Source organism: Campylobacter sp. W0066.2 (genome assembly GCF_024723515.1).
Lineage (GTDB): Bacteria > Campylobacterota > Campylobacteria > Campylobacterales > Campylobacteraceae > Campylobacter_D.
In genome coordinates, this window is the sequence record NZ_JANQCV010000003.1 from 1 (window position 1) to 115343 (window position 115343).

The following is a 115343-nucleotide window of genomic DNA, read 5'->3' on the forward strand; positions in this document are numbered from 1 at the left end:
TAGGAAATTTAAAGTATTTTGAAATTGAGCTAATTGGTTTTGCAAATTTATTTTATCATCAATTAAACTTTGTTTTTCATTGGTTAGAATTGTAATTGTGGTTTGTAAATCACTGTATAAAGATACGCTTTCTATAGGAAGTTTAACTTGTAGTTTTTGTTCTAGCTCGTATTGTTTAGCCGCTAATTCTACAGGTGGAATTTCAAGGCGATGTATTTTAAGATTTTTGATCTTTAGTTTACCATTTAAACTTAGTTGTTCTAAAAGTTCGGCTGTTAAGTTGTAGATATGTTGCCAAGGTATATAATAGTTTCTTTCTCCTCCCCAATCCCAAGAATTATAAGCTTTACTTACTAATTTAACAAATTCTTTTTTTACAATATTAATTTCTGTTAAGTTGCTATTTTTATACATTTTAGCAAGATCTAAATATGCCAAATTTCCATATAGTATGGTTGGTTTTTTACACAATATTATGGGTAAAATTCCTCCACTACCTGATTCAACTATACATAAGTCAGATTGGAGGCAGTATAATGCCGCTTCTTTATAAGTCATACCTTGTAAAATTTTAATTTTTATATTGTTATATTTTTGATTTGCAAAATAATTTAAAAAAGTATTAATATATTCGTTTGTTTCATGACCAGTATCAGTTTTTTGTTTATTATTTAGAGTTTTTACAGAGTCTAAAAACACTCGTATATTTTTGTATTTTTTATTTAGCATTTTAATTAACTGCGCTATAGCCTCTACTTGATTTACCCATGTTTTTATGTTTTTTCTGTAAACAAAACTTATAAATAGTGTTAATTCATATTGATTATCGCTATCGTTAGTGCTATTGAATTGTTTAAATATCTTATCGGACATATTTGTCAGTATTTGTATGTTTTGCGTTGTTCCAATTACTTTGTGTATGCTTATTACTTTTAATGGTAGATATACTATTTTTTCGTTTGTATATTGGCATCCAGGAGGTATGTAAAATGCTTCTGTTGAATTAATAAATTTATTAGTATTAAGAATTAAGAAATATTGGAGAATATCATAAAAAAAATGCCAAGGATGTTTGTTGTTTATTGAATATCCAAAACTTATATCATCAAATAAACATTTAGTATAAGGTATTTCTTTTATAGTGTTTAAAAAAACATTGTAATTCGAATGAGCGTTTGGAGTTCCGTATATTATATCATCTACTATGAAATAATCAAATATACCTCTTGCCTGAAAAGCTGCCCATATGTATTTATTTGATTTATCAATAAAAATTACACAGTCTTTATATGAATATATAGCTCTTGTTAATATATTATTATTTATTGGATGGTACACTTCAAAATATTTTTTATTTTCAAAACTTTTATAAAAATTTACAATACCATACAAATCTTTTTTTTCTTTCATTTCGCATATTTGTGATAATTCTCCACTATATTTAGAAAAATCATATTCATTGTATTTAAAATTTTTATTATCTTTACATCTATCTATGAAACGCTTAATATACTCCATCATACTTTACCCTTGTTTGTTTAGTAAATAAAATGTATAATTATATTATATTTTATTATATATAATACACTAAAAAAGATTAATTGTATGGTAACTTTATATGCAATTTCCAAAAAACTTATAATTAATGTTAAAAATTTTTATACAATAACTCTATATCATACTCGTAAAATCATTATAAAAGAAGATATTTTTGTAGGTTGGGGTAGAAAAAAGTCGGGATTGAGGGCTATAGAATTAGCCAAAAAACATAATGCAAAATTTTTGCTTTTAGAAGATGGCTTTTTACGCTCACTAAATTTAGGTGTAGAAGATAGTCCAAGTTTTTCTATCGTTAAAGATGATGTGGGAATTTATTACGATGCAACTGTGCCATCTAAACTTGAAAATATTTTAAATACTTATGAGTTTAGTACCGAAGAGCTAGAACAAGCAAAAAAAGCTATAGAGCTTATAAAAAAAGAAAAACTTAGCAAGTATAATAATAATCTTTGCGTACCAAAAGAGCTTTTTAGTGCTAATGAAGAACGCGTATTAATCATCACTCAAGTAGCAAATGATGCTTCTCTTAAATTTGGCTTAGCTGATAGTTTTTCAACTCAAGATATCATAAATGATGCTATCAAAGAAAATCCAAATGCTAAAATATACATTAAAATTCATCCTGATGTATTAAGTGGTAAAAAACAAAGCGATTTTAACGCACAAGATTTACCAAGCAAATGTGTAGTTATAAAAGAAAATTATAATCCCATAGAATTGCTAAGTTATTTTAAAAAAGCTTATACTAAGACTTCTGGTATGGGCTTTGAAGCTTTGATGTTAGGATGCGAATGTGTGTGTTATGGTATACCTTTTTATGCAGGTTGGGGTTTGACTCAAGATAAGTTAGAGTGCAAAAGAAGGCTTAAAAAAAGAAGTTTAGAAGAGGTTTTTTGTGCTGCTTATATTTTATATAGTGAGTATTTTAATCCTTATTTAAATCAAAAAAGTGATATTTTTGATACTTTTTATACTTTAGCAAAGTATAAAAAGATAGAACAAGCTAATTCAAATACTTTGTATTTTTTAGGTTTTACTTTGTGGAAGCGTTGGTTTATGAAGCCATTTTTTAAAGCAAAAAGCAATAAGATTATTTTTTTAAATTCACTAGATGAACTTTACAAAGCGAATTTAAATCCTGAGGATAAAATTTTCATTTGGGGTAAAAAGTATGATAAAGCTTTATTAGTCAAAGATTTTAATAATGAAATTTTCTTAGTAGAAGATGGCTTTTTACGCTCTGTTTTTTTGGGCTCAGATCTTACGCGCCCTTTTTCTTTAATAGTAGATAGCAAAGGCTTGTATGTTGATCCAAGCAAGTCAAGTGATTTAGAAGATATTTTGCAAAATCACATTTTCGATGAAAGCTTAAAACAAAGAGCTAAAAAACTCATCACCACCATCACACAAAATAAATTTTCAAAGTATAATGGCTTAAAGCATGAAACATTAAATTTTAATACTAATAAAAAAATCATTTTAATCCCTGCTCAAGTAGAAGATGATGCTTCTATGATCTTAGGTGGTGCAGGTTATGATACCTTAAAACTTTTACAAAGTGTAAGAGAGGCAAATGAAAATGCCTTCATAGTTTTTAAACCTCACCCTGATGTTTTAAGCGGTAACCGTAAGGGTTTAAAAGATAAAAACATTATTTTAAAATATTGTGATGAGATTATAGAAAATGTCAGCATAGATAGTGCTATAAATGTGAGTGATGAAGTACATACTATAACCTCTACAAGTGGTTTTGATGCTCTTTTGCGTGGTAAAAAAGTAGTAGTGTATGGTAAGCCTTTTTATGCAGGCTGGGGGTTAACTATGGATTTGCATGAAATTCCAAGACGTACAAGAATGCTTAGTTTAGAAGAGTTAGTTGCGGGGGTTTTGATCCTTTATCCAAGATACATCCATCCAAAAAGTAAAAATTTATGTGAAGTTGAGCTTGCTTTAGATATAATGTTAAAAATACAAAAAGATTATTTTTCTAAATTTTATTTGCGTTGGTTTATGGATATAAGAATTTATATATTAAGAAAAATAAGAAGATTGATAGAATTTATTTTGATTAGATGAATTTAAGTAAAAAGTTAAAAAAATTTTCTGGCAAAAATGTTTTATTGCTTCAAGGGCCTGTGGGAGGGTTTTTTCGTAAAATTGCTACAAAAATTCCGCAAGCTAAGGTTTATAAAGTAAATTTTAATGGTGGAGATTTTTTCTTTTATCCTTTTAAAAGTATTAATTACACTAAAAGTTTAGCTGAGCTTGAAGACTTTTATAAAAAGCTTTTTGAAGAAAAACAAATTCAAGTCATCTTGATGTATAATGATTGTAGAAAAGTGCATGAAATCGCCATTAATGTTGCTAAGCAAATGGGTATTGAAGTATGGATTTTTGAAGAAGGTTATATTAGACCAAATTTTATTACTTTTGAAAAAGATGGAGTGAATGCAAACTCGACTTTACCAAGAGAAAAAGAATTTTACCTAAGTCAGAAAAAATTTGATAAAGATTTTAAATTTAAAACTTTCTCAAGTACTTTTAAAAATATGGCCTTTGCTTCATTTTTATACTGGCTTTTTGCTTTTTTATTTTCTTGGTATTTTAATAATTCTTTACATCATAGAAGTTTAAAACTATTTGACTTTTTACCTTGGCTTTGCTCAGTATATAGAAAAAACAAATACAAAATCACAGAAAAAAGTTTAAATGAAAAAATTCTTTCCCTAAAACAAAAGTATTTTTTAGCTATTTTACAAGTGCACAATGATACTCAACTCTCCCATCATTATAAAAAAACTACAGAAAAATTTATAGAAGAAGTGATCATCTCTTTTGCTAATCATGCCAAAGCAAAGTCATATCTAGTTTTTAAGCACCATCCTATGGATCGTGGTTATAGGGATTACACAAAACTTATAGAAGATTTGAGCTTAAAATACAATGTCGAGGGTAGAATTTTATATGTACATGACTTACACTTACCTACGCTCTTAATCAATGCAAGAGGCACCATAGTCATAAATAGCACAGTAGGACTTTCTGCTTTATATCACAATAGTCCTTTAAAGGTTATGGGAAAAGCCTTTTATGATATTGAAGGTTTGACTTATCAAAAAAGCTTGCATACTTTTTGGAAAGAATGCAGAGCATATAAACCTGATGCGGTTTTACATGCTAAATTTAGAAATTATGTGATATATAAAACCCAAGTCAATGGAAATTTTTTTCAAAAATACTAGTTTAGATTAAATTTTCTTTTTGTAGTTTTTTGCAATTTTTTTTAGTTTAAAAGGTAAGCTTAAATAGCCTATTTTAAAAGGAGTTCTTGAAGCTTGCAAAAGTGCATTGCCTAAAAGATAAGGCAAATGTGTTTTGGCTATTTGAGCATGTTTATAGTCAGCATAAGCTTTTAGTGGTGGTAAGTTTTTTTGATCTTTTTGATTTTTAAAATGATCTTTTTTGACTTTTCTTAATTCAAAAGGTATTTTGAAGTATCCTAAAAAGCTTTTGCTATTTTTCATGATAGTTTCCCCAAGCTTATAGCTTAGTCTTTCTTTTATCCTTAAACTAGCTCCATAAAGCCTATTGTCTTGATGGATGAATATTTCATATTCATTTTTTAAACCTTTGTGGTCTAAAAAATGTAAAAGACTATGATTTTGACTTTGTAAAAATGTTTGCATATCAAGTTTTTTTAGTTCATGGTATTCTAGTGCTAATTCTTTATAAAATGCTATAGGTGGTATTAAAGAATCATGGGTATTTGTAAGATAATTCTTACATTCAATTTTTTTATCATTATCATTTTCTAAAAGTAAAATTCCTATTAAGTCCACATAATCAAGCCTTGGTGTTTTTTCATTTGCTATGCTTAAGCCAGAACTTTCCTCGTTTTGCTTGATAATTTGTGTATTAACATACAAAAAGGTTTGCTCATCGCAAATTGCTTTTTCATTTTGTATATCTTGAAAAGTATTGATAAGTCCAAAATTTTTTACTAATTTAAAAGATGAGTTTTCAATGCTTATAGATGATATAGCATGGGTTGATGAATTGGTGTGATTCCAAGTATGTATGCCTAAAATTTGATAGTTTTTTAACTCTTTTGGAAAAATGATTTTTTCATTAGCTTTAATCTTTGTAGTTTTTTCACAAAAAAATGAGTTTTTATGTTCTATTTTAGTTAAATTTGAAGGTGCAAAGATATGATATTTTCTTTTCGAGCAAATGATATTTTCTTTGGATTTTTTAAAGCTATGTAAATTTTTAATGATGTTTTTTCCAAGCTCTTGCATAGCTAGTGGCATAGGGTGAAATTTATAGTTTTGATCAAAATCATAAAGATTATTTTTTTTGTAATAAAAGTCTACATCGATTAGATTAAAACCATAATAAGCACAATTTTTCCTATGAGCTTCATTGATAGCTTTTGATTTGTCATTACAAGCTGGTATAGGGAGTATAAGCACTATGGTAATTTTGTTTGCTTTGTAAAGTTCCTCGTAAAAATAATCAATATTTCTAAGTATAATATTTAAACTCATAGGGCTTAAATAATCATTGATATTTGATTCACTGATGAGAAAATCACTGTTGATTATAGTTTTTTCATGGCGTATTAACTCATAAAGATTTTGTAAAGAAGTGCTAAGTCCTAAAGCGTAATTATGTAGTGTAATGTCTTTATTTTCAAGACCTATTCTAAGACCATTTTTAACTACACTATTGCTACCACCTAGTAAGATTACATCCATAAGTTCTTTCTTGATTTTATAATTTTTTATTTATTTTATAAAATATTTTTTAATGAATAATTTCAGAGTAAAAACACCTCATTTTGCCTTTAAATAAGCATTTGACAAAGATAACAACTTTAGCTATATTTTTAAATTCATTTTGAGTTTATTTGGGATTTTAATGGATAAATTGTGTCAAAAAAGAGATGTTTTTTATATAGCTGGTTATGATCCTAGAGGATATAGGCATTATTATGCTATGTTTAAAAAAAATTTAGCCGAGCAAAATATACTTTTAAATTATAATTATACTTTATCAAAAGCTCAGGTTAATGCTTATCCTCTTTGGCAAATTCAAACCCCATATGCAAACACCACTTACATCTTTTTAAGCTGGAATGATATAGTCAAAAAAAACTGGTCAGAAGGTATAAAAGATGCCTTGAGTGATTGCTATAGTTTTTTTCGAATTTATACTATAACAGGGCTTTTTTTAAAATTTGGTAAAGAATCTCCACACCAACTCATCACAGGCTATTATCCATTTTTTTATGTACTTTTGAGTTTGATTTTTACTTTAGCTTGTGCTTTTGGAAGCTTATTTTATTTGCAAAATTTTCATATTATTTTAGGAATTTTGGTTTTTATTTTATCATTAGTATTTTTACCAAAAATACTTTATAAATTAGGCAAGAAATTAGCTGTTTTTTGGATAGCTAGAATTTGTTCTTTTTGTGCAAACTGGGAGAAAAATTCTCAAGGTGAGCTTGAGTTAAGAATGGATGATTTTGCTAGAGTTATTTTTGAAAAACTAAAAGAAAATGCAAATGATAAAAACTATGAGCTCATCTTAAGCGCACATAGCGTAGGAACGGTGCTTTGCATAAATGTTTTAGCAAAAGTGCTTAGAAAATGTGAAAAAGAAAATATTTCTTTTGAAAATTTAAAGGTTTTAACTTTAGGTGAGTGCATACCTTTGGTAAGCTATCAAAAAAGATCTTTTGAGTTTAGAAAAGACTTAGAGTATTTAGGAAGTAAAAATTTAATATGGTATGATTTTACCTCTATTATCGATGGGGCTTGCTTTGCACAAGTTGATTTTATACGCACAAGCGGAGTAAAAGCACAATTTAGTCCAAAATACCTTTCGGCTAAATTTCATACCTTATATAAAAGCATAGATTATAAAAAAATTAAAAAAGATAAATATAAAGCACATTTTTTATATTTATTTGCCACGCAAATTCAAGGGGTATATAACTTTTTTGAATTTATCATAGGTAAAAATAAATTAGAAGAAAAAATCAAATAGGAGAAAAACATGGGTCAGTGTCCTTTTCATCCAAAGCCTTATAAAAATAAAGCTTCTACATTAACTACTTTTTTACTAAAAAGAAGATCGTGGCTTGATGGACTTTATGAGCGAAGCTATAAAATGATGATGGGTAGAGTAAAAATGCCTGGCTTTGATCTATATGTAATAAATGATCCAAAAGAAGTTAGACGTATTATGGTAGATGAGGTTAGAGAATATCCAAAAAGCCAACTTTTACATGAGCTTTTAGAGCCACTTTTAGGTATAAGCATTTTTACGACTAATGATAGAGTATGGGAAAAACAAAGAGAGCTTTTAAGACCTTCTTTTGAAATGACAAGGATTTCTAAGGTTTTTAATTTGATGAGTGAAGCAGCTTCTGATATGATGGCAAGATTTGCAAAGTATGAAGATAAAGCGATTATAGAAGTAGATGAAGCTATGACTTTTGTAACTGCAGATGTGATTTTTAGAACTATCATGTCATCAAAACTTGATGAGCAAAAAGGTAAGCTTGTTTTAGATGCTTTTGTAACTGTGCAAGAAGAAACAGTTAAAACAGCTATGCGAAGAATGTTTCGTTTTCCAACTTGGCTTTCAAATCTTTTGGGTGAGAGAAAAAGACTTAAAGCAGGCGGAGTTATACGCAAGGTTTTATCAGATATTATAAAACCAAGATATGATAATGTCCTAAATGATCAAGGAAAATATGAAGATATTTTATCATCATTGCTTATGGTAGTAGATGCAGATACTAATGAGAGATTTTCTTTTAATGAAATTTTAGACCAAGTTGCCATGCTTTTCTTAGCAGGCCATGAAACTACTGCAAGCTCGCTAACTTGGACACTATATATTTTAAGTATTTCTCCAAAAGAACAACAAAAAGCTTATGAAGAAATCATGCAAGTTGCAGGTGATGAGGAGTTTAAGATAGAACATATTAGAGCAATGAAATATCTTACAAATGTGTTTAAAGAAAGTTTAAGACTTTATCCGCCGGTTGGCTTTTTTGCTAGAGAAGCAAGAAATGAAAGCAAAATGAGAGATAAGTTTATTAAAAAAGGTTCAGGTGTAGTGGTAGCTCCATGGCTTATTCATAGACACGATAGTTTTTGGGAAAATCCACATGAGTTTAATCCAAGTCGCCATGAAGATAAAAGTAAGATTAAAAAAGACACCTATATGCCTTTTGGTATGGGAGAGCGTGTGTGTATAGGGCAGGGCTTTGCTATGCAAGAGGCTGTTTTGATTTTAGCTAATATTTTAAGGACTTATAAGTTAGAATTAGAAGAAAATTTCGTGCCTGATATTGTAGGAAGACTGACTATAAGATCAGCAAATGGTATGAATATAAGATTTATAAAAAGGCAAAAATGAAAGAAAAATTAGCAGGAACCATACTACTTTGTGCTATCGTTCCTTTAGCGGTGATTAGTTATCTTTTTATTGTTATAGTAGGAACTTTTGGTAATCCTGCTAGGGTTAGACAGGGTGTGAGAGCGCTTGATCATTTTGTCAATGCTACTTTGTTTAATGGTTATGCTTGGGAGTCTTTATCATCTCATGCTTGGAGAGAACGTGATAAAAGATGGGCTAAAATAGTTATTAAAATCACAGATTTTTTTGATAAAAATCATTGCCAAAAGGCAAATAAAAGGGAACAACCTATAGTAGATTTAGTTTTAGAAAGAAAGCTTACCGAGCAAACCGTCGGTAAGCAACTTTAATTTTCTCCAAATAAAGCCTTAAGATTTTTAAATGCTTCTTCTTGGTTGTTAGTTTTTTCTTCACTGTTTACTTCATTGAGTTCTATCTCATATCCAAGAAGCATGCTTGCTAAGCGTATATTGATCCCACTTTTTCCTATGGCTTTGCTTTTTTGCTCACTATTTAGCGTTACAATAGTCTTTTTATCTTCAATACTAACTGAGTTTATAATAGCTGGAGCTAGGCTTCTAGTGATTAAAATTGCCATTTCATTAGAATACTCAATGCAGTCGATATTTTCATTTTTTAATTCTTTGCTTACAGCATTGATTCTAACTCCTTTTATGCCCACAGTTGCTCCTACTGCATCAACGCTTGGACTATTTGCTTGTAAGATAATTTTTGCTCTCTCACCTGGAATTCTTGCACTTGCATAAATATTTATAAGGCCATCTTTGATTTCAGGAACTTCAGCTTTTAATAAAGCTTCTAAAAATTTAGGGCTAGTTCTACTAAGCTCCATTCTCATACCTGATTTATCGATATATACATGTCTAATGACAGCTTTAATCACATCGCCTACTTTAAATTTTTCACCTTTGATACGATTTTTTCTAGGTAAATATGCACGAAACTCATCAATTTCTATATAAGTATTTTCTTCGCTATCCACTCTTACTACGCTACCAAAAACCATATGTCCTACCATTTTTTGGTATTTTTCATAGATTTTTTCTTCTAAGAGTTTTTGAATGTTATATTCTAATTCTTTATGTAAGATATTTACAGCAGTACGGCCTAAATTTTCTAAAGAACACTCATAAGTTAACTCATCGCCAATTTCTACATCTTTAGCTTCTGCTCTTGCTTTACTTAAAGCGATAAAATGCTCATTTTCATTTTCTAATCTTTCATCATTATCAGCTACTACGATGATTTTTTGATAAAGTTGTAAATTTTTACCTGAATCAACAAAAAATTCATACTTATCGCCATAAATTTTCTTAGCAGTATTAATAAGTGCTTTTTTAACTCTTTCTCTTACATCTTCTATTTGTAAATTTTTCTCATTAGCAATGGATTCAATTATATCTGTGATTTTTTCCATAATGACAATACAACCTTAATTTTGGATTTTAAAAGTTTGAAGAATAAAATTATATCTTTAATAAGTTTAATTAAAAGTAAAATTTGCTATAATTTCAGATTAAAAAAACTTGAGGATGATGATATGGATTTAAAAATAGCAAGAACCTCTGTTGATGAAAAGCCAAAAAGTATAAGTTTAGAAAGTATTGAAAAGGCTGTAGATAAAGAAGGTCAAAAATTTTTCTATTTTGATAAAGACAATGCGCATAAGCAATTAATCGCTTTAGTAGAGCATTTTGAAAAAAAAGGAAAATGTGTTTATCATAGAACGATCAAATATGGTTTAGATGATACAGATTTTATGTATGAGGTACACATTCTTTGAGTAAAAAACTTTTTATACAAACTTTAGGTTGTGCTATGAATGTGCGTGATTCAGAGCATATGATAGCCGAACTTAAAGAAAAAGAAAATTACGAATTAACTCAAGACGCAAAAGAAGCAGATTTGATTTTAATCAATACTTGCTCAGTGCGTGAAAAACCCGTGCATAAGCTTTTTTCAGAAGTTGGAAGTTTTGAAAAAATCAAAAAAAATGGAGCTAAAATAGGAGTTTGTGGTTGCACTGCTTCGCATTTAGGAGATGAGATTTTTAAGCGTGCTCCTAATGTGGATTTTGTTTTGGGTGCTAGAAATGTTTCTAAAATCACAAAGGCTGTAAATACGCCAAAATTTTTAGGCAATGATATAGATTTTGATGAGAGTAATTATGCTTTTGCAGATTTTAGAAATAGCCTTTATAAGACTTATATTAATATCTCTATAGGTTGTGATAAACATTGTACTTATTGTATAGTGCCTCACACAAGAGGAGATGAAATTTCTATACCTTTTGAGATTATTAAAAATGAAGCATTAAAAGCTGTTTCTAAAGGTGCTAAAGAGATTTTTTTATTAGGGCAAAATGTTAATAATTATGGTAAAAGATTTTCTAATGCACATGAAAAGATTAATTTTTCAGATCTTTTGGAAAAGTTAAGTGAAATCGAAGGTTTAGAGCGTATCCGCTTTACAAGTCCACATCCATTGCATATGGATGATAGATTTTTAGAGGTTTTTTCTAAAAATCCTAAAGTTTGTAAGTCTATGCATATGCCTTTGCAAAGTGGTTCGAGTGAAATTTTAAAAGCTATGAAACGTGGTTATACTAAAGAGTGGTATTTAGATAGAGCATTGAAATTGCGTTCTATGTGTAAAGATGTGAGTATTTCCACTGATGTGATTGTAGCTTTTCCAGGTGAGAGTGATAAAGACTTTGAAGATACTATGGATGTGCTTGAAAAAGTGCGTTTTGAGCAAATGTTTTCTTTTAAATACTCTAAAAGACCACTAACTAAAGCTGCAACTATGCCAAATCAAATTCCTGATGATATAGCTTCAAAACGCTTGAGTATTTTACAAGCAAGACATACAGAAATTTTAGATGAAATTGTTGCAAAACAAAAAGATAAAGAATTTGAAGTTTTATTTGAAGAATTAAGAAGTGAAGGTTTTGTAGCAGGTAGAAGTGATAATAACTTTTTGATTCAAGTTAAAGGTAGTGAAGAGTTATTAGGACAAATGAAAAAAGTAAAAATCACCAATCCTAGGCGTATGGTGTTAAATGGCGAAATCCTTTAAGATTAATCTTTTAGCTTTTGGAATTTTTTTATTACAATGGCTGATTTTTTTAACTTGTAGAAAGGTTTATTTAGGGCAAAAGCTTCCAAAAAGATCATGTGTGATACTTTTTTGGCATGGGCGTCTTGCTCTCATGCCTTTTGCTTATCGTAAAATGGGTATCAAAGGAAAAAAGGCTTATGTGATGATTTCACACCATAAAGATGGAGAAATCATTGCTAGAAATATTGCTTTTTTTGGTTTAGATACTTTAAGAGGTAGCACAAGCAAGGGTGCTTTGGTTTTATTAAAACAATCTTTTAAAATCTTAGATCAAGGTGATGATGTGATTATCACTCCAGATGGACCAAGAGGGCCTTATCATAGTGTTTCAGATGGTTCTGTGATGATAGCTTTGAAAAAAAATGCTCCGCTTTTTTTGCTAAATTATGAAGCAAGTTCTTTTTGGGAATTTAAAAGTTGGGATAAAATGATCTTACCTAAACCTTTTTCCAAGATTACTTATAGACTAAGTGAAGAAATCAAAATACAAAATTTAAATTTAGAAGAAGCTAAAGTATTGATAAAAGAAAAATTTGATATGATAAGTCAAATAGACAAAGGATAAACACTATGTTATCTTTTTTTAGAAAGTATATTTTACAACTTTTAGTTTGTATTTGCTATGATGAAAAACAATACATTATAAGATGTCATACTTGGAAAAAATCCCAAGTTGTTGATACTTTTGAAAAAAGCTTTGAAGATAAAGAAAAAGCCATAGAATATGTAAAAAATTTAACTAAAGATTTTCAAATTTATTACATATGCACTTTTTTTACTCCTATTGCCCAAGGCGTTGTGCCAAGCTCAAATTTTAAAGATCTTTCCAATTTTGGTGTTGATGCAAGTGGTGTTAAGTGTATTTCTTTTAATAATGGTTTATTGTATGCATCTAATCATTCTTTAAGCTCATATGAGCAAGATTATGAGGCTTTTGGTGGTTTGGATTTACTTTATTCGCCTTTTTCTTTGCTTTATCATTGTATGGCAAATAGAGGTTTTGAAGAAAAAATAGGCCTTTATGTGTATAGATACCATGATTTTGTTGCGATGTTAATTTGTAAAAATGAAGCTATATTATTTGGAAGTTATTTTAATATAGCTAGTCAAAATTATGATGAAGATGATTTTTTTGATGATATTAAAGAAGAATTTGATTTACAAATTGATGATGAAAATCAAGAAGAAGAAAATGAACAAAATTATGATTTAAAAAGTTTAGAAGAAATGAGTCAAGAGCTTGATAAACTTGAGGAATTAGATGAAGAAAAAAAAGAGCTTCCTATTGAGTCTTTGGAAAATTTTAGCTCAGATATGAAAATGATAGAATACATCATTTCAAGTGTAAAAGAGTTTTATCAAAATCCTTTGTATGATAATAGCTTTTTGGAAGAAATTGTGATTTTTGATGAGGAAAGTTTTAGTTCGACCTCGCTTGATTATTTAGAAAATGAGCTTTTTATAAAACCTAAAGTAGAACTTGTAGATACTCTAAATTTGATGAATGAACTTATGGTGAAGGACTTAAAATTATGAGATATAGTCTAATCAAACCTAAGATAAAACCTGTTTTTAATCTTTTTACTAGAATTTGGATTTATTTTACTAGCATTAGTGTTACTTTGATTTTTGTAGTATTTATTGTGGTAGTTTTTAAAAGCTATTATGCGTCTGTACAACTTGATAATAAAAAAGAAGAGTTAGCTCAAATTATCGCACAAATTAATGCTAATAAGCTTAAATATCAAGAATTAGTAAAACAAAATGATAAAGCAGAGTTGATTTTGGGAGATTTAGAGCAAGAACAAGAAAATGGTAAAAATAAAGTTTTATTAAAAAGTATTCAAAATCTTTTTACTTTAGTGCCTAAAAACATATCTTTAGATGAGGTTTTAATGGAAGATAGATCGCTTATTTTAAGAGGCATTACACCTACTAAAGAGATGTTTGCATTGTTATTAGAGGCTCCATTAAGAAGTATTTTTTCCAATTCTCAAACAAGTTATTATCAATTAGAAAATGGGTGGTATCGCTTTGTAAGTGTAAATATTACTATACCAGAGGAAATGTATGAGCAAAAACGATAAGAGCTTAGAAGAAGCTGATGTATTAAAAATCTTGATTTATTCTTTTTCATTTGTAGCGCTTTGTGCAATTTTGATTTTATTTTTAATCGTGCCTTTTTTGAAAGATTATAAAATCGAACATTCAAGATTAGCAACCCAGCAAATTCAAAATACTAAAGCAATAAATGAGTTGCAAGCTTTAGAAAAAGTTATTGATGAGTTTCAAAAGGTGAATGCGCAAAATTTAGCTCAAATTAATGCAGAATTTTCACAAAAAGAATTATTAGAATTTATGAAAAATTACTTTGATGATGTAAAAATCAATCTCATTCCTATTAAAAAAGAGCAAGAGTATTTAAAATACCAATTTGGAGCTAATGTAAAGATGAAAAATCCTCAAGCTTTTTACTCTTTTTTAAATGATTTACAAAGATATAAAAATTTAATAGAAATTAGCACTCCTGTAGAGTTTAAATCCGAAGAAAAACACATCAATCTTAAATTTAAGATTGATGTGTTTTATGCACAGGCTATTCAAAAATAATTACTTCATTATTTTGATAAGGAGTAACTTTTTCTTCTTTTTTATCATCTTGTTTTACATCTTGAACTTTTGAATTTTCTTGTGTTTTTGACTCTTCTTTGATTTCTTTTACACTAGTTTTTAGACTAGATGTGATTTCTTTATAAAAAGCAACAAAAACTTTATCAATTTCTAAAGCACTTGCTGCAAGACTTTCATTAAGCTGAGTAGGAACAGCACTGTATACCTCTCTAAAGCTTTCTATGCTTGCTTGACCTTTTATAGGATAATTTAAAATAACAGGATCATTTAATTTTGCTGAGCTTGTTGTGCTTTGAAAAGTATCTTCTTGATGTAAATTATTTAAATGACTTTGAGCTTCTAAAATAATCATAAAAGAAGACTCTACGCTATCGCCTCCAAGACTTGAATTTCTTGTAACCTTATCTTCATATAAATTAGCATTAATAACTATATTAAAAACATAGTCAGGATTTTCATTATCTATAATATATCCTTTACTTTGAAGCAATGCTTTGCTATCTTCTAAAAGTTGTTTTTTGAGTAATTCTAAGCTTTTGTTGATTCTTTGATTTAGAGTAGATTGCTCAAAATATGAACTATAAAAAGTACTTTTTATAATTTCTACATCATTGATTTTGACTTTAGGGTTATTAGCATTTGTGTGGTTGTGTTCTTCAAAAGTGCTTTTAAAATTTGGCATAGAAATATAATATGTTTTTTGATTACCAGCGCAAGCACTTAAAAATAAAATTATGCTAAAAAATAATAATATTTTTTTCATTTTCTCTCCTTGTGATTTTTATAATTATAACAATTTTTTGCTATATTATATGTTTTACAATAAGGGCTTTTTATGGAATTTTGGCAAAATATTTATGCAAATTTTGATGTGGTAGCTTTTGAAATTTTTGGTTTAAAAGTGCATTGGTATGGCATTATGTATGTGCTAGCTCTGCTTGTTGCTTTAATGGTTGCAAAATACTATGCGATTAAAGACAATATGGGAATTTCTAAAGCTATGCTTGATAGCTATTTTATATGGGTAGAAATAGGGGTGATTTTAGGTGCAAGAATAGGTTATATTTTAATTTATGATGTGCATACTTTATGGTATCTTACACATCCTTGGCAAATTTTTAATCCCTTTTATAATGGAGAATTTGTAGGGATTAGAGGTATGAGTTATCATGGAGCTGTTGTGGGATTTTTGATAGCAACTTATGCTTTTTGTAAAAAAAATAAGCAGAATTTATGGAAATATTTAGATTTGGTTGCTATTAGTGTACCATGTGGATATATTTTTGGGCGTATCGGAAATTTTTTAAACCAAGAATTATTTGGTAGAGCTACAGAAGTACCTTGGGGTATTTATGTAGATGGGATATTGCGTCATCCATCGCAGCTTTATGAAGCATTTTTGGAAGGATTTGTGGTTTTTGCTATTTTACTATTAATAAAAAAATATAAAAAATACAATGGAGAATTAATTGCTTACTATACGATTTTATATGCCCTAGCACGCTTTGTATGCGAGTTTTTTAGAGAGCCTGATTTCGGTATAGGCTTTATTGCTTTTGGTATGAGTATGGGTCAGATATTGAGTTTATTAATGTTTTTATTAGGACTATTTCTATCTTTTTATTTAAGAAATATTAAAAAAAATTTATAAATTTTTATTTATTTTAAGAATAAAAGTTCTATAATTGCTCCGATATTAAAACTTATCAACTTTTAAAAGGAGTAAATATGAGCCAACTCATTGAAGGTTTTTTAGGCAAGAGTATTGATGGCAAAAAAAGTAAAATGCCAGCAAAACTTGACTATATTCAAAGTGCAACAGGCTTGATTTTAGGCTTGTTTATGTGGGCACATATGTTTTTCGTTTCTACTATTTTGGTTAGTGATGATTTTTTTGATTCGGTGGTTCACTTTTTAGAACTAAAATTTATCATTAATAGCCCTATGATGAGCTACATCACTTCTTTCTTAGCTGCCTGTGTTTTGGTTATTTTCTTTGTGCATGCAGGTCTTGCAATGAGAAAATTTCCTATTAATTTCAGACAATACCAACTTTGTAGAACACACTTAAAATATATGAATCATGGTGATTCTTCTTTATGGTGGGTTCAAGCTGCAACTGGTTTTGTAATGTTTTTCTTGGGTTCTGCACACTTAATTTTTATCATTACTAATGCAGATAAAATCAGTGCTGATATGTCAGGTGATAGAGTAGTGAGTCATTTTATGTGGTTATTTTATATTGCATTATTAATCTGTGTTGAGTTGCATGGTAGTATTGGTTTATATAGATTATGTGTAAAATGGGGTTGGTTTGAAGGTAAAGATGCAAAAGAAAGTCGTAAAAAACTTAAAAAAGCAAAATGGTTTATTAGTATTTTCTTCTTAGTTTTAGGTGTATTAAGCTTAGCTGCTTTTGCAAAAATAGGCTTTAATAATTACCAAAACAACTCTGTAGCGCAAATAGTAAAAACTTATGATGGAGCTAAATATGAACATACAATATAGTGATGCTTTAGTTATCGGTGGTGGTCTTGCAGGTTTAAGAGCTGCTATTGAAGTTGCAAAAAGTGGTCAAAGTGTAACTTTATTAAGTATTTGTCCGGTTAAAAGATCTCACTCAGCTGCTGTACAAGGTGGTATGCAAGCTAGTTTAGGAAATAGCGTTAAAGGCGAGGGAGATAATGAAGATGTGCATTTTGCTGATACAGTAAAAGGATCTGACTGGGGTTGTGATCAAGAAGTTGCAAGAATGTTTGCGCAAACTGCTCCAAAAGCTGTGCGTGAGCTTGCTGCTTGGGGTGTGCCTTGGACTAGGGTTACAAAAGGACCTAGAACTGTTGTTATAAACGCTCAAAAAACTACCATTGAAGAAAAAGAAGAAGCACATGGTCTTATAAATGCAAGAGACTTTGGTGGTACTAAAAAATGGAGAACATGTTATATTGCTGATGCGACAGGACACTGTATGCTTTATGGTGTGGCAAATGAAGCGATTAAGCATCAAGTTAAAATCATCGATAGAATGGAAGCAGTAAGAATTATCCATGATGGTAAAAAATGTCTAGGGGCTATTGCTAGAGATTTAACTAATGGAGAATTAATCGCTTATGTTGCTAGAGGAACTATGATTGCAACAGGTGGTTATGGTAGAATTTATAAACAAACTACAAATGCTGTTATTTGTGAAGGTACAGGAGCTGCTATTGCACTTGAAACTGGACTTTGCAGACTTTCAAATATGGAAGCAGTACAATTTCACCCAACCCCAATCGTACCAAGTGGTATCTTACTAACTGAAGGTTGTAGAGGTGATGGTGGTATCTTAAGAGATGTTGATGGTTACCGCTTTATGCCTGATTATGAGCCTGAGAAAAAAGAACTTGCAAGTAGGGATGTTGTAAGTCGTAGAATGATGGAGCATATTAGAAAAGGCAAAGGTGTAAAAAGTCCTTATGGAGATCATTTATGGCTTGATATTTCTATCCTTGGTCGTACTCATGTTGAAAAAAATCTTCGCGATGTTCAAGATATTTGTAAAACATTTAATGGTATTGATCCTGCTGATGAGGGTCCAAAAGGCTGGGCGCCAGTTTTACCTATGCAACATTACTCAATGGGTGGTATTAGAACAAAACCAACCGGTGAAAGTCAATGGTTAAATGGTCTTTTTGCATGTGGTGAAGCAGCTTGTTGGGATATGCACGGATTTAACCGCTTGGGTGGAAATTCATGTTCAGAAACTGTTGTTGCAGGTATGATCGTAGGAGATTATTTTGCACAATATTGTAAAGAAAATGGTAATGATATTGATACAAATATCGTTAAATCTTTCCTTTCTAAAGAGTATGATTATTTAAAATCTCTTGTAAGTAAAGAAGGAAAACATGATGTATTTGAAATCAAAAACAGAATGAAAGACATTATGTGGGAAAAAGTAGCTATCTTTAGAACAGGTCAAGGTCTTGAAGAAGCGGTTAAAGAGCTTGAAGAGTTATATCATAAATCACTTGATCTAAAAGTACATGATAAAGAATTAAAATGTGCAAATCCAGAGCTTGAAGAAGCTTATAGAGTTCCAAGAATGCTAAAAATTGCTTTATGTGTTGCTTATGGTGCGCTTTTAAGAACAGAAAGTCGTGGGGCTCATTATAGAGAAGATTATCCAAAAAGAGATGACTTAAATTGGATGAAAAGAACAAATACTTACTGGGTAGAAGGTGAAAGTATGCCTAGAGTTGAGTATGAAGATCTTGACATTATGAAAATGGAAATTCCACCTGCATTTAGAGGTTATGGTGCTAAAGGAAATATCATTGAAAATCCATTAAGCGAAAAACGCCAAGTTGAAGTTGATGCGATCCGTGAAAAAATGGAAGCAGAAGGCAAAGGTAGATATGAAATTCAACATGCTCTAATGCCTTATGAATTACAAGCTAAATTTAAAGCACCAAATCAAAGAATAGGAGTTGATTATGAGTAGAAAATTAACAATAAGAGCATTTAAATATAATCCATTAAGTAAAATTTCTAAACCTCATTTTGTTACTTATGAGCTTGAAGAAACTCCATTTATGACGATTTTTGTGTGCTTAACTCAAATCAGAGAAAAAATGGATGCGGATTTGAGTTTTGACTTTGTATGTAGAGCAGGAATTTGTGGAAGCTGTGCTATGATGATCAATGGTAAGCCAAAACTTGCTTGTAAAACATTGACAAAAGACTATCCAGATGGCGTTATAGAGCTTATGCCTTTACCTGCATTTAGACACATAAAAGATTTAAGTGTTAATACAGGTGAGTGGTTTGATGGTATGTGCAAACGCGTTGAAAGCTGGGTGCATAATGAAAAAGAAACAGATATTTCTAAACTTGAAGAGCGTATTGAGCCAGAAGTTGCTGATGAGACTTTTGAACTTGATCGTTGTATAGAGTGTGGAATTTGTGTTGCTTCTTGTGCGACTAAGCTAATGAGACCTGACTTTATCGCAGCTACTGGACTTTTAAGAACAGCTAGATATTTACAAGATCCACATGATCACAGAACCATAGAAGATTTTTATGAGTTAGTAGGTGATGATGATGGTGTATTTGGATGTATGTCTTTGCTTGCATGTGAAGATAATTGTCCAAAAGAACTACCTTTGCAAAGCAAAATCGCTTATATGAGAAGACAGCTTGTCGCTCAAAGAAACAAATAATCCTAGCCCCCAAGAAAAGGGGGCTCTTAAAACCTTACTAAAACAAATTTGGCAAAATCATAGCGTTTATCTTGACACAAATACACTTTTTGATGAAAGTTTGATTGATACTCAAAAAGCAGCAATTCTTTTAAGTACTAATCTTGATAATTATGAAAGGTTTAGTGCTTTAAATGAATTTAAAAGTTTAATGAAAAGTTTAAATTTACGCTTAGACCTTTATGGTATTCAGTATGCACAGGTTTGTTTTATTAATGCTTTAAATTTAGGAATTTTAGACAAAAATGAGCTTTTAAAATCCTTAGAAAAACTTCAAAAAATCACTGATAATACTTTAATACATACTTTTGTATCTAAGCAAAAAGTTATTCAAAAAGATTACAAACAAGAAGTTAAAAGCTCACATCAAACATTAGATCTTATTAACCAAAACTTACAAGAGCTTTGCGAAGATGAAAAAGCTCAAAAGCTCTTACAAGAAGCTTTGGTTAAATTTAGTAATATTGATTTTTCCATCGCGGTAACAGGTGTAGTAAATGCAGGTAAATCAAGTATGCTAAATGCACTTTTAAAAAAGGATTTTTTAGGTGTATCTAATGTACCTGAAACTGCAAATTTGAGCGTTTTAAAATACGGCAAAGAGCAAAAAGCTAAGATATATTTTTGGAGTGATGAAGAATGGCAGGATATTTTAAAAAGCTCCAAAGATAATCAAGATATGCAAGATCTTATAAAACAATTAGAACAAAATTTTAATCTAAATGAGTATATTGAAAAAGAAAATAAAAATATAGAAATAAAAATTGAAGAATTAAAAAATTACACTAGTGCAAAAAATAAAATTTCAGCACTTATTAAAAAAATAGAACTTTTTTCATCGCTTGATTTTTTAAAAGATAATGTTTGCATAGTTGATACTCCAGGACTTGATGATGTTATTATCCAAAGAGAGCTTTTAACAAAAGCGTATATAAGCAAAGCTGACTTTTTAATCCACCTTATGAATGCTTCTCAAAGTCTTAGTCAAAAAGATTGTGACTTTATTATAGAATGTTTGTTAACTTCAAGAGTAAGTAAGCTTTTGATTGTGCTTACTAAGGCTGACTTGCTTAGTCAAAAAGACTTGCAAGAAGTAATTAGTTATACTAAAAATAAGCTCAAAGAAAATTTAGCACAAAAGCAGCTTAGCCAAGAATTATTAGATAATGTAGATTTTGTGTGTATTTCTTCAAAACTAGCTAACTATTTTTATCAAAAAAAAGGTGGAAATTTAGAGCAAAGCAATATTTTAACACTAGAAGAACTTATAGCTAAAAGCTTATATGATAAAAACAAAATCGCTCTAAGTGCTTATAAAAAAGAATTATTATTGCATTTAGAAAAAATAGAAGAAAAAATTAAATTTTCTAATAAAATGCTAAATTATGAAAGCTTTGAGTTTGATAAGCAAAATCAAACTATTATCAATTATTTTAAAGCAAAAAAAGAAAAATTAATGCAAGTAAAAGCAGAGCTAAGTGCTATTTTTAGCACAAAAGATGAAAATACTCAAGAAATTTTAACGCTTTTACATTTACTAGCTAAGAAATTAAAAGAAAAACTTATAGATGAGCTAAAATATAATCAAAATAATAAAATCAAAAACAACACTCAAAGACTAAATACTATCATTGATACGACTTTAAAAGATGGAATTTTTGATCTTTTAAGAGAGTTAAAACAGCAAAGTGAGTATAAGATCAATGATCTTAAAACCACACTAAGTGTGAAATATGATTTTTTAAAAGCTATTTTAGAGCAAAATTGTGATGATTTTAAAAGTAAGGTTGAAACAAAAATAGAAAGCATTTTCACTAATGATCTTTTTATGACATTAAAAGCGGAGCTTTTAAAAAAATTAGAATCAACTCAAGATATTTATAAACTAGAAAGCTTTTTAGAAAATCAAATTTTAGAAAAATTACAAACATTTAATATAGAAAAAATCGCCCTAGATTTAAAAAATAATCAAGAATTTTTTACCAATTTAGAGCTTAGTTTAAATTTATACGAAAAAGAACAAGAAGAGCAAATCAAAGACTTAAAAGACTTGATTTTACAAATAGAGCAAAATGAACAAAATTACAAAGAGTTTTTAGAAAAAAACAATACAAAATTACAAAGTTTAAAGACTTTAAAAACGGAGCTTTTAAATGCAAAATGATTTGATTAATGATTTTTTAAAAGCTTATGAAAATGCTTATTGTAAAAGCTTTGATGATAGTTTTGAAGGAAAAATTTTAGCGATTAAAAATGCATTTTTAGAACCAAGCTTGCATTTAAATGATGTGTTTTTAAAAGATCTTGAGATGATTATAGCTAGCTATAAAAGAGCCATTAATGTGGCTATTATAGGGCAATTTTCTAGTGGTAAATCTACGCTTTTAAATTTAATTTTACAAAAAGAATGCCTGCCAACAGGCGTGGTGCCAGTGACTTTTAAGCCCACTTTTTTACGCTATGCTAAGGAGTATTTTTTAAGAGTTGAATATGAAGATGGCAGTGATGAGATTGTTGATATAGATGAGCTTTCTAAATTTAGCGATCAAAGAAATGAGTTAAAAGAAACTAAAAGTTTGCATCTTTTTGCACCTATTGAGCTTTTAAAAGATATCACGCTTATAGATACCCCAGGTTTAAATGCAAACACCACCGATACGCTAACTACTTTTAAAGAACTTTCTTTTATGCATAGTGCTATTTGGCTTAGTTTGATTGATAATGCAGGCAAAAAAAGTGAAGAAGATGCCATAAAAGCAAATGCTAAGCTTTTAGAGCGTGGTGGGATTTGTGTGCTAAATCAAAAAGATAAACTAAGTCAAGATGAGCTAGAAAATGTTTTAAATTATGCTCATTTAGTTTTTGATAAGTATTTTGAAAAAATCATCGCAATTTCATGTAAAGAAGCAAAATTTGATTTGCAAAAGTCAAATTTACCTTTACTTTATGAGTATTTAAAAGAACTTGATTATGAGCACATTAAAAAAGATTTTATTAAAGAAAAACTTGGTAATTTATGCGAACTTTTGTCAAATCAATACGATTTATTTCAAAATGTGCTAGAGCAATTAGAGTTTAAATTTAATACTGTTTTGCAAACTTTCAAAGCAAGCAAACTAGAGCAAAAAATCAAAATTTTAAATCATAATTGTTTGGATAAATTAAAACTTGTTGGAGAAAAAATTGCTCAAGAAATTTTAAAATTTATCAAAGAAAAAGATAGTAGTTATTATAAAGAAGTTAAGGGTTTATTTAAGAAAAATCTTTATGAAAAAGTTGCTTATAAAGCGCCATATCTTTCAAGTGACGATGCGTTTTTGGCTATGTTTTATAACTCTGAAGCAATGAATAAGGAATTTAAAAGATTAAAAAATGAAATCGCTTTAGAATTTAGTCAAATCAAAGATGATTTTTCCTTATTTTTTACTAATTTAGAAGAGCAAATTTTGCTTTTTAAGGCTCAATTTTCAAATTTACAAAAAGAAAATGCCTTAGAAAGTGAAAAAGAATTTGCTAGTTTTAGAAGCTTTGCTAGTGCTAGTGAGGAGCTTTTTTTAAAAGATTTTAAGCAATTATTATTTAAAAGCCAACTTGAGCTTGATTTATTTTTAGAAAAACTTAATCTAAAAGCTTTAGCAAATTATGAAAGCGCTACTAAGCTTACTTTGGGATTTTTTAGCGCTAAAATGAATGCGAGTAAAGAATTTTACGAGCTTGATAGCACTGAGTTTAGCTTATATCATCCAAAAGCAAGTGAAGTACATCAAAGAGTATTAACTGAGCTTAATGTATATGAATTTGAAGATTTACTTTTAAATAAGCCTGTAGTTTTAAAAATTTATAAAAATTATATGCAAAGCTTTGTTGATTTTATTGAAGCTAAAAGACAGATTATTTTGAAATTAAAAAGTGAATTTGAGGCTAAAAAATCAATGATTTCTAGCATCAAATCCCAAATTCCTAAGCTTTAAAAATTTTTTCTAAGTGCGCTTTATAATTTGTGAAATACTCTTGTACTTGAGGATTTTTGATTACATCATTAGCTATGAAAGTAGGTAAAGCACTCATGCCTAAGAACTCATGCGCTTTGTGAAAGTGTAAATACACTCCATCAACTCCGGCTCCATTAAAGAATTCATTCTCATCATCAAAGGCTTGTATTGGAGCATTCCAAGTTAGTGAAAGCATGTATTTTTTATTTTTTAAAAGCCTGCCTGTACCATATTTTTAGTAGGTTCATTATGACTTCTGCCATCGTTTTTATAAAATACTCCATGTCCTGCTGTGAAAACATCGTCAATGTATTTTTTCACTATCCAAGGCTCGCCCATCCACCAACCAGGCATTTGCCAAATCAAAACATCAGCGTTTAGAATTTTTTCTACCTCATTGTTTATATTATAGCCTTGATCTATATGTGTTTGTTGGGTTTGTAAACCAAGATCTTTTAAGGCTTTAAGTGCAAGCTCATGCAAGCTTGTATTTAATCTTCCTTTAGAGTGTCCAAAGTCTTTTGCGCCATTTAATAACAATGCTTTTTGCATATTTTATCCTTTTATGTTTTTAAAATTATAATTTAACTATAATTTTATTTCAATACTGAAATTTATGTAAGATACTATATAAAAGGAAAGTATATGGAAGAAAAGTGCGATTTTACAGAATGTGGGTTTAACTATACCTTGTCTTTGATTTCGGGAAAGTATAAGATGAGTGTTTTGTATTGTTTGTTTCGCTATGAAGTAGTAAGATATAATGAACTTAAAAGATATCTTGGCAATATTTCTTTTAAGACTTTAACGCATACTTTAAGAGAGCTTGAAAATGATGATTTAATCACACGTAAAGAATACCCACAAATCCCACCAAAAGTAGAATACCGTCTTGCTAAAAAAGGTCAAAGTTTAATTCCTATTTTACAGGCAATGTGTGATTGGGGTGAGGAAAATCAAAAGGAAGAAAAATGATAGAATTATTAGATGATATAAATTTAGAAAAATACATGGGCACATGGCTAGAAATGGCCAGAAAACCTGCTTTTTTTCAAAAAACTTGCAAAAGTGCTAAGGCAGAATATGAGCTAGAGTATGAAGGCTCTACGCCTATAATTAAAGTCAAAAATATATGCACAAAAGAAAATGGAGAAATCTCTCAAGCAAATGGCAAAGCCAGGGTAAAATCCCCAAGATCTTTAGCGGTTAAATTTAGTATATTTATGAATATTTTTAACAAGCCAAATTATGAGATTATTTACATTGATGCAAATTATCAAGTTTCTATTGTAGGTAGTCCTGATAAAAAATATCTTTGGATTTTATCAAGGCAAATTTTGGCAAAAGAGCAAATAAACTCTTTGCTTGAAATAGCCAAGCAAAGAGGTTTTGACACTAGTGATGTGATTTTTGATGAGTATTAATTTTCTGCACTCATATCGATTACATAGCGGAATTTGGCTTTTCCTGAGGTGAGATTTTCATAAGCTTTGTCAATCTCGCTTGGCTTGATGAGTTCAATTTCAGGATAAATTCCATGTTCTAAAGAAAAATCAAGCATTTCTTGAGTTTCTTTAATGCCCCCAATAAGTGAGCCATATACTTTTTTACCTGCTTTAAATACAAAATGAATAATGTTAATGCTAGGGCTTACTTCATGTGGAGGTAATCCTACTATAGCCATTTCACCACCAAATTTTAATAAATCCATATAAGCTAGTGGATCATAAGGCGTTGGTATGGTAGAGATGATGAGATCAAATCTTTCTTTTACCACGCTTTTGTCTGTACTAGTATAAAAATTACTCACTCCCATAGCTAGAGCTTCTGCTTTTTTGTTCTCATTTCTTGCAAAAACACTTACTTTTGCCCCCATTTTTACAGCATATTTAACTGCCATCATACCAAGCCCACCAAAACCTGCTACGGCCACACTTGAGCCTTCTTTTATGTTTGAAAATTTAAGCGGTGAATAGGTAGTAATACCCGCACAAAGTAAAGGTGCTACTTTGTCAAGTGGAGCATTTTTTGGTACATTGATAGCAAATTTTTCACTTACTACAATGTTGTTTGAATAGCCTCCATAGGTGTTTTCATTATCATGAAATACATCTTTGCAGTTATAAGTGTAGATGGTTTTACCATTTTCGCAAAATTGCTCTTGAGATTTTTTGCATGCTTCGCACTCTCCGCATGAGTTTACCATGCAACCAACCCCAGCAAAATCACCTACTTTAAATTTACTCACATTTTCACCCACTGCGATAACTTCTCCTGCTATTTCATGGCCAGGTACGCAAGGGTAGGTTGCCTCGCCCCATTCGCTTCTTGCGGTATGTATGTCACTATGACAAATTCCTGCGTATTTGATAGCGATTAAGATGTCGTTTTTGCCTACTTTATGGCGTGTGAATTCAAAAGGTGTGAATTTAGAATCCTTACTAAGCATAGCATAACCTTTGCTTTTAACACGACCATTTTCTAAAAAGATTTTTGAGTCCATTTTCTCTCCTTTGTGATTTTTGAAATTATAATAAAGCTAGGTTTTTATTGCAATAGGGAAAATAAAGTAAGATACTATACTCAAGGTGCGTTTATGGGTTTTGGTTTGATTTTTATGGTATAATTATTTAAATTTTTTACCCATAAGGAAGCCATGGAACTTAAGCTTTTTTCAGAAGATGATACTAGAGTTAAACTCATAGATGTAAAACTTCACACTAGCTCTTGGAGTGAAGAAAATATCATAAGAAATTATTATTTTACCGATGGGCGTAAGCTTATAGGAAATAAAAGAGGTGAAAGAAAATTTGCAGATTATTTGTTGAAATTTCAAAACAGTAACCTTGCTATCATAGAAGCTAAAAAACAAAGCAAAGATCCTTTAGATGGCTTATCTCAAGGCATAGAATATGCTAAAATTTTAAACGTAGCATTTGTATACAGCACTAATGGCGATAAAATTTATGAATACAACCTAAAAACTTCAAGCGGTGAGTATATAGAAAAATTTCCAACCCCAAGTGAGCTTTTTGCTAGGATTTATGGAAATTTAAAAGAATGGCAACACAAGCTTTTATCGCAGCGAGAATTATACATACCCCAAAAAGGATTAAGATATTATCAAAAGATCGCAGTTGATAAAGTCATAGAAGCTTTGATCAATGGTAAAAATAGAATTTTACTCACTCTTGCTACGGGTACAGGTAAAACCACCATAGCTTTTGCTTTGTGTTATCGTTTACTTGAAGCTAGGTGGAATAAAACAAATCAAGACAAAAAACCTAAGATATTATTTTTATGTGATAGAGTGAGTTTAAGAGATCAAGCTTTAGGAGAGTTTAATCCTATAGAGGGTGATTGTGTGGCAGTGAGTGCGCAAGAGTTGAGAAAAAACAATGGCAGAGTGCCTACAAGTGCAAATGTGTTTTTTGGAATTTATCAAAGTCTAGCTTCAAATTCAAAAGAACAAGAAAATGCTAATGAAGAACAAGAAAGCAAATTCTACTTACAATACCCCAAAGATTTTTTTGATCTTATCATCATCGATGAATGCCACAGAGGTGGAGCGAATGAAGAAGGTAGCTGGGCAGGGGTGCTAGAGTACTTTTCATCGGCTACGCATTTAGGGCTTACTGCTACGCCTAAAAAAAGCGATAATGTAGATACTTATAGATATTTTGGTGAGAGTATATATGAGTATAGTCTTAAAGATGGCATAGAAGATGGCTTTTTAACTCCTTAATACAACGACTTTCTAGCTAAAGAAATTTTAAAGCTCATCAACCCTATGGATAAAACCATCATCTTTTGTGCTAACCAAGTCCATGCAAGCGAAGTAAAAAGATCCATTGATAAATTTAAAAGTGTAAAAAGAGATGATTACTGCGTGAGGGTTACAAGCGATGAGGGTAAAATAGGGCTTGAGTACTTAAAGCAGTTTCAAGATAATGACAAAAGCTACCCTGTGATACTCACTAGTTCTAAAATGCTAACCACAGGAGTAGATGCTAGAAATGTCCGCAACATAGTGCTTTTGGCAAATATAGGTTCTATCATAGAATTTAAGCAAATCATCGGAAGAGGCACTAGGGTGTATGAGGGAAAAGACTTTTTTACTATACTAGATTTTACCGGAGTAACAAGACTTTTTTATGATCCTAAATGGGATGGCGAGCAGATCAAAGATGAAGAAAAAACCGAGGTAAAAACTATACAAAACAAAAGAGAGCAAAGCAACCCTAAAGAAACAACCAAGCAAAAAGAAGTCACCGTGCATTTAAAAGGCACAAAACTAAAAGTGCTTGATATAACGACAAGCTATATAGGAGATAGCGACAAGCCACTTAGCACAAAAGAATTTTTGGAATTTTTAGTAGGAAAGCTAGCAGAATTTTATGATGATGAGGCAAGGTTACGCGAGATTTGGAGTAACCAAGCAAGTAGAAAAGAATTTTTACAAAAACTTGAAAAAGACCGCATAAGCGAGCAGGTTTTGGAAGAATTGACAGTGATTTTTGAGCAAAAAGACTGCGATGTGTATGATGTGCTAGCACATTTAAGCTTTAACAGCGAGATAAAAACACGCCATGAACGCGTGCTAAATGTAAAAAAATAGTACATTTTTAAAACGTTTCCAAAAAGAAAAAGCCTTAAAGCTTGTGGAATTTTTACTAGATAGGTATCAAGAGTATGGTATAAAAGACTTTGATAGTGGGTTAAAAACACTTATAGATCTTAGCTCTTTAGGTAGCGTAAAAGAGCTAGTGAGTGAATTTGAAGGTATGGAAAATTTAAAACAATGCATTGATGATTTACAAAGGGAGATTTATGCAAGATAAAGAAATAGAAAATACAACGGCAATAAACACCTATGTGAAAAATAAAAATGATGTTACTTTTGAGATTTGCCTTGATTCTGTAATAGATGACTCGTGTAGTAGATTTTTATTATCATTAATTAACGACTTTGAGGAAGGTGAGTGGAGATTTGAGAAATTTAATCAATACATAATGAATGCATTGGCTGAAACTGCCTTATCGAAAACAGAAAGAGAAGCTTTAGCTTCAAAAGAAGAGTATTATTCCATAATACAACGATCTGTTGCAAATCTAAATAAAAAAGAAGGAGAGATAGGAGAAATTTTTCTTTATGGTATTATGAAAAAATACTATAATGCCTTGCCTATTGTGCCTAAGATTTTTTATAAACAAAATGCCAATGATAATGCAAAAGGCGCAGATAGCGTTCATTTAACTATAGAGAATAAAGAATGTCATTTGTGGCTAGGGGAATCTAAATTTTATACAGATATAGCCAATGCAATTAGTGAAGCTATAAAATCCATTAAAGACCTTTTAGTAAAAGACAAGCTAAATAAAGAAAAGTCTATTATTATGGATATAAATGATGTTGAATCTTTTATTAAAGATAAAATCTCTGAAGAAAGTATAGATAAAATAAAAAGAGTTTTAAAACAAGATACTTCTATAGATGAACTAAAGAATATCTTGCATATTCCAATATCAATCATTTATCAATGCGAGACAACTAAAACATATAGCGAGTTATCAGAAGAATATAAACAAAAAATAGTAAATTTTCATCAAGAGAAAGCAAAACAAGCTATTGCAAAAATTACCAATGAGCTACACAATGTGCACAAGATAGAAAAAATAAAATTTCATATCATTTTATTTCCTGTACCAGATAAAGAAAAAATCAAATGCGATTTTGCCAAAAAACTAGAGGCAGCCAAATGACCAGTGAAAAAATTTTTGATGAATGTGTAAAGATATATGAAAATCTAAATGATAACAACAAAGAAACAGAAGCTAAAGAAAAGCTTTTTTATTTGCTTGATAAAATTCAAGATAAAGCTTTATATCCGCCTATATTAAATCATCTAATCAGACAATTTGGGGTATATCCCTATATGAATCAAGATACTTCAATTTTAGAAGACAAATTCTTACTAGAATGTTTTAAAGCAAATATCGGAGAAGACGAACCAAAAGTTTTACATAGAGAACAATCAAGAGTTTTAAAAAGACTTTTAGATAATAACAATGAAAGTCTTATTCTTTCTGCTCCAACAAGTTTTGGTAAAAGTTTTATTATTGATGCTCTAATAGCCATAAAAAAACCAAAAAATATATTAATCATTGTCCCTACAATTTCTTTATTAGATGAAACTAGAAGAAGACTTGTAAGGAAATTTACACCTGATTACAACATAATTACAACATCGGGTGCTACTCCAAAAGAAAATAATATATTCATATTAACCCAAGAAAGAGTTTTGGAATATTTAGACTTTATAAAAGCTAATAGAATTGATTTATTTGTCGTAGATGAGTTTTATAAAATTGTCGGGGATACAAGGTCAGATATTTTACAAAATGCAATAAAGCAAGTAAGTTTTTATTCCAAACAATCATACTATCTGTGTCCAAATATCAAACAATTTGATGAAAAATCATCGAAATATCAATTTTTAAAAAATATAGAAAAAGTCCTAATTGATTTTAATACTGTAGCATTAAAAACACATGATTTAAGCCACAAAAAAGAAAAGAAAGAACATATATTAAAAAACATATTAAATGAAAATAAAAATCAAAAAACAATGATTTATATAAAAAGCAAATCAGAATCAAAAAAGGTTTGCAAAAATATAAAAAACTATATTAATGCAACAGATAATCAATTAAAAAGTTTTTCAAATTGGTTAAAAAAACATTATTGGCAAGATTGGGATTTTGCTGAATGTTTGGCAAATGGGATAGGACAACACAATGCCGCTATGCATAGATTTATTCAACAACTTCAGGTTAAACTATTTTCAGAAAATGAACATATGAATATTATGGTAACTACCACTTCTTTAATAGAAGGTGTAAATACTGCAACAAAAAATATAGTTATATGGAATGATTCTGTTGCGAGGGATAAAGATAAATTAACAAGTATGCAATATAAAAATATTATAGGTAGATGCGGGAGAATGTTTAAATATTTTGTTGGTAATGTGTATTTATTAGAAAGTAACAAAGAAACATTAAAAAATGAGCAAGAAACTATGGAAATAATTCCTCAAGAAGAATTTTTATATAGAAACGACTTGGAAACTTTTAATACAAAAACAAAAATGGAAGAGAACTTAAAAAATGTACTTAATGATAAAAACAAATTTTATCAAATTATGTCAAAAATGAAAAATTATTCTATTTTAATGGATTTGGACAATATTTTAACAATTGTTGAAAATGCCGAACTTTTTGAAAAAAGTATTGAATATTTAAATAGTGATGTTCCAGATGAGTGGGGATTTATCAAAAAGAAAGAGATACGAGAAATTGTTTTCAAAATATTGAATGAGAAATCTAAAAATGCTTATTTTAAAATAATTGATTATGGCAAACACAATTACGATGGCGTAAAACAAACTATTAATAATATAAGTAAACAAGAGAGATATAAAATTAATATTAGCCAGTATTTTGACTTTGAAAAAGCAATCAGTTTTGATATCGCTAGTTTTTTTAATGATTTGAATCAAATCATGCAAATACTCTATCCTGAAAAGGGTATAGATATTTCAAGTTTTATTACAAAACTTTCAAATGCTTTTTTACCATCAGTGGTATATACTCTTGAAGAATTTGGACTACCTAGAATCATTTCTAAAAAACTTCATCAATGTGGATTTATTAATTTTGAAAATAAAGAATTAACACTGGAACAAGCATTAGATAAATTTAAAGAATATACAGCTGATGATATAATTAACATATTAAAAGAAAAAGATCTTTACGATAATTTTGAAGATTATATATTAAATTATTTTTATGAAGGTTTAGGATAATAAAATGACAAATTTACTGCAGGGTTGGGAAGTTAAAAAGCTTGGGGAAATTTTTAATATTGAAAGAGGAGGCTCTCCTAGACCGATTAAAGAATTTTTAACGGATAAAGAAGATGGTATAAATTGGATTAAAATAGGTGATATAAAAAATCAAAAATATCTTTATGCAACAGAAGAAAAAATTATACAAGAAGGACTTAAAAAAAGCAAATTGGTTATCGAGGGGGATTTATTAGTTTCAAATTCCATGAGTTTTGGCAAACCTGTTATTGTAAAATTACAAAAAGGTGCAATTCACGATGGTTGGCTATTGTTAAAAGAAAAAATTAATTTGAATAAGGAATATTTTTACTATTTATTTTCTAGTAATTTTATGTATGACTTTTTATCTTATCAAGCTTCTGGCTCTACTGTAAAAAATTTAAATATAGATAAACTTAAACAAATCAAAATACCTTTACCACCTTTACAGGAGCAAGAAAGGATAGTGGGGATTTTAGATGAGAGTTTTGCAAAGATAGATGAGAGTATAAAAATTTTAGAGCAAGATTTGCTAAATTTAGATGAGTTAATGCGAAGTGCCTTGCAAAAAGCTTTTAACCCTTTAAAGGATAATACTAAGGAAAACTACAAACTCCCACAAGGTTGGGAATGGAAAAGCTTGGATGATATAGGGGAAATAATTACAGGAACAACACCTAGTAAAAATAATCCTAATTTTTATGGAAATGAGTATCCATTGTTTAAGCCTAGTGATTTAAATGGAGATATGATAATAAAATTTGCTAGTGATAACTTATCAAAATTAGGCTTTGATAATGCAAGAAATTTACCAAAAGATACATTTTGGTAGTTTGTATAGGTGCTTCTATCGGGAAAGTAGGATTAAGTGGAGTTAGTGGAAGTTGTAATCAACAGATTAATGCCATTATTCCAAATTCTACTTTTGTTTCAAAGTATTTATTTTTTGTATGCTTAAGTAACTATTTTCAAGAAATTCTTAAAAAAAATGCTTCTCAAACTACTTTACCAATTATAAATAAAACAGAATTTTCTAAATTAAAAATTCCCCTACCACCTTTACAAGAGCAAGAGCAAATCGCTTCGCATTTAGATGAACTTTCTTCTCATGTAAAAAATTTAAAACAAAACTATCAAATGCAGATAAAAGACTTACAAGAGCTTAAAAAGTCCTTGCTAGGTAAAGCTTTTCAGGGAAGATTATAAATGTTAAAATTTTTATCAAATTTTAACATAAGGACTAGATATGTTAAAAATTTTTGATTTTTTTAACATATTTTTTTATAATGTTAAAAATTTTAACATATGGAAAAATTATGAAAGAATTCATACCACCAAAACTTCCTTTAGATATAGAATTAAATGCAAATATTTATGGTCTCATCATTAGGGCTTCGAGAAAATTAGCGGAGTTAAATGGACTTAGCAAAAGCATGCCTAATCCAAATATATTAATCAATGCTTTGATCTTGCAAGAAGCTAAAGATTCTAGCGAGATAGAAAATATTATTACCACTCACGATGAACTTTTTTATCTCAAATCGATGAAAGTAAACTTACAAGAGCGGCAAAAGAAGTGAAAGACTATGAAAATGCTTTAAAAAAAGGATATGAGCTTTTAAAAAAAGAGCAATTATTAAGAAATGCACATATTTTAGAAATTCAAAAAAGACTAGAAAGAAATAATGCAGGTTTTAGAAAACAAAGCGGAACTACACTGATAAATCCTACCACAGGAGAAATCAAACACACACCCCCGCAAAATCCTAGTGACATACAAGAACTTATGGGAAATTTGGAGCGATACATCAACGATGATACTTTAGATGAACTTGATTTTTTGGTAAAAATGGCAATCATTCATTATCAGTTTGAAAGCATACATCCATTTTACGATGGTAATGGTAGAACAGGCAGGATTATCAATATACTTTATTTAGTTTATAAAGGCTTGCTTGATTTGCCTATCTTGTATTTAAGCTCTTATATAGTAAATAACAAAGAAGAGTATTACAATCTTTTACAAAAAGTACGTGATGAAGGTGCAATTTTAGAATGGATAGAATACATACTCAAAGGTGTAGAGCAAACTGCTATAAAAACGATAAAAACCATTACTATAATAGAAAAAATGATGTCTGATGTAGGTGAAATTTTGCAAAATAAAACGAATTTTTACAGCAAAGACTTTGTGGAGCTTTTGTTTTCTCATCCTTATACAAAGATAGACTTTTTGATAAATAAATTAGATATTTCTAGGCAAAGTGCCTCAAAATACCTTAAAATTTGTGAAAATTTAGGGGTGCTAGAGTGCATTAAAATGGGTAGAAATAATTATTATATTAATATAGAACTTTTAAGACTTTTTAGAAAGGGAAATTTTTAAATGCAAGGTAAAATCGATAAAATCACAGATATTTTAAGACGCGATGATGGCATAAGCGGTGCTATGCATTATAGTGAGCAGATTAGTTGAGTGCTTTTTTTGAAATTTTTAGATGATTATGAAGAAGAGTTAAAGCTAGAAGCTGAGTTAGATGAAAAGCCTTATAAGGCTATTTTGCAAGAAAAATTCAGTTGGAGAGCTTGGGCAGCACCTAAAACAAGCGAAGGAAAGCTTGATGTAAAAAATGCTTTAAGTGGAAGCGATTTGCTAAGCTTTGTGAATGATGAGCTTTTTCCATACCTAAAAAGTTTTAAAGATAATGAAAATTTCAAAAGCATAGAGTATAAGATAGGCGGAATTTTTGAATTTATAGACAACCGCATAGCTAATGGCCATACTTTAAGAGAGGTTATAAATTTAGTTGATGAGCTAAGTTTTAGCAAAGAAAGTGATGTATTTGCTTTGGGTGAGGTTTATGAAAAGCTTTTAAAAGACATGGGAAGCGATGGGGGAAATAGCGGGGAGTTTTATACCCCAAGACCTTTGGTTAGAGCCATGGTGGAGGTGTTAGACCCTAAAGTAAAAGAGAGAATTTATGATCCTGCGTGTGGGAGTTGTGGGTTTTTAGTAGAGAGTTTTTTGCATATTCTTTATGAAGATAGGGCAAAAAAGAAAAAAGCAAATTTGAGTGTGGAAGAACTTGAATTTTTACAAAATGATGCCTTGTTCGGTAAAGAAAAAACTCCGCTAAGTTATGCAATGGGTGTGATGAATATGATCTTACATGAGGTTAAGTCCCCAAATATCATCAAAACCAATACTCTAAATAAAAAAATCACAGACATAACTGAAAATGAAAAATACGAAGTGATTTTGGCAAATCCTCCTTTTGGTGGCAAAGAAAAAGATCAAATTCAAAATAACTTTCCTGTAAAATCAAATGCTACCGAGCTTTTGTTTTTACAGCATATTTTAAAGTCTTTGAAAAACAATGGAAGATGTGCCATAGTAGTGCCTGAAGGGGTGCTTTTTCAAAATTCAAATGCCTTTGTGAGTGTAAAAAAAGACTTGCTAGAAAATTTTAATCTTGAATGTGTTTTAAGCTTGCCAAGCGGTGTATTTTTACCATATAGTGCGGTTAAAACTAATATACTTTTTTTCTCTAAAGGACAAAGAAGCATTTGTGGTGAAAATGATGAAAGTGTATATTACTATGAGCTTGTACCACCTTTTAAATTGACTAAAAACAAACCTTTAGAATACACGCATTTACAAGAATTTTTAAAATGTTATAAAGAAAAAAAAATCACGGCTAATTCTTATTTGGTAAGTAAAAAAGAACTTGAAGAAAGAAATTATGATTTAAGTGCTAAAAATCCAAACGTAAAAGAAGAAAAAACCTTGCGTGAAGTAGAGGAAATTTTAAGCGAGTTAGAGCAAAATCAAAAACAAGCAAAAATGCTTTTTGAAAAAATTCAAAAAGCATTTGTTTAAGGCATAAAAATTATATTAACCAAATCATTTTCTTTTATATCACCATGTGCTATCATTAATGCAGCCTTGTGGTTAAGGTTGTTGATGATGGCACTTGAGCCTTGTTTTTTGCCTTTTAAATTGGCATAAATTTTTCCATCTTTAAATTCTACATTACAAGCTACAAATTCTAAATGCGAACTTTTTTTCTTATAGTCAGTATTTGCAAATGCCTTAAATACATAGTCTTTTTCTTGTAAAAGCCAAGCATTTAAAAGTTCTCTTACATATAAATTAAACATCACCATAGCCGAGTATGGAAAACCCGGTAGGGCAAAGATGAATTTATCTTCAAATTTGGCTATTTTGATGTGTTTGCCAGGCTTTACATCGACTTTGTCTAAGATGACTTCATACTCTTTAACAGCTTGCTTTAAAAAGTCAAAATCCCCTATGGAAACTCCACCAGTGGTAACTAAAATATCACACGCATTAAGTGCTTGTTTTAAAACACTTGGAGTTTTTTGCATATCATCTTTTAAAAGTGGGAAAATTCTAACTTCACTGCCAAGTTTTTTTGCCATATTAGCTATGGCTACATGGTTTGATGAGCGAATTTGTGCAGGGTGTTCTAAGCTTTCGCCTAAGTCTTTGATTTCACTTCCACTACTTAACACGCCTATGATAGGTTTAGCAAAAACGCTAATGTGAAAGTGTCCAAGCTCGGCTAAAAGTGCTATCTCGCTATAGCCTAGCTTTGTACCTTTAGTGAGTAAAATTTCACCTTTGGTGTAGCTCTCACCAACCTTTCTTACAGCAAAGCCTTGTGGAACTTTTTCTTTTACATAAACTACACCTTCTTTAACTTCAACTTTTTCCACAGGCACTAAGGTATCACAACCCTCACTCATTAAAGAGCCTGTAAAGGTTTTAACACATTCTTTATTTTGTATTTTAAAGCTTGGAAAAACTCCCGCAGGTATTTCGCCTATGATAGACAAAGGCTCATCTTGCTCGCTAAATTTGATCGCATAGCCATCCATAGAAGCAGTGGGAAATTGAGGGTTATTGGTAGAAGCTTTGATATCTATGGCTAAAATTCTATCTAAGCACTGTGTTAAAGCGATGTTTTCTATCTTTTCATATGCTTTTATATGTGAATGAAGTATGTCTAAACTTTGGCTATAAGAAGTTAGCATTTTAGTCCTTAGTGCTTAAAATTCCTGCTCCTTGAAGTTTCAAAGAGCGTTCTTTGGCATAAATTTTTTCACCATTAATGATATCATATTTCCATATAGGTGCACTTGCTTTAAAATCTTCTACAAAATCGTTAATCAGTTTAAGTCCTAATTTTCTTTGCTTGCTTAAAACCCCAGCAAAATAAGAACTCTCATGCACCTTAACCTTACCAATAGAGTGAGCAAGCATCAAGCTTGCATTTTCATTTGCAAGTTTTTGGCACCACTTTTCAAACCAAGTTTTTAATAAAGGCTCATATATATCAAAACTCAAAGCTTCAATCTCATCTTCAGCTCTAACTATACCGCAAAATGTGATCAAAGCTCCGCAGTTTTTATCTTTAGCATATTCATACCATCTAGCATAAATGCTAGGAATTTCTAAGGCTCCTTGGTGTAACTCAAACATAACTCATCCTCCACAAACCGGTGGAAGTAGGCAGATTTTATCCCCATCTTTTAAGGTAGTTTCATCATCAAAAACCATTTCATCATTTAAAGCAACCGCACAAAGCTCAAGCCATTCTTTTAAGCTTTCATCTTGCCTTAAAATTGCTTTTAATTCTTTAAGATTGCTTACATTTAGTTCTAAGCTTTCTTTGTTAATTGGCCCTAGAAATTCAACTTTTACCATTTTTTTACCTTTATTCTTTGATTTCTAAAATTCCCATCATTCCAAGATCTTCATGCTCTAAAATATGGCAGTGAAACATTCTAATACCGGTAAATTTTTGACTCATTCTAAGTCTTAATTCTTCTCTAGGTCTTACATTAATCGTATCTTGCAATGCTCTGAATTTTGCTTTTGTTATTTTACCCTTAAATTTAGAAGATATGAGTTCAAATTGTGTTCCGTGTATATGGAAAGGATGATCCATATGTGATTTGTTTTTTACTACCCATTCTTCTACCTCATTTAATTTTGAGGTTAAATCCGTTCTATTCATATCAAATGTTTTACCATTGATTAAAAACATAGAAGCAAGGCTTTTTTTGATTTCTTCTTCACTTTTTTTGCTAATACCATGCATTTGCATGTGATCTTCACTCATAATCACTTCTTTAAAGCTTGTAGCTTCTTTTAAAGGTGGAAATTCGCGCAATTTTTCAGGTATATTTTCTATAGTTTTTTCTACTTTAAGGTCAGCTAACATAAGAGTGTAAGGTTCTTCTTTAACAAGCATTTTATCGCGGTCATAATAAGTACTTTCAAGTTTAAAATTACCCTTACTTGCTTTAATTAGTACTTCTACTCTTGAAGCAGGACTTAAAAATAACTCATCTAATTCAACACCTTTTTCTATAAGCCCTCCATCAGTTCCTACTAAAATAAATTTAGCACCTTTAATGCGTAAATTTAAATATCTTGCTGCACAAAAATTATAAATACGAATTCTTTGAGCTTCTCCAAGCGTTATTTTTGGCTTTAATTGTCCATTAATAAGAACTAAATTTCCTTCTCTACCATTTAGCCAATCAAATAAATTATTATCAGGAATTTGTGCATTTTCATCTAAACGCAAATCGCTAATCACCCAATCTTGTTCTTGTAAATGCGACAATGCATCTTTTTTAGCTTTAACTACAAATACCCCTGCTAAACCTTTATAAACTTGCTTTGCTGTGGTATAGTGTGGGTGTGGATGATACCAGTAGGTTCCTGCTGAATTTTCTCCAAGTTTAAAGCGATAAATTCTTTCTCTACCAGGCATGATAGGATCATGTGGATTACCATCTTGCTCAGGTGGTATATCAAGTCCATGCCAGTGGATTGTAGTTGGTTCTTTTAAACTATTTTTTACCAAAATTTCAACTGTATCACCTTCATAAACTTCTATTTTAGGTCCAGGTATAGAGCCATTGTAAGTAAAGCATTTTGTTTTTTTACCTTTAACAAGTTCTATTTGACTTTCTTTGATTTCTATACTTGATCTAAAGAAATTTTTCTTTGTACTTGTGTTTTTTAGAAGTTTTAAATTTGCTAACGCTCCTCCGCTAGGAAAGTCTTTTTCATCGAGTAATTTAATGTTTGGATTTTCTAGTTTGATAAAAGAAGTATCGATTTCTTTTGTATCTTTTTGTGTATGTTTTGAGTGCATATTGTGATGAGAATGATCTCCCATTGCATAAGCACTGCTAATACTTGCTAAACCTAAAGCATTAAATTTTAAAAATAACCTTCTATCCATTAAATTTTTACTCCTAAATTAATTTTGATTTGGATTTTGATTATAGCTATTATTTGATTAATGATTGTAAATTATAAAAACAAGATATAATTTTAATATGATTTGTTATACAAGTGGTTTTAAATCAAAAAATTAAGGAAAGATATGTTAATTAAAAATCATTTAGATAAAGACTTTCAAACTCCTGCTTATATTTTAGAAGAAGATAAACTTAGAAAAAATTGTGAGCTTTTGGCTAAAGTGAGCGAGCAAAGTGGAGCAAAAGTTTTACTTGCTCTAAAGGGTTTTGCTTTTTCAGGTGCTATGGATATAGTGGGTGAGTATCTATCAGGTTGTGCTTGCAGTGGGCTTTGGGAAGCTAAATTTGCAAAAGAATATATGGACAAAGAAATTCATACTTTTTCACCTGCTTTTAAAGATGATGAAATAGATGAAATCATAGATCTTTCACACCATATAGTATTTAATTCTTTTAATCAGTTTAAAAAATTTAAAGACAAAGCAAGTAAAAAGTCTCTTGGTTTGCGTTGTAATCCAGAGCTTTCAGTAGCCCCAAAAGAACTTTATAATCCTTGTGGTAGATTTTCAAGACTAGGAATTCGCGCGATTGATTTTGAAAATGAAGATTTAAGTGCTTTAAGTGGGCTTCATTTTCATGCTTTATGTGAAGAAAGTGCGCATTCTTTAGAGCTTGTGTTAAATGCTTTTGAGGCTAAATTTTCAAAATTTATTAAAAATATGAAATGGGTTAATTTTGGTGGGGGTCATCATATCACAAAAGAAGGTTATGACACGCAAAAATTAATTGATCTTTGTAAAAAATTTAGCGATAAATACGGCGTGCAAGTGTATCTTGAGCCAGGTGAGGCTGTGGGTTGGCAGTGTGGGACTTTAGTTGCAAGTGTAATAGATATAGTAGAAAATGAGAAAAAAATAGCTATTTTAGATACTTCAAGTGAAGCTCATATGCCAGATACTATCATCATGCCTTATACAAGTGAGGTTTTAAATGCTAGAATTTTATCAAGTCGTGATGGACAAAATTACAGCAAGCTAAAAGAAAACGAATTTGCTTATTTACTTGGTGGTAATACTTGCTTAGCAGGGGATATCATGGGCGAGTATGCTTTTAATCAAGAGTTAAAAATAGGGCAAAAAATAGTATTTTTAGATCAAATTCATTATTCTATAGTTAAAAACACCACATTTAATGGAGTAAGACTTCCAAATTTAATGTTATTAGATAAGAATGAAAATTTATCTATGGTAAGAGAATTTGGTTATGAAAATTATTCAAAAAGAAACTAAAAATTGAGTTTTTTTGTAGTTTTTTACAAATTTATGTTTTTTAAATAAAACTTTTTTTAAAATAAAAATGGAAACTGAAAATTAACAAAACTACAATGCTAAGCTTTTTCTAGCGTGTAATGTTTAGGAGTAATTTATGCATAGGGTTATACTAGCTCTTTTAGCCTGTTTTAACTTTCTATTTGCTCAAGAAAATTTTGAAGTTAAAAATACTCAAATTTGGGATGTACAAAGAGTAATGAATATAGAAAGTTATCAAAATTTTGGTGCTTTGTGGACTAAACTACAAGGTGAGTATATTGCAAGTGCTGTTTTGATTATACTTATAGTGGTAATTTCAGCTTTTGCTTTGCATTATATGGTCATAGGTCCAAAGAAATTTTCTCATGATGGTAAGAAAATTTATGCTTTTTCAGTATTTGAAAGATTGTTTCATTTTGTAGCGGCAATTTCTTGGATTATCCTTGTACCAACCGGTTTTATTATGATTTTTGGATCATATTTTGGTGGTGGATTTTTTGTAAGAATGTGTAAAAACTTACACGGCATTGCTACTATTTTATTTATCATTTCTATCATTCCTATGCTTTTATGTTGGATTAAAAGAATGCTTCCTGCAAGTTATGATTTAAGATGGATGATGATGGTTGGTGGATATTTAAGTAAAGAGAAAAAACCTGTGCCTGCTGGCAAGTTTAATTTTGGTCAAAAATCTTGGTATTATATAGCTGTTTTTGGTGGCTTTTTGATGATAATCACCGGTGCGTTTATGTTTTTCCTTGATTTTAATTCTACTTCTTTACAATCTATTTTTGGAATTTCTCATATAGATATTTTAAGAGCTTCAGCTATCATCCATAATATTTTGGGTATTTTATGTGCGGTATTTTTTGCTATTCATATTTATATGGCTGTATTTGCTATTAAAGGAAGTATCCACTCTATGATTAGTGGTTATAAGGAAGAAGAAGAAGTTTATATTTTACATTCTTATTGGTATAAAGAATTAAGCGATAAAAAACAAATCAATCCATCATTTACTTACGATTCTAAAACAAAATTTTAAAATCTCACTTGATTTTTTTAAATTTTCCTTGTTATAATCAAATAAAAATAACAAGGAAAATTAATGATACAAGATATTGATCTTTCGCGTAAATATTTTTATGAATTTTTTTCAAAAGCTTTTAATTTTATCGATGAAAATGAATTTAAAATTTGGCACGAGCAAGTTTTAGTTTTAGCTCAAAGTCCTTTAAATGATAGTTTAAAATCTGATTTTGAAAAACTTAGCGCATGCGATTTTGCAAGTTTTAAAGAAGAACAAAATGGGGTATTTTTTGATTTTTCTTATGTGAATGTGCCTATTAGCGCTTCTTTTTATGATGAGGGTAGAGATGATGGTAAAATGAAACTTCAAGCTTGTGAAATCATTAGAAAAACCAAATTTAGAAAAAAAGAAGATTGCAGACAAAGTGAAGATGAATTTGGCTTTTTGTTTGCTTTTATGGCAAGTATTATTGAACATGATTTAAAAGTTGCACAGCAATTATTTCGCTTTGTGATAAATCCTGTAATAGATGAGTTTATAGAAAAATTACAAATTCACAAAAACTCAAATTTTTATATTGCTATTGCTAATATTATGAAAGTCTTTTTTGCAAATGAAAGAGCTTATTTAGAAGTGCAAGCACCTGTAAAAAAAGAAGGTAAAAGTATAGCAGATGAGGCTTTACAAAGACTTCCTTACGAACCAAGACTTCCTACTAAATTTAGTAAAACAAATATAGAAGAACTTAGCAAATTATAAAAATAAATATGTATTTTGTTACCAAAATACATATTATCAAAATCATCTTTTTATGAAAATAGAAATTAAATAAAATCTTAAGTGAAAATATGCAAAAGTTATAATGTTTAAGTGTGTAAATACTTTAAAAATAAGTATTTATAGTTATTCTTTACTTTTATTTCAAAGGAGAGAACATGGAGGCCAATCAAAGAAGAGATTTTTTAAAAAAATCTTTGAAAATTGGTGCTTTAGGGGTAGTAGCTGGAGCAAGTGTAAATGCTTTAGCTAAAGATGATTACCAAGAGCAAAATACCGTAGTTTTAGGAAAAAGTACTAAAAAAGAAGTGCTTTATAAAAAAACTATGCATTGGGAAAAATACTACAAAATAGCTTACTAATTAAGAAAGGAAGAAGATGGCATTAGCAAGAAGAAATTTTCTTAAGCTTGCTGGTATTGCTGGTCTTGGAAGTGCGGCTTTTGGTAGTGAAAACAAAGCTATTAGAGCTGCAAGTGAACAAGAAGTAGCAAATCCTTATCCAGATTCTAAGATTGTTAGAACAATCTGTAGTATCTGTAGTGCAGGCTGTGGAATTAAAGCAGAAGTGCAAGATGGAGTTTGGGTGCGTCAAGAAAACGCTATAGAACATCCTATTTCTCAAGGATCACACTGCTGTAAAGGGATAGATCAAATCGATCTTACTAAATCAAAACAGCGTATTAAATATCCTATGAAAAAAGAAAATGGCAAATGGGTACGTTTAACTTGGGAACAAGCTATCAACGAAATTGGCGATAAAATGCTTGAAATCCGTAAGGAAAATGGACCTGATAGCGTTATGTTTTTAGGTTCGGCTAAATTTAATAACCAACAAGCTTATTATTTTAGAAAATTTGCAGCATTTTGGGGTACTAATAATATAGACCACGTTGCTAGAATTTGACACAGCGCAACAGTCGCCGGTGTGGCGAATACATGGGGTTATGGCGCTATGACAAATCATTTTGGTGATGTGACTAAACACTCAAAAATGATGATTATTTTTGGTGCAAATACTGCTGTAGCAAATCCTATTGGATTTAAACATTTATTGCAAGCAAAAGATCGTAATAATGCTAAATTAGTAGTTGTAGATCCTGTATTTACAAAAACTGCAGTGCATGCTGATGAATATGTGAGAATTCGTCCAGGTACAGATATAGCTTTAGTTTATGGTATGCTTCATTTAATCTTCAAAAACGGTTGGGAAGATAAAGAATTAATCAAAACTAGAACTTATGGGGTTGAAGAAATAAAAGCAGAGGCTGCTAAATGGACTCCTGAAGTTGTAGAAGATGTAACAGGTGTTCCGGCTGCTCAACTTGAAAAAATCACAAGAATGCTAGCTACAATCAAACCTGCTACGCTATTTTGGGCTTTAGGTATTACTCAACACTCAGTAGGTAGCTCTAATACAAGAATCCTAGCTATTTTGCAACTCGTTCTTGGTAATATAGGCAAACCAGGCGCAGGAACAAACATCATCAGAGGTCATGATAATGTTCAAGGTGCTACTGATATGGGTTGTTTGGCTGATACTTTACCAGCTTATTATGGACTTGATGATAATGCTTGGAATCATTTTTCTAATGTATGGAATGTTGAGAGAGAGTATTTAAATTCAAGATTTTATTCTAAAGAATGGATGCATGAAAAAGGCTTTTCACTAGCAAAATGGTGGCAAGGCGTTTTACATGAAGAAAAAACTTATTCAAACTCACCTATCCGTGTGCTTTGGGTACAAGGAACGGGTATTACTTCTATGGCACATACAGTAAAAATTCAAGAAGCACTTAAAAAACTTGATATGATTGTAATTGCTGAGCCTTTTGTAAATGAAGTAGCAGTTTTAGCAGATCGTCCAGATGGTATTTATATTATTCCTGCTTCAACCCAATTTGAAACAGAAGGCTATGTAACAGCGACTAACCGTGCTATGCAATGGCGTTCTCAAGTAGTAAAACCAATTTATGAAAGTAAAGAAGACCAAGAGATTATGTTTGCTTTTGCTAAAAAATTTGGTTTTTATAAAGAATACACTCGTGGCATGAAAATGGAATTAAAAGATCATAAACTTGTACAAACAAGAGATGACAATGATGATAATTTCATATGGCCTGATGATGCCACAAGAGAAATGAGTAATGGTCTTTTAAGTATAGGCTTAAGAGGTATTTCAGCTGAGCGTCTAAGAAAACACCAGCAAAATTGGGAACATTTTGATCCTGATACTCAAAGAGGTATTGGTGGTGAAGTTAAAGGCGAATATTATGGCTTACCTTGGCCTTGTTGGGATAAACAACACCCAGGCACTTCTATCATGTGGAACACAGACATTCCTTATGAAGAAGGTGGTATGGGCTTTAGAAATCGCTTTGGTTTAGAGCATGATGGGCATTCTCAATTAGCAGATGAAACTTTTACTCCAAAAGGATGTAAAGTTAAAGGTGGCTACCCACAAATTACTAAAGAAAATATCGAAAAAGTGTTTAATATCAAACTAAGCGATAGAGAAAAAGAATTAATGGGCGCTAGCTGGAGCACAGATATTTCAGGTATAATCTTAGAAAAATGTAGGGAAAAAAGCGCTTGTTGTTTAGGTAATGCAAGAGCTAGAATGAAAGTTTGGGAATTTGTTGATCCTATTCCACTACATAGAGAGCCTATTCACTCGCCTCGTTGGGATTTGGTTAAAAAATATCCTACTTGGGGTGATCAAGAGAAAAACTTTAGGGTTGAGAGTAAATTTATTAGCGAGCAACAAAAAACAGATTGGAGTAAAGAGTTTCCAACTATTATTTCAAGTATGCGTTTAGTAAATTTAAGCGGTGCGGGTATGCTTGAGAGAACTAGTAAATATCTTGCTGCAATCACACCTGAAATGTTTGCTAATGTGCACCCTGAACTTGCTTTAAAATATGGTATAAATGATGGTGATATGATGTGGATTCATTCACCACAAGGCACTAAGATTAAAGTAAAATGTGTGCATAATCATTCAGTTACACCAGATAGAATTTGCTTGCCTTATAACTTTGCAGGTATTATGCAAGGTGTGGATTTAAGTTATAATTATCCTGAAGGTACTAAACCTTATACTATAGGGGAAAGTTCTAACACGGTTACTAACTATGGTTTTGATATAAATACGCAAATTTCTGAGTTTAATGCAGGACTTTGCAGACTTGAGAGGGCTTAAGGGGTAAGTTATGGCTAGAATGAAATTTTATGTAGATAATAATCGCTGTATTTCTTGCTTTGCTTGTCAAGTAGCTTGTTCAAGTGCGCACGAAGTGCCAGTGGGGATTAATAGAAGAAAAGTAATCACTTTAAATGAAGGTATAGAAGGCAAAGAGTTTTCAACAACTCTTGCTTGCCAACACTGTACAGATGCTCCGTGTGAGCAAGTTTGTCCTGTAAAATGCTTTTATATTAGAGCTGATGGTATTGTTTTACATGATAAAAAAACTTGTATAGGTTGTGGGTATTGTCTTTATGCATGTCCTTTTGGTGCTCCACAATTTCCAAGAGATGGTGCTTTTGGTATTAAGGGTGAAATGGACAAATGTACTATGTGTGCAGGTGGTCCTGAGCCTACCAACTCTCATGAAGAAAGAGAGCTTTATGGACAAAATCGTATCGCAGAAGGCAAAGTGCCTATGTGTGCTGCGGTTTGTTCTACAAATGCACTTTTGGTTGGCGATGCAGCTGAAGTTAGTGCAATGTATAGAAAAAGAGTTTTACTCAAGGGTCAAAATTTAGGACTTGATGTAAAATAATTCAAAGGGTGTTTACAAGCACCCTTTTTTACTACTTATAATCCAAGGTTAATTCATGGAAGAGCTAATTTTACAAATTCAAAAAAATCTTGATGAAAATAATAAACTTACTTGTAAAAAAGCACTAGAACTTTTAAAACAATATTCTAAAGAAGATTTTCAAACTGCTATAAAAGAATTAGGCGTAAAAATTTCAGATTGTGAGTTAGGTCAATTTGGCAAGTTAAACAAAAATATAGCAAAAAGTGAAATTTTAGAAAAGTTAGAAACAAAATTAGATTCTAAGCGTCGTATATCATGTAAAGATACTTTAGAATGCGCTAAAAACTTTAATATGGCCGATATTAGAGCCACACTTAAAACCTATAAAATTGATGTTAAATACTGTGAACTTGATTGTTTTGAAGAAAAAAAAGGTAAAAAATTTCATATAAAAAGTAAAATTTGGATAGAAAATTCTGATGGAGAATTGCTTTTTGGTAAGGGTAAAACAGATATTTTAGAATTAGTAGGAGAATGTGGAAGTATTTCTCAAGCAGCTAAACAACTAGGGATTAATTATAAAAAAGCATGGCTTTATATACAAAATTTAGAAAAAAATATGAAAGAAGAATTACTCATTGCTAAAAAAGGAAGAGGAAGTGAATCAGGTAGCAAACTTACTCCAAGAGCTTATGAGTTAATTCAAAATTTTAAAATTTTACAACAAGATGTAGAAGAATACACCAATAAACGCTTTAAAGAATTATTTTTCAAGAAAAATCAAGAAAAAGATAAAACTTAATTTGAATACAAGTTATAACAATATATCATTAAATAAAAAAGGTAAAAGATGAAAATTGATTGTAGAGATTTAGCTTGCCCGCGTCCTGTGATAGAAACAAAAAAAGCTTTAGAAGAGTTAAAAGAAAATGAAAATTTAGAAATTCTTTTAAATTCTCAAGCTTCTAAAGAAAATGTAATGAGATTTTTAAAATCTTTAAATTTGGAATTTAATGTTAAAGATTTAGATGATGAGAGTATTATTAGCATTGTAAAAGATGGCAATATAGCTCAAACTCAAGAAAAAAATTTACAAGAATACAATGTGTTATTTTTAAAAAGCGATAGGGTAGGCGAGGGAGAACTTGGAAAAAATCTAATGCTAGGTTTTTTAAAAACCCTAAAAGATTTACCTAATAAACCTGCAAAAATCCTTTGTGTTAATGATAGTGTTTTGATGAATACTGATTGCTCTCATATGGCATTTGAAGCCATGAAAGAACTTGAAAATTTAGGAGTTGAAATTTATAGTTGTGGGGCATGTTTGGAATTTTTTGGCAAAAGCAAAGAGCTTAAAATAGGTAAAATAGGTAATGCTTATGAAATTTTAAATGAACTTTTTGGAAAGGCAAAGATTATCTCTTTATGATATATAAAGATCAAAAACTAACCCAATATGTAAAAGCTGCGGGTTGAGCTGCCAAATTAGACTCGGTGGGTCTTGACAAAATTCTTGGCATTTTACAACCGCATGAAAACATTTTAAGTGGTGTTAATAATAATGAAGATGCAAGTGTTTATAAGCTAAATGAAGATTTAGCTTTAGTGCAAACTCTTGATTTTATCACACCTGTGGTTGATAGTGCGTATCATTTTGGCGCTATAGCTGCTGCAAATGCCTTAAGTGATGTGTTTGCTATGGGTGCTGAAGTGATTAATGCTTTAAATATTGTAGGCTTTGATACTTGTCATTTTAATAATGAAATTTTACTTGAAGTGTTAGAAGGTGCTAGAGTTAAGGTTGAAGAAGCTGGTGCTGTGCTAGTAGGTGGACATACTATAGAAAGTGATGAATTTATTTTTGGGCTTAGTGTAACAGGTGTAGTTCATCCTAAGAAATTTATAGCTAATAATAGCGCAAAAGATGGTGATGTGATTTTACTTACTAAACCTATAGGTAGTGGTATTATTAGTACTGCTATCAAGGCCTGTTTGCTAGAAAAAGCAAAGATTTTAAAAGCAGTAGAACAAATGAGTTTTTTAAATCTTTATGCAAGTCGTATTTTAAAGAGCTTTAAAAGTCTTAGTGCTTTAAGTGATGTGACAGGCTTTGGTCTTTTAGGACATTTAAAAGAAATGCTAAATAAAGAGCTTATGATAGAAGTGTATAAAAATGAAATTCCTTTAATGGATGGAGTTTTGTCAATGGCTAATATGGGGATTATCCCAGCCGGAGCTTATAAAAATAAAGATAGTCTAAAAATTTGGGTTGATAATTTAAATGAAAAAGATGAGGATATAGTGTATTTTGATCCTCAAACTTCAGGTGGACTTTTAGCTAGTATGAGTGAAAATGAAGCAAATGAAGCTTTAAAAATTTTAAAGGATCACAATATAGAGGCAAAGATTATTGCTAGATGTGTAAGAAATACTCATAATTATTTATTATTACGCTAATATTTTATTTACAATCAAAAATATATGTTTATATTTGTTACTTTTTTACATAAAAAAATAAATTACAAATAAATATATGTTGATTTTCGTTGCAATTTTTGTATCATAAATACATATTAACTATTAAAGTGGAGGAAAAAATGATACAAAAAGCTTTGCAATTAGCTGAAGAATTACAAAGAAAGATAGAAAGTAATATCTCTCAAAGCGAAAAAGAATTTCATGCCAAAATGCAAAAACTTTTAAACAATCCTAAAAATAAAGTAATGTTAATTGAGCTTTTAGATCGATCTTTTAGATGTAAAGATAAAAGTGCTAGTTTTGAGCTTATAGAACATACTTTAAACAAATATGGTATAGCTGATTTTTTTAGTGCTTTTGAAAAATTTTTACTTTTTTCATTTTTAAATTTTGGAAAATTTGCACCAACTCTTAGTGTGCCGTTTTTCATTAAGCATTTAAGAGAAGATACTAAAGCTATGGTTTTAGATGCAAATCCTAGTGTTTTAGAGCCTCATATGCGTAAAAGAAAAGATGAAGATAAAATCACCTTAAATGTAAATTTAATCGGTGAAGAGGTTTTGGGTGAGGCTGAAAGTACTTATAGGATGAAAAAATATGAAGAAGCATTAAAAACAAACTATATTACTTATATTTCTATTAAAATTACTACCATTTTTTCCCAAATCAATATTATTGATTTTGAATACTCTAAAGATGAGGTGGTAAAAAGATTGGATAAATTATATGCTCTTGCTTTAGAAGAAGAAAAAAAGCAGGGTGTGTCTAAATTTATCAATCTTGATATGGAGGAATTTAGAGATTTAGAATTAACCGTTGAAGCTTTTATGGAGAGTGTTGCAAAATACGATATTAAAGCAGGTATTGTTTTGCAAGCTTATTTGCCTGATTCTTATGAGTATTTGAAAAAACTTTTTGCTTTTTCTAAAGAAAGAGTTTTAAAAGGTATGAAGCCTATAAAAATTCGCTTTGTTAAAGGAGCGAATATGGAAAGTGAAGAAACTATAGCTTCACAAAGAGGTTGGGCCCTGCCTACTTTTTATAAAAAAATTGACACCGATAGTAACTATAAAAAAATGCTTGATTTTGTCTTAGAGGGAGATAATCATAAATATATTAATGTAGGTATTGCAAGTCATAATTTATTTGAAATTGCGTATGCTTATACTAGAATTTCACAAGCTGGAGCTTTATCATCTTTCACTTTTGAAATGCTTGAGGGTATGAGTTTGCAATGCTCTTATGAGCTTTCTAAAATGCATGATCTTATACTTTATGCACCAGTTTGTGATGAAGCACATTTTAACAATGCTATTGCATACTTAGTAAGAAGACTTGATGAAAATACTAGTGAAGATAATTTCATGAGATATTTTTTCAATCTTAAAATTAATGATAAAAATTGGCAAATACAAAAAGAATTATTTATAAAATCCTTAGAAGGTGTTGCTAGTTTGGATAATTCTACTCATAGAACTCAAGATAGAAATAATGAAACAAAGGCTATTAGTTCTTATGAGAGTAAAGAATTTAAAAACGAACCTGACACAGATTTTATCTTAAAAGCAAATAGAGAATGGGCTAAGGGTATAAGAGCTAAATATGAAAATTTAGAAAATTATGATGTCTATCCAGTTGCAAAAGAAGAAATTCAAAACGAAAATTTACAAGTAATAGAAGTTAAAGATAAAATCAAAAATCGCACTATAGGTAAAGTACATTTAGCAGGCCAAGCAGAGATTAAATACGCTTTAGATGTAGCTAAGAACTCAAATTTTAGTGATTTAAGTCACGATGAAATTTATAAGATTTTAGCAAAAACTGCTCAACTTGTTAGAGATCGTAGAGGAGATTTAATAGGTATAGCAGCTTTAGAAGTAGGAAAGACTTTCTTAGAAATTGATCCTGAAGTTAGTGAGGCTATAGACTTTTTAGAATTTTACCCACATTCTTTAGAAAAATTAAAAGAGCAAAATCCTAATACTAATTTTAAAGCAAAAGGCATAGGCGTGGTAATTGCTCCATGGAATTTTCCAGTAGGTATTTCAGTAGGAACCATAGCAGCACCTTTGGCTGCAGGAAATAAAGTGATATATAAACCTTCATCTTTATCGATGTTAACAGGTTATATGCTTTGTAAATGTTTTTGGGATGCAGGAATTCCTAAAGATGCTTTGATTTTCTTACCTGCTAAAGGTAGTGATATATCAAAATACTTACTTGTTGATCAAAGTGTGAAATTTTCAGTATTAACCGGTGGGGAAGAAACTGCTTATGCAATGCTCAAAGCTAATCCAACCTTGCTTTTAAGTGCTGAAACAGGCGGTAAAAACGCAACTATTGTTTCTAAATTTGCTGATCGTGATAGTGCGATTAAAAATATCATTCATTCAGCTTTTTCAAATTCAGGTCAAAAATGCTCTGCTACTTCTTTATTAGTTTTAGAAGAAGAAGTTTATAATGATGAAGAATTCAAAAAGACTTTAGTAGATGCTGCTAGTTCTATGGCGGTTGGAAATCCATTTGTGTTTAAAAATAAACTTGGAGCTTTAGCAGATAAACCAGATGTGAAATTACAAAAAGCTTTAGATGAGCTAGCTCCGTATGAAAGTTGGGCTTTAAAACCTAAATTTGTAGATGATAATCCTTATCTTTTAACTCCAGGGATTAAGTATGGTACTAAAAAAGGTGATTTTACGCATATGAATGAGCTTTTTGCACCAATCTTAACTGTAATGAAAGCAAAAGATTTAAAAGAAGCTATTGATATAGTAAATTCAACAGGCTATGGACTTACAGCAGGATTTGAAAGTTTAGATGAGAGAGAATGGGAGTATTTTCACACTTACATAGAGGCAGGAAATATTTATATTAATAAACCAACAACAGGAGCTATAGTTCTTAGACAGCCTTTTGGTGGTATTAAAAAATCAGCCATTGGTTTTGGTAGAAAAGTTGGAATTTATAATTACATTACCCAATTTTTAGATATAGAGCAAAGTCAAGCTGATCAAAATGTTTTGGACAATGAATTAGTATCAAATTTAAATGCTTTAAGCTTAGATTTAAATGAAAAAGATAAAGCCGATTTTGAAGTCGTTAAAGCTATGGCAAGAAGCTATGCTTACCATGCAAAACATGAATTTGCAAGTGCGAAAGATTATGTCAATATAAGAGGTGAGGATAATCTTTTCTCTTATACAAAAGTTAAAAATATCGCTTATAGAGTGCATAAAGATGATAGTTTAAAAGATATTTTAGGAGTTATTTTAGCAGCTAGTGTATTAAATATTGATCTTGTTTTAAGCTATGATGAGCATGAAAAAATAGATCTTGTGCAAAAGATTAATCAAAAAATTAGTTCAAAAACTTTATTCCTTAAAGAAAGTAAAGAAAATTTCATTAGCAAAATAGCTGATTATGAGAGAATTCGTTATTTTGCTCCATTAGATGTTAATGATGAAATTTTCATAAAAGCAGCAAGTTGTGCAAAAATCATCGCTAATGCTAAGCCTTTAATAAATGGGCGTTTTGAGTTGCTTTTATATCATAATGAGAAAGCTTTAAGTATATCTTTCCATCGTTATGGAAATCTAGGCATTCGTGCTTTAAAATAATATAAAGGAGATAAAATGGAGGTTGTTCAAATTAATACTCAAATTGCGATAATGTTTGTCGCATATTCAGCATTAATGCTTTTTATCGGATTTTATTTTTATAAACAAAATAAAAATTCAGAGGACTATTTTTTAGGTGGTCGTTCTATGGGACCAGTGGTTTCAGCACTTAGTGCTGGAGCTTCTGATATGAGTGGTTGGCTTTTAATGGGTTTACCAGGAGCTTTATATGTAAGTGGTTTGGCTGAAAGTTATATTGCAATAGGTCTTAGTATAGGAGCGTTTTTAAACTGGACTTTTGTGGCAAAAAGACTTAGAATTTATACTAGTGTGATTGCAAATTCTATTACAATTCCAGATTATTTTGAAACAAGGTTTGATGATGATAAGCATATATTAAGAGTGGTTTGTGCTATTGTTATTTTAATTTTCTTTACTTTTTATGTTTCATCAGGGCTTGTAGGTGGAGCAAAACTTTTTGAAGCAACTTTTGGAATTCAATATGATTATGCTTTAACTACAGGAACTGTTATTATAGTTGCTTATACATTTTTAGGTGGATATAAGGCAGTTTGTTGGACGGATTTGATTCAAGGTTTATTAATGATGAGTGCTTTGATTGTTGTGCCTATAGTGATGATTTATCATTTAGGTGGCTTTAGTGAAGCTGTTAATATAGTCAAAGAAATTAAGCCAAATACTTTTTCTATGGGAGAAGGATTAAGCTTTTTAGGTATAGTTTCAGCGCTTTCATGGGGACTTGGATATTTTGGTCAGCCACATATTTTGGTGCGTTTTATGTCTATAAGATCAACTAAAAATATTCCAACTGCTACTTTTGTAGGAATTTCTTGGATGGTTATATCTTTAATAGGTGCTTGTTTGATAGGTATTTTAGGTATAGCTTATGTGAGTAAATTTGAGCTTAGTTTGCAAGATCCTGAAAAGATTTTTATCGTAATGTCACAATTACTTTTTAATCCTTGGATAGCAGGCATTTTACTTAGTGCTATTTTAGCAGCTATTATGAGTACAGCAAGTTCGCAATTACTTGTTTCAAGTTCAACTATAGCAGAAGATTTTTATAAAAGAATTTTTAATAAAGAAGCATCTAATAAAACAGTGATGACTTTGGGTAGATTTGGTGTTTTAGCAGTAGCTGTGATAGCTTTTATCATTTCTACTGATAAAAACTCAAGTGTATTAAGTATAGTAGCTTATGCTTGGGCGGGATTTGGAGCAAGTTTTGGTTCTGTAATGCTCTTTTCGTTATTTTGGTCAAAAATGACAAGATACGCTGCTATTGCAGGTATGATTACCGGTGCAGTTGTGGTTGTAGCATATAAAAATTTCTTAGCTGAGTGGCTTAATTTTCCTATATATGAAATCATTCCAGGATTTTTAGCTGCTTCTGTTGTGATTGTTTTAGTGAGCTTGGTTACAAAAGTGCGCCCAGGAACCAAAACAGCTTATGAAACAATGTTAAAACATCTTTAATATATTCAAAAGCCTTTAGGGCTTTTGAATTAAAAATCTAAGCGTTGGGTTATCTTGATTTATTTCTAGAATTTCAAAACCACGATTTTTAGCATCTTGAGGTATAGAATTGATACTTTGCGGACAGTCGCATAAAATTTCTAAAACTTCACCTGATTTTAGTTCTTTTAAGGCATCAATAGTAGCTATAGCAGGGTATGGACAAGCTTCACCTTCTAAATTTAAACTATAATGAATAATCATATTTTTCCTTTTTTATTTTGTTTGAAAAAGAATGATTGTTTAAACTTTAATATAAATAAAAATAAAATTGCAAATAAAGTTAAATTGATTATTAAGCCATTAAAATAACCAAATTCATTTAAAAGATGAATCTTTACTCCATCTGTTAAGAAATTTGGAAAATGATCGTAACTTAAAGCTAATATCATAGTGCCAATAATATTTGCAATACCTACTATAATAAAATGACTTTGTCCTTCACAAGCTCGATACATCCAGCCACACTCGCATCCTCCGGCAAAAACTATTCCAAAGCCAAATAAAAAAGCACCTAAAGTAATATTTGGTGATATTTCTATTATTTTGCTAGTGTGCCCTTGTAAGATAAAAGCAAAAGCTATTAAACAAGCTATAATCATACCTATTAAAGCACCTTTTATAGCATTGTCTCTACCAAATAAAAATAAATCTCTAAAGCAAGAAGTAAAGCAAATTTGAGCTCTAGATATGATAAAACCAAAAACAAAGCCAAATATTAACGCTAAAGGAAGAATACTTTCTTTGTTGTTAATATTTAAAGGTTGTTTTTGTAGTATAAATACAACATAAGTTATAAAAATTATAAACACACCAAATCCTATATAAAAATATATCTTTGCGGTTTTATTGTGTGTTTTTAATGGTCGGTTTTCTTTATAAACACGTTGTAATTTGGCTTTTGGTTTAAAAGGTGATAGATTGCAAACTTTAACAGCTAAATAAATCCCTAAAATCATAAATAAAGTAAAAACCCAAGTATGTAAAGAAAAATAAGGCAAGCCTGTAAAAAAATTTGCTAGGTTACATCCAAAGGCAAGTCTTGCACCAAAACCAGATAAAATTCCACCTATAATAGCTTGAAAAATTCGAATTTTGCTAGCAGGTAAGCGCCATTTGAATTTATTTGCTAAAAATGCAGCGCTTAAACACCCTATAAACATACCTATAAGCATGATACCATCAATTCTTGTTAAGGGAGTGCCACTTAAATTTTGCTTTTGATAATAAGAATAAGAGCTTAAGTCTATACCAAAAAATTCTAAAAACTCTCCACCCCAGCGTGTCATTTCGCCAGTGACTGCCCAAACACTACCAAAAATTCCAAAATAAATAGCACTTAAAATTCCAAGCATAATCATGCCTTTGGAATTATCCCAAAAATTTATAAAAAAAGATTGTTTGAAAGAATGCATTGTTGTATCCAAAAATTGTGATTGTCAAAACTTGACACTAAAATAAAAACTACTATTATAACTAAGAATTTTGATAATAAAATAAAACAAAACCACTTATAACTTTAAGTATTTAATTTTTGTTTTAATTAAAAATATTAAGATATAATATATTTTTTGGAAGGTTAGCTTATCTGGTGATGGCCACTGACTTCAAATCAGATGAAAGGGTAGTTGACTACTTTTTGGGGAGTTCGATTCTCTCACCTTCTCGCCAAATTTAAGTCAAAATGGAGTTTTTATGAGTAAAGCAGATATTGTCGTTGGTATCCAATGGGGTGATGAGGGTAAAGGTAAGATAGTTGATAAACTATGCGAAAATTATGATTATGTTTGCAGGAGTGCAGGCGGACATAATGCAGGTCACACTATATGGGTTGATGGTATAAGATATGCTTTACATTTAATGCCATCAGGTGTTTTGAATAAGCAATGTATTAATGTTATAGGAAATGGAGTTGTAGTTAATCCTGATGTATTAATTAGCGAAATGGCTCAATTTGAAAATTTAGAAGGAAGATTATTTATAAGTGATAGAGCTCATTTAAATTTAAATCATCATGCTTTGATTGATCAAGCACGAGAAAGACTTAAAGGCGATAAAGCTATAGGGACAACAGGCAAAGGCATAGGGCCAAGCTATGAAGATAAAATAAGTCGTAATGGACATAGAGTAGGGGAATTGCTAGAGCCTGAAAAACTTTGTGAAAATTTAATGAAAGATTTTGAACTTAAAAAAACTTATTTTGATGTTTTAGGTATTGCAATGCCTAGTTATGATGAAATTTTAAAAGATTTAAAACGCTTTAAAGAAGTGCTAGCACCATATATTACAGATACCACAAGAATGCTTTGGAAAGCTTTGGATGAGGATAAAAAAGTATTGTTAGAAGGTGCACAAGGATCAATGCTGGATATTGATCATGGAACTTATCCTTATGTTACTAGTTCAACAACTATTTCAGCTGGGGCTTTAAGTGGTTTGGGTTTAAATCCAAAAGAAATTGGAAAAGTTATAGGTATAGTAAAAGCTTATACAACAAGAGTGGGAAATGGAGCTTTTCCAAGTGAAGATTTAGGTGAAGATGGTGAAAAAATAGGACTTATTGGTAAAGAAATTGGTGTAAGTACAGGTAGAAAAAGAAGATGTGGTTGGTTTGATGCGGTTGCGGTAAGATATACTGCAAGATTAAATGGCTTAGATGCTTTATCATTGATGAAGCTTGATGTGTTGGATGGTTTTGAAAGTGTTAAAATTTGTAAAGCTTATGAGTATAAGGGGCAAGAAATAGACTATGTGCCTTGTGATTTAGAAAATGCTAAACCTATTTATGAAGTAATGGAAGGTTGGGATAAAGTTGCAGGGATTAGGGATTATGATTTATTGCCTGAAAATGCTAAAAAATACATTAAACGTTTAGAAGAATTAAGTGGTGTTAAAGTAGGTTATATCTCTACAAGCCCTGAAAGAGAAGATACTATCATTTTATGAAAAGCAAATATTCTTCTGTGATTAAGCTTAGAAAACAACAGCTTGATAAAGCAGAAGCAAATTTAACCAAAACAAGACAAAATCTTTTGCAGTGTGAAGAAGAGCTTAAAGAAGCCTCAAAAACTTGCGAAAGTTTAACTTTAGCCGATAAGGGCTCGATAGCTTTGTTAAGATCGTCTTTAAAATTGCAAGAAATTGCAAGAGAAGGCAAGCAAAGAATTAAACAAAAATTAGATTTAACCAAAAAAGAATTAGCGCATCATCAGCATTTATATAAAAAAGCTCATTTGGAATTTGAAAAAATCAAAGTTTTAGAAAATGAAGAATTAAAAAAGATTCAAAAAGCCTTACAAAAAGAAGAAGAAAAATTTATGGACGAACTTGCTATAACAAGGCATTTTAATAAGGATAAATAATGAAAAAAATAATATTTTTATTAATTTTTTTAAATTTTGTGAATGCGCAACAAAATTGTGAGCAATATTTTGAAGCAAGAAAAGAGCAAATGCAAGAGCAAATTAGAGAATATGATGAGGCAAGACAAAGTTTAGAAGCATATAGGGCATCTTTTGAAGCTTTACAAAAAGAAAAAATGCAAGCTTTGGTACAAAAAGAAGCTGATATTAATGCAAGTTTAGAACAAATCAAAAGCTTAAAAGAACAAAATGAACGTATATTGAAAGCAACTAGAGAAAATCTCCAAGCAATTAATGATAAAACTATGGGGCGTATTACAGAAATCTATGCAAAAATGAAAGATGTGGCTGTTGCAGGTATATTAAGTGAAATGGAACCTGATGAAGCTTCAAAAATTCTACTTTCGCTTGATCCTAGAAAAATTTCATCCATTATGGCAAAAATGGAACCTAAGAAAGCTTCAGATTTAACACTACTTTTGAAAAATTTAGATCAAAATGCAAGTTCGCAGTAAGTTTTAAGCAGTTTTTACCTTTTTTTTAGTATTATTTCAATAAAAATAAAAAGGTGAATAAATGCGTATCAAACCAGCTCACATACCTTATATAACAAATAAAATAATACTTGATTTAATGCATTCTTCTTTTGTTAAAATTAAAGATGATAGTCAAAAACTTTTAAAAATAGCAAAAGAGATTATAGAAATAGATGTTTTAAACGAGCGTAAGCTTGATGAAAAAGCAAAAGAGCTTTTAGAAAGCCAAGAAGATGAAATCGAGTTCATGCAAATAGATAGAAAAAGTATGTTTTGGATGATTAAGAAAAAATTGGCAAATGAGTTTAAATTTATGCTTGATAGTGAAGATAGATACAATAATCTTTCTCATAAAATTTTAGAAAATTTAGTAGAAGAGGATTTGATAAATTATAATGTATCAGAAAATCGTGTGAAAAATCTTATTTTCTCAAGTATTATGTCTTATTTAAAAGAGTATGAAAATTTAGAAGATTTGGTTTATGAAAAAATTTCAAATTATAAAAGAAAGCTTATCCCAGGTTCTGAAGAATATGAATTGGTGTTTGAAAAGCTTTACCAAGAAGAGCTTAGAAAAAAGGGACTTTTATGAAAGCATATATTTATATAGAAAATGATGTTTTTTTAAGTGCAAAGGCTTTTGGAGAAAGTGGAACTTTTTTTGGTGAGCTTGTTTTTAATACTTCTTTAACGGGCTATCAAGAGATTATTTCTGATCCTTCATATGCGGGTCAATTTGTGGTTTTTTCAATGCCAGAAATTGGTATAGTTGGCGTTAATGATGAAGATAATGAAAGCAAAGAAGTTTTTGCTAGCGGTATGATCATAAGAGAATTAAATGAAGAATATTCTAATTTTAGAGCCAATGATTCTTTAAGTGCTTATTTGAAAAACCATGGCAAAATAGGACTTTGTGAAATTGATACAAGATTTTTGGTTAAAATGATTAGAGATCAAGGAAATTTAAGAGCTATAATATCTACTGAAATTAAAGACAAAGAAGAGCTTAAGAAAATGCTTCTTTCTAGTGCTAAAATCGATGAGGTAAATTATGTAGCACAGGTTAGCACTAAAAGCTCTTATAAACATAGTAAAGGTGCTTGGAATCATAGCAACAAAACTTATGAGAATGTAAAAGCAAATGGTAAAAAAGTAGCTGTGATTGATTATGGTGTAAAAGAAAATATTTTAAATGAACTTGTGAGTGTAGGACTTGAAGTAGAGGTTTTTCCTTATAATACCAAGGCAAAAGATTTGATTGATTTATACCAAAAAGGTGCAATTCATGGGATATTTTTATCCAATGGACCAGGTGAGCCAAAAATTTTAAAAGATGAAATTGCAGAGATTAAAAAATTAGCGGAAGCAAAAATTCCTATGCTAGGTATTTGTTTAGGACATCAACTTTTAAGTAATGCATTTGGTTATGAAACTTATAAGATGAAATTTGGTCAACATGGAGCAAATCATCCAGTAATTAATCTTACAAATAACACAGTAGAAATCACAGCACAAAATCACAACTATAATGTTCCTGAAGAAATAACAGAGGTTGCAACAATTACTCATAGAAATTTATTTGGTGATAATGTAGAGGGTGTAAGATATAAAAATTATCCTATCATTTCAGTACAACACCATCCAGAAAGCTCATCAGGGCCGCATGAGAGCAAATATATTTTTAAAGAATTTTTAGAGCTTTTGTGAATTTAGATTTTATTGCTTTAGCGAGTATAGCTTTTCTTTCAAGCTTTGGACATTGCTATGGAATGTGCGGAGGCTTTGTTTTGGCTTATACTCAGCTTTCAAAGCAAATTAAACTCCCTTTTTCTCTTTTGATTTTCTCTTATCATTTATCTAGAATTTTTGCTTATGTTTGCTTAGGCGTATTTTTTGGAATTTTTGGAAATTTATTTTCTTTTAACGAATTTGCAAAAGGTGTAATGTTTTTTATTATTGGGCTTTTTATGATGATTTTAGCTTGTGCTTTAATTTTTAAAGGAAAATTTTTAGCTTTTTTTGAAAGATCTTTAATTTTTGACTGTATCATCAAAAAAAATATTTCCAAACTAATTCAAAATAAGTCTTTAAAAAGTACTCTTTTTTTAGGATTTTTAAATGGTTTTGTGCCATGTGGATTGGTGTATTTTTACATAGCCTTTGGTATGAGTGTACAAAATGTTTATCTAGCAGCATTGATTATGTTTATTTTTGGACTTTCAACCTTGCCCGCATTGATTTTTTTTGCTTATTTTTCTAAAACGTTAAATGAAAAATTTCAAAAAACAGCTAGTTTGATTTCTTATATTTTAATCTTTTTTTACGGTGTGTATTTTTCTTATACAGGTTTTATGCTTATGCGATAACATTATAATTTATTAATAAATAATAAATAATTTGACATAATTTAAGCTAAAAAAGATATTAAATATCATATAATATAAAGATTGTATAATTGCAGAAAAAAACTTAAGGAGAGGAAATGCACCCAGGAAATGCATTAAACTATGACTATACGGTTGCTAAATATTTTATGTTTGCTACCTTATTGTTTGGTGTTATTGGTATGGCTATTGGAACGCTTATTGCCTTTCAAATGGCTTATCCGGATTTAAACTATTTAGCCGGTGAGTATGGTACTTTTTCAAGACTTAGACCATTACACACTTCAGGTGTAATTTTTGGTTTTATGCTCTCAGGAATTTGGGCTACTTGGTATTATATTGGTCAGCGTGTGCTAAAAGTTAGTATGGCAGAATCAAGCTTTTTAATGTTTATTGGTAAATTACATTTTTGGCTTTATATGATCACTATGATTATAGCTGTTATTACTTTGTTTGCAGGTGTTAGTACTTCAAAAGAGTATGCTGAACTTGAATGGCCACTTGATATATTGGTAGTTTTAGTTTGGGTTTTATGGGGTGTAAGTATTTTTGGACTTATTGGAATTCGCCGTGAAAAAACTTTATATGTTTCACTTTGGTATTATATAGCTACTTTCTTAGGTATAGCAATGCTTTATCTATTTAATAATATGGCTGTACCAACATATTTTGTAAGTGGAATGGGTGATTGGTGGCATAGTGTTTCTATGTATGCAGGAACAAATGATGCGTTAGTTCAATGGTGGTATGGACACAATGCTGTTGCATTTGTATTCACTGTTGGTATTATTGCTCAAATTTATTATTTCTTGCCAAAAGAAAGCGGTCAGCCAATTTTCTCTTATAAATTGTCTTTATTTGCATTTTGGGGCTTAATGTTTGTTTATCTATGGGCAGGTGGACACCACTTGATTTATTCTACTGTACCTGATTGGATGCAAACTATGGGTTCAGTTTTTTCAATTGTGCTTATTTTACCTTCTTGGGGTTCAGCAATTAATATCTTACTTACTATGAAAGGTGAGTGGAGTCAATTAAGAGAAAGCCCATTAATCAAATTTATGATTTTAGCTTCAACTTTCTATATGTTCTCAACTTTGGAAGGTCCTATTCTTTCTATTAAATCAGTTAATGCATTAGCGCATTTTACAGATTGGATTCCAGGACATGTTCATGATGGTACTTTAGGTTGGGTTGGCTTTATGACCATGGCTGCACTTTATCACATGGTACCTAGAATGTTTAAAAGAGAGTTGTATAGCAAATCACTAATGGAAGCTCAATTTTGGATTCAAACCACAGGTATAGTATTGTACTTTAGTTCTATGTGGATAGCAGGTATTACTCAAGGTATGATGTGGAGAGCTACAGATGAGTATGGTAATTTACTTTATACTTTCATCGATACTGTTGAAGCTATTATTCCTTATTATTGGATTAGGGCTGTGGGTGGCTTGTTATACTTAGCAGGATTTTTCATGTTTGTTTATAATATTTACAAATCAATCGCAGTGGGTAGAGTACTTGATAAAGAACCAAAAAGTGCTTCACCTATGGCAGCATAAGGAGGAAAAATATGTTTAGTTGGTTAGAAAAAAATCCATTCTTTTTTGCTGTAGCGGTATTTATAGTGATTGCGTATGCGGGTATTGTAGAAGTTTTACCTGATTTTGCTCAAAATGCAAGACCAATTGAAGGTAAAAAGCCTTATACAGTTTTACAACTTGCAGGACGCCATGCTTATATTAAAGAAAGTTGTAATGCGTGTCATTCACAACTTATTCGTCCTTTTAAATCAGAAACAGATCGTTATGGTATGTATTCAGTTAGTGGTGAGTATGCTTATGATAGACCATTTTTATGGGGTTCAAAAAGAACCGGACCTGATTTATTGCGTATAGGTAATTTTAGAACTACAGATTGGCATGAAAATCATATGTGGGATCCAGTTTCAGTTGTTCCTGGTTCTATTATGCCAGCTTATAAACATATGTTTAGCAATAATGCAAATATAGAAACAGCTTATGCAGAAGCGCTAACTGTAAAAAAAGTTTTCAATGTGCCTTATGATGTTGAAAATGGTACAAAACTTGGTACTTGGGAAGAAGCTCAAGCAGAAGTTAAAGCAGAAGCTCAAGCTATAGTAGATCAAATGAAAAATCAAGATGTTAAAGATGCGTTTGCTAGAGGCGAAATTAGAGAGATTGTAGCTTTAATCGCGTATCTTAATAGCTTAAAATAGGAAAAACCATGGATTTAGAACTAATAAGAGAGCTACAAGCTTATGGTTTTTTTGCTCTTGTAGTGTTTTTAGTGGTAGTTTTATATTCTTATTGGTTTCATTTATATAGATCTGAAAAAACAGGTAGAAGAAACTATGAAAAATATGCTGATTTAGCATTGCATGATGAAATCAGCGATCGTGTTTTAGAGCAAAATAAAAGGAGTGCTTAATGCAATGGTTGAACTTACAAGATAATGTTAATTTATTATCTTTTATTGGAGCAATTCTTATCATCTTGATTACACTTGTTGTGGTAGGAAAATTATTTAAAAGTATGAAAGAAGAAAAAAGCCAAGGTGAGCTAAGCGAGCATAGTTGGGATGGTATAGGTGAATTTAAAAATCCTATACCACTTGGCTGGGCTGTTGTATTTTTCTTGGCTATAGTGTGGTGTATATGGTATTTTCTTTGGGGATATCCTTTAAATAGTTATTCTCAAATTGGTGAGTATAATAAAGAAGTACAAGCACATAATGAAAAATTTGCACAAAAATTTGCAAATTTAAGCGCACAAGATAAACAAGAAATGGGTAAAAATATTTTCTTGGTTCAATGTTCTTCTTGTCATGGAATTACAGGTGATGGTATTAATGGAAAAGCACAAAATCTTAACATTTGGGGTTCAGAAGAAGGACTTATAGAAGTAATTACTAAAGGTTCTAAGGGCATGAATTATCCTATGGGTGAGATGTTAAGCGCAGCAGATAATGGCATAGATGAAGCCGATATCCCTGCAATTGCAGCTTATGTTGCTTCTGAAATTTCAGCGATTAAAAAAACTGAAAATCCTCAGCTTGTGGCAAAAGGAAAAGAGCTTTTTGTAACTTGTGCAGTATGTCATGGAGAGGATGGAAAAGGAACTATTGATGGTCAGTTAGTAGCTCCGGATTTATCAAAATACGGTAGTGCTGAGTTTGTAGTAGATGTTTTAAATCGTGGTAAGGCAGGTAGCATAGGTGTAATGCCTCACTTTAACAATGGTTTATTAAACGAGCTTCAAAAAGAAGCAGTTAGTGAATATGCAATTTCTCTTTCAAGGGGTAAATAATGGAAAATTCAAATAGATGTGTATTTTCACTTTCAGGTGTTAGTGGAATGTTAATAGCAACTGTTTTATTATTATCGATTTTAGCTGGACTTACTGTTTGGGGTTTAAAAGCACAACAAGATGTAATGCAAAAACCTTATAAATTAGAAAAAGCAGAGCAAATTAAAATGTTTGACTCTAAAAGAGAAGAACATATCATCATAAAGGAATGATTATGGCAAAAGTTCTTGAATACTTAATCATAGTTGGCTTAGTTGTAGCAGCAGGAATTACTGCTTGGTCGGTTTTAACTGTAAATCATCTTTTTATAGGATGAAAAATACATTTAAGGGCGGTTTTTTAACCGCCATTTTTATTTGCTTTGCTAATTTCTTGCATGCTGAAATATTATTAAATGATAACATCTTAAATACTGCAATAGAGCAAAATATTACTTCAAGTTCTAAACAAATTCATGAGTTAACTGGAGTTAATATAGCCTTAGCATTAAGTGATAAAAAAGACTTTGAAAGTTTAAAAAATTATGAAGCTAATTTAAGTAAGCCATATATTTTGCTTGTATTTTCTAAAGCTTCACATAAGGTAGATATACTTGCAAGTGATGATGCTATGAAGTATTTTGATAAAGAAGGTGTTTTAAGTCCTTATCCTGAAAAAGGAACGATTTTACCTATACTTGCAAATTCTAAACAAAAAGACATTTACAATGCTGCTATTTTAAATGGTTATGCAGATATTGCTGATCAAGTTGCAAATCATTTTAATATAAAACCTTTTTATGGAAACTCAAACCGAGATACTTTAAATATCATGAGAATTTTAATTTATAGCTTTTTATGTGTTGCAATTTTGATGCTAGTTCAAAGAAAAATCAAAAGGAGAAGATAAATGCAAAATCAAAAAACATTTTGGCCTTATGGTATTTTGATTTCTTTAGGGCTTATTGTTATAGCTTGTATTGTTACGGTTTTTATTGCAAGCAAAGCCCCTGTGTATGAAGATAATTTTTATTTTGATTCTTATCAAAATGTTGAGTTAAATTATAATGAAATTCAAAACAGACAAAAGACTTTTGATGAAAATTTTAAGCTAAGTATTAAAGACAAAGAAAGCTTTATGCATAAGAAAAATCAAGTTTATTATATCAATGAAGGGCAAAATGAACTTAGAATTGCTATTGAAAATTTAAAAGATTATGATTTAAGTAAGCTTCAAATTCAAACTTTACTTTCACGTCCACACACAAATGTAAATGATGAGAATTTACAAGCAAGAATAGAAGGAAATGATTTGGTGTTTGATTTTAATATCAAAGAAAAAGGTGTTTGGCAAATACTTTTAAAAATCACTCAAGATGAAAATAGTGTAGGATTTTTTAAATTCTTTTTACAAACTAAATAATGAAGCTTTTTGTTTTTAGCTCACTAAGAGCTTTAAGAAAGTATTATGAGAAAAAACTGCAGATTGATAGTTTAGTAGAACCGGCTATGAGTATAGCCGAATTTATGCAAAAATTAGTTTTTTCTCCACATTTTCAAGCAACTCATTATGAATGTTTGCTTTTGATGAAAAAGGCTTGCGAGCAAACTAAAAATTTAGAGCAAAGTTTAAAAATACCGAGTAATTTTTTTGCTTTCTTAAAAAACAATGCTTATTTATTTAGTTTCTTTAAAGAGCTTAGTTTAGAAAAAAAAGATATCAACTCATTAAAATTTCATGATGCTTATGCTCAGTATGAAGAGCATTTGCAAATTTTAGAAGAACTTTTTAAAAATTATCTTACTTTATTAAAAGAGCAAAATTTATATGATGATATTTCTTTGCCACTAGATTATGAAATTAATAGCGATTTTTTAAAAAATTATGATGAGATTATTTTTGATTTTCAAGGTTTTTTAAATGCCTTTGAAGTAGAGCTTTTGTTAAAAGTTAAGGAAATACTTCCTCTTAAAGTGCAATTTAATTGTACTAAATTTAATAAAGATTTTTTAAGTTCTCTTAGCTTTTTACAAGGGCTTTCTCTTAAGGAAAATCATGTGTATTTATATGATGTAAACCAAGCGCAAATATTACAAGAGTGTCCTTTTGTACAAGAAAATAAAATCACTCATAAGAGTTTTAATTTACGGTCTTTGCAAGCTGCTTTTGTTTTTGAAAAAATTAACAGCTTTTTAAAAGCTGGTATTAGCGCAAAAGATATTGTAGTGATTACCCCTGATGAGAACTTTGTGGATATTTTAAGACTTTATGATAAAAACAATGTATTAAACTATGCCAATGGGGAAAGTATCAAACATACGCTTTTTTATCATAGATTAAAGACTTTATATGAAAGTGCTAAAGATGATGAGTTTGAGTATGAGCTTAGTGAAGATTTTTTTGATAGGCAAAAGCTAAACAAGCACTTATGTAATTTGCATTTTTATCCTTCTGGTATTCATTTTATAGAGTTTAGAAAGCTTTTTGATGAAAATATCTCTTTTGATTTTTTTGAAAACTTCATCCATAATTTGCTAGAAGATATTAACAATCAAGAATTGCAAGATTATATCTATCAAGAGCTTGCATTCATTAAAGAACTTATAAAAATACATACTTTAAGTTTTAAGCAAATTTTAGAGTTATTTTTCATGCAAATTGACAATAAAAAACTAAGCAGTGTTGGCGGTGGTGAAGTTACTGTAATGGGGCTTTTAGAAAGCAGGGGGCTCAGCTTTGATGGGGTGATTATAGTTGATTTTAATGATGAGTTTATCCCTAAAAGAGTTTCAAGTGAGTTATTTTTAAATAATGAAATTCGAAAAAAAGCAGGACTTATTACTCATACTCAAAGAGAAAATTTACAAAGACATTATTATTACACCCTAATAGCCAAGGCAAAATTAGTAGGAATTTCTTATGTAGAAAATGAAGAAAAAATCAAATCAAGATTTTTAAGTGAGCTTGATTTTTTACTCATAGAAGATAAAATATACAGTGACAATGCCTATATCAAATACTTTCAAGCACACAAGTGTGATTTTAACCTTGAGCCAATTACACATATAATGGCTAAGCATGATTATTTTAGTAAAGAGCTTACTTTTACGAGATTTCACCTTTTGATAAATTATGGCTTAGATTATTATTATAAATATGTCTTAGGACTAAAAGAATCAAAAGAATTAGAAGATACTTTTAGAGCGAATGAGCTAGGAAGTTTTATTCATAAAGCTTTAGAAAAATACTATAAACAAAACAAAAAAGCAAAATATTTTGACTATGAAAAATTTATGGATATTGTAAAAAATTTGAAAGATTACAAAATCGATGCTTTAAATTTAGCTTTAATACAAGCAATATTTAAAGAATTTCAAGTGCTTGAAAATGAGCATTTTAAACAAGGCTTTATGGTAAGAGATTGTGAATTTTCACAAAAAAAAGATTTTATCGCTGAAAATGGAGTTAAAATTACTATTTTTGGACGTTTAGATAGATTAGATGAAAATGAAAATGAAAAATTAGTCATAGATTATAAAACTGGGAAAATAGATGAAAAAACTTACCAGCTTGCCTTTTATAAGTTTTTATTAGAGGACACATACCCTTTAGAAAATATAAATGCTTGTTTTTATGATTTAAAAAATATGAAAATCGTTTATGAAAATACTGAAAGTGAAAAAGTGCAAGAGCTTAAAGACATGTTTAATGAGCTTGCAAAAGAGCCTTTAGAAAAAGAATTTACTAATCAAAGAAATGATAATACCTATAGTCCTTATACCATGCTTTATAAAAAGGAGTTTAAGCTTTGAGTTGTAATTTTGAGCCTTTTTTGGCCTTAGAAGCTAGTGCAGGAAGTGGAAAAACCTTTGCATTAAGCGTGCGTTTTGTAGCTTTGGTGTTAATGGGAGCTAAGATTAATGAAATTTTAGCTCTTACTTTTACCAATAAAACCACAAGCGAGATGAAAGAAAGGATTTTTAAAACCTTTTTAGAATTTGATGTGCTTGAAAATGGAGAAAATAAAGCAGAATGCAATGAGCTTATGAGAATGCTAGGCAAAAGCAAAGAAGAGCTTGCGGATTTAAGACAAAAGCGTAAAAACGAATTTTTAAGATCTAAACTCAATATCTATACTTTTGATAGTTTTTTTTCGCAAATTATTCGTTCTTTTGCTTTAAATTTAGGTTTTATGAGTGATTTTGAAATCATAGAAAGTCAAGATAGTTATAAAAATTTCATTGCTAAATTAAACGAAGAAGAGCTAAAAAGTCTAGCGTATTACATTATCCAAACAAAAAGCAAAAGTGATTTTTTAAAAAACCTTGAAAATTTATATACCAAACATTGTGATGTTAAGCCAAATCCAAAAGCTTACCTTCCAAGTAAGACTGCTTTAGAAAAAAATATTGATGAGTTTATAGCTTATGCAAAAAATTTAAGCACAAATAAAAATTATCTTTCAAATTTTAATTTTGAAAGAATGGAAGATTTTTTTGCTAAGCCTATTATTAGTAATTTAAAAAAAGATTATTTTACCAAAGTCATTGATAATGAATTTTTACAAAAAAGAGCAGAACTTATACAAAATGCAAAAGAATATTTTAATCAAATGGAAAATTACCGCATAAGTATGCTTGCAAAGCTTTTGGCGCATTTTAAAGAAGCAAGAAATGAAAACAATACCAAGCAAAATGCATTAACTTTTTCAGATATAGCCTTAAAAACTTATGAATTAATTAGTGATGAGGCTAATAAAGATTTGATTTATTTTAGACTTGATGGTTATATTTCGCATTTATTAATCGATGAATTTCAAGATACTAATGTCTTGCAATATCAAATTTTAAAGCCTATTATTGCCGAACTTGTTTCAGGTGAGGGTGTGAAAAAAAACAGAAGTTTTTTTTACGTAGGCGATAAAAAGCAGAGTATATATGGTTTTAGAGGGGGTAAAAAAGAACTTTTTGATAAGCTTTTAAAAGACTTTCCACAAATTAAACTAGAGCATTTGGATACTAATTATCGTAGTAAAAAGATCATTGTTGATTATGTTAATGATACCTTTAAAGATAAATTCTTTGATAGCTTTTTAAATCCTAGCTTTACTTTGCAAAAAAGCGTTAAAGAAAGCGGGTATATAGAAATTTTGCAAAATCACATCCCTAGTAAAGATAGTTCTGTTTATGAAGCAAGTGCTAAAGAAGCTTTAAAAATTATCCATAGACTTTTAGAAAAAGGCATTAAGCTTGATGATATTTGCATTTTAGTATGGGTCAATAAAGACGCTACTTTGATTCAAGAATTTCTTGAAGAAAATGGCGTTAAAGCTTATACGCAAAGCAATGTTCCTTTGTTAGATTGTATTAGTGTAAGAGTGCTTTTTGAGTATGCAAAGGCTTGTGTGCTTAAAGATGAGTTTAGTTTGTATTTTGTAAATGATATTTTAAAAAAAGAGCTTAGCTATCTTGAGCTTGATCTAAACCGCAGTGTAGGTGAAATTTTAAAATACTTGATTGATTATTTAAAGCTTGATCTAAGCGATGTTAATCTTATCGCCTATTTAGAGCATGCAAGTGCTTTTGATAATTTTTTTGATTTTTTATTTAGTCCTTGTAAATTAAGTTCTTTACAAGCACAAAATGATGGAGTTAGCATTATGACCGTGCATAAGTCTAAGGGGCTTGAATTTGAAAATTTAATCGTGCTTGATAGACTTAGTAAAAAAGCTCCAGATACTGATACTTTAATGTTTGAGTATGATTTAGAGCAGGGCTGGGAAATAAAATACAGACATAGTGCTAGAGAATACCTTGAAGATGATAGCTATAATGCCTTTTTAGACAAAAGAAAAAAACTCCAAACGGAAGATGAGATAAATTGTTTATATGTAGCACTTACTAGAGCTAAAAATTCTCTTTTTGTTATAAAAAATGATGAAAATTATAAGGGTTTTAAAGGATATTTTAAAGATTATGAAGAAAAGCAAATAGGCATTTTAGAAGAACAACTTTCAAAAACAAATGAGCCTTTGGAAAATTTAGAGCAAATAGAAAGCTTTGAAGAATTTCAAAAGGTAAATTTACAAGAAGTTAAAGTTAAAAACTATTTTACAAGCGAGCAAATACATTTTGGATCTGCTTTGCATGAATTTTTACAATATTTTGATTTTAACACTAAAAATAATTTTGAATTTTGTAAGCAAATGGTGTATAAAAAATATCGTTTTTACTTAGATGATGAATCTTTTAGTGAGCTTTTTAAAAGACTTACTATGCTTTTAAAAGATGAGAGTTTTAACGCACTTTTAGTGGGTAAAAAGTTGCTTAAAGAGCAAATCATCACTTATAAAGGCGAGCAAAAACAGCTTGATATGCTTGCATTTGATGATAATGAAGCTATCATTATAGACTATAAAACAGGTTTAAATTTAAACGAGCATAAAAAGCAAGTTTTGCTTTACAAAGAAGCCATAGAAAAAATCTTAGCCAAGACTTCCACTAAGGCTTTTTTGGTATATGTTTTAAAGGATAAAGTGGAGATAGCGGAGGTTTAAGGAAATTGTATGAGATGTTTTATTGTAAATTCAAATTATAAATCTACTGATGGTGAAAAATTCTTAATTAAATATTTAAATGATAATTTACCAGAGGATTATGAAATTTATGTCCAACCTAATTTGAATGGAAATAGACCTGATATTATTCTTTTTCACGAGCATAAAGGTGTATTTATTATCGAAATTAAAGATTGGAAATTAGAAAGATTTGAAAAAGATAGTAAAAAGAATAAATATTATAAATATACCAATGGTGGACGTTCTGAAATAGCTAATCCAAATTCTCAGCTTAGAAGATATAAAACTCAATTTAATTATTTTAAGCAACTTCCTGCTATTTGTATTCATTATTTTTTATAATAGCTGCACCCAAGATGTCATTGACTTTATAGGGGAAAGAGGTATTGAAATTTTTGGATGTGATAAAAAATATAACTTAATTAAATTTATAATAAATTATCCAAATAGCTTTATAAAACCACCAAACGAAATAAGAGATTTTTTACTTCCAAAAAAACACAAAAAAGAAAATGGAGAATATATAAATTTAACACAACAACAAAAAAGACTTATAGAGCATACTCCAAAAACATGGAGAAGATTAAAATGGGTTGCAGGAAGTGGAAAAACCTTGGTTGTTGCACAAAAAGCGGTAAATATAGCAATAGCTAACAAAAAAGTATTAATTATTTGTTTTAATAGAACATTAAAAAGATATATAAGAGACCAAATAAATAAAAACATGCAAAGATTTTGAATGGAAATTTATAGAATATAATCATTTTCATGAATTTATTAAATTATATGTAGAAGAAAATGGATTAGAAGTAAAAAAATATGGCAATAATTTTGATTTATATGAATGTGTTTTAATAGAGCAGGTTTTAAAACTTCAAGAAAAAAATCAAATTCGAAAAATAGAAAATACGATGCAATATTAATAGATGAAGCGCAAGATTTTAAAAAAGAGTGGTTTGGTATTTTGCTTTATTTTTTTAGGATGAAAATAGTGAAGTTTTATTAGCAGCTGATGATAGACAAAATTTATATAACAGAAGCGTATCATGGATTGAAGAAAGTATGGGTGGATATAAATACAAATTTAAAGGCGCTTGGGCTGTTTTAAAAGAAGTGAAAAGATCTACCCGTTTGCCAAGTTTAATTCACAAGACTAATCTATTTTTTGAAACATTCTTAAAAGGTTATTTAGAAAATCATCCTGATAAGAACTTTGGTGATTTTTTAAATTCAGAAATTATCATAAATGAAAATACTTTAGATTTGTATTCATTAATTTGGGAGAATATTGAAGAAAAAGATCTGTATGATAAAATTTTATATTATTGTAGGTTTTTCATAAATGAAAAATATAAACTAAAAGATATAAGCATTTTAGTATCCAATAAAATATAGGGCGTAGTATGATGTGTTTTTTAGTTAAAAACAATATAAACATTGAACATATGTTTGATAATAAAGATGATTTCTCGTTAGAAAGTGATGCTGTGACAATATCCACCATAAATAGTTTTAAAGGTATGGAAAACAAAGTAATTATTTATGTTAGTGAAAATAAAAGTAGTATTTGTAATGACTTTAGAACCTATGTTGCATTAACAAGAGCCAAAGAAGCTTTAGTGGTGTTAAATAACAATAAAAAATATTTAGAATATTCTAAAGAATGGATGTAGCATGATTTACAGCCATTCTCAATTGTTTTAAATTTCTAAAGTTTTTCCTGTATTATTTTTTTATTTTTCAACCCTAGTATGATAATTTAATCTTTTATAATATTACCTTTTTTGTCAATATATACCCATTTTCCGTTTAAGTTAACTTCCGCTAATCCTTCTCTAAAATCCAGCTTTACATTATCAATTTTAGGTTCTATTGCAATTTTTCCACTTGTATCAATAAAACCCCATTTACCATTCAGTTTAACACCAGTCAAACCTTTATTAAAACCTCACGTATAATCAAACGCATTTTCAACTAAAATTTTATTATTTTCATTGACTAAATTCCATTGATTATTATCTTTGATAGCTCTTAGATCCTTGTGTTTGTGTATATAAGCACCTATACAAGCTTTCCTATCTCCCTTGTCACATTTTTCTTTGTAGATAGCTTGGAGTATTTTACAACTTGCTTCATCGCTGTGGCATTTACTTTCAAGTTCGCTTATGTAAATTCGACTATATTTTCCACCGTAAAAATACTGATACACACTAGCTAAAGCTATCAAAATCAAAATCATCACACTAGCTATGATTTTACTTTTGTGTTTTATGATGAATTCTTTTCTTTATTTGAGTTTCTTTTCTCTTTCTTCTTGGGCTGTTTTTATCTCTTCTTCGATTTTTCTTTTTCTTTCTTCTTTTAATCTTTTTAATTCTTCTTGTCTTTGTCTTTCTTTTTCTAGTTTTCTTTTGCTTGTGGATCGTATAGTTCATTACTTCCACATTCTTTACAAAATTTAGCTACATCTAAATTTTTCATATTGCAATGTTTGCAAATAAGCATCATTCACCCCTTGCTTGTTTTATGATTTCATAGGCTAGATTGATCTTTTTCATCATCTCTTGGGCTATCTTTAAAAGTTCAGGTGGAAGCTCTTTAGAATGAAGGTTATCATAGTGGTATTCTTTAGCTAGTTTTCTATAATTTTTCTTTATACTTTCAAAATCATCATTTGGGTGAGAATTTAAAATTTCATAGGCTTGTTCTAGGGTGATTTTTATTTCCCTAAAGCTTATGAGGTTTATCCAAGTCCTATGATGATATTTTCCATTAAGGTGTTTTCATTTGCGCTCATTTGTTTATCATAGTATATTAGATCAAGCAATAAACATATAAGAAAATCTGCTTCTTTCTTGCTTATGCGTATGTTAGAGCAAAGCTCACTAATGCTTCTGCCTTGACTTTTCTCATACTCAAAAATACTTGCATAAGTATTTCTAAAGCCACTATACTCTTTAGTATAAAACATTTCTATCTTATCAAGTAAAGAAGATATAAATTTAGATAAATCTTGAGCAATGATTTTATTATCTACTTTGGCAACTTTTGCTAAAAAAGCAACCATGATAGCAGGATTTTTACTATAAATATAATCAAATTTTTGTCTTGCAACATGGTATAATTCTTTTCCTCAAAATATACAAAATTTAGCGTCTTTATCAGGATTAAATTCTGAGCAATGCTTACAAATTCTATATTCTTGAGTTTTAAATTTTAAAGAAAACAAAATAAAACCTTATTTTTTAATATAATAAAAAGTTATTTTATAAAGAACTTACTTAAAATGTGCTATTTTACTTTTATCTGCAAGAATTAATCAAAATATTTAAACTTTAAGTATTCTTAAATTAAGTATTAATTAAGATAAAATAATTATAATCTCATTTTTAAAAAAATTTTTGGCAAAGGTAAGATGATGACAAAGATAACAAAGCCAAACGAAGTAAAACGCGAATGGATCGTTTTAGACGCTGAAGGAAAGCGTTTTGGTCGTCTTTTAACAGAAGTAGCGACTATTTTAAGAGGTAAAAATAAACCTTGCTATACTCCAAATGTTGATTGTGGAGATTATGTAATCATTATCAATGCTTCTAAAGCAGTTTTCACAGGTGCAAATAAAGCAGAAGATAAACTATATCACAGACATTCAGGGTATTTTGGAAGCGTAAAAAGTGAAAAATTTGGTGATTTATTAGAAAAAAATCCAGTTAAATTATATAAATTAGCAGTTCGTGGTATGCTACCTAAAACAAACCTAGGTAGAGCTATGCTTAAAAAATTAAAAATTTATACAGGTAGCGAACACCCTCATACTGCTCAAATTGCTAATAAAGGAAAATAATCATGGCAACAACATACGCAACAGGTAAAAGAAAAACCGCTGTAGCTAAAGTTTGGGTAAAAGCTGGTAGTGGTAAAATCATCGTTAATGGTATGGATTTAAACACTTGGCTTGGCGGACATGAAGCTATAAAATTAAAAGTAGTTCAGCCTTTATTAGTAACTAAACAAGAAACTTCTATGGATATTAAAGCAACAACTTTAGGCGGTGGCTATAGCGCTCAAGCTGAAGCTTTAAGACATGGTATTTCAAGAGCTTTAGCTGCTATGGATGCAGATTTTAGAGCATTATTAAAACCAAAAGGACTTCTTACTAGAGATAGTAGAACTGTTGAGCGTAAAAAATACGGTCGCAGAAAAGCAAGAAGAAGCCCACAATTCTCTAAACGTTAATTTTTTGGATCCATTTTTGGATCCATCCTCTCTTTTAATTTTCAAAATCACATTTTTTTATATATTTTTGTTTTGTTTAAAATCAAAGGATTTTTTGTTTAGAATAAACTTTTATAATTTCAAAGTCCGATCAGGGAAACCTCCTTTTTGTAGTAAATTTAAGCCCCTTTCCCAAAAAGGGGCTTATTTTATTTTAATCTTCTTTTTATATAATACCCCATTTATTTTCATTATTTAAGGACGGTTTATGAAAAAGATTATAGGATTAGTTAGTTTAGCTAGTGCTTTGTTTGCTTTTGATGCTAGTAAAATAGAAATCACTCCAACCTTTAACTATACAACCCCAGAAGGAAATTTAGATCTTAAAAATTATGGTGGAGTGGGTTTAAGATTTGGTTATCATTATGATGATTTATGGATAGATCAAGCTGAACTTGGCTTAGAGTATTATGATAACGCAAAATATAATAATCCAAACGATAATACACATACAGATACTAGTGTTTCAAGATTTTATATAAATGCTATTAAAGGAATTGATTTAGCTAATCATGTATATTTATATGGTTTGTTGGGAACGGGTTATGAGTATTTAAGCCATGGAGCTTATGAAAATAAAAGCGGTATGTTTGCTCAATATGGTGCGGGTTTTAAATTTGCACTTGGCGAAGATTTAGCTTTAAGACTTGAAGCAAGAGATCAAATTAAATTCAATAATGGTGAGCATAATTTGATTTCTAGTGTTGGCTTGAGTTTTTATTTTGGCAATAAAGCTCCAAAAACTCCTCAAACTGCAACTAAACAAATCGAAGAAAAACCGCAAACAAAACAAATTGATAAATCATGTCCAGAGCCAAGAAAGGGTGCTTTGCTTGATCATATAGGTTGTGAAAAGACAATAGCGCTTGAAGGGCATTTTGGTTTTGATCAAATCACTATAAATCCTGAGTTTGCACAAAAAATCCAAGAAGTAGGTAAAGTTTTAGAAGAAAATCCACAATATTATACTATTTTAGAAGGTCACACAGATAGCACAGGCCCTAAAGCTTATAATCAAAAATTATCATTAGAGCGTGCTAAGGCAGTTGCGAAAGAACTTGAAAAATCAGGTGTTGCTAAAGAGAAAATTGCAACTAAAGGCTATGGTTTTGAAAAGCCAAAAGCAAACAATGATACTAAAGAAGGTCGCGCGCAAAATAGACGCGTGGAAGCAAAATTTTTCATTAAAGAATAAGCTTTGTTAAAAAAGACAATTTTATTTGACTTAGATGGCACTTTGATAGACTCTACAAGTGCCATTTTAGATGGTTTTGATGCTGCTTTTAAAGCTTTTGGAGAGCCTTTAAGAGATCATGAGGCCATTAAAGCTTTAATAGGTTTTCCTTTAGATGTAGCTTTTGAAAAAATTGGAGTACCAAAAGAAAAAACAAGTGAGTATATTAATGCTTACAGAAGTGTATATCAAAAAATCTATATAGAGCAAACTTCTTTGCTTTCTTTGGCAAAAGAAAGTGTATATGAGGCTAGTTTATTTGCTGATTTAGCTGTTGTAACGACTAAAAGTTCTAAATTTTCTAAACCTTTAATTGATCATTTAGGGATAGGAAAATACTTTAAAGTTATCATAGGTAGAGATGATGTAACTTACCCAAAACCAAATGCTGAGCCTATTTTGTTAGCTTTAGAAAAATTATCTAAAAGCAAAGAAAATGCATTTATGATCGGAGATACTCATTTAGATATTCAAGCAGCTTGTAATGCAGGTATTAAACCTATAGCAGTAAGTAGTGGTTATGAAAGTAAGGAAAGTTTGGCTAAATTTAAAATTCCACTTTTTGAAAATACTTATGAAGCTGTAAAACATATAAAAAATATCCGATAATTTCACATTCAAACCCTATACACACAAATAATAAAAAATTTTTATCATTGTTTAAGACAATTAAAGATAAAGTAGCTATTGATTTTAAGTAATTATTTTAATTATAAGGATAATTAAATGAGTAAAATAATGAAAACAATGGATGGTAACGAAGCGGCAGCTTATGCTGCCTATGCATTTACAGAGGTTGCTGGAATTTATCCTATTACCCCAAGCTCTCCTATGGCAGATTATACTGATATATGGGCTTCTCAAGGTAAAAAAAATCTTTTTGGAGTACCGGTTAAAGTTGTGGAAATGCAAAGTGAAGCAGGAGCGGCAGGGACAGTTCATGGTTCTTTGCAAGCTGGTGCTTTAACTACTACTTATACTGCCTCTCAAGGACTTTTGCTAAAAATACCAAATATGTATAAAATCGCAGGTCAGCTTTTACCTGGGGTTATCCATGTGGCAGCTAGGGCTTTAGCTTCTCAAGCACTATCTATCTTTGGAGATCATCAAGATGTTTATGCTGCAAGACAAACAGGCTTTGCTATGCTTTGCTCACATTCTGTGCAAGAAAGTATGGATTTAGCAGGTGTTGCACACCTAGCAGCTATTAAAGGTAGAGTGCCTTTTATGCATTTTTTTGATGGTTTTAGAACAAGCCATGAAATCCAAAAAATCGAAGTGATGGATTATGCGCATTTTGATCGTTTGCTTGACCGTGAAGCTTTATTAGAATTTAGAAATTCCTGTCTAAATCCAGAAAATCCAAAAACAAGAGGTACGGCTCAAAATGATGATATTTATTTTCAAACAAGAGAGTTAGCAAATAAATATTATGAAGCTATTCCTGATATTGTTAATGAATATATGCAAGAAATTTCAAAAATTACAGGAAGAGAATACAAGCCTTTTGTATATTATGGGGATAAAAATGCAACACGCATTGTAGTAGCAATGGGTTCAGTGACTGAAGCTTTAAAAGAAGTTGTAGATCATCTAAACAGCAAAGGCGAAAAAATAGGGGTTTTAAAAGTTCATTTATATAGACCATTTAGTTTAAAATATTTATTTGATGTAATGCCTCAAAGTGTTGAAAAAATAGCTGTTTTAGATAGAACTAAAGAGCCAGGAAGTTTAGGTGAGCCACTTTATTTAGATTTAAAAAGTGCTTATTATGGAAAAGAAAAAGCACCTTTAATCGTTGGTGGTAGATATGGACTTTCTTCAAAAGACGTTGATCCTGCTCAACTTTTAGCGGTTTTTGAAAATCTAAATCAAGCTAATCCAAAAGATGGTTTCACTATTGGAATTAATGATGATGTGACTTTTACTTCATTGCCTGTGGGAGAAAAAATTTCTTTGGGTGATGAGAGTACTATAGAGTGCCTATTCTATGGACTTGGTGCTGATGGTACTGTAGGGGCAAACAAAAACTCTATTAAAATTATAGGGGATAAAACAGACTTTTATGCGCAAGCTTATTTTGCTTATGATTCTAAAAAATCAGGTGGTTATACAAGAAGCCATTTAAGATTTTCTAAAAAACCCATCACTTCAACTTATCTAGTTTCTACACCGCATTTTGTAGCGTGTTCAGTGGCTGCTTATTTAGAAATTTATGATGTTTTAGCAGGTATTAGAAAAGGTGGAACTTTCCTTTTAAATAGTATTTGGAGTGTGCAAGAGACTATTAAGAAGATTCCAAATGCAGTAAAAAGGGTTTTAGCGCAAAAAGAAATTAATTTTTATATTATTAATGCTACAAAACTTGCTAGAGAAATAGGACTAGGTAGTAGAACAAATACAATTATGCAATCAGCGTTTTTCAAGCTTGCTAATATCATTCCTTTTGAAGATGCGCAAAAATATATGAAAGAATTAGCTTATAAATCATATAGTAAAAAAGGTGATGCTATAGTTGAGATGAATTACAAAGCTATTGATGTGGGTGCAGATGGACTTGTAAAAGTTGATATTGATCCTTCTTGGGTAAATTTAGCTGATGAAGTTAAAGAAGAAACTATAGCCTATAAAGGCACTGAGTTTGTTGAAAAAATCGCAAAACCTATGAATGCAGCTAAGGGAGATGATTTACCAGTTTCAGCATTTTTGGGTTATGAAGATGGTAGTTTTGAGCATGGTACTACTGAGTATGAAAAAAGAGGCGTTGGTGTTATGGTGCCAAGATGGATAGAAACTAATTGTATTCAGTGTAATCAATGTGCTTCAGTGTGTCCGCATGCGGTTATTAGACCATTTTTAATAGATGAAAAAGAATTAGAAAATGCTCCAGCAGGTGTAAAAGAACATAGTTTAAATGCAAAAGGCGTGAAAGAACAAAAATTAAATTTCAAAATTCAAGTTTCGCCACTTGATTGTACAGGTTGTGAGCTTTGTGTGCATGAGTGTCCAACTAAAGAAAAATCTTTAGTAATGGTTCCACTAGGTGAAGAGCTTGATCATGGTGAGCAAGAAAATGCAGATTATTTATTCAAAAAAGTAAGCTATAAAGATAATATCTTAAATAGAGAAAATGCAAAAGGTATTCAATTTGCTCAACCTTTATTTGAATTCCATGGAGCATGTCCAGGATGTGGGGAAACTCCTTATATCACTTTAATCACTAGATTGTTTGGTGAAAGAATGATTATTGCTAATGCAACAGGTTGTAGTTCTATTTATGGTGGCTCAGCTCCTTCAACTCCATATAGAAAAAGTAATAAAAATGGTCATGGACCAGCTTGGGGTAATTCTTTATTTGAAGATAATGCTGAATTTGGTCTTGGTATGAAAATAGCAACTGAAACAACAAGGCATAAAATTGAGCAAATCATGAATGAAAGTATGCAAGAAGTTCCCAATGCGCTTTCTGCATTATATAAAGAATGGATTGCAAATAAAGAAGATTCTAAAGCTTCTTTAGAGCTAAGAGATAAGTTAGTGCCATTGCTAGAAGAAAATAAACAGATTAAAACTGTAAATGATATTTTAGAACTGAAAAGCTATTTAAGTAAAAAATCACATTGGATTTTTGGTGGTGATGGTTGGGCTTATGATATAGGTTATGGTGGGCTTGATCATGTTTTAGCAAGTGGTGAAAATGTAAATATTTTAGTGCTTGATACTGAAGTGTATTCTAATACTGGAGGTCAAAGCTCAAAATCTTCAAGAACAGGTTCAGTAGCTCAATTTGCTGCAGCAGGTAAGCCAGTGCAGAAAAAAGATCTAGGTCAAATTGCTATGACTTATGGTTATATTTTTGTAGCTCAAGTAAATTCTAATGCAAATTATGCGCAATTATTAAAAGCAATAATAGCAGCAGAAGCTTATGATGGACCTTCTTTGATTATTGCTTATTCTCCTTGTATAGCTCATGGTATTAAAGGTGGGCTTGGAAATTCAGGAAATCAAGCAGAACTTGCCACAAAATGTGGATATTGGCCAACTTATATTTACGATCCACGTTTAGAAGCAGAAGGTAAAAATCCTTTAACAATTTCTTCTAAAGAGCCTGATTGGGATTTATATGAAAGCTTTTTAATGAATGAAGTGCGTTATAATTCTTTGAAAAAATCAAATCCTGAGCAAGCAAAAGAATTATTTGAAAAAAATAAAGCAGAAGCACAACGCCGTTATAGACAACTTAAACGTCTAGCAAGTGCTGATTTTAGTAATGAAAATTAAAATTTGCTTCGATTTTTACTTGTGAGTTTATGGGTGCTTAGTGCTTTTGGTGCTAAGTACCCATTTTTGAATCAAGATTGCAGTAATATTGATTTTTCTTTGATTCAAGATCCTTTTTTTCAAAAGACTACAAATATAAAATCTGATTTTTCTTTGCAAGCTATCATTTCTAATAAAGTTAAGATTAATGGTAAATGGTATGCTTTAAATGATGATATTGAAGGTTTTAAGATTGTTGAGATTAAAAATTCTCAAGTTGTATTGATAAAGGAAGAAAAAATCATGGTTTTAAAATTGTATGAAAAAAATAATATTTTTATTTATTAGCATCTTAACTTTTACAAATGTTTTTGCTTCACAGTGTCATCAACGCTTTTTTGATATAAGTGTAGAAAATAAAACTTCTTTGATTGAAATTTTAAATGAACTTGGTAGAGAATGTGGTTTTAGTATTATAATAAAAGATTCATTAGCCAGAGAAAAGTTAAATCATACTCAAAACTATCTGCACATAAGAAAAATGTCTTTAAGGGAAATTTTTAAACTTTTATTGATGGAAAATAATCTTGCTTATGAGTATGAAAAAATATTTTAAAAATTTATGGAAGACAAGTTAAAACTTTTAAAGTGCATTATATAAGCTCTATTAGAGAAGGCCAAAGCTTCAGTGGATTCAAGACCTAAACAGGGCGATTATGATAGTACTAAAGAAGCAGATAATTTGGTCATTAGCACGGATAAATTTGATTTTTGGGAAAAAATTTCAGAAGAAATACAAGCTTTATTAGATGAAAATACAACTAAGTCTATTATTAATACTAATGCAGGGATTATCACTTTAAATGCTACTTTGTATGAGCTTACAAGGGTTGAAAAATATTTAAAAGATTTAAAAAAAGACTTAAAAAACAAGTTTTAATTGATGTAAGTATAGTTGCAGTACATTTAAATAAAAGTCATTCAAGTGGAATTAATTGGCAAGAGCTTGCTTTTAAACTTAATGGAGATGATAATGATTTTATAATCAATAAAGGTGGTGTTAAAAATATTAATCTTAAAGCTAATGTTGAAACTAAGGCTATTTTAAATTTATTACAAGAAAATGGTAAAACTACTGTACTTTCTAACCCAAAACTTATGGCACTTAATAATCAGCAAGCTATTATTTCCATAGGTGATACGATTAATTATCAAGTAAAAGAAAGCTCTAAGGGTACTGAAAATGGTACAACTATTAGTGAAACTTATAATAATTATTCTATTTTTGTAGGAATTTTACTAAATATTTTGCCAGAAATTTCAGATGATCATAAAATCATGCTTAGGATTAATCCTAGTTTGAGTGATTTTAAATATAGTGTTGATAATCATAGACAAAATAAACCAAGAAATATAGCACCAGATACTATACAAAAAAAGCTTTCTACTGTAGTTGAAGTTGATGATGGGCAAACTTTAATTTTAGGTGGATTGATTAGTAAAAATACGATTAGTAACCATAATGAAGTAAGTGCTTTATCTAAAATACCACTTTTTGGTGCTTTATTTCAAGGAAAGCAAAATTTAGAAGATATTAGTGAAATAGTTTTTATCATCAAGCCAAGTTTAATAAGAGCTAATAAAAAAGTATTAAGTTTGAAAGAATTAGGTTTTGAACATGAAGATGATATGTTTTAATTTTTTAATTTGTTTGTCTTTTTTAAATGCAATGAATATTCAAAATGAAAGTTTTGAGAAAAATATATTTTATGAAAAATTTATTAATCACCCAAGTTATGAAAATGCTTTAAATTTAGCTAAATATTTTTATCAAATAAAAGATTATCAAAAGGCTGTTTTTTGAGCTATTGAGGCAAATGAATTTGAATTGTTAGAAAAAGAAGCATGGCTAGTTTTTATCAATGCTAAATTAAAACTTGGAAAGCATGAAGATGCTTTAAGAGCTAAAGAAGAGTATGAAAAACTTTTAGGAAATTATTTTGAATGACACAAAAGAAATAAAAGCTTTAAATGAACTTTCTTTGCAAGAATTGGCTTTAGAGTGTAAATTAGAAATTTTAGACTTAAATCAAACTCTTAAAATAGAAAAATATCTCCATGTTTTGCCTTTTTCTTTAATAGAACAATATAATATTTTTTGTTTTTATGAAGATGATGAAAATATTCATATAGCTTCTTTAAAACCTTTAGATGAGAGTATTTTAGAAAAAATACAAAATTTATACCGCTTAAAGGTTATTAAAATTTTTCTTTGCGATGTTGCACAATTTAAATTCTTACTAGAAAGGATTAAATTTTTAATTTGCTTTCAAAACTATCTTGATAAATTAGAGCTTAATTTAAAAAGTGATGAAAATAAAGATGAGTTTTTATTAGAGCAGTTTTTGAATTTAATTTTAACTTATGCTTGTTTTTTTAAGAGCAAGTGATATTCACTTGGAGTCTTTGGAAAATGAAGTTTTGATAAGATTTAGAATAGATGGAGAATTAAAATATATCCATAGTCTTGATGTGGATTCTTATCAGGTTATGCATATAAAAATCATTGCCTTGCTTAATGTAGCCGAACAAAGACAAGCCCAAGATGGGAGTTTTTCTAAGATAATTTTAGAGTAAAAGTATGACTTTAGAATTTCAATTATGCCTTTGTTATTTGGGCAAAGTGTGGTGGTTAGGATTTTAAAACAAGATGAGCATGTTTTAAAACTTGATAGACTTTTTATTAAAGAAGAAAATTTAATCTGTTTGAAAAAATACATGAACGCACCTTATGGTTTGATTTTATTTTGCGGGCCAACGGGGAGTGGTAAAAGCACTTTTATGCATGCTATTTTAAACGAGCTTGACCAAAATAAAAAAATCATTACCCTAGAAGATCCTATAGAATATAAACTTAAACATGCTCAGCAAATTTTGTTAAATTCTAAAACTGGTTTTGATTTTCACAAAGCTTTAAGAGCGGTTTTGAGGCAAGATCCTGATGTGATTATGGTGGGTGAATCAGAGATGAGGAGAGTTTGGATATAGTTTTAAAAGCTTCTTTAAGTGGACATTTAGTTTTAAGTACCTTGCATACTAATGGTGCTATAGAAGCTATTTTTAGAATGAAGCACATGGGTACAAAAGAATATTTAATAGCTTATGCACTTAATTTGATCATAGCCCAACGCTTGGTAAGAAAACTATGTGAATGTAAAGAACTTAGCGATGAAAAATTTCATTTTCAAAATCAAGTTTTTGAAGGAAAATTTTATAAAGTAAAGGGTTGTGCTAAGTGTATGTATAGTGGATATAAAGGGCGCTTAATGGTAGCTGAGTTTTTATTTTTAGACCATAATTTAAAAAGTATGATAGAAAATAATGCAAATTATGAAAATATTTTAACATATGCTTTAAAAAAAGCTTTTTAACTTTAGGTATGGATGCTTTGGAAAAAGTTAAGTTTGGTTTAACAAGTGTAGATGAGCTAAGAAAGATTGGTTTTTGAAAAAATTTATTATTTTTTATGCTTTAAATAAAGAGCAAAAACAAAGTATAATTAAAGCCAAAAATCTATATGAAGCCAGAAATCTTGCACAAAAATCATTTGAAAATATAATTAGTGTTGAAGAATACTTTGGAACAACAAAACATAAAATTAAAGAAGAAGAGCTTATTTTTATCCTTAAAGATTTAAGTATGGTTTTAAAAGCAGGATTAAGCTTACAAGAAGCTATTTTAGAGTTTGCAAGATCAAATCATGATGTGCATATAGCTAAAATATTTAGTGCGATTTATAATAAACTCAAAAACGGAAGCTCTTACAATGAAGCTTTTAGAGGTGTTTAAATTCTAGAGAATGTGCTGTTTTAAAAATTTGTGACGGTAAGGAGGATTTATATAGGGCTTTTGAGATTATCATTAATCTAAAAGAGAAAAACCTTCATAGTTTTAAGCAGTTTAAAAAGGCTATAACTTATCCACTTTTTGTTTTTACATGTATTATTTTAGCTTTTTTTGTGTTGATGATTTTGGTTTTGCCTGAATTTAAAACTTTATTTTTGCAACTTGAATTAGATTTGCCAAAAATTACTCAAATTCTTTTTATTGTAGGAGATTTTTTTAAACATTTTTATGTATTTATTTTATTAGGTATGGGAATTTTTATAATACTTGCTTATTCTTTTAGAAAGTCTTTATTTTTTCATAAAATTCTTTTTTATTCTCCCATTTTTGGAAAAATAATATTTTATCAAGATAAATTTTGTTTTTTCTTGATTTTTTCTTATTTATTGAAAGCAGGGGTGGATATAAAAAGAGCTTTTGAGCTTGCTTGTGAAGGCATAGAAAATCAATTTTTTAAAAATAAAATGTTTATTGTAAAGACTTTATTTGAATCAGGATTTGATTTAGCTCAAGCTTTTTCTAACACAAGGCTTTTTGAGCCTTTTGTGATAAGAATGTTAAATTTAGCTTTAAAAAGTTCTAAATTAGATGAAAGTACTTATGAGCTTGCTTTATTTTATGAATATAAAAAAGAAAATTATACCCAAAGACTTTTGGTTATTTTAGAACCTTTGATGACAATTTTTATGGCGAGTTTGATTTTAGTTTTGGCCTTGGGTGTATTTTTACCTATGTGGCAAATTAGTCAAGGAATTTAAGCAAGATAATCATAAGCAACCTTAGCTATAGTTAAAGCAACCATAGTTAAAAAAAGTTTTTTGATAAAAGTTCCTTGTGTTTTTAAAACTAGTTTTGAGCCTACAAAGGCGCCTAAAATTTGACCTATACCCATTAAAATACCAACTTTCCAAAGTACTTCATAAGAGCATAAAAATACCCCTAAGGCTACCACATTGCTAGTAAAATTTAAGATTTTAGTATTAATGCTTGCATTTTTCATACTAAAACCAAGAAATATCACACAGGCAAAAATCCAAAAAGACCCAGTTCCAGGCCCTAAAAAACCATCATAAAAGCCAAGTAATAAACCAAAAGTGATTTGAAAGCTTGTGGTGCTCATTTTAGCTTTATTATGAACATGGCCTAAATCAGGTTTGAAAATAGTATATAAAAAGATTAAAACAAGGCAAATTAATACAATAATTTTAACAGCATTTTGATCTATTAGTAAAACTGCATAAGTTCCAATGGCTGCGCCAATAGCGGTAAATAAAATTCCCAAAGCTATCTTTTCTATGTGCATGGATTTTCTATAAGCTAAAACCGCAGTGAGTGAGCCAAAGGTGCTTTGAAGTTTATTAGTAGCTAGGGCTAAATGAGGAGGGATCCCACAAGCAAATAAAGCAGGTATGGTAATAAGTCCACCACCACCTACAATCGCATCAACACAACCTGCAAAAGCAGCGACAAAAAATAAAATCACATAATAAGTTAATTCAAGCTCCATAAGCTTTCCTTGTTTTGTCCGATTCTATATAGAGCAAAATCATATTTTATAGGATCAGCAGGATCAAATTTTTTAAGACTTTGCGTAAGCTCTAAAACACTTTTAAAATCATAAATCTTACGCTTTAAAAGCTTAAGTTTTAATGAAACTTTATGAGTATGAGTATCTAAGGGTATGAGTAAGTCTTTTTTGTCTATATTTTTAAACAAACCTAAATCTAATTCATCTTTTCTTACCATCCACCTAAGATACATATTGTATCTTTTTAAAGGACCTTTTGGAGTTTTAAATTCTTTTGAAAAGAAAAACTCATAACCATAACTTTTATAAGGATTAAGCTTATAAATTGTTTCTATGAAAGCTTTTATTGCATGTGTGATATCTTGATCTTTTTGATAAGCCTTGGTAAAAATATTTTCTATACTATCTTCATTTCTTAAGCGTTTAAGTGTGATGAAAATTTGAGCTATGTCTTGAGAGTTTTGAAAGCGGTATTTTATATTTTTACATTCTTTTTTAATAATCTCATCATTTCTTTCAAGCAAGGAAAAATCAAGTTTTTTCAAAAAATTTACAATATTTCTAGCATTTCCATAAGCAAATAAAGCACAAAGTAAGGCTATGGTTTCATCTTTATAAATACTTGCAATTTGTAAAGGATCAGGATGAGAGAAAAGCTCTTTTTGAGTATTTTTGCTTAAGATAGCTTCATCTAAAAGAGCTTTAATTTGCATTAAGATTTTAAACCAAGCAAGGTTTCAAGCATTTGATCAACAGTAGTTACGATTTTAGCTGCAGCGCCATAACTTGCTTGATATTGTATGAGCGCTGCTAATTCTTCATTAGTATTTACACCACTTTTTGATTGATATTCTGCATAAGCTGTATTAAATACTGTCATATTAGTTGCATGCGCAAAGCCATTGCTTTCAGCATCTGAAGCAATTTGCCCTGTAAATTTTCTATAATATCCATCTAAAGTCATAGTATCTACTGTGCCATCTTTATTATAAAAATTTACTTTTTGATTTTGAAGTTGCAACATAGCATTAGCTACATCGTTATTTCCATCAACTCCGTTTGAACTAGCTTTTAAGCTATTTGGATCATTTCTAATGCTTGAATTTACATTAATGCTACTTGCATCTTGACCATTAAAAAATGAAGATACATTTAAAGCGCCTGGGAAATTTGTACCATTGTCTTTAAAAGCTATTTTATAACCTTCTTTTAAGCCATTGATTTGGAAATTTCCACTATCGCTTTGTCCATCATAATGATAAAAAGCTTGAAAATAATCATTTAAGTCATCGCCACCTTGACCATTCTTGTTATCGTCGATATCTGCGTTGATTTGTTTGATAACATCTTCTATGGTAGTATTAACATCTATTTTTATAGTTCTAGTAGCTACTGCATTACCTTTTTCATCATAAACTGTGATGTCAAAACTTCCTGCTTGAATGTTTTTGTCATAACTCATTAAAGAAGTATCAGGCTTTAAACCTTTTAAATCATCTGAATTGACTCTATCTGTAGCTGCTTGAGCATAGACATTATTAGTTTGGGTTATAAGTGTTTTTGTAAAGGTATTGAGCATATTTTTATATTCTTGTAATTTTCCATCGCTGTAAGTATCGTGATTACCATCATAGTTTCTACCTCTAAGATCAAGTTGAGCTCCAAGCTGTCCGCCTGAAATTTTACTAGTTAAATCATAGCGGTTTTCATCATTTACTTCATAATAAATTTGATAAAAACCATTAGGGTTGTTATTGTCTAGTTTTAAAGGGTGAAAGCTAGAGCCATTGACTATGCTAAAGCCTTGAATGCTTAAATCATAGTATCTTCCAGAATCAGTCATGGTAGATTCTAAAGTGCTATCCTGAGAGCTTGTTCCTTTCCAAGCTACTGCATTGACTAGTTTTGAAAGTCTAAGTTCAAGCTCATCTCTTTTATCTCTTAATTGATTTGCATTATCAGTAGGTAAAACTTCTTCATTTTCAAGTTGTTTGTTAATATTTGCAATTTCTTGACCAATGTTATTAATTTCATCTACAGTTTGCTTGATTTGCTCATTAACAGTTTGTTGCATTTTATTAAGATCTTGTAAGGTTTTTTGTATGTTTTGAGTTAGTGTATTTGCGCTATTAACAAGATCTATTTTACTTGCTCCATCACTTGGATTAGAAGCAAAGTTATTCCACGCATCATAGTAGTTTTTATAATCTTGTAAAATACCAGTTCCTTGCATATCAGGAAATCTTTGGCTTGCTTCTTGTAAAATTTGTCCTAAGTAATTTGTATAGTTTTGCTGGGTGGTAGCATTTTTTAACTCATAATAAGAATGCTCATCATGTAATCTTTTAATAGTATCAATTTGCGTACCTGTCCCTAGGTGTAAGCCACCTCTATCAAGAGACATACCCGAACTTTGTACAGCTCTTTGTCTAGTATAAAACACCGCATTTGCATTAGAGATATTGTTACCTGTGGTATTGATTTGAAGTTCAGCAGCTCTAATACCGCTAACCCCTGTATATAAGCTATCAAAAATTCCCATGACTTAACCTTTAAACATTGATCTTAAATAATGAATCTGGAATTGTCTTATTATCTCCATAAGCATTATTTGTTCCATTTTGTTCAAACATTGTGTTTAAAAGATTGTCATAAAAATTTTTAATAATAAGAGCTAATTTAGCATATTCTTTATTTTTTTGGTGCAAGGTATTTAAATTTTGCTTTAAAAGTGCAAGTTTTTCTTTATCTTCATCATCTAAAAGCTCATCTAAGTCTTTATTGTTTCCTTGATTGCTAAGTTCTATTAAAGCCTTGTCAAGATTTTTTTTAGCAATTTGGAAGTCATTTACAAGTTTAGTTTTTTCCTCTACGCTTTTGCTAACATGTTGGTGATTAGCGGCTTGAATTTGGGTTATATCTTCTAAAGTAAGATTGATGAGTTTTTCTAAAATAGAATTTGTTTCGTCTAAGTGTTGTTTAACCATTTTTTATCCTTTCTTAGGCACTAACCCAAAAAAGGATAAAAATTATAATAAAGAATCTGCTATTGCTTTAGAAGTGGCTTGTAAGTCTATTTTATACGCGCCATTTTTTATTTGTGAAGCAATCAAAGATGCCTTACTCTCTTCTACCTTTTGAGTTTCTTTTGCCTTGTTGTTTTCTGTTTTATTTAAATCATTAGTAGCAACTTGAGCTACATAACTTTGATGTATAGGGTTTATCATTTTAAGCCTCCAGTTCTATTAAAAAACTCTAAGAACTATATCGACACTTAAAAAAATAACTTAACCCCTTTCTTTTAAATAATCAAATAATAATTTTGAAAAACCTAACCCCCCACTTAATGCTTTACTCATGGTATCATTATACATAGATGAATAAATTTCATCGCTTGCGTCTTTTCCAAATAAAGAATTTTCTTGTTTTAAAGAAATATCCAAAACGCTTTTGATTAAAAAAGCTTCAAAAGCATCAGTTTGTTCTTTTAAAGCTTTATCTTCATCGTTTAATGCTTGTATATGAGTTAAATCATTTTTAAAAGCACTATCTGCATAGTTTTTAGCAGCCTTGTAGCTATTGTTGTGTTTAGTAATACTTTCATAAAGCTCACTGCTATAGTTTTTACTTGCTAAATAATTATCAACTCTCATCATATCACCTCTAATTCAGCACTAATCGCACCAGCTCTTTTTAGATTTTGCATAATAGCTATGATATCATTTGGTGCTGCTCCAAGTTTATTTAGCATTCTAGCTATATTTGCTACTGTTGTTTTATTGTTTGTGATTTTTAAAGTATTAGATACTGGATCTAAAATACCACCATCTTTCATATCGATTTCATTTTGTCCTAAAGCTACAGTATTGTTTGGATCAATTTTTATAGTAATATCTTTATGAGTGATTAATATAGGTTCAACTTCTATATTTACTCCTGCTACTATAGTTCCTGTTCTTTCATCGATGATTACTTTGCTTTCTGGAGTATAAGCTATATCTTGCTCTAATACTCTTGCCATAAATTCAACATGAGAAAATTCTTCAGGTTTTGTTAGTTTTATAGTTCTAGAATCTAAAGCCTTTGCTATATCTGTATCAAAAATAGTATTTAAAACTCTTTCTATATTATTAGCCGTTTTAAAATCTGCTTCTTTTAAACTTAAAATCAAATCTTCACTTTGGCTAAAGTTTTGTGGAATTTCTCTTTCTACTACTGCACCATTAATAACATTTGCTGAGGTTGAGTGTGTTCCTGCTGCACCTGGTCTTGGGCTAAGTCCACCTATAGCTAAAGAGCCTTGAGCTACTGCATAAATTTCTCCATCAACTCCTTTTAGAGCTGTCATAAGTAAGGTTCCACCTTGTAAAGATTTAGCATCACCTAAAGAAGCCACGCTTACATCAAGTTTATCCCCGCTTCTTGCAAAAGCAGGAAGTTTTGCTGTAACCATTACTGCTGCTGTATTTTTTGATTTTATATCACCCGGGCTAACTTTTACATTCATACCTTGAAGCATATTTGAAATAGATTGTAAGGTAAATTCGCTACTTGTGCCATCTCCACTTCCATTTAAACCAACAACCAAACCATATCCTATAAGTTGGTTATCTCTAACACCTACTACATTGGTAAGTTCTTTAATAGTAGCTGCAAAAACGCTTAGACTTAGCACTAAGCTTAAAAATAATATTCTCATCGATTCTTCCTTTAATCTATGCTATTTTCATAAATTAAAGCAAAAAAAGTTCCAAATTTATGCAAAGGAGTAAAAACTTAGAGTGGTTGAACCAAATTTTTTTTCTTTAGTTTTTTGATAATTTTGTATTTTAGTTGGAGTTTTAAAAGTACTGTGATGTTCTATGATGATGATTTTAACATTTGAATTTTTTATATTTTCTATCAACTTTAAAGTTTTTTCATAAATATCAAAAAAACCTTCTCTAATATCAAAGGGTGGATCAAGATATAAAATAACATCTTCTTTAGAATTTTGAATAATTTGAGGGGTTTTTTTAAAGGTATCATCATTGAAGCAAATGGTGTTTTGATCAATACTAGATGCATTTTTTAAAGCGATTTCATAAGCTTTTTTATCTTTTTCTATGGCATAGCTTTTTAAGCAACCATTGCTTCTTGCCTCTAATGCCATTAAAGCACTTCCTCCAAAGGCTTCTATGAAAACCTTATCTTGTAAAGAAAAACGCAAAACATTAAAAACACAAGATTTTACTATGCTTTTGGTACTTCTTGTGGTATCTAGACTAGGAAGTAAAATTTTTTTACCTTTATAGATTCCACTTTCTATGGTGGTGTAAATTTTTTGAGTTTGTTTTTTTGAGTTTGTTTTTTTATCTTCTTTGTAACTTTTTAAAAAATCTTTTACGCTTTGATATTCTTGTGTTTTATGCATTATTATTTTCTTCTTTGATGAGGTTTTTTAACTCTGTTTTGTAAAGATCAAATATCGCATCGATTTTTTCATGACTTTCTTGACGCAATTGCTCTAAAATGGCTTCACATTTTTGATTCATAATTTTTTTCTCACGCATGGCCATTTTATAAGCAATACTTTGCAAACTTGCATTGAAATCATTTAAGGCATTAAGCAATTCTTGCATATCAAAAGGTGGGGTTAAAAAATTTGATTTTTTATTGATGATGAATTGTGGTTTTTGTGTATTGATTTTTTCATCACAGACTAAAAAATCACAATCTTTTTTTAAAACTAAAAAATCTTTCAAGGTAATTTCTAAAGTTTTTTCTAAAATTAAATCTTTACATTCAAGAGCGATTTTCATTGATTAAACTCACTTTTAATTTGTGTTTTTTTAAAGTATATGGTACTATACCTAGGGCTAAATTTGCAAGTTCTGCAAAACTTAAAATATAAAAATCTTCAAAATTTCTATTTGAAATAGCTTGTAATTCTTTATAGCATTTGTCAAACATATAAAAAGAATAAAAATCCTCAACTACTAAAAAATCACAACCACTATCATAAGCATCTAATACAACAGAAGCTGCACATTTGTATGCTAATTGGGTGTTTAAATTTAAAAAACTATAGCCACAACTTTTGTATTTTCTTTCAAAATCTATTACATTTGCTTTAAGTGCTTTGGCAAGTTCTAAAGAGCAGCTTGCGTCTGAAAATCCTTGATATACACCTATATTAAATTGTTCAAAAAAATGCTTAATGTGTTCTTGTTTAAGATGATCTAAAAAAATCTTTGGAGCATATTGGATTTTTTCAATTTTACTCATAATTTCATAAGAGCTATATTCACAAGCTAAAATATTATCCTCATCCATCATTCTAGAATATTCATCTAAGATATCTTTTGGATCATAATCAATAATAAAATAATTTTTACCCAAAGACTTTTCGTATAATGTGCTTTGAACTCCAACTTTATCTAAAGCATCTTTGATAATATCAAAATAACAAAATAAATCATTATTGCTATTGGTGTAGATTTTATACATTACTCATTCCTTAAAAAATACTTCTTGCAAGGCCTGATTTTACAAGCATAACTTTTAATTCTTTAATATAAGATTCATAATCAAGCTCATTTGAAGAAATAAAATTTTTAAATTTTGTGTGATAATAAATTCCTTTTTCTTCATCTGCGACTAATTTTAAAAATTGAGGTGCTTTTTCTGGGTATTTAAGTAGCATTTTATAAGCAAATACAAAAAAGCTATCGCCAAGATATTCAGGTAAAAATTCTTTAACTTCACTTGTATAATATAAAAAATCATATTGTTTATAAAGTTCTATATCGTGTATATCAATAAGTCCTTTAAAAAGCTCTAACTTTTCTAAAAAATCACTTTTATCCATGATTAAATCTTTGGTTGCTCTTTTGGTATCAAGTGGTTCTATGGTAAGTTCTTTGCCAAATCTTTCTATGATATTATTTAAATCTCTTCTTTGTCTGATTGTAACTTGATTGACTTTAATACAACTTTCTGGATTTTCTTCAAAATCAAAATATATGTCATCTTTTTTAATTTGACTTAAAACATCATAAACACTTTTAAAATTTTTACTATCATAAACATAAGGTTTATAATAAGCTAAATAATCACTATCTTTATCAAAACGAAAAATTCTTAAAGTTATTTGCATATTTTATCCTTGGTATTATTTTTCATTATATACATTTTAAACTTATAAAAATTTGATTATTATATAAAATTAAAAGCTTTTTGTATAAAATATTCACATGGATAAAGAAAAATTTATTATCAACGCCTTTGCTAATTCTATCAATGGAGACGATGGGGCAATTATCGATGGGTATTGTTATTCTAAAGATTTATTTTGTGAAGACGTGCATTTTAAGCGCTCTTGGATGAGTTTAGAACAAATTGGAGCAAAGGCTATGCTTGTTAATATTTCTGATGCAATTGCTATGAATGCTACACCAAAATATGCTCTTTTAGGGCTTTCTTTGCCAAAATGTTTAGATATGAAACAAGTTAAAGCCTTACAAAAAGGCTTGCTAGATAGTGCAAAAGAATTTGGAGTACAAATTATAGGCGGAGATACCATAGCGGATAATAAAATCAATATTAGTATAACTATTATTTCTAAGGTAAATAAAAGGGCTATTTTTAGAAAAGGTTTGAAAAAAGGAGATTTGCTTGCTTTTAGTGGGAAATTAGGTGAGAGTTTAAAAGGTTTAAATATATTATTTCGCGGTGGAAAATTGCATTCTAAACATCGTTTTATAAAACCTAGTTTGAGACAAAAATTTTTTTATGATATAGCAAAAAAAGTTAGAGTGAGTATGGATATTTCAGATGGTTTGAATAAAGACTTATCAAGAATGTTATTTCAAAACCAACTTAGTATAAAATTCCTTAAAAAATTAGATAAATTTAGCTTAAATAGTGCAGAAGAATATGAAATTTTATTTGCTTTTGATAAAAAACATAAAGCATTTATACAAAATATGGCAAAAAAGCATAGAATTAAACTAAATATTTTTGCAAAAACAACAACAGGAAGGTATAAATTTTATGGAAGAGAACATCATTTTTAAGCCCTTATATATTTTAAAACACAGCCCGATAAATGTGTATTTTTCAAAAAATAGTAATGATTTTGTAGTAAGAGAAAAGCCTTTATATGAATTTAGTGGTAAAGGTGAACATTTAATTTTACATATACAAAAAAAAGATCTAAGCACCAGTGAAGCTTTGAGAATTTTAAGTGAGCAAAACGGTGTTAAAATGAGAGATTTTGGTTATAGTGGTTTAAAAGATAAACAAGGCTTAACTTTTCAATATATTTCTATGCCTAAAAAATTTGAAGAGAGTCTAAAAAATTTTAAACATGATAAGATGAAAATTTTAGAAAGTTTTTATCATGATAATAAACTTAGAATAGGGCATTTAAAAGGAAATTCATTTTTTATAAGATTAAAAAAAGTTTCAAAAGTAGATGCTTTAAAAATAGAACAAGCTTTTAAAAATATCCAAGAACAAGGTTTTGCTAATTATTTTGGATATCAGCGTTTTGGCAAATTTCAAGATAATTTTTCACAAGGACTAGAAATTTTAAAAAGCAAAAAAATCAAAAATAAAAAAATGCAAGAATTTTTAATTTCTGCCTTTCAAAGCGAGCTTTTTAATAGATATTTGAGCAAAAGGGTGGAATTATCACATTTTATTAATGACTTTAGTGAAAAAGAAATAAAACAAATTTATGGTTTAGAAAAAGAAGAGATCAAAAGTTTAAAAAATCAAAAGCAGTTTTTTAAACTTTTAAAGGGTGAAGTTTTAGGACATTATCCTTTTGGTAAATATTTTATATGTGAAGATTTATCAAGTGAAGTAGAAAGATTTAATCAAAAAGATATTAGCGCAATGGGTCTTTTAATAGGCTCTAAAGCTTATGAAGCAAACAAAGGTTTAGCTAAAAAATTAGAAGATGAGATTTTTTCTTTTGCATATGAGTTTAAAAATAAAATGCAAGGTTCAAGGCGCTTTATGTGGTCTTATTTGCAAGATTGCAAAAGTTATTATGATGAAGAAAAAGCTCATTTTACTTTGGAGTTTTTCTTGCAAAAAGGCTCGTATGCCACAGTGATTTTAGAAGAAATTTTACACACAGATATCTTTGAACAAACTCATAATATATAATTTAAAAAATTGATATTGAATATCAGTAAAAATTTATCTTTTATAAATTATAATAACAATTATCATTTTTATAAAAAGGAAAACTCAATGTCAGTTTTGGTTATCGGAGCGGATGAAATAACCCCAATAAAAGCAGTTTTGACAAACCTAGGCGTAAAAAGCATAGAGCATTGGGATGCTAGAAATGAAAATAGGGTAAATAGAAAACCCATTCCACAAAATACCGAATGTATAGTTATGCTTACTAGTTTTTTAAATCATAATACTATGAAAAAAATCAAAACAGAGGCAAAAAAACGTAATATACCTTTAGTTTGTGCTAAACGCAGTGTAAGTTGCGTGTATTGTGAATATTGTAAGGTTTTTGGACTTGATCAAACCTATGAGTGCGCAAAGAAGGCTTAGTGTATGTTTGGATTTAATGAAAAAGAGGATTTTATACCTAAAATATTTAGAGATTTAGAACAAAAAAGTATTAATCATATTTTTTTAAATTTATATAATTCTTTAGTTGAAGATGATCTAAAAATACCTTATATCTATGCAAAAAAAGCTGACTGTTTAAGAAATATTTTTGAGTTAAAAATTCAAAATATGAGCATAGAAAGGACTTTGAGATTTAGAAAAATAAAACAATTTTGTCCATATTCTCATAAAATCATCAAAGCTTATAAAGAAGGAAATTTAAATCAAATACAACTTGAAGCAAAGATGCCAAAATATACTTTAGCTAAATTAATACAAAATGTGTTCTTATCACCTAGTTTTACTTTGCCTTTACAAGTTGCTTTTGAGGCTTTTGTATATGATAAAATTTGCAAAAGCAATACCAAATCCAAAGTAAAGATTTATAAAAATATCATTATCATTAATGAAAAAATGGCAGTCATGCCTTTATTTTGTAAAGATAGTGATAAAGATATAGAGCTTGCTTTGCAATTTATAAAAGAAAATTCTTTTGAAAGATTTTATATTGTGTATCCAAGAAATAAAAATTTCACTCAACATGAAGAAATAAGACATTTTTTATGCGAAAATAATAAAACTTTGCTAAAATTAGTTCCCTATACTATTAATAATCAAATTTTAAGGAGATGTTAAATGTCAATAGCAGTAATTTATGGTAGTTCAATGGGTAATACCGAAGGTGCGGCAAACATGATCGCTCAAAAATTAGGAATTTCAGATGTATTAAATATCGCAGATATTGATGCAGAGAAAATTAATTCTTATGATAAATTAATTTGTGGAACTTCTACTTGGGGAAGTGGTGATTTTCAAGATGATTGGGATGGTTTTGATTTTTCAGCTTTAAATCTTAGCGGTAAAACTGTTGCTGTTTTTGGTATGGGAGATAGTGAAAGCTATTCAGACACATATTGCAATGCCATGGGAAAACTTGCTCAAGCTTTAAAAGCAGCAGGTGCAAATTTGGTAGGTGCTGTTTCTACAGGTGGTTATACTTTTGAATCAAGTGAAGCCGTAGAAGGTGATAAGTTTGTAGGACTAGCATTAGATAATGATAATCATGAGGATTTAACAGAAAGTAGAATTGATGCTTGGTTAGAGCAAATTAAACCTTCTTTTTCTTAAAAATTAGATGCCTAAAAGGCATCTTTATGTTTAAAATTTTCTTTTTTTAGTTTCACTTAGCATATCTTACGCTAAAGAATCTACTTCATTTGCAATAGCATTAGTCTGCATAGCTGTTTGAGAGTTTTGTTGTGTGAGTTTTTCTATAGTAGCTATTGATTCATTGATTTGACTAATATCATCTGCTTCTTCTTTTATGGCTTCACCCATTTCATTAATAGATTGAACTAAGATATTAGTATTAGCTTCTATTTCACCTAAAGATTTTTGAGTTCTTTCTGCTAGATTTCTAACTTCATCAGCAACAACAGCAAAGCCACGTCCATGTTCACCTGCACGAGCTGCTTCAATAGCAGCATTTAATGCAAGCAAGTTAATTTGATCTGCAATATCTGAAATTACTGTAGTTACATTTTTGATATCATTGCTTTGTTTTACTACATCTTGTGTTTTAATGGAAATTTCACTCATAACCGAGTTCATTTGCTCTAAAGCTCTTGCGCTTTCTTGCAGTGATGAGGTTTGATGTGTAGCATCATTTGTAAGTTCTTGCATGCTTTGCTTGAGTGCTTCGGCCTTTTGGTTGAGTAATTCTCCTTGGTGAAATGATTGTGTAAGCATGTTTTTTATTTCATCTCCAAGAGAATTTATGGCATTTTCAATATCGCCTTTTGGTGCATTAATAGTTGCTGTGAAATCTAAGTGTTTGTAGCTATCAAATACAGCTAAAATTTCGTTTAAATTACTGCCAATTTTTCTTTGTAAAGTTGTAAGCATACTATTTAACACTTTCATTAATTCTTGAATTTGAGGGTTGTTAGCATGAGAACTAATATGCAAATCAAGCTCACCTGTTTCTATTTTTTTAGCAATATTGACAGATTCTTCAATAGCTTTTGCATCTTTGTTTAGAGCTTCTTTAATAATCTCAATGTTTTCATTAATTTCTTCTGCCATTTTTCCAAATTCATCTTGAGTTTTAAGCTTAATAGGATGAGAGTGAGAATCCTTGTGATTTAAATAATTAAAGAAATTATGTAATCCTGATGAAATGATTGCAATTGGTTTAAGATTGTAAGAAATAATCATTCTAATAAAAATCAAAGTGAAAAAAATAGCAATCAAGGAAATAATAATTTGTTCCATTAGTGTTTGTTTAGCTGCATCATTGTAAAAATCATAACAGCTATAGAACAGATAACATATTTTGGATTAATTCCACCATTGCAAATTAAAGCTCTGGTTTCATTTTCTTTTGTTTGAATTTTAAAAATATCTTTTGAAAGACTTCTATTTGCACCTTCTGGTGTTTTAAGATAATATGCAACAATATCTTTACTTGTATTGGTTGAGGTTAAAATTTTAGAAGGATCGGTGTGAAAAAGATAGGTTCCATCATGGGCTAAAACAGCAGCATGTGAATAAGGTGTTTTACCTATAGCTAAAACTTCTTCTGAGAATTTTTTTTAAATCATAATCAGCCGCAACTACACCTATAACTTCACCATTTTCTATAATAGGATTGGCATAAGAAATAGTAGGTTTTTTCATGCTAGAAGATATATAAGGCTCTGTGACAATTAACTCTTTTTTTTCTTTGGCTTCTTTATACCATCCTCTAGTTCTAGGATCATATCCACTTTCTGGAGTTTGGTTGTTGCCATTTGATCTAAACATAGAACCATCTTCAAATCCTACATAAGTTAAGTCAAAACCTAAAGAATCTCCTATGGATTTTAACAAACCAGTGTATTGTTTTGAATTTAGATTATGTTTATTTTCTTTGATATATTTTGTTAAAGAATTAATTATATTACGTCTATCACTTGCATATAAATCAAATCTTTTGCTTACATCAAAAGCAACTTTTTGTTGAAATTGAACTAACAAAGTATGGCTATTAGATTTTGATTTAATATAATTAAAACACCTAAAACACATAATAAAACTATAACAAAAATACAAACCAAAAAGGCAATTTTGTTGGAAAAATTACCTAGTAAATATTTTTTTGGTAGATGAGAACATTTTTTCTCCTTGAAAAGTTAAAAATTTAAAGTTTTACTACTATGGTAAATTATATGATTTTATTAAAAAAATATTTAAAAATTTATAAATAATATTAGGTTTTATTAAAAATACAATATATTTTAAAAGTATTTTAAAGAGAAAATTCTAATTTTTTGGAAAGTAAAATTTTATTATCAGTGTATTTTACCCATTGTATATTTAAAGCGAAAATACAAGCTTGTGCAAGTTTTGCAAAGGGAAATTTTTTATAGTATATTCTTTCTTGCTCTTTGGTGGCTTTTTGAAAAAGAGCTTTGATTTGCACTCCTTTAATAAGATTAATAATATCTGTATCTAGCGCTATATTAACTGCTACTTTAGGGGATTTATAGGCAAGTTGAATATGTTTAGTATGTTCTTCACTAGCAAAAATTAAAGCTAAATTTTTATCATCAAAAGCATAATAACAGCTTGCGCAATATACTCCACCATCCTCATCAAGCATACCTAAATTTAAAAGTTTTTGTGAATGGATAAATTTTTTAATTCTTTTATCCATTGTTATTGGCTTTAAGTTTTAAAATTTTTTGGTAACTTAAATGGGTTAAGAAGATTATATAAAATACTTGTAAAAATAAACCAAGTAAAGGTATGCTTGATAAAGCAAAAAAGACTAAGGTGATAATTTTAAAGTATAATGGTGATGATTTTTTATAAAAATCATCAAAATTGTTTTTATCTAAGACATTGCTTAACACATCTAGTAATAAAAGTTTGTGAAATAAATAATAAAATACTCCATAATAAATCACAATGCTAAGAAAAGGTATAATTAACAAAAAAGTGGCTACTACAAATAATACGCATGAGATGAGTAAAAATTTGAATGTTTTAAGTAAAATTTCTAAAGAATTTACTTCTTTTTGTATAGAATGGTTGTAGTATTTTTGGTTGATTTTTTTGACTATATAAGGAGTTAAAAAGGAAATTATAAACATAGTAAAAAATACAGAGGCAAATACTACTATAAAAAATCCTCCTATAGCACTTAAAAATGCAAGTGAAAATTGCACTATAGAAAAGCTAAAAAACCAAGCCATAAAAGAGCCACTAACCATATCTTCAATATAAGAAAAAAATACATCATAACTATAATACACTAGCAGGGAAAAAATAACCAGGCTGATTAAAAAAGGCAAAGTTGAGAATTTTAAAAAAGGCTTGCTAAAAAAATCTTGCAAGCTTAGGTATAGTATATTCATTTAATTTGCTTATAAGCATCTTGAAGTTTTTGATAGATTTCTTTATAATCTAATGTTTCTTTTAAAATTTGATTTAAAACTTCGTTATCTTCTGTTCCATTCCAAGTTTTTTTATAAGTGCCTTCTTTGTAGCCGTTTTCTTGTCTGAATTGATTTAATATATTTTTTCCAATATAGGTTTTATAAAGCTCAAAGAAATTTAAACCACATTTTCTAGCTAAAACAAAATATGCACTCAAAAGCTCACCTAAATCATAATCAAAACCACTGCATTTATGGATAATAAGCTCAATATCATTTAAAATTCCATAGATATCTGCTTCATTTGGATTAGAAGTTTCTTTGCAAAAGTCATCAAAAAAAGTTACAGAAGAAACTTCCTCTGCTATGAAATTTTTATCATCTATTTGTTTTTCTTTGTATTCTTCTAAAATCAAACTTAAAATAAAATGCCATATATCCACTATTTCAATGCGCACATTGTCCCAGTTTGCAGGAGTGTGTATGCTTTTCCAGTGCTTCCAAGCAAAAGAATCAATAAGCTCAGCACACTCCATGTAAATACATCTTCTAAAACTAATCAATTTACCTTCTTTGGTATAGCCATTTTCCCAACCTATACCATTGGTGTCATCATTTAATTTTTGCTGGAGTTCTAGCATGCTTTTTAAAATATCTTTTACTTCCATTTTATTTCCTCTTTAAGCATAAAATCCAAATTCTTTATTATCTTCTTCTTTTTGCTTGTTATATTGTTCCCAAATTTCTTCTAATAATTTAGCACTATCTTGAAAAATTTGTTTTTTAATATCTTCAAGATCAGTTTTATTCATTTCTTTGTTTAAACTCTTATCCATGGTATTAAATAACTCATGTAAAGTAGCTTTTTTATGTTCTTCATTTTTTGCTTCAGGTAAAGCATTGCCGATTTTCATTGCAGTGGTGATAAGCTCTTTTGGTTTTAAGGTTCCAACTCTTGAGTTTTTCATAAATTCATCGATTTGAGGTTGTACTTTAGCTACTGCTTCTTTTATTTCTTCAATTTCTTCTTGTGAAAGTTTGGTTCCATTATATGAGAATGAAAAACCAAATTGATTTCTAAGACTTAAAGAAGCTGAGTTGTCATCTTTGTCTAATTTTGCCTCTTTTTTATCATACATAGAAAAAGAAAGATGGTTACCATTTTTTGTTTTAATATTCATAGAAAAATTTTGAGAATTGTAGCTAGAAATTTGCATAACATTCCTTTCAAGTCAAGATAAAGCTATATCGTCAAAATAACTCAATCTTAAACAAATTTGCAAAGTTTTTATACTTTGCAAATTTCAAATATTAGGGAGATAAATATTTTAACATTAAGTCTTTAAATGCTCGTTAAATCCCAAAATAATTTTAATAATTTTTCATTTTTTGCACATATTAAAATTTGCTTTTTATTGTGTGTTTTTTTGCATGCTTTTAAAGCTTGTTTTAAATGTTCTTTTAAAGAAAAAATCAACCCAAAAGCAATAGCTTCTTTATCTAAGCCACCTAAAATATAAATCAAAGGCATACGCATAGATTTAGAAACATCAAGCTTTGCTTGTTCATTAATTGTGGTTTTAAAATCAAATTTGCTAGGATGTTTAAACTTATAAGCTAAAGCAAGATCTAAAAACTCATCTAGATGGTTTAATTTTTTTCCGCTAATAAATGGATAGATAAAATAAAATAAATCTAAGATATTATTACTAATTTTGCTTTCATCACCATAATTTTCTTGTATAAAATCATAATATGTTTTAAATTGCTCTTGATAATTTTGCGCTAAAGTCATAGCCATTTTGGTTTTTGCAAAATTATTTAAAAAAACTTTAGGATTAGCTTCAAAACTAAAATCTAAAAAATTAATCTTTGCATCATTTTGATAAAAAATCCCACTAATTTCGCTTTCTAAATCCAGTAAGATATTATCTGAATCAAGCTCATTGTTAGAACTATTATGAATTATTTTATCATCTAATATAATAGAAAAATCATTATAAGCAAATTCATTACTCATAGGTTTTTCATAAAAACCAAAATCATCCCAAAAATTTTCTTCACTACAAGCAATGCAACCGTGTCCTGCGGCTACTGGCCAAGAGGTTTTAGAATTAAATTTAACCTTAGGACAATTATTATAAGCATAAGGTCCTTTGCAACCTACTTTAAAAAGACAATAGCCTTGTTTTATATTTTCATCATCAAAACTTTGAGCAAAATTTCCTGCTTCAAATTTAGCTTTTCTTTCACATAAATCATGCAAGCATTTGCCGTAAAAGGCTAAAGGTCTATTTTGCTCATCTAAAGCCATATCTTGTTCAAATAATATATAAAAACAAAGTGCTGCGATGATATTTACATCACTTGGAGGGCAACCTGGTATATTGATTACTTTTTCTTCTAAGACTTTAGAAATTCCTATGCTTTTGGTAGGATTTGGATGTGCAGCTTGAATTCCTCCATAGCTTGAGCAAGTTCCCATAGCAAAGATTGTTTTAGCATTTTTAGCACATTTTTGTAAAATTTCATATCCATTTTCACCATGTGCTCCTATAGTTAGATAAAAAGGATCTATAGCACAAACCCCACCTTCAACAGCTAAAAGAAAATCTTTTTTTTCTAAAACTTCTTCTAGATGCGATTCTGCTTGGTGTCCGCTTGCGCTCATAAAGGTCTCATGATACTCTAAGGAAATAAAATCAAAAATTAAATCCAAAAAGTCAGGCAATGAAGTTCTAAGCAAACTTTCACTACACCCTGTACATTCGCTTAAATGAAGCCATATAAGACTAGGCGGGGTGTGAAGTTGAAAATATCTATGCGCCAAAGGGCTAAAATCATTTGGTAAACCTAAAATTTTAATGATGGAATTTACAGTTTCTAATGAGATATTTTTTTCTTCTTTGTGTGAGTTTTCTAATAGAGCGATTTTATGCTCTAATATACTTTTTAATTCTTCATTGCTTAAAGACATTTTTTAACCTTTAGCTATTTGTATCATATTTAAAAAATCATTTGCATTTAATGCAGCTGAACCTATTAACACTCCATCACAATTTCTTAAAGCACAAATTTCTTTAATATTGCTTTGATTAACACTTCCACCATATAAAAGTTTAGCTTCGCTAAATTCTCTTAAAAAATTAAGTATGGTGTTGATATCATCAAGATTAGCACTTATTCCAGTGCCTATAGAATAAATAGGCTCATAAGCTATAATAAGTTTTTTATAAGATAAGTCAATATTTTCAATTTGCTTTTTTAAAAAATCCAAACTTTTGTTAGCGTTCTTAGTTTCTAAACTTTCGCCTATGCAATAAATGATATTAAAATCAAGATTTTTTGCAAAATCAAATTTAGCCTTTAAAAAGCTTTCATCTTCACTTAAAGCTCTTCTTTCAGAATGACCGATTAAAACACTCTTGATGTTAAATTCTTCTAAGTGAATTTTACCTATTTCTCCAGTATAGGCTCCATTTTCACAAGGGTAGAAATTCTGCGCGCCTTGTTGAAATGAAAAATTGTCTTTTAAAAAAGCTATACTAGGAGGGAAGATGAAAATTTCATCTTCTTTGTTTAAGTTTTGGTTTAATTCTTGAGCATAAAGTTCAAAGCTTGATCTTGTATGATTGCACTTTAAATTTGCTGCAAAAATCATTCACTATCCTTTATGGTTAAAGGTTTTACACCAGGAAGTTCTTTTCCTTCTATAAGTTCTAATGATGCTCCACCGCCGGTTGAAATAAAAGTCATCTCATCAGCATCACCTGCTCTTGCTACAACATCAGCAGTATCACCACCACCTATTACAGTTATCGCATGAGATTCGCTAATATAATGGCTCATTTTAATACTACCTTTTGAGAATTTATCAATTTCAAAAACCCCCATAGGTCCATTCCACCATATAGTTTGAGCATCAGAAAGTGCTTCTTTAAACAATCTTACACTAGCAGGACCTATATCAAGTCCCATCCAACCCGCAGGAATTTCTTGTACAGGAGTGTATTTCATCACTGCTTCTTGAGAGCAAGTTTGTGCTGCTGTAACATCCACAGGAAGATAAATTTTTACACCTAGATTTTTACCTTTGAGTAAGATTTTATTTGCTTCTTCTATTAAATCTTCTTCTAAAAGAGAATTTCCTATATCATAACCTTGAGCTTTTAAGAAAGTAAAGGCCATACCACCACCTATGATGAGCTTATCTACTTTTGGAAGTAAGTTAGTTAAAGCTTGCAATTTCCCACTTACTTTAGAACCACCTACTACAGCTACAAAAGGACGCGCAGGATGTTTGATAAGATTGTTTGCAAACTCGATTTCTTTTTGGAGTAAAAATCCTGCACCTTTGTTTGCATTATCAAAGTATTTTGTAATAGCTTCAACGCTAGCATGAGCTCTATGGCAAACCCCAAAAGCATCATTAATATAAACATCAGCCATAGAAGCAAGTTCTTTAGCTAAGTTTTCATCATTCTTAGTTTCACCCTTTTCAAAGCGTAAATTTTCCAAAAGTAAGATTTCGCTTGATTTTAATTCGCTAGCTTTTTTCTTTGCATCTTCACCTATAACATCTTTAGCCATAATGACTTCTTTAGTCATTAAACGCGCAAGTCTTTTTGCAACCGGTTCTAAAGAGTATTTTGAAGCTATTTCTTTTGGGCGTCCTAAATGTGAAGCCAAAATAACTGCACAACCATTGTCTAAACAATATCTTATGGTAGGGATAGCCGAGCGAATACGGCGATCATCGGTAATATTTAAAAATTCATCTTGAGGAACATTAAAATCACATCTTATAAATACTTTTTTCTTTGCAAGATCAATATCTTTAATCGATAAAATACTACTCATCTTAAGCCTTTGCCACAAATACTGCCATATCTACTAAACGAGAAGAATATCCCCATTCATTATCATACCAAGCAACCACTTTAACAAAATCATCACAAATTACTTGAGTTAAATCACTTGCTACAATTGCACCATAAGAGCAAGTTATAAAATCACTTGAAACTCTTTCTTCATCATCAACTAATAATATACCTTTTAAATTGCTAGCAGCTGCTTTTCTAAAGGCTTCGTTGATTTCTTCTTTATTTACTTTTTTCTTTAAAGTTGCAGTTAAATCCACAGTTGACACATCAGCTACAGGTACACGCATGCTTTGACCATGTAATTTTCCATCAAGTTCAGGCATAACAAGCTTCATAGCTTTTGCTGCACCAGTTGAAGTAGGGATGATATTTTGTGCAGCAGCGCGTGATCTTCTTTTATCTCTTGCTTTTGCATCAATAATGCTTTGTCCGTTTGTATATGCATGAATGGTTGTCATTAAACCTTTTTCTATGCCAAAATTATCTTGTAAAACTCTACAAATTGGACCTAAACAGTTAGTAGTACAACTTGCATTTGAGATAATGTTTTCGCCTTTGTATTCGTGAGCATTTACCCCTAAAACATAAGTTGGAGTTTTATCTTTTGCAGGTGCGCTCATGATAACTTTTTGCATCCCATGATCTAAAAATCCTTGACATTTTTCCATAGTTAAGTGTGCGCCAGTACATTCTAAAACAATTTGTGCGCCATATTTTGCAAAGTCTAAATCAGCTACATTTCTACTTTTTAAGACTTTTATTTTTTTATTATCAATTATTAAATCATCACCATCATTTTCAACACTACCATCATATACCCCATGAACGGTGTCATATTTAAAAAGATATTTAGTAAGCTCTATATCAGTAGTATCATTAATCGCTACAAGTTCGATATCATCGCGCTTCATAATAATTCTTGCAACACATCTTCCAATGCGTCCAAAACCATTTATTGCAACTTTTACAGCCATTTTCATTTCCTTTTTATGATTAAGTAGGTAAAATTCTACTAAAAAAAGGTTAAATTTTAATGAAAATCGCACTTTTTGGTGGCAGTTTTGATCCACCCCATTTAGGGCATAATGCTATAGTCTTTAATGCACTAGCAAATTTAGAGCTTGATAAACTCATTATTATGCCAACTTTTATTAGCCCCTTTAAGCAAGAATTTACCGCAAATGAACAAAGGCGCTTAAAATGGTGTGAGATGATTTGGGGAGGTTTAGAAAAAGTTGAAATTTGTGATTTTGAAATAAAAAAACAAAGACCTGTGCCTAGTATAGAAAGTGTTGATTTTTTGTACAAACAATATGAAATTTCTAAATTTTATCTTATTTTGGGAGCTGATCATTTACAAAGTCTTGAAAAATGGCATGAATTTGAAAGATTGCAAAATTTGGTAGAATTTGTTGTAGCTAAAAGAGATGGTATTTTTATACCAAAACATTTTAAAACCTTAGATATTAAAGTAGATATTTCTTCTTCTTTTATAAGACAAACCTTGCAAACATCACAAGTTTGTGAGCAAATCAAAGAAGAAGTTAAGCTTTATTATTCTAAATTTAAAAATATTTAACAAAAGGAAAATAATGCAAGAAAGAATTAATAATATAGTGCAAATTTTAGATGATAAAAAAGCAGATTTAATAGAAACTTTTGATATGCAAGATAAAGATTATTTTGTTAAATTTGTAGTGATTGCTACCACTATGGGGGAAAGACATGCGCTTTCTTTGATTGATGATTTAAAAACTAATCTTAAAAGCAAGGGTGAGGAGTTTTTAAATATAGAAAGTAGTGAAGAATGGACTGTGCTTGATTTGGGAGATATTTTAATTCACTTAATGAGTGAAACTTATAGAGCAAAATATAATATAGAAGAATTTTTAAAAAGTTTAAACAAAGAAAATCAAAACTAGGAAATAAAATTGGATAATTTAATTACTGAGTTATCAGATTTAGCTAAAGAATATTTTGAAAATTCAGAATTTGAAAAATGTGATGAAGTTTTAAGTGAGCTTATAGCTTTTTGTAAAGGTGAAGTTACGCTTGCTCAAGATGGTAAAGTGATTTTTATAGATGATGAGGATAAAGAGCGTTTGCTTTTAGAGGCTTATCATAATAGAGCGTTTTGTAGATTTAATTGCTTAAAATTTCAAGAAGCGCTTGAAGATGCAACTATAGCTATAGAATTTGATTCTAGTAATGTATTTTTGTTTAATCTTTTGGGCTTGTGTAATTTTAAGTTAGATTTATTACAAGAAGCGCTTTTAGCTTTTAATAAAACTATAGCGCTAGATAATGCATATTATTTAGCATATTTTAACAGAGCTAGGGTTTATATACTTTTAGATGAACATGCAAAAGCTTTAAAAGATTTGCAAATTTGTATTGATTTAGCTCCAGAATATTATATAGCTTATTATACTAGAGCTATTGCTCTGCTTAGTGTTGATCCAAAACAAGCTCTGATTGATTTTAAAAAATCCCAAGATTTAGGCTTTGAATCCTCGCAGATTTTTTATTATCAAGGGGTAGCTTATGAGAATTTAGAAGATTATCAAAAAGCTATAGAATTTTTTACTAAGATGATTGAGCAAGATGAGAGTTTTGCTGATGCGTATTATAAAAGGGCTAATAATAAACGCAAGGTTGATGATTTAGAGGGAGCTTTGCAAGATTGCTTAAAATCTATTGAACTAGACAATGAAAATGCAATGGCGTACTTAATTTTGGGATATATTTATAAAGACTTAGAAAAGATAGAATTATCAATAGATGCCTTTAAAAAATCAATCGAATTAGATGAAAATTTACAATATCCATGTTTTGCATTGGCTAGGGTTTTGTATGATTTAGAAGATTATGAGCAAGCTTTGAAGTATTATGATAAAACAATTGAGCTTTATGAAGAATATGCTCAAGCTTACATTAATAGAGGTAATACTAAAATTAATTTAAAAATGATTGAAGAGGCTATAGAGGATTTTCATTTAGCAGCTAAATATTATCAAGAAAGAGCAAGAAAGCATGATTTTACTCCATCAGAATTAGCAGAACTTGAACACGCAGTTCCTTATGGTTTTTATCATTTAGGTAATAGCTTATACGAGATAGATAAATACGATGAAGCTTTGATAAGTTATGAAAAAGCTCTGAAATATCAAAGAGAATATCCTGATGTATTTTTTTAATAGGGCTTATTTAAAATCTGATCTTGAAAAATATGAGGAAGCTTTAGAAGATAGTGAACTAGCTGTTAAATATTATAAAAAGCAAAATAATATTCAAGATTATGCTAATTCCCTTTCTCAAAGAGCTTGGATTAAAAGTAGACTTGAAAGATTTCAAGAAGCTATGGATGAATACAATGAGCTTATAAAAACATATAAAGATTATATTGATTTAAAAGATGTATTATTTGAAAGGGCATATTGTGCAAAAGAGCTTGAATCATATGAGGAATTAATAGCTTATTGTAATGCAGCACACAAGGTGGATAAAAATAATTTTAAGCTTTATTTTTGGCGAGGAATTGCTAAATATAATTTAAGCTTAGAAGAAGAAGCTATAGAAGACTTAAATAAGGCTTTAAAAATTGATAAAAATCATAATGGCGCAAAGTATTATAAAGGACTTTGTTATGAAGATCTTTATATGTTTGAAGAAGCTATAAAATGTTATGATAGCGTGATTTTAAGTAACGAAGATGATGATGAATCATATTTTCATAGAGCAAAATGTAAAAGAAATCTTGAAAAATACAATGAAGCTTTAAAAGATATCAATGAATGCTTAAAAATAATTGATGATATTGGGGAGTATTGGATAGAAAAAGCACAAATTTTAAGCTTTTTAGGAAAATATGATGAAAGCTTTGAAGTGGCAAAAAAAGCAAGTGATCTTGAACCAAAATCATATGAGTGTTATCATTTTATGGGTGCAGTTAAAGTATATTTGCAAGATTTTAAAGAGGCTATAAAATATCTTAATATGGCTTTAAAATTAGATGATAGTCAAAATTGGACACATTATTATAAGGCAGAGTGTTTAAGAAATTTAGGTGATTTTCATGATGCATTGCAATGTTATGAAGATTGCTTAAAGATAACAAAAGAAAATACTGATGCTTTGGTGGGAAAATTCAGTGTTTAGAAGAGCTAAAAGAATACGAGCAAGCTTTAGAGTGTATTAAAGAATTATTAAAACTTGATGAAGAAAATGAGTTTGCATTAAAAAGTAAAGATATTTTAATGCAAAAATTAAAGCAACAAAATAAAAAATGGTGGCAAATTTGGAATTAAGCTTTGTATGATTTATTATTTGTGCAGATTTGAAAATTTGCATAAATAAATTCTATTTGGTGTTTTTAATGAAAATATGAGTTTTAAAAAAAGTTATTTGACCTTTTATATTAATGTCAAACTCCAAAGGGATAAAAATCAAAGATGAGTTATTGCTAAGTTTGTAGCTTAATTGTGAATTTTTCTGATAATTTTTTAAGATTTTGTCAAAATTTTCAAGCTTTAAAAGTTCTTTTTTTGAAGTAAAAAATACAAGGTATTATTATCAATTTTCATAAAATATTTAAAGTCACTTGAATTAGCAATAAAATCAAATAATACTTCATCATAATTTTCTTTTAATTTAGAGTATTTTGGATGAAATTTTTTGGATATATTGTGAAATTCTATCTTTTGTGGCTTTAAATGAGTTAAATTATAAGTTTTTTAAAAAATCATCAAAACTATAATTGTTGTTATAATTTTTATTAAGATTATGCAAGGTATTTTTGATATTTTTAATTTGATTGTAGTATTGCTTACTTTGAATATAGTCAAGCTCTAAAGAGTGTATAGAGCTTTCTAATTTTTGCAATTGGTATTTTTGCGAAGAAAAACTTATGTAATTTGCAAAAAATCCTAAAAATAGCGCCATAAATGCAAGTAGATAAAAAGAAAATTTTAATGCTATTTTTTGTTTAAACACGCTTAGATAATTTGCAATCAAAAGCCATAAATTTAAAGCTAATACTGCTAAGCGTTCTGGCGTAAAGCTATATTGTGTAATTCTAATTATAATAGCATAAAATACGAAAATATTTAGTGATAGTACCACAATAAAAAAGACATAGAGTAACGATTTTTTGATTTTATAAAAAGATAAATTTATCCAAAGGTTAATTAATAAAAAACTACCAAACCAAAGACATAAATGAACTATACTAAGATTTTCTAAAAGATTAAATAATGCTCCTAAACCATAGGTAGAAAGCATGATTATATATAAAATACTAAAAGTATTTAGTATAAAAACAAAAATTTTATGAAAATTGTATGAAGTAAAATTGCCAAGTAAAAATAAAGAAAAAATTCCAGCACTACAAAGCCATAATGATAAAACACAAGAATCTAACATGCTTGAAGAAATATTAAATAAAAAATCAAATGAACCATAAAATATAGCCAAAAATATACCAAAAATGAACCAAAAGCTTATACTAAAAGAAATGGCAGCTAAAAAATGATGAAAATAATTAAAATCATATAATTTTCTTGCACATACTAAAGCTATAAGAGCTGTTGTTAAGGAAATATGCAAAGAATTATTAGTAAAAAATATTAAATAATTTTCTATACCATCTTTAAAAATAAAATTTAAAAATATATAAAAAATTAGCCCAAAAAATCCAATCCATAAATTTTTCAAACTTTTATAAATTTGTATTAAATTGCTTTTTGATTCAGTGAATGTTTCACAAAAAATTATAAATAGGGTTAAAAGTAAAAAAATACTAGTTTGGTATGAATCATAAAAAATGCTACAAAAAACCAAAAACATAAATAAAAAATAACTCCAAGTGGATGATTCAATAAAGCTATATAGTTAGAATTAATAAATTTTTTAAACATGAATATTTTTTATTTTGTTAAGTAAAATTGATATAAATCCTTCAAAGTCAGGTAAATTTAAATCCTTAATTTCTCTTTGCTGTTTTCCCCACATGCATTCAGGAAAAAACCCATCTTCTTTAAAACGTGCCATAATATGAAAATGCACTCTTGGTACATAGTTTGCAAAGGAAGCTATGTTGATTTTTTCTGGGTTATAGTACTCTCTAAGGCTTAATTCACAAGCTAAAACATATTGAAAAAGCATATTTTGCAAAAAGGCTGGGCAATCACTTAATTCTCTGTAATTTTCTTTAGTAAAAATTTTTACCCAAGGAATTTGAGAATCTTCTTTTTCTATAAATAAAAAATCATTTTCATAAATCATACTAACCCTCAAGAAAAGACTAGGATTATTCCTAGTCTTTTGATTATTTTTTTGGTCCTATCATTTTTGTAGGATCTACAAATTTAGCAAAGTCTTCTTTGCTTACCAAGCCAAGCTCCATAGCACTTTCTTTTAAAGAAATACCTTTTTTGTGAGCATTTTTAGCTACTTTAGCTGCGTTTTCATAGCCAATGTGTGGATTTAATGCAGTCACTAGCATTAAAGAATTATGTAAATTATGATCTATTTTTTCTTTATTTGGTTCTATACCAACAGCACAGTGGATATTAAATGAATGCATAGCATCAGCTAATAAATCAAGGCTTTGTAAAAAATTATAAATAATCACAGGTTTAAAAACATTAAGCTCGAAATTTCCTTGGCTTGCTGCAAAACCAATAGCTGCATCATTTCCCATAACTTGCACTGCAACCATAGTTAAGGCTTCACACTGAGTAGGATTAACCTTACCTGGCATGATAGAACTTCCTGGTTCGTTCTCAGGTATGTTTAACTCTCCAAGACCACATCTAGGGCCACTTGCTAACCATCTAATATCATTTGCTATTTTCATTAAATTTGCAGCTAAGCCTTTCATAGCTCCATGAGTAAAATTAATAGCATCATGGCTTGTTAGTGCATGGAATTTATTTGGACTTGAAATAAATTTAGTACCTAAAAGCTTGCTTAATTCCTCGCTTACTTTTTCACTAAGTTCTGGATGAGCATTTAATCCTGTGCCAACAGCTGTTCCGCCTATTGCAAGTTCTCTTAATGTAGGTAAAGAAGCGATGATTTGCTCTTTTGAGTGAAGTAACATAGAAAGATATCCACTAAATTCTTGAGCAAGGGTAAGTGGTGTAGCATCTTGAAGGTGAGTTCTTCCTATTTTAATAATCCCTTCAAATTCTTTTACTTTTTTTTCAAAAGTTGCAATAAGCTCATCTAAAGCAGGGATAAGTTTTTTTTCTACTTGCTCTACTGAAACTATGCTCATAGCAGTTGGAAAAGTATCATTTGAGCTTTGGCTCATATTTACATGATCATTAGGATGAACAAGTTTTTCTTTTCTAAAATCACCACCCATAATTTCAGTAGCACGATTTGCTATAACTTCGTTCATATTCATATTGCTTTGTGTGCCTGAACCTGTTTGCCATATTGCTAGTGGGAAATTATCGTCAAATTTTCCTGCTGCAATTTCATCGCAAGCTTGCACAATAGCATTTTTTTTGGCATCGTCTAATTTACCAAGTTTATTATTAACTAAAGCCAAAGATTTTTTAAGATTTGCAAAAGCATAAATTAAAACTTTTGGCATTTTTTCACAACCAATTTTAAAATTTTCAAAACTTCTTTCAGTTTGTGCACCCCAATATTTATCATTAGGAACTTTAATCTCTCCCATAGTATCGTGTTCGATTCTATATTCCATGGCTCTTCCTTGTAATAAAATAAGATATGATATTTAAACCAAATAAACCCTAAAGTTTGCTTATAATTTAAGAAGTATTTATAAAATTTTTTAAAAAAGTGTAGTTTTTTCAAAACTACACAAAATATTTATTCTACGGTAACACTTTTTGCTAAATTTCTTGGCATATCTACATCATTGCCAAGTCTTATAGAAACCTCCAAAGCTAGAAGTTGCAAAATCACCATCATTTCAAAAAATTCACACATATAGTGTTCTTGTTTTGAAGTTCTTATAAAATCATCGCTTAAATTAAAATTAAGCGGGGAAATAGCAAGCAAAGTAGAATCTCTTGCAGCTAATTCTTCTACATTTGATTTGGTTTTTTCATAAAGACAATTTTGCGGCATTAGCGCAACAGTAAAAAGCTCACTATCTGCTAGAGCAATAGGTCCATGTTTCATCTCTCCTGCTGGATAGCCTTCAGCATGTAAGTATGAAATTTCTTTTAATTTTAAAGCCCCTTCTAATGCTAGTGGATAAAATACATCTCTTCCTATAAAGAAAAAGCCGTGGCCATGTAGGTATCTTTTTGAAATTCTATGTACTTTTTCATGTAAGTTTTGTTCAACTTTAACTATACTTGGCAAGCTTCTTAAAGCTTTGATTTCTTTACTCATATCCAAATTTGCTTTTTGTGCAAGATAGATTGCAAGCATCCATAAAGTTGCTACTTGAGTGGCAAAAGCTTTAGTTGAAGCCACACCTTTTTCAATGCCCGCTCTAGTAAGTAATGATATATCAGCTAAACGCACAATGTTAGAATTATCCACATTACATATTGCTAAAGTTTTAACTCCTTGTGCTTTTGCTATTTTTAAAGCTTCAAGTGTATCAGCTGTTTCACCACTTTGAGAGATTACTATAAAAAGAGTATTTTTGCCTATAATGGCTTCTCTGTATCTAAATTCACTTGCTACTTCAACTTTAGTTTTAATCTTTGCAAGTCTTTCAAGCAAATAAGCCCCGCTTAATGCTGCATGATAACTTGTGCCACAAGCACAAAGTGTTATTTCATCTATGTTTTGCAAAAGAGTTTCATCTATATCTTCAAAAACAATCTGTTCACCTTGCAAGCGTCCCATTAAAACTTCGCCTAAAACTCTACTTTGCTCATAGATTTCTTTTTCCATGAAAAATCTATAACCATCTTTTTGAGCATAACTTTTATCTTGGCTTAAAGCCACAAAAGTAGGTTGTATGCAAGCTTGATCATGGCAAATTTTGCATTCGTTTAAATTCACATAACCATAATCTCCATCTTCAAGATAAGCTACTTTATCCACTAAAGAAACCAAAGGTGCATCACTTGATGCAAAATAATATTCATTGTCATCACCATTTTTTCCGATGATGAGTGGCACTGCATTTTTAGCAAAATAAATTGTATTTGGATCTTTTTTGCTCACAAGTAAAATTGCAAAAGCACCTTTTAGTTCAGCTATAGTCTTTTTAAAAGCTTCAAATGGCTCTAAATTACTTGCATGATATTCAAATAAATGCACAATAACTTCAGTGTCAGTTTGACTTAGAAAATTAATACCTTCTTGTGTGAGTTTTGTTTTTAATTCTTGGTAGTTTTCTATGATTCCATTATGTATTACACAAGAGTATTGACCTAAGTGTGGATGAGCATTTATTTCAGTTGGTTTTCCATGAGTTGCCCAACGCGTATGGCCTATAGCAAGTCCAAAGCCATCACTATTAAAATTAGCAGTTTTATTAGCTAAATTTTCTAATTTTCCAACCGCTTTAAAAAAGTCTAACTCTCCATCTTTCATTACTGCTATGCCAGCGCTATCATAACCTCTATATTCAAGCTCTTTTAAGCCTTCTAATATGATTTTTTTCTTTTCTTTGGTTCCTATATACCCTACTATTCCGCACATCTTTTACTCGCTTATTAGTGATTTAAGAATTTGATCTTTATGATCTTGCAAGCTTTCATTTTTATGCAAAATCAAAACATTTCGCGTTCTTTCTTTTATGGTTTGAATTTTTGCTGCACTTAAGATAATATCATATCTTGCAAGCACATCCATCACATAAGCCATCAAACCTTTTTGATCTTTTGTGTTTAAGGTTATTTTGGCATAGCTTTTGGAATAATTCATATCTAATTTTAATTCATCTTTTTTAATGTTTGGTTTTTTTGCCTTTTTTTGTGCTTTTAAATGCAATTTAGAATTAAGTAAATTTTCTAAACTTTGCTTTTGAGTATCGCTTACTATATCTGAATATTCAAATTTCAAATAAACTTTTTCATCAAATAATTCAAAGAAACTCATAAAGATTAAATTTAAAGAACTTAAAGTATTGAGTATATTTTCAAGATTGTTTTTTCTATTCATTATAAGTTCTAGGGTAAAATTATCTTGATTATCAAGCCAAAAAGTAAAATTTTCTTTTTGTGCAATTTGTGCTATTTTAATGATTTTTTCAAAACTATTTTTTATAAAAAAGAGATTAGATTTAATATGAGTGATATTATCTTGAGTTTGTTCATCAAGATCTAAAAAAGCCTTGCTTCTTTTTAGGGTTTGTTCTTTTTTTACCCTTCTTTGACTCTCATCAATTAAATTCTCATCCTCAAAACCTTCTAGTGCATTTTGAAACAATCTTTCTAAGCTTTTATAATAAAAATGATTTTCTATACCCAAAGCTTTAGCATTGCAAAAAGATAAAAGATGTAAGGTTTTTAAGGTATGAGTATCATTTAATTTGGAAATAAAATTTAAAACAATAGTAGAATTATAAATATCCTCTTTTTCTATAATGTCTTTAAAAGCGTTAAAATTTTTATATAATCTTAAGCCAAAATCTAAAAGTTCATTATCAACTTGGAATTTTCCTACATAAGCCCTGTAAATATTTGCTAAAGAAATTTCATTTTCTTCGTGAATAGCACTTAAAAGTATGGTGAGTTTTATTATTAAAAGTGTATTTTCATTAAAGTCGTAATTTTTTTCTTCAAAGTATTTTAAGCAAAGTAATGCTCTATCTAATGCACTATAAGCACCTTCTTCTTCGAGTAAAAATTTACTTTGAGTAAGAGGTTTGCAAAAATCTTTTAAAATATTAGCATCAGCAAGAAGTTTTAAAAGAGCAAAAGAATGCTTTCTTTCTAAAATTTTCTTGAATAATTCTAGGTTTTCATCTTTATTTTCTGCTCTTTTTAACGCAAAAATGAGTTTAATATCAAAATTATGATCTTTATCATCTAATTTTATAAGTTGATTTAATATCAAGCTTAGGTTTTTACTTTCGCTGGAATAAGTACAAAAGCTATCTTGTGTTTCATAAAGCTTACTATCTTTATAGTGTTTTTCTTGGATACACCTTGCTAAAAATTGCGTATAAATTCCACAAGTTTGCATACATTGCATAGCTTTTTGAATAAGTATGGATTTAAGATCTAAATTTTTCTTTTCTTTTTTTTGCATTAAGTTGGCAAGTTCTTGTGAATTTTGTATTAAAAATAAATTAGTGTTTTTGCCTTCTAAAAGATTCATTGCGCATTTAAGTGAAAATAAAAAATCACTTGCAAGTTTAAATTCACTTAATTCTTTTTCATTGATAAAAT

Annotated in this window: 110 protein-coding genes, 1 tRNA gene and 8 pseudogenes (1 of these 119 running past the window's edge); 77 read left to right on the forward strand and 42 right to left on the reverse strand. The window is 29.6% G+C overall.

The features are described 5' to 3' along the window. The coding region (locus CAMP18498_RS01585) for a hypothetical protein (RefSeq protein ID WP_337197033.1) at nt 1-1521 on the reverse strand (1521 nt) is incomplete at its 3' end. 84 nt (nt 1522-1605) lie between these two features. Here CAMP18498_RS01585 and CAMP18498_RS01590 point away from each other — a divergent pair. Then, the gene (locus CAMP18498_RS01590; protein ID WP_337197034.1) at nt 1606-3636 is read left to right on the forward strand and encodes a capsular polysaccharide biosynthesis protein; all 2031 of its coding nucleotides are present in this window, start codon (nt 1606-1608) and stop codon (nt 3634-3636) included. Then, on the forward strand, nt 3633-4802 hold the full coding sequence (gene kpsS / locus CAMP18498_RS01595) for a capsule polysaccharide modification protein KpsS (RefSeq protein ID WP_337197035.1): 1170 nt from the start codon (nt 3633-3635) through the stop codon (nt 4800-4802). Before CAMP18498_RS01590 ends, kpsS begins: the two co-directional genes overlap by 4 nt. Nucleotides 4803-4808: 6 nt before the next feature. On the opposite strand, the gene CAMP18498_RS01600 is transcribed toward kpsS, so the two are convergent. Beyond that, nucleotides 4809-6317, reverse strand: a complete 1509-nt coding sequence (locus tag CAMP18498_RS01600; RefSeq protein WP_337197037.1) for an SGNH/GDSL hydrolase family protein — start codon at nt 6315-6317, stop codon at nt 4809-4811. 163 nt (nt 6318-6480) lie between these two features. Between CAMP18498_RS01600 and CAMP18498_RS01605 the strand changes: the two genes are divergently transcribed. The 3 genes from CAMP18498_RS01605 to CAMP18498_RS01615 are packed head-to-tail and all read left to right on the forward strand — an operon-like array spanning nt 6481 to nt 9344. Beyond that, entirely contained in the window at nt 6481-7611 is a 1131-nt protein-coding gene (locus CAMP18498_RS01605; RefSeq protein WP_337197038.1) for a DUF829 domain-containing protein, read from the forward strand. Between the two features lie 9 nt (nt 7612-7620). Then, nucleotides 7621-8994, forward strand: coding sequence for a cytochrome P450 (locus CAMP18498_RS01610; RefSeq protein ID WP_337197040.1), 1374 nt, complete (start codon nt 7621-7623; stop codon nt 8992-8994). After that, entirely contained in the window at nt 8991-9344 is a 354-nt protein-coding gene (locus CAMP18498_RS01615; RefSeq protein WP_039627957.1) for a membrane protein, read from the forward strand. The genes CAMP18498_RS01610 and CAMP18498_RS01615 overlap by 4 nt, the downstream gene beginning before the upstream one ends. On the opposite strand, the gene nusA is transcribed toward CAMP18498_RS01615, so the two are convergent. Next, nucleotides 9341-10432, reverse strand: coding sequence for a transcription termination factor NusA (gene nusA / locus CAMP18498_RS01620; RefSeq protein ID WP_337197042.1), 1092 nt, complete (start codon nt 10430-10432; stop codon nt 9341-9343). The genes CAMP18498_RS01615 and nusA overlap by 4 nt on opposite strands. Before the next feature lie 123 nt (nt 10433-10555). Between nusA and CAMP18498_RS01625 the strand changes: the two genes are divergently transcribed. From CAMP18498_RS01625 to CAMP18498_RS01650, 6 genes are read left to right on the forward strand one after another with little or no spacing between them, the layout of a single operon-like run. Continuing rightward, nucleotides 10556-10798: an HP0268 family nuclease gene (locus CAMP18498_RS01625; RefSeq protein WP_039617566.1), complete on the forward strand. Its 243-nt coding sequence runs from the start codon at nt 10556-10558 to the stop codon at nt 10796-10798. Next, on the forward strand, nt 10795-12093 hold the full coding sequence (gene miaB, locus CAMP18498_RS01630) for a tRNA (N6-isopentenyl adenosine(37)-C2)-methylthiotransferase MiaB (RefSeq protein WP_039627961.1): 1299 nt from the start codon (nt 10795-10797) through the stop codon (nt 12091-12093). Before CAMP18498_RS01625 ends, miaB begins: the two co-directional genes overlap by 4 nt. After that, complete coding sequence (locus tag CAMP18498_RS01635; protein WP_337197045.1) at nt 12077-12700, forward strand: lysophospholipid acyltransferase family protein; 624 nt, start codon at nt 12077-12079, stop codon at nt 12698-12700. The genes miaB and CAMP18498_RS01635 overlap by 17 nt, the downstream gene beginning before the upstream one ends. Before the next feature lie 5 nt (nt 12701-12705). Further along, nucleotides 12706-13671 (forward strand): hypothetical protein, encoded by a 966-nt coding sequence (locus CAMP18498_RS01640; protein WP_337197046.1) that lies wholly within the window; start codon nt 12706-12708, stop codon nt 13669-13671. After that, nucleotides 13668-14222, forward strand: coding sequence for a hypothetical protein (locus tag CAMP18498_RS01645; RefSeq protein ID WP_337197048.1), 555 nt, complete (start codon nt 13668-13670; stop codon nt 14220-14222). The genes CAMP18498_RS01640 and CAMP18498_RS01645 overlap by 4 nt, the downstream gene beginning before the upstream one ends. Beyond that, complete coding sequence (locus tag CAMP18498_RS01650; RefSeq protein WP_337197049.1) at nt 14206-14745, forward strand: hypothetical protein; 540 nt, start codon at nt 14206-14208, stop codon at nt 14743-14745. Before CAMP18498_RS01645 ends, CAMP18498_RS01650 begins: the two co-directional genes overlap by 17 nt. Here CAMP18498_RS01650 and CAMP18498_RS01655 read toward each other — a convergent pair. Beyond that, nucleotides 14732-15529 carry a membrane lipoprotein lipid attachment site-containing protein gene (locus CAMP18498_RS01655; protein WP_337197051.1) on the reverse strand — a complete coding sequence of 266 codons (798 nt, stop codon included), beginning with the start codon at nt 15527-15529 and terminating at the stop codon, nt 14732-14734. The two genes, CAMP18498_RS01650 and CAMP18498_RS01655, sit on opposite strands and share 14 nt — an antisense overlap. Nucleotides 15530-15601: 72 nt before the next feature. On the opposite strand from CAMP18498_RS01655, the gene lgt reads away from it, so the two are divergent. The 6 genes from lgt (at nt 15602) to CAMP18498_RS01685 (ending at nt 23977) form a co-directional block, all read left to right on the forward strand. Next, nucleotides 15602-16417, forward strand: coding sequence for a prolipoprotein diacylglyceryl transferase (gene lgt, locus CAMP18498_RS01660; RefSeq protein WP_337197053.1), 816 nt, complete (start codon nt 15602-15604; stop codon nt 16415-16417). A 77-nt stretch (nt 16418-16494) separates the two neighbouring features. Beyond that, on the forward strand, nt 16495-17274 hold the full coding sequence (locus tag CAMP18498_RS01665) for a fumarate reductase cytochrome b subunit (RefSeq protein WP_039617578.1): 780 nt from the start codon (nt 16495-16497) through the stop codon (nt 17272-17274). Beyond that, nucleotides 17258-19249: a fumarate reductase flavoprotein subunit gene (locus CAMP18498_RS01670; protein ID WP_337197054.1), complete on the forward strand. Its 1992-nt coding sequence runs from the start codon at nt 17258-17260 to the stop codon at nt 19247-19249. The genes CAMP18498_RS01665 and CAMP18498_RS01670 overlap by 17 nt, the downstream gene beginning before the upstream one ends. Further along, the gene (locus CAMP18498_RS01675) at nt 19242-19967 is read left to right on the forward strand and encodes a fumarate reductase iron-sulfur subunit (RefSeq protein WP_012661078.1); all 726 of its coding nucleotides are present in this window, start codon (nt 19242-19244) and stop codon (nt 19965-19967) included. The genes CAMP18498_RS01670 and CAMP18498_RS01675 overlap by 8 nt, the downstream gene beginning before the upstream one ends. Continuing rightward, nucleotides 19945-22170 carry a dynamin family protein gene (locus CAMP18498_RS01680; RefSeq protein ID WP_337197056.1) on the forward strand — a complete coding sequence of 742 codons (2226 nt, stop codon included), beginning with the start codon at nt 19945-19947 and terminating at the stop codon, nt 22168-22170. The genes CAMP18498_RS01675 and CAMP18498_RS01680 overlap by 23 nt, the downstream gene beginning before the upstream one ends. Then, on the forward strand, nt 22160-23977 hold the full coding sequence (locus CAMP18498_RS01685; RefSeq protein ID WP_337197058.1) for a dynamin family protein: 1818 nt from the start codon (nt 22160-22162) through the stop codon (nt 23975-23977). The genes CAMP18498_RS01680 and CAMP18498_RS01685 overlap by 11 nt, the downstream gene beginning before the upstream one ends. Here the strand turns inward: CAMP18498_RS01685 and CAMP18498_RS01690 are convergent. Further along, a pseudogene (locus CAMP18498_RS01690) lies at nt 23967-24550 on the reverse strand (NAD(P)H-dependent oxidoreductase). The gene CAMP18498_RS01685 and the pseudogene CAMP18498_RS01690 overlap by 11 nt on opposite strands. Before the next feature lie 93 nt (nt 24551-24643). On the opposite strand from CAMP18498_RS01690, the gene rrpA reads away from it, so the two are divergent. Then, entirely contained in the window at nt 24644-24973 is a 330-nt protein-coding gene (gene rrpA, locus CAMP18498_RS01695; protein ID WP_337197060.1) for a MarR family transcription factor RrpA, read from the forward strand. Continuing rightward, nucleotides 24970-25422 carry a lipocalin family protein gene (locus CAMP18498_RS01700; protein ID WP_337197062.1) on the forward strand — a complete coding sequence of 151 codons (453 nt, stop codon included), beginning with the start codon at nt 24970-24972 and terminating at the stop codon, nt 25420-25422. The genes rrpA and CAMP18498_RS01700 overlap by 4 nt, the downstream gene beginning before the upstream one ends. Here the strand turns inward: CAMP18498_RS01700 and CAMP18498_RS01705 are convergent. Then, nucleotides 25419-26501 (reverse strand): NAD(P)-dependent alcohol dehydrogenase, encoded by a 1083-nt coding sequence (locus CAMP18498_RS01705; RefSeq protein WP_240385079.1) that lies wholly within the window; start codon nt 26499-26501, stop codon nt 25419-25421. The two genes, CAMP18498_RS01700 and CAMP18498_RS01705, sit on opposite strands and share 4 nt — an antisense overlap. Nucleotides 26502-26654: 153 nt before the next feature. On the opposite strand from CAMP18498_RS01705, the pseudogene CAMP18498_RS01710 reads away from it, so the two are divergent. The 6 genes and pseudogenes from CAMP18498_RS01710 (at nt 26655) to CAMP18498_RS01735 (ending at nt 35767) form a co-directional block, all read left to right on the forward strand. Next, a pseudogene (locus CAMP18498_RS01710) lies at nt 26655-28839 on the forward strand (DEAD/DEAH box helicase family protein). After that, on the forward strand, nt 28829-29761 hold the full coding sequence (locus CAMP18498_RS01715; protein ID WP_337197066.1) for a HamA C-terminal domain-containing protein: 933 nt from the start codon (nt 28829-28831) through the stop codon (nt 29759-29761). Before CAMP18498_RS01710 ends, CAMP18498_RS01715 begins: the two are co-directional and overlap by 11 nt. A 92-nt stretch (nt 29762-29853) precedes the next feature. Further along, nucleotides 29854-31866, forward strand: a complete 2013-nt coding sequence (locus CAMP18498_RS01720; RefSeq protein WP_337197068.1) for a DEAD/DEAH box helicase — start codon at nt 29854-29856, stop codon at nt 31864-31866. 4 nt (nt 31867-31870) lie between these two features. Further along, nucleotides 31871-33093, forward strand: a pseudogene (locus CAMP18498_RS01725) (restriction endonuclease subunit S). Between the two features lie 110 nt (nt 33094-33203). Next, nucleotides 33204-34273, forward strand: a pseudogene (locus tag CAMP18498_RS01730) (Fic family protein). Then, nucleotides 34274-35767 (forward strand): annotated as a pseudogene (locus CAMP18498_RS01735) (N-6 DNA methylase). Here CAMP18498_RS01735 and CAMP18498_RS01740 read toward each other — a convergent pair. The 4 genes from CAMP18498_RS01740 to CAMP18498_RS01755 are packed head-to-tail and all read right to left on the reverse strand — an operon-like array spanning nt 35764 to nt 39173. Further along, nucleotides 35764-36945: a molybdopterin molybdotransferase MoeA gene (locus CAMP18498_RS01740; protein ID WP_337197069.1), complete on the reverse strand. Its 1182-nt coding sequence runs from the start codon at nt 36943-36945 to the stop codon at nt 35764-35766. The pseudogene CAMP18498_RS01735 and the gene CAMP18498_RS01740 sit on opposite strands and share 4 nt — an antisense overlap. Nucleotide 36946: 1 nt before the next feature. Further along, nucleotides 36947-37393 carry a molybdopterin synthase catalytic subunit gene (locus CAMP18498_RS01745; protein WP_337197071.1) on the reverse strand — a complete coding sequence of 149 codons (447 nt, stop codon included), beginning with the start codon at nt 37391-37393 and terminating at the stop codon, nt 36947-36949. Between the two features lie 3 nt (nt 37394-37396). Further along, nucleotides 37397-37618 (reverse strand): molybdopterin synthase, small subunit, encoded by a 222-nt coding sequence (locus CAMP18498_RS01750; RefSeq protein ID WP_039668054.1) that lies wholly within the window; start codon nt 37616-37618, stop codon nt 37397-37399. Nucleotides 37619-37628: 10 nt separating this feature from the next. Beyond that, on the reverse strand, nt 37629-39173 hold the full coding sequence (locus CAMP18498_RS01755; protein WP_337197074.1) for a multicopper oxidase family protein: 1545 nt from the start codon (nt 39171-39173) through the stop codon (nt 37629-37631). 144 nt (nt 39174-39317) lie between these two features. On the opposite strand from CAMP18498_RS01755, the gene nspC reads away from it, so the two are divergent. The 11 genes from nspC (at nt 39318) to putP (ending at nt 53664) form a co-directional block, all read left to right on the forward strand. Then, nucleotides 39318-40481 (forward strand): carboxynorspermidine decarboxylase, encoded by a 1164-nt coding sequence (gene nspC, locus CAMP18498_RS01760; RefSeq protein WP_337197076.1) that lies wholly within the window; start codon nt 39318-39320, stop codon nt 40479-40481. A 136-nt stretch (nt 40482-40617) separates the two neighbouring features. Then, the gene (locus tag CAMP18498_RS01765; RefSeq protein ID WP_337197078.1) at nt 40618-41547 is read left to right on the forward strand and encodes a formate dehydrogenase subunit gamma; all 930 of its coding nucleotides are present in this window, start codon (nt 40618-40620) and stop codon (nt 41545-41547) included. 63 nt (nt 41548-41610) lie between these two features. Beyond that, nucleotides 41611-42291, forward strand: coding sequence for a TorD/DmsD family molecular chaperone (locus CAMP18498_RS01770; RefSeq protein WP_337197080.1), 681 nt, complete (start codon nt 41611-41613; stop codon nt 42289-42291). A gap of 176 nt (nt 42292-42467) precedes the next feature. Next, nucleotides 42468-42671, forward strand: a complete 204-nt coding sequence (locus CAMP18498_RS01775; protein WP_012661099.1) for a twin-arginine translocation signal domain-containing protein — start codon at nt 42468-42470, stop codon at nt 42669-42671. Between the two features lie 16 nt (nt 42672-42687). Continuing rightward, nucleotides 42688-45510: a formate dehydrogenase subunit alpha gene (locus tag CAMP18498_RS01780; protein ID WP_337197082.1), complete on the forward strand. Its 2823-nt coding sequence runs from the start codon at nt 42688-42690 to the stop codon at nt 45508-45510. A 10-nt stretch (nt 45511-45520) separates the two neighbouring features. After that, nucleotides 45521-46090, forward strand: a complete 570-nt coding sequence (fdh3B, locus tag CAMP18498_RS01785) for a formate dehydrogenase FDH3 subunit beta (protein WP_039617607.1) — start codon at nt 45521-45523, stop codon at nt 46088-46090. Between the two features lie 55 nt (nt 46091-46145). Beyond that, on the forward strand, nt 46146-46874 hold the full coding sequence (locus CAMP18498_RS01790; RefSeq protein ID WP_337197083.1) for a winged helix-turn-helix domain-containing protein: 729 nt from the start codon (nt 46146-46148) through the stop codon (nt 46872-46874). A 48-nt stretch (nt 46875-46922) separates the two neighbouring features. Continuing rightward, nucleotides 46923-47501 carry a sulfurtransferase-like selenium metabolism protein YedF gene (gene yedF / locus CAMP18498_RS01795; protein ID WP_337197085.1) on the forward strand — a complete coding sequence of 193 codons (579 nt, stop codon included), beginning with the start codon at nt 46923-46925 and terminating at the stop codon, nt 47499-47501. Beyond that, on the forward strand, nt 47498-48529 hold the full coding sequence (gene selD / locus CAMP18498_RS01800; protein WP_337197086.1) for a selenide, water dikinase SelD: 1032 nt from the start codon (nt 47498-47500) through the stop codon (nt 48527-48529). Before yedF (CAMP18498_RS01795) ends, selD begins: the two co-directional genes overlap by 4 nt. A 140-nt stretch (nt 48530-48669) precedes the next feature. Further along, a complete protein-coding gene (locus CAMP18498_RS01805; RefSeq protein ID WP_337197087.1) occupies nt 48670-52167 on the forward strand; it encodes a bifunctional proline dehydrogenase/L-glutamate gamma-semialdehyde dehydrogenase in 3498 nt (1165 codons plus the stop codon). A 15-nt stretch (nt 52168-52182) separates the two neighbouring features. Continuing rightward, entirely contained in the window at nt 52183-53664 is a 1482-nt protein-coding gene (gene putP / locus CAMP18498_RS01810; protein ID WP_337197089.1) for a sodium/proline symporter PutP, read from the forward strand. A 15-nt stretch (nt 53665-53679) separates the two neighbouring features. On the opposite strand, the gene yedF (CAMP18498_RS01815) is transcribed toward putP, so the two are convergent. Together yedF (CAMP18498_RS01815) and yedE are read right to left on the reverse strand one after the other, a co-directional pair. Then, nucleotides 53680-53907, reverse strand: a complete 228-nt coding sequence (gene yedF, locus CAMP18498_RS01815; protein ID WP_337197091.1) for a sulfurtransferase-like selenium metabolism protein YedF — start codon at nt 53905-53907, stop codon at nt 53680-53682. After that, nucleotides 53904-55118 (reverse strand): selenium metabolism membrane protein YedE/FdhT, encoded by a 1215-nt coding sequence (gene yedE, locus CAMP18498_RS01820; RefSeq protein ID WP_337197093.1) that lies wholly within the window; start codon nt 55116-55118, stop codon nt 53904-53906. The genes yedF (CAMP18498_RS01815) and yedE overlap by 4 nt, the downstream gene beginning before the upstream one ends. A gap of 158 nt (nt 55119-55276) precedes the next feature. Here yedE and CAMP18498_RS01825 point away from each other — a divergent pair. The 20 genes from CAMP18498_RS01825 (at nt 55277) to CAMP18498_RS01920 (ending at nt 71546) form a co-directional block, all read left to right on the forward strand. After that, a tRNA-Sec gene (locus CAMP18498_RS01825) sits at nt 55277-55374 on the forward strand. 24 nt (nt 55375-55398) lie between these two features. After that, entirely contained in the window at nt 55399-56649 is a 1251-nt protein-coding gene (locus tag CAMP18498_RS01830) for an adenylosuccinate synthase (protein WP_337197095.1), read from the forward strand. Next, nucleotides 56646-57065 carry a flagellar FliJ family protein gene (locus CAMP18498_RS01835; RefSeq protein ID WP_337197097.1) on the forward strand — a complete coding sequence of 140 codons (420 nt, stop codon included), beginning with the start codon at nt 56646-56648 and terminating at the stop codon, nt 57063-57065. Before CAMP18498_RS01830 ends, CAMP18498_RS01835 begins: the two co-directional genes overlap by 4 nt. Next, nucleotides 57065-57580 (forward strand): MotE family protein, encoded by a 516-nt coding sequence (locus tag CAMP18498_RS01840; RefSeq protein WP_412174992.1) that lies wholly within the window; start codon nt 57065-57067, stop codon nt 57578-57580. The genes CAMP18498_RS01835 and CAMP18498_RS01840 overlap by 1 nt, the downstream gene beginning before the upstream one ends. Nucleotides 57581-57641: 61 nt before the next feature. Then, nucleotides 57642-58193: a DUF507 family protein gene (locus CAMP18498_RS01845; protein ID WP_337197098.1), complete on the forward strand. Its 552-nt coding sequence runs from the start codon at nt 57642-57644 to the stop codon at nt 58191-58193. Next, complete coding sequence (gene carA, locus CAMP18498_RS01850; RefSeq protein ID WP_337197100.1) at nt 58190-59308, forward strand: glutamine-hydrolyzing carbamoyl-phosphate synthase small subunit; 1119 nt, start codon at nt 58190-58192, stop codon at nt 59306-59308. The genes CAMP18498_RS01845 and carA overlap by 4 nt, the downstream gene beginning before the upstream one ends. After that, nucleotides 59305-59967 carry a sulfite exporter TauE/SafE family protein gene (locus tag CAMP18498_RS01855; protein WP_337197102.1) on the forward strand — a complete coding sequence of 221 codons (663 nt, stop codon included), beginning with the start codon at nt 59305-59307 and terminating at the stop codon, nt 59965-59967. Before carA ends, CAMP18498_RS01855 begins: the two co-directional genes overlap by 4 nt. 116 nt (nt 59968-60083) lie before the next feature. Next, nucleotides 60084-61550, forward strand: a complete 1467-nt coding sequence (gene ccoN, locus CAMP18498_RS01860; RefSeq protein ID WP_337197104.1) for a cytochrome-c oxidase, cbb3-type subunit I — start codon at nt 60084-60086, stop codon at nt 61548-61550. An 11-nt stretch (nt 61551-61561) separates the two neighbouring features. Next, the gene (gene ccoO / locus CAMP18498_RS01865) at nt 61562-62227 is read left to right on the forward strand and encodes a cytochrome-c oxidase, cbb3-type subunit II (RefSeq protein WP_087700416.1); all 666 of its coding nucleotides are present in this window, start codon (nt 61562-61564) and stop codon (nt 62225-62227) included. A gap of 8 nt (nt 62228-62235) precedes the next feature. Continuing rightward, nucleotides 62236-62439: a cytochrome c oxidase, cbb3-type, CcoQ subunit gene (locus tag CAMP18498_RS01870; RefSeq protein WP_039617636.1), complete on the forward strand. Its 204-nt coding sequence runs from the start codon at nt 62236-62238 to the stop codon at nt 62437-62439. Next, complete coding sequence (gene ccoP, locus CAMP18498_RS01875) at nt 62439-63317, forward strand: cytochrome-c oxidase, cbb3-type subunit III (protein WP_337197107.1); 879 nt, start codon at nt 62439-62441, stop codon at nt 63315-63317. The genes CAMP18498_RS01870 and ccoP overlap by 1 nt, the downstream gene beginning before the upstream one ends. Then, the gene (locus CAMP18498_RS01880) at nt 63317-63529 is read left to right on the forward strand and encodes a DUF4006 family protein (RefSeq protein WP_263674778.1); all 213 of its coding nucleotides are present in this window, start codon (nt 63317-63319) and stop codon (nt 63527-63529) included. The genes ccoP and CAMP18498_RS01880 overlap by 1 nt, the downstream gene beginning before the upstream one ends. Nucleotides 63530-63531: 2 nt before the next feature. Further along, nucleotides 63532-63633: a hypothetical protein gene (locus tag CAMP18498_RS01885; protein WP_148660746.1), complete on the forward strand. Its 102-nt coding sequence runs from the start codon at nt 63532-63534 to the stop codon at nt 63631-63633. A gap of 56 nt (nt 63634-63689) precedes the next feature. Next, a complete protein-coding gene (locus CAMP18498_RS01890) occupies nt 63690-64205 on the forward strand; it encodes a hypothetical protein (protein ID WP_337197122.1) in 516 nt (171 codons plus the stop codon). Further along, complete coding sequence (locus CAMP18498_RS01895) at nt 64206-64718, forward strand: FixH family protein (protein WP_337197123.1); 513 nt, start codon at nt 64206-64208, stop codon at nt 64716-64718. It begins immediately after the preceding gene. Beyond that, nucleotides 64718-67108 carry a PD-(D/E)XK nuclease family protein gene (locus tag CAMP18498_RS01900; protein WP_337197124.1) on the forward strand — a complete coding sequence of 797 codons (2391 nt, stop codon included), beginning with the start codon at nt 64718-64720 and terminating at the stop codon, nt 67106-67108. Before CAMP18498_RS01895 ends, CAMP18498_RS01900 begins: the two co-directional genes overlap by 1 nt. Further along, complete coding sequence (locus CAMP18498_RS01905; RefSeq protein WP_337197126.1) at nt 67105-69852, forward strand: RecB-like helicase; 2748 nt, start codon at nt 67105-67107, stop codon at nt 69850-69852. The genes CAMP18498_RS01900 and CAMP18498_RS01905 overlap by 4 nt, the downstream gene beginning before the upstream one ends. Nucleotides 69853-69861: 9 nt before the next feature. Beyond that, nucleotides 69862-70215: a nuclease-related domain-containing protein gene (locus tag CAMP18498_RS01910; RefSeq protein ID WP_337197128.1), complete on the forward strand. Its 354-nt coding sequence runs from the start codon at nt 69862-69864 to the stop codon at nt 70213-70215. A gap of 720 nt (nt 70216-70935) precedes the next feature. Continuing rightward, nucleotides 70936-71268 carry a hypothetical protein gene (locus CAMP18498_RS01915; RefSeq protein ID WP_337197129.1) on the forward strand — a complete coding sequence of 111 codons (333 nt, stop codon included), beginning with the start codon at nt 70936-70938 and terminating at the stop codon, nt 71266-71268. Between the two features lie 8 nt (nt 71269-71276). Beyond that, nucleotides 71277-71546, forward strand: a complete 270-nt coding sequence (locus tag CAMP18498_RS01920) for an AAA domain-containing protein (RefSeq protein WP_337197130.1) — start codon at nt 71277-71279, stop codon at nt 71544-71546. Nucleotides 71547-71632: 86 nt separating this feature from the next. Here the strand turns inward: CAMP18498_RS01920 and CAMP18498_RS01925 are convergent, their stop codons facing one another. From CAMP18498_RS01925 to CAMP18498_RS01940, 4 genes and pseudogenes are all read right to left on the reverse strand, one after another. Continuing rightward, on the reverse strand, nt 71633-71806 hold the full coding sequence (locus CAMP18498_RS01925) for a WG repeat-containing protein (protein WP_337197132.1): 174 nt from the start codon (nt 71804-71806) through the stop codon (nt 71633-71635). Between the two features lie 15 nt (nt 71807-71821). Then, complete coding sequence (locus CAMP18498_RS01930; RefSeq protein WP_337197134.1) at nt 71822-72112, reverse strand: hypothetical protein; 291 nt, start codon at nt 72110-72112, stop codon at nt 71822-71824. Between the two features lie 161 nt (nt 72113-72273). After that, entirely contained in the window at nt 72274-72381 is a 108-nt protein-coding gene (locus tag CAMP18498_RS01935) for a zinc-ribbon domain-containing protein (protein ID WP_337197136.1), read from the reverse strand. Then, a pseudogene (locus CAMP18498_RS01940) lies at nt 72378-73102 on the reverse strand (DnaJ domain-containing protein). The gene CAMP18498_RS01935 and the pseudogene CAMP18498_RS01940 overlap by 4 nt, the downstream one beginning before the upstream one ends. 189 nt (nt 73103-73291) lie before the next feature. On the opposite strand from CAMP18498_RS01940, the gene rplM reads away from it, so the two are divergent. The 12 genes and pseudogenes from rplM (at nt 73292) to CAMP18498_RS02000 (ending at nt 84306) form a co-directional block, all read left to right on the forward strand. After that, nucleotides 73292-73717: a 50S ribosomal protein L13 gene (gene rplM / locus CAMP18498_RS01945; RefSeq protein ID WP_337197138.1), complete on the forward strand. Its 426-nt coding sequence runs from the start codon at nt 73292-73294 to the stop codon at nt 73715-73717. A gap of 2 nt (nt 73718-73719) precedes the next feature. After that, nucleotides 73720-74109 (forward strand): 30S ribosomal protein S9, encoded by a 390-nt coding sequence (rpsI, locus tag CAMP18498_RS01950; RefSeq protein WP_039617655.1) that lies wholly within the window; start codon nt 73720-73722, stop codon nt 74107-74109. A gap of 247 nt (nt 74110-74356) precedes the next feature. Then, entirely contained in the window at nt 74357-75343 is a 987-nt protein-coding gene (locus tag CAMP18498_RS01955) for an OmpA family protein (RefSeq protein WP_337197139.1), read from the forward strand. A gap of 3 nt (nt 75344-75346) precedes the next feature. Then, a complete protein-coding gene (locus tag CAMP18498_RS01960; protein WP_337197141.1) occupies nt 75347-75991 on the forward strand; it encodes an HAD family hydrolase in 645 nt (214 codons plus the stop codon). 117 nt (nt 75992-76108) lie between these two features. Continuing rightward, nucleotides 76109-79663: a pyruvate:ferredoxin (flavodoxin) oxidoreductase gene (nifJ, locus tag CAMP18498_RS01965; protein ID WP_337197143.1), complete on the forward strand. Its 3555-nt coding sequence runs from the start codon at nt 76109-76111 to the stop codon at nt 79661-79663. Nucleotides 79664-79666: 3 nt separating this feature from the next. Next, complete coding sequence (locus CAMP18498_RS01970; RefSeq protein WP_337197145.1) at nt 79667-79990, forward strand: hypothetical protein; 324 nt, start codon at nt 79667-79669, stop codon at nt 79988-79990. Continuing rightward, nucleotides 79962-81340 (forward strand): annotated as a pseudogene (gene mshL / locus CAMP18498_RS01975) (pilus (MSHA type) biogenesis protein MshL). The gene CAMP18498_RS01970 and the pseudogene mshL overlap by 29 nt, the downstream one beginning before the upstream one ends. Continuing rightward, a complete protein-coding gene (locus tag CAMP18498_RS01980) occupies nt 81321-81506 on the forward strand; it encodes a hypothetical protein (protein ID WP_337197146.1) in 186 nt (61 codons plus the stop codon). Before mshL ends, CAMP18498_RS01980 begins: the two are co-directional and overlap by 20 nt. 136 nt (nt 81507-81642) lie before the next feature. Continuing rightward, the gene (locus tag CAMP18498_RS01985) at nt 81643-82092 is read left to right on the forward strand and encodes a hypothetical protein (protein WP_337197148.1); all 450 of its coding nucleotides are present in this window, start codon (nt 81643-81645) and stop codon (nt 82090-82092) included. A gap of 31 nt (nt 82093-82123) precedes the next feature. After that, a pseudogene (locus CAMP18498_RS01990) lies at nt 82124-83073 on the forward strand (GspE/PulE family protein). A gap of 73 nt (nt 83074-83146) precedes the next feature. Then, nucleotides 83147-83491: a type II secretion system F family protein gene (locus tag CAMP18498_RS01995; protein ID WP_337197150.1), complete on the forward strand. Its 345-nt coding sequence runs from the start codon at nt 83147-83149 to the stop codon at nt 83489-83491. A 176-nt stretch (nt 83492-83667) separates the two neighbouring features. Next, the gene (locus CAMP18498_RS02000) at nt 83668-84306 is read left to right on the forward strand and encodes a type II secretion system F family protein (RefSeq protein ID WP_337197213.1); all 639 of its coding nucleotides are present in this window, start codon (nt 83668-83670) and stop codon (nt 84304-84306) included. On the opposite strand, the gene CAMP18498_RS02005 is transcribed toward CAMP18498_RS02000, so the two are convergent. Genes CAMP18498_RS02005 through CAMP18498_RS02055 form a run of 11 tightly spaced genes read right to left on the reverse strand, consistent with a single transcriptional unit; the run spans nt 84303 to nt 92214 of the window. After that, nucleotides 84303-85055: a TSUP family transporter gene (locus tag CAMP18498_RS02005; protein ID WP_337197152.1), complete on the reverse strand. Its 753-nt coding sequence runs from the start codon at nt 85053-85055 to the stop codon at nt 84303-84305. The two genes, CAMP18498_RS02000 and CAMP18498_RS02005, sit on opposite strands and share 4 nt — an antisense overlap. Then, nucleotides 85040-85789, reverse strand: a complete 750-nt coding sequence (locus CAMP18498_RS02010; protein ID WP_337197154.1) for a TIGR02757 family protein — start codon at nt 85787-85789, stop codon at nt 85040-85042. The genes CAMP18498_RS02005 and CAMP18498_RS02010 overlap by 16 nt, the downstream gene beginning before the upstream one ends. Continuing rightward, on the reverse strand, nt 85789-87618 hold the full coding sequence (flgK, locus tag CAMP18498_RS02015; RefSeq protein WP_337197156.1) for a flagellar hook-associated protein FlgK: 1830 nt from the start codon (nt 87616-87618) through the stop codon (nt 85789-85791). The genes CAMP18498_RS02010 and flgK overlap by 1 nt, the downstream gene beginning before the upstream one ends. A gap of 10 nt (nt 87619-87628) precedes the next feature. Beyond that, nucleotides 87629-88063, reverse strand: coding sequence for a flagellar export chaperone FlgN (flgN, locus tag CAMP18498_RS02020; protein ID WP_337197158.1), 435 nt, complete (start codon nt 88061-88063; stop codon nt 87629-87631). A gap of 42 nt (nt 88064-88105) precedes the next feature. Further along, the gene (locus CAMP18498_RS02025; protein ID WP_337197159.1) at nt 88106-88303 is read right to left on the reverse strand and encodes a flagellar biosynthesis anti-sigma factor FlgM; all 198 of its coding nucleotides are present in this window, start codon (nt 88301-88303) and stop codon (nt 88106-88108) included. A 60-nt stretch (nt 88304-88363) separates the two neighbouring features. Next, a complete protein-coding gene (locus CAMP18498_RS02030) occupies nt 88364-88729 on the reverse strand; it encodes a rod-binding protein (protein WP_039617679.1) in 366 nt (121 codons plus the stop codon). Then, nucleotides 88729-89775, reverse strand: a complete 1047-nt coding sequence (locus tag CAMP18498_RS02035; RefSeq protein WP_039617681.1) for a flagellar basal body P-ring protein FlgI — start codon at nt 89773-89775, stop codon at nt 88729-88731. Before CAMP18498_RS02035 ends, CAMP18498_RS02030 begins: the two co-directional genes overlap by 1 nt. Nucleotides 89776-89832: 57 nt before the next feature. After that, nucleotides 89833-90489 carry an RsmD family RNA methyltransferase gene (locus CAMP18498_RS02040; protein ID WP_337197160.1) on the reverse strand — a complete coding sequence of 219 codons (657 nt, stop codon included), beginning with the start codon at nt 90487-90489 and terminating at the stop codon, nt 89833-89835. Then, on the reverse strand, nt 90482-90877 hold the full coding sequence (locus CAMP18498_RS02045) for a hypothetical protein (RefSeq protein WP_337197162.1): 396 nt from the start codon (nt 90875-90877) through the stop codon (nt 90482-90484). Before CAMP18498_RS02045 ends, CAMP18498_RS02040 begins: the two co-directional genes overlap by 8 nt. Beyond that, complete coding sequence (locus tag CAMP18498_RS02050) at nt 90861-91565, reverse strand: HdrB C-terminal domain-containing protein (protein WP_337197164.1); 705 nt, start codon at nt 91563-91565, stop codon at nt 90861-90863. The genes CAMP18498_RS02045 and CAMP18498_RS02050 overlap by 17 nt, the downstream gene beginning before the upstream one ends. Before the next feature lie 10 nt (nt 91566-91575). Continuing rightward, nucleotides 91576-92214 carry a DUF5644 domain-containing protein gene (locus CAMP18498_RS02055; RefSeq protein WP_337197166.1) on the reverse strand — a complete coding sequence of 213 codons (639 nt, stop codon included), beginning with the start codon at nt 92212-92214 and terminating at the stop codon, nt 91576-91578. 97 nt (nt 92215-92311) lie between these two features. Between CAMP18498_RS02055 and CAMP18498_RS02060 the strand changes: the two genes are divergently transcribed. From CAMP18498_RS02060 to fldA, 5 genes are all read left to right on the forward strand, one after another. Then, on the forward strand, nt 92312-93133 hold the full coding sequence (locus CAMP18498_RS02060; protein WP_337197167.1) for a thiamine-phosphate kinase: 822 nt from the start codon (nt 92312-92314) through the stop codon (nt 93131-93133). Further along, entirely contained in the window at nt 93102-94235 is a 1134-nt protein-coding gene (gene truD / locus CAMP18498_RS02065) for a tRNA pseudouridine(13) synthase TruD (RefSeq protein WP_337197215.1), read from the forward strand. The genes CAMP18498_RS02060 and truD overlap by 32 nt, the downstream gene beginning before the upstream one ends. Before the next feature lie 87 nt (nt 94236-94322). Next, on the forward strand, nt 94323-94640 hold the full coding sequence (locus CAMP18498_RS02070) for a DUF2325 domain-containing protein (protein WP_337197169.1): 318 nt from the start codon (nt 94323-94325) through the stop codon (nt 94638-94640). A gap of 3 nt (nt 94641-94643) precedes the next feature. Next, complete coding sequence (locus CAMP18498_RS02075; RefSeq protein WP_337197170.1) at nt 94644-95336, forward strand: hypothetical protein; 693 nt, start codon at nt 94644-94646, stop codon at nt 95334-95336. Continuing rightward, the gene (gene fldA / locus CAMP18498_RS02080; RefSeq protein ID WP_337197171.1) at nt 95337-95828 is read left to right on the forward strand and encodes a flavodoxin FldA; all 492 of its coding nucleotides are present in this window, start codon (nt 95337-95339) and stop codon (nt 95826-95828) included. 66 nt (nt 95829-95894) lie between these two features. Here fldA and CAMP18498_RS02085 read toward each other — a convergent pair whose 3' ends face one another. The 10 genes from CAMP18498_RS02085 to gap all read right to left on the reverse strand — a co-directional run bounded on the left by CAMP18498_RS02085 (nt 95895) and on the right by gap (nt 104978). Continuing rightward, nucleotides 95895-96974 (reverse strand): methyl-accepting chemotaxis protein, encoded by a 1080-nt coding sequence (locus CAMP18498_RS02085; RefSeq protein ID WP_337197173.1) that lies wholly within the window; start codon nt 96972-96974, stop codon nt 95895-95897. A 285-nt stretch (nt 96975-97259) separates the two neighbouring features. Further along, a complete protein-coding gene (locus tag CAMP18498_RS02090) occupies nt 97260-97718 on the reverse strand; it encodes a cache domain-containing protein (protein WP_337197174.1) in 459 nt (152 codons plus the stop codon). Nucleotides 97719-97989: 271 nt separating this feature from the next. Further along, a complete protein-coding gene (locus tag CAMP18498_RS02095; RefSeq protein WP_337197176.1) occupies nt 97990-98397 on the reverse strand; it encodes a pyridoxamine 5'-phosphate oxidase family protein in 408 nt (135 codons plus the stop codon). After that, on the reverse strand, nt 98390-99100 hold the full coding sequence (locus CAMP18498_RS02100; protein ID WP_337197178.1) for an EI24 domain-containing protein: 711 nt from the start codon (nt 99098-99100) through the stop codon (nt 98390-98392). Before CAMP18498_RS02100 ends, CAMP18498_RS02095 begins: the two co-directional genes overlap by 8 nt. Continuing rightward, the gene (dut, locus tag CAMP18498_RS02105) at nt 99097-99789 is read right to left on the reverse strand and encodes a dUTPase (protein ID WP_240390174.1); all 693 of its coding nucleotides are present in this window, start codon (nt 99787-99789) and stop codon (nt 99097-99099) included. Before dut ends, CAMP18498_RS02100 begins: the two co-directional genes overlap by 4 nt. 12 nt (nt 99790-99801) lie before the next feature. Further along, nucleotides 99802-100338: an ATP-binding protein gene (locus CAMP18498_RS02110; RefSeq protein ID WP_337197181.1), complete on the reverse strand. Its 537-nt coding sequence runs from the start codon at nt 100336-100338 to the stop codon at nt 99802-99804. A gap of 125 nt (nt 100339-100463) precedes the next feature. Next, nucleotides 100464-102098, reverse strand: coding sequence for a hydrogenase small subunit (locus tag CAMP18498_RS02115; protein WP_337197183.1), 1635 nt, complete (start codon nt 102096-102098; stop codon nt 100464-100466). Between the two features lie 3 nt (nt 102099-102101). Further along, a complete protein-coding gene (locus tag CAMP18498_RS02120; protein WP_337197185.1) occupies nt 102102-102782 on the reverse strand; it encodes a triose-phosphate isomerase in 681 nt (226 codons plus the stop codon). Beyond that, nucleotides 102779-103981, reverse strand: a complete 1203-nt coding sequence (locus CAMP18498_RS02125) for a phosphoglycerate kinase (RefSeq protein WP_337197186.1) — start codon at nt 103979-103981, stop codon at nt 102779-102781. Before CAMP18498_RS02125 ends, CAMP18498_RS02120 begins: the two co-directional genes overlap by 4 nt. 1 nt (nt 103982) lies before the next feature. Further along, entirely contained in the window at nt 103983-104978 is a 996-nt protein-coding gene (gap, locus tag CAMP18498_RS02130) for a type I glyceraldehyde-3-phosphate dehydrogenase (protein ID WP_337197187.1), read from the reverse strand. A gap of 59 nt (nt 104979-105037) precedes the next feature. Between gap and nadD the strand changes: the two genes are divergently transcribed. From nadD to CAMP18498_RS02150, 4 genes are read left to right on the forward strand one after another with little or no spacing between them, the layout of a single operon-like run. Further along, entirely contained in the window at nt 105038-105583 is a 546-nt protein-coding gene (nadD, locus tag CAMP18498_RS02135) for a nicotinate (nicotinamide) nucleotide adenylyltransferase (RefSeq protein ID WP_337197189.1), read from the forward strand. 13 nt (nt 105584-105596) lie between these two features. Further along, nucleotides 105597-105926, forward strand: coding sequence for a ribosome silencing factor (gene rsfS / locus CAMP18498_RS02140; RefSeq protein ID WP_012661160.1), 330 nt, complete (start codon nt 105597-105599; stop codon nt 105924-105926). A gap of 9 nt (nt 105927-105935) precedes the next feature. After that, nucleotides 105936-107201, forward strand: coding sequence for a tetratricopeptide repeat protein (locus CAMP18498_RS02145; RefSeq protein ID WP_337197191.1), 1266 nt, complete (start codon nt 105936-105938; stop codon nt 107199-107201). After that, the gene (locus CAMP18498_RS02150; protein ID WP_337197193.1) at nt 107188-108162 is read left to right on the forward strand and encodes a tetratricopeptide repeat protein; all 975 of its coding nucleotides are present in this window, start codon (nt 107188-107190) and stop codon (nt 108160-108162) included. The genes CAMP18498_RS02145 and CAMP18498_RS02150 overlap by 14 nt, the downstream gene beginning before the upstream one ends. 564 nt (nt 108163-108726) lie before the next feature. On the opposite strand, the gene CAMP18498_RS02155 is transcribed toward CAMP18498_RS02150, so the two are convergent. The 5 genes from CAMP18498_RS02155 to CAMP18498_RS02175 form a co-directional block, all read right to left on the reverse strand. Then, the gene (locus CAMP18498_RS02155) at nt 108727-109476 is read right to left on the reverse strand and encodes a hypothetical protein (protein ID WP_337197194.1); all 750 of its coding nucleotides are present in this window, start codon (nt 109474-109476) and stop codon (nt 108727-108729) included. A gap of 435 nt (nt 109477-109911) precedes the next feature. Continuing rightward, nucleotides 109912-110286: an HIT family protein gene (locus CAMP18498_RS02160; protein WP_337197196.1), complete on the reverse strand. Its 375-nt coding sequence runs from the start codon at nt 110284-110286 to the stop codon at nt 109912-109914. A 43-nt stretch (nt 110287-110329) separates the two neighbouring features. Beyond that, nucleotides 110330-111721, reverse strand: coding sequence for a class II fumarate hydratase (fumC, locus tag CAMP18498_RS02165; protein ID WP_337197198.1), 1392 nt, complete (start codon nt 111719-111721; stop codon nt 110330-110332). Between the two features lie 128 nt (nt 111722-111849). Further along, complete coding sequence (gene glmS, locus CAMP18498_RS02170) at nt 111850-113649, reverse strand: glutamine--fructose-6-phosphate transaminase (isomerizing) (protein WP_337197200.1); 1800 nt, start codon at nt 113647-113649, stop codon at nt 111850-111852. A 3-nt stretch (nt 113650-113652) separates the two neighbouring features. Then, nucleotides 113653-115343: the 3' portion of a nucleotidyltransferase gene (locus CAMP18498_RS02175; protein ID WP_337197202.1), read on the reverse strand. 664 nt of this gene lie beyond the right edge of the window; the window shows 1691 of its 2355 coding nt (coding positions 665-2355); its start codon lies off the right edge, out of view — the gene reads right to left on this strand; its stop codon occupies nt 113653-113655.

Coding starts and splice junctions, on each gene's coding strand:
- CAMP18498_RS01590 (WP_337197034.1), top strand. CDS start 1,606: ATGGTAACTTTATATGCAATTTCCAAAAAACTTATAATTAATGTTAAA.
- kpsS (WP_337197035.1), top strand. CDS start 3,633: ATGAATTTAAGTAAAAAGTTAAAAAAATTTTCTGGCAAAAATGTTTTA.
- CAMP18498_RS01600 (WP_337197037.1), bottom strand. CDS start 6,317: ATGGATGTAATCTTACTAGGTGGTAGCAATAGTGTAGTTAAAAATGGT.
- CAMP18498_RS01605 (WP_337197038.1), top strand. CDS start 6,481: ATGGATAAATTGTGTCAAAAAAGAGATGTTTTTTATATAGCTGGTTAT.
- CAMP18498_RS01610 (WP_337197040.1), top strand. CDS start 7,621: ATGGGTCAGTGTCCTTTTCATCCAAAGCCTTATAAAAATAAAGCTTCT.
- CAMP18498_RS01615 (WP_039627957.1), top strand. CDS start 8,991: ATGAAAGAAAAATTAGCAGGAACCATACTACTTTGTGCTATCGTTCCT.
- nusA (WP_337197042.1), bottom strand. CDS start 10,432: ATGGAAAAAATCACAGATATAATTGAATCCATTGCTAATGAGAAAAAT.
- CAMP18498_RS01625 (WP_039617566.1), top strand. CDS start 10,556: ATGGATTTAAAAATAGCAAGAACCTCTGTTGATGAAAAGCCAAAAAGT.
- CAMP18498_RS01635 (WP_337197045.1), top strand. CDS start 12,077: ATGGCGAAATCCTTTAAGATTAATCTTTTAGCTTTTGGAATTTTTTTA.
- CAMP18498_RS01640 (WP_337197046.1), top strand. CDS start 12,706: ATGTTATCTTTTTTTAGAAAGTATATTTTACAACTTTTAGTTTGTATT.
- CAMP18498_RS01645 (WP_337197048.1), top strand. CDS start 13,668: ATGAGATATAGTCTAATCAAACCTAAGATAAAACCTGTTTTTAATCTT.
- CAMP18498_RS01650 (WP_337197049.1), top strand. CDS start 14,206: ATGAGCAAAAACGATAAGAGCTTAGAAGAAGCTGATGTATTAAAAATC.
- CAMP18498_RS01655 (WP_337197051.1), bottom strand. CDS start 15,529: ATGAAAAAAATATTATTATTTTTTAGCATAATTTTATTTTTAAGTGCT.
- lgt (WP_337197053.1), top strand. CDS start 15,602: ATGGAATTTTGGCAAAATATTTATGCAAATTTTGATGTGGTAGCTTTT.
- CAMP18498_RS01665 (WP_039617578.1), top strand. CDS start 16,495: ATGAGCCAACTCATTGAAGGTTTTTTAGGCAAGAGTATTGATGGCAAA.
- CAMP18498_RS01670 (WP_337197054.1), top strand. CDS start 17,258: ATGAACATACAATATAGTGATGCTTTAGTTATCGGTGGTGGTCTTGCA.
- CAMP18498_RS01675 (WP_012661078.1), top strand. CDS start 19,242: ATGAGTAGAAAATTAACAATAAGAGCATTTAAATATAATCCATTAAGT.
- CAMP18498_RS01685 (WP_337197058.1), top strand. CDS start 22,160: ATGCAAAATGATTTGATTAATGATTTTTTAAAAGCTTATGAAAATGCT.
- rrpA (WP_337197060.1), top strand. CDS start 24,644: ATGGAAGAAAAGTGCGATTTTACAGAATGTGGGTTTAACTATACCTTG.
- CAMP18498_RS01700 (WP_337197062.1), top strand. CDS start 24,970: ATGATAGAATTATTAGATGATATAAATTTAGAAAAATACATGGGCACA.
- CAMP18498_RS01705 (WP_240385079.1), bottom strand. CDS start 26,501: ATGGACTCAAAAATCTTTTTAGAAAATGGTCGTGTTAAAAGCAAAGGT.
- CAMP18498_RS01715 (WP_337197066.1), top strand. CDS start 28,829: ATGCAAGATAAAGAAATAGAAAATACAACGGCAATAAACACCTATGTG.
- CAMP18498_RS01740 (WP_337197069.1), bottom strand. CDS start 36,945: ATGCTAACTTCTTATAGCCAAAGTTTAGACATACTTCATTCACATATA.
- CAMP18498_RS01745 (WP_337197071.1), bottom strand. CDS start 37,393: ATGTTTGAGTTACACCAAGGAGCCTTAGAAATTCCTAGCATTTATGCT.
- CAMP18498_RS01750 (WP_039668054.1), bottom strand. CDS start 37,618: ATGGTAAAAGTTGAATTTCTAGGGCCAATTAACAAAGAAAGCTTAGAA.
- CAMP18498_RS01755 (WP_337197074.1), bottom strand. CDS start 39,173: ATGGATAGAAGGTTATTTTTAAAATTTAATGCTTTAGGTTTAGCAAGT.
- nspC (WP_337197076.1), top strand. CDS start 39,318: ATGTTAATTAAAAATCATTTAGATAAAGACTTTCAAACTCCTGCTTAT.
- CAMP18498_RS01765 (WP_337197078.1), top strand. CDS start 40,618: ATGCATAGGGTTATACTAGCTCTTTTAGCCTGTTTTAACTTTCTATTT.
- CAMP18498_RS01770 (WP_337197080.1), top strand. CDS start 41,611: ATGATACAAGATATTGATCTTTCGCGTAAATATTTTTATGAATTTTTT.
- CAMP18498_RS01775 (WP_012661099.1), top strand. CDS start 42,468: ATGGAGGCCAATCAAAGAAGAGATTTTTTAAAAAAATCTTTGAAAATT.
- fdh3B (WP_039617607.1), top strand. CDS start 45,521: ATGGCTAGAATGAAATTTTATGTAGATAATAATCGCTGTATTTCTTGC.
- CAMP18498_RS01790 (WP_337197083.1), top strand. CDS start 46,146: ATGGAAGAGCTAATTTTACAAATTCAAAAAAATCTTGATGAAAATAAT.
- yedF (WP_337197085.1), top strand. CDS start 46,923: ATGAAAATTGATTGTAGAGATTTAGCTTGCCCGCGTCCTGTGATAGAA.
- CAMP18498_RS01805 (WP_337197087.1), top strand. CDS start 48,670: ATGATACAAAAAGCTTTGCAATTAGCTGAAGAATTACAAAGAAAGATA.
- putP (WP_337197089.1), top strand. CDS start 52,183: ATGGAGGTTGTTCAAATTAATACTCAAATTGCGATAATGTTTGTCGCA.
- yedF (WP_337197091.1), bottom strand. CDS start 53,907: ATGATTATTCATTATAGTTTAAATTTAGAAGGTGAAGCTTGTCCATAC.
- yedE (WP_337197093.1), bottom strand. CDS start 55,118: ATGCATTCTTTCAAACAATCTTTTTTTATAAATTTTTGGGATAATTCC.
- CAMP18498_RS01830 (WP_337197095.1), top strand. CDS start 55,399: ATGAGTAAAGCAGATATTGTCGTTGGTATCCAATGGGGTGATGAGGGT.
- CAMP18498_RS01835 (WP_337197097.1), top strand. CDS start 56,646: ATGAAAAGCAAATATTCTTCTGTGATTAAGCTTAGAAAACAACAGCTT.
- CAMP18498_RS01840 (WP_412174992.1), top strand. CDS start 57,065: ATGAAAAAAATAATATTTTTATTAATTTTTTTAAATTTTGTGAATGCG.
- CAMP18498_RS01845 (WP_337197098.1), top strand. CDS start 57,642: ATGCGTATCAAACCAGCTCACATACCTTATATAACAAATAAAATAATA.
- carA (WP_337197100.1), top strand. CDS start 58,190: ATGAAAGCATATATTTATATAGAAAATGATGTTTTTTTAAGTGCAAAG.
- ccoN (WP_337197104.1), top strand. CDS start 60,084: ATGCACCCAGGAAATGCATTAAACTATGACTATACGGTTGCTAAATAT.
- ccoO (WP_087700416.1), top strand. CDS start 61,562: ATGTTTAGTTGGTTAGAAAAAAATCCATTCTTTTTTGCTGTAGCGGTA.
- CAMP18498_RS01870 (WP_039617636.1), top strand. CDS start 62,236: ATGGATTTAGAACTAATAAGAGAGCTACAAGCTTATGGTTTTTTTGCT.
- ccoP (WP_337197107.1), top strand. CDS start 62,439: ATGCAATGGTTGAACTTACAAGATAATGTTAATTTATTATCTTTTATT.
- CAMP18498_RS01880 (WP_263674778.1), top strand. CDS start 63,317: ATGGAAAATTCAAATAGATGTGTATTTTCACTTTCAGGTGTTAGTGGA.
- CAMP18498_RS01885 (WP_148660746.1), top strand. CDS start 63,532: ATGGCAAAAGTTCTTGAATACTTAATCATAGTTGGCTTAGTTGTAGCA.
- CAMP18498_RS01895 (WP_337197123.1), top strand. CDS start 64,206: ATGCAAAATCAAAAAACATTTTGGCCTTATGGTATTTTGATTTCTTTA.
- CAMP18498_RS01900 (WP_337197124.1), top strand. CDS start 64,718: ATGAAGCTTTTTGTTTTTAGCTCACTAAGAGCTTTAAGAAAGTATTAT.
- CAMP18498_RS01910 (WP_337197128.1), top strand. CDS start 69,862: ATGAGATGTTTTATTGTAAATTCAAATTATAAATCTACTGATGGTGAA.
- CAMP18498_RS01915 (WP_337197129.1), top strand. CDS start 70,936: ATGGGTGGATATAAATACAAATTTAAAGGCGCTTGGGCTGTTTTAAAA.
- CAMP18498_RS01920 (WP_337197130.1), top strand. CDS start 71,277: ATGATGTGTTTTTTAGTTAAAAACAATATAAACATTGAACATATGTTT.
- CAMP18498_RS01930 (WP_337197134.1), bottom strand. CDS start 72,112: ATGATTTTGATTTTGATAGCTTTAGCTAGTGTGTATCAGTATTTTTAC.
- CAMP18498_RS01935 (WP_337197136.1), bottom strand. CDS start 72,381: ATGATGCTTATTTGCAAACATTGCAATATGAAAAATTTAGATGTAGCT.
- rplM (WP_337197138.1), top strand. CDS start 73,292: ATGACAAAGATAACAAAGCCAAACGAAGTAAAACGCGAATGGATCGTT.
- rpsI (WP_039617655.1), top strand. CDS start 73,720: ATGGCAACAACATACGCAACAGGTAAAAGAAAAACCGCTGTAGCTAAA.
- CAMP18498_RS01955 (WP_337197139.1), top strand. CDS start 74,357: ATGAAAAAGATTATAGGATTAGTTAGTTTAGCTAGTGCTTTGTTTGCT.
- nifJ (WP_337197143.1), top strand. CDS start 76,109: ATGAGTAAAATAATGAAAACAATGGATGGTAACGAAGCGGCAGCTTAT.
- CAMP18498_RS01980 (WP_337197146.1), top strand. CDS start 81,321: ATGAAGATGATATGTTTTAATTTTTTAATTTGTTTGTCTTTTTTAAAT.
- CAMP18498_RS02000 (WP_337197213.1), top strand. CDS start 83,668: ATGATTTTGGTTTTGCCTGAATTTAAAACTTTATTTTTGCAACTTGAA.
- CAMP18498_RS02005 (WP_337197152.1), bottom strand. CDS start 85,055: ATGGAGCTTGAATTAACTTATTATGTGATTTTATTTTTTGTCGCTGCT.
- CAMP18498_RS02010 (WP_337197154.1), bottom strand. CDS start 85,789: ATGCAAATTAAAGCTCTTTTAGATGAAGCTATCTTAAGCAAAAATACT.
- flgK (WP_337197156.1), bottom strand. CDS start 87,618: ATGGGAATTTTTGATAGCTTATATACAGGGGTTAGCGGTATTAGAGCT.
- flgN (WP_337197158.1), bottom strand. CDS start 88,063: ATGGTTAAACAACACTTAGACGAAACAAATTCTATTTTAGAAAAACTC.
- CAMP18498_RS02025 (WP_337197159.1), bottom strand. CDS start 88,303: ATGATAAACCCTATACATCAAAGTTATGTAGCTCAAGTTGCTACTAAT.
- CAMP18498_RS02030 (WP_039617679.1), bottom strand. CDS start 88,729: ATGAGAGTTGATAATTATTTAGCAAGTAAAAACTATAGCAGTGAGCTT.
- CAMP18498_RS02035 (WP_039617681.1), bottom strand. CDS start 89,775: ATGAGAATATTATTTTTAAGCTTAGTGCTAAGTCTAAGCGTTTTTGCA.
- CAMP18498_RS02040 (WP_337197160.1), bottom strand. CDS start 90,489: ATGCATAAAACACAAGAATATCAAAGCGTAAAAGATTTTTTAAAAAGT.
- CAMP18498_RS02045 (WP_337197162.1), bottom strand. CDS start 90,877: ATGAAAATCGCTCTTGAATGTAAAGATTTAATTTTAGAAAAAACTTTA.
- CAMP18498_RS02050 (WP_337197164.1), bottom strand. CDS start 91,565: ATGTATAAAATCTACACCAATAGCAATAATGATTTATTTTGTTATTTT.
- CAMP18498_RS02055 (WP_337197166.1), bottom strand. CDS start 92,214: ATGCAAATAACTTTAAGAATTTTTCGTTTTGATAAAGATAGTGATTAT.
- CAMP18498_RS02060 (WP_337197167.1), top strand. CDS start 92,312: ATGGATAAAGAAAAATTTATTATCAACGCCTTTGCTAATTCTATCAAT.
- CAMP18498_RS02070 (WP_337197169.1), top strand. CDS start 94,323: ATGTCAGTTTTGGTTATCGGAGCGGATGAAATAACCCCAATAAAAGCA.
- CAMP18498_RS02075 (WP_337197170.1), top strand. CDS start 94,644: ATGTTTGGATTTAATGAAAAAGAGGATTTTATACCTAAAATATTTAGA.
- fldA (WP_337197171.1), top strand. CDS start 95,337: ATGTCAATAGCAGTAATTTATGGTAGTTCAATGGGTAATACCGAAGGT.
- CAMP18498_RS02085 (WP_337197173.1), bottom strand. CDS start 96,974: ATGGAACAAATTATTATTTCCTTGATTGCTATTTTTTTCACTTTGATT.
- CAMP18498_RS02095 (WP_337197176.1), bottom strand. CDS start 98,397: ATGGATAAAAGAATTAAAAAATTTATCCATTCACAAAAACTTTTAAAT.
- CAMP18498_RS02100 (WP_337197178.1), bottom strand. CDS start 99,100: ATGAATATACTATACCTAAGCTTGCAAGATTTTTTTAGCAAGCCTTTT.
- dut (WP_240390174.1), bottom strand. CDS start 99,789: ATGGAAGTAAAAGATATTTTAAAAAGCATGCTAGAACTCCAGCAAAAA.
- CAMP18498_RS02110 (WP_337197181.1), bottom strand. CDS start 100,338: ATGCAAATTTCTAGCTACAATTCTCAAAATTTTTCTATGAATATTAAA.
- CAMP18498_RS02115 (WP_337197183.1), bottom strand. CDS start 102,098: ATGTCTTTAAGCAATGAAGAATTAAAAAGTATATTAGAGCATAAAATC.
- CAMP18498_RS02120 (WP_337197185.1), bottom strand. CDS start 102,782: ATGATTTTTGCAGCAAATTTAAAGTGCAATCATACAAGATCAAGCTTT.
- CAMP18498_RS02125 (WP_337197186.1), bottom strand. CDS start 103,981: ATGAGTAGTATTTTATCGATTAAAGATATTGATCTTGCAAAGAAAAAA.
- gap (WP_337197187.1), bottom strand. CDS start 104,978: ATGGCTGTAAAAGTTGCAATAAATGGTTTTGGACGCATTGGAAGATGT.
- nadD (WP_337197189.1), top strand. CDS start 105,038: ATGAAAATCGCACTTTTTGGTGGCAGTTTTGATCCACCCCATTTAGGG.
- rsfS (WP_012661160.1), top strand. CDS start 105,597: ATGCAAGAAAGAATTAATAATATAGTGCAAATTTTAGATGATAAAAAA.
- CAMP18498_RS02150 (WP_337197193.1), top strand. CDS start 107,188: ATGTATTTTTTTAATAGGGCTTATTTAAAATCTGATCTTGAAAAATAT.
- CAMP18498_RS02160 (WP_337197196.1), bottom strand. CDS start 110,286: ATGATTTATGAAAATGATTTTTTATTTATAGAAAAAGAAGATTCTCAA.
- fumC (WP_337197198.1), bottom strand. CDS start 111,721: ATGGAATATAGAATCGAACACGATACTATGGGAGAGATTAAAGTTCCT.
- glmS (WP_337197200.1), bottom strand. CDS start 113,649: ATGTGCGGAATAGTAGGGTATATAGGAACCAAAGAAAAGAAAAAAATC.